This is a genomic window from Enterobacter cloacae complex sp. P42RS, assembly GCF_014930595.1.
GTDB classification, from domain to species: domain Bacteria; phylum Pseudomonadota; class Gammaproteobacteria; order Enterobacterales; family Enterobacteriaceae; genus Enterobacter; species Enterobacter bugandensis.
Genome location: NZ_JADBRK010000001.1, coordinates 286,018 through 401,360 on the forward strand (window position 1 = coordinate 286,018; position 115,343 = coordinate 401,360).

The following is a 115,343-nucleotide window of genomic DNA, read 5'->3' on the forward strand; positions in this document are numbered from 1 at the left end:
TTCTGGAAAGATAATACTCTTTTGCGCATGATGCCGAATAAGCGTCAGTAGTCTTTAACTCGTGCCGGGCGGCGCAGCGCCACCCGGCTTGTTTTTTAACCCAGAAGAGCACGCTCTTCATCAGTTAACGCCAGCGTCTGCGTTGACCCCGTCTCTGACGATTTCACCGCCGCTTCCAGAACAGCCATAACCGCTAACGCCTCGACAGGATGAACGGGATTGGCGATCTTCCCGAGCATCGCATCCCGCACGTTGATGTAGTACTGCCGCTGATCGCCCTTTGGCGTGGCAATCGTTTGGGGTTCACCATCAGCTCCGAAGAACACCATGCTGTCGTCGTCTTCGCCCCAGGCGTCGCTGCCGGGGATTACGCCAGCCAGCAGCTGCGCTTCCTGCTGATCGATTCTGGCTTTCACCACGCTGCCTTTGTCCCCGTGAACGGTAAAGCGCGCCGTACCGCCAGCCACCAGCATGCTGGCGTGCAGAACCACCTTATGATCCGGGTAATTGAGGACCACGTGAGCCCAGTCGTTAACCTCTGCGCCGTCGCGCAGCGTGGCGATATTTCCCTGAACAGACTCTGGCAGGCCAAACAGCTGAAGCGTCTGGTCGATCAGGTGAGGGCCCAGGTCAAACCACAGACCGCTGCCGGGGACGTTCTGCTCTCGCCAGCGCACGCGCACTTCCGGGCGGAAGCGGTCAATATGCGACTCCAGATGTTTAACCTTGCCAACCGTGCCTTGCTCAATAATCTGCTTAATGCCGAGGAAATCACTGTCCCAGCGGCGGTTGTGGAAAACGGAGAGCAGAAGCTGCTTTTCATCCGCCAGGGCAATCAGGTGCCGGGCTTCCTGCATATCCAGGGTGAAAGGCTTATCCACGACCACGTGTTTTCCCGAGTTCAGGGCCAGCGTCGCCAGCGGCGCGTGGGTGGCGTTAGGGGAGGCAATGACCACCAGGTCGACATCAGGTTGTTGAATGGCTTCTTCGGGCGTGGCTACCACCAGCACATCCGGAAGATCGCGCTTCACTTTCTCTTCATCACGGGAAGAGACCACCGCCAGCTTGAGCCCGTCCACGGACTGGATCAGCGGGGCATGGAAGGTTTTACCGACAAAACCATACCCGATCAGCGCAATGTTGATTGTTTGAACTTTACTCATGACCTTCTCCACGTTATTGCGCGCACACCGTGACCCGTAATGCGCCAGGGTCCCCAAGCTCAGGCCAGGGACGATCTAAAAAGAGTTGATGAATATCGGTTAGCCCGGAGACCAGATACGGCTCGCAGCGGTTAACTTTCAGGTGATCGGCAACAATCCAGTGCGCATGGCTTGCGGCGAGCATCGCGCGTTTCACCTCGGCATCCGCTTCTTTACCGGCACTCAAACCGAGTTCGGCATGAAGGGCGCACGCACCGAGAATGGCGATATCGGCCCGATAGCGTGACAGCAGGGACAACGTGGCGCTGCCGGCAAACAGGCGCTGCTTCGGGTCCCATTTTCCGCCGAGCAGAATAAGCTCAATGTCTTCCCGGTCGCTAAAATGCTGGGCGATATCCAGCGAGGTAGTGATCACGGTGTGAGGCCCCTGCAGATAAGTGGCGACGGCCATCACCGTACTGCCGGCATCCAGAAACAGGGTGGAACCAGGCGGAACCGCCTGCGCAACCTGTTTCCCCAGGCGCTGCTTTGTTTCCGGCAGCAGGGTATTGCGGCCCTGACGATTCATGGCCGAAAGATTCAGAGCAATAGCCCCGCCGTGATTCTTCTGGGCAAGCCCCTGATTTTCCAGATCGGTCAGATCCCGACGAACGGTGTCCGCCGAAACCTGCAGCTTTTCTGCCAGTTCGGTGATGCTGGCCTGACCTTGTTCACTGAGAATATCAAGGACATAGCGTTGACGTGCGGTTTTGTGCATGGGCAGCAATCCTGCAAAATGTCGCAATAAATTGCATAATACAGCATTTTGACGCAGAAGGAAGGAGTATCGTAAACCAGGTTGATGTTTAATTATTGGAATTATATTAAGCGGATATCATTAAGCCGTTCTGAATGTTAACCACAGTGTTAATGTTATGTTTTAATCAACGATTTGGGTTATGTAACCAATGTATTATGATTAACTGGTGGAATATGCTGATATTTAATTAAAACAAAGCATTTAATGTCTGATTTATGTTTTTTATTAGAATTATTTTTCAACAAATTGATGGCTCTTACTTAAGTTGACACTTCTTTGAAAATCTTTGTGTCTGACCCGCTCAGAAATTAACGCAAAAATGTGCGCAGAGGAGATTAAGAATTTTCCTTAAATTACAGTGTGTTTTGATGTTTCATCTGAAAGGCTACTTTCGGAGTTTTGTCCAGAAACCCCATGTTTTTTCTTATATGTAACACCGCATTAACATTGTGGGTGTAGTGGCCTATACCACATTTTGTTATGCTGCAAATCAACTTATGAAATAAGTAATTTCTTAAATTTAATAAGACAAAGGCGGATCTCATCTCCATCGGAAATGGGTATGGGGAGCTTTACCTGAAATTTAGCGAGGAAGTTAAATAAGATATTTGTCTAATTATCTGTACCTCTTTTTGGGTAATTGCTTGAGTATCACTCAGAGTCAGGGAGATAAAATGACGATATTACGCAAGCCTGTTTCACGCCAATTTATAGCTACGCTGGCGTTAATTTCATTAGCCCTAAATACGGCTTATGCCAATAGTGGCGCGGTAGGTATTGCCCCGATGGCAACGACGACCTTAAAGGAAAGTATTCTTTTCGCTATCGATCGCGATCCGTCAATTAGCCAGCAGGCCGCGCAGTTAGGTATTGGTCAGGCGCAAATAGACGAGGCGCGCAGCGGCTGGATGCCGCAAATAGCGTTGAACGGGAGTACGGGGCATAGCCAGACCACCGATTCCAGCGGTTCGCTGAAGAACTCTGCGGCCTGGGGAGTGAGCCTGACCCAGCTGATATACGATTTTGGCAAGACTAACAATAGCATCAGCCAGTCTTCCGCCCAGCGCGATAGCTACCGCTACCAGCTGATGAGCACGCTTTCTGACGTGGCGGAAAAAACGGCGCTCGGCTACGTGGAGGTCAAACGTTATTCCGACCTATTACAGGCGGCAAAAGAGAACGTTCAGGCACTGAAAAACGTGGAGCAGCTGGCCAAGCTGCGCGCCGATGCGGGCGTGAGTTCCACCTCCGATGAACTCCAGACCCGCACGCGTATTGCCGGCATGCAGGCGACGGTGGCGCAGTATAACGCCGAGTTGAACAGCGCCCGCGCAAGGCTCGCGGTATTAACCGGAATGCAGGCAGATCATTATTCGCCGGTACCCGCAAACCTCGCCGTTGAGCCGGATTCGCTTAACCGCATTGATTATTCGTTAATACCGGCGGTAATGGCCGCGCAGAATATGGAACGTTCGGCCCAGTATGGCGTTGAAACAGCGAAGTCCCAGCACTGGCCAACCCTGAGCCTGAAAGGGGGACGCACGCGTTACGAGTCGGACAACCGCTCATACTGGGACGACCAGATCCAGCTCAATATTGACGCACCGCTTTATCAGGGCGGCGCGGTATCTGCACGCGTGCGTCAGGCTGAGGGCGCCCGGGCGATGGCGTCCTCTCAGGTCGATCAGGCGCGTTTCGACGTGCTGCAAAAGGCCTCCGTCGCGCAAGCTGACTGGACCGGCGCACGGGGAAGAATGGAGGCCGGGAAGCGGCAGCTGGAAAATGCGCTGCGGGCCCGCGAGGTTTATAAAAATGAATACACCCTGAGCAAGCGGAGCATTAATGATTTGCTCAGCGTTGAGCAGGATGTCTGGCAGGCCACGTCGGCGAAAATAATCGCCGAGTATGATGGCTGGAGTTCGGCAATTAATTATGCTTCCGCGGTTGATAATTTAATGCCGCTTATTGGAATAGAGAAAAACGCTGCCGCAAAATTACCCGATTTGAGTTAACAAAAGCCACGCATAGCTGCACGAAATAAGTCTGAAAATAATGGGTGTTTTTTCCCAGGGATAGCTACATCCGTCTGGTGGATATATCCACAGGGATCCGTACACCTGCAAGGAGAGGAATATGAGTAACGTAAAGGTTGTTGATGTCATCATTCGCAAAACGGCGGAGAAAACGAAATTAACCGGCGAAGGAAATCTGTCGGTCTCTATTTCATCGCCGAGCGTGATTGAAATTCAGGGCTCTGCTCAGGACGTGGAGCGTTATGTCCGCCAGGGTAAAGACCTTCTCATTTATATGAAGGACGGCAGCGTTATTCGCTGCAATAACTATTTTGTTGAAGATCCTGAAACCCAACATCAGTCAGAGCTGGTGTTCAACGACGGGCAGGAACTGACTCATCTCTCTTTTGCCGATGCCGGGGAAGCGTCAGGCGTTGCCGCTACTGAATTAACCGCGCAGGCCACACCCATTAGCAGCATTGAACCCTTCCTGGAGCAGGGAAGCGCCCTGAGCGATGCCCCGTGGGGCTGGATTGCAGGGGCGGCGTTAGGCGGCGGTGCTATCGGCGCACTGCTGGCCCACGGCGGTGATGGCGAAACCAAAACGAAAGTCATTGATAACACCAAAGAAGTGGAAAGCGCCACGCCGACCTTCCTGCTGTCGGACAAGGTGGGCGACAAGCAGGGAGTGCTGAGCGCAAACGCCCTCACGGACGATAACGCGCCGACCTTCAGCGGTACCGGTCAGCCGGGCGCGACCATCCAGATTAAAGACGGCAGCGGTAGCACCATCGCCAGCGCGATGGTCGGTAAAGACGGCACCTGGACGGTAAAACTCCCGACCCAGGCCGACGGAGAGCACACCTGGTCGGTGGTGCAGATCGACGGCAGTAAAACCACGTCAGCGGGCAACATCACCGTGACCGTTTCTACGTCCGAGGCCACGCTTACGCTGGCGACAACGGCGGGTGACAACGTGATTAACGCCAGCGAACAGTCCGCAGGCTTTACGCTGTCCGGCAGCAGTCAGCATCTGGCGCAGGGAACCGACGTTTCCGTAACGCTGAACGGCAAAACCTACACCGCTCAGGTGGGAGCAGACGGCGCGTGGAGCGTTAACGTGCCTGCGGCAGACGCGCAGGCGCTCAGCGACGGTACCTGGACCGTCAGCGTCAGCGGCAAAGACGCGGCGGGTAACACCGTGAGCGGAAGCCAGACGATTGGCGTGGATACCGCTGCGCCAACGCTCTCCGTCGATACGCTCGCGCAGGACAACATCATTAATGCCGCTGAGCACAACCATCCGCTAACGCTGAGTGGTAAAACCAACGCGGAAGCCGGGCAGATTGTGACCGTGACGCTGAACGGCAAAAATTATAACGCCACGGTGGGCAGCGACGGCACCTGGTCCGTCACGCTGGCGGCCAGCGAGGTGCAGGCCCTTAATGAGGGTCACCACACCCTGACGGTGAACGTCAGCGACAAAGCAGGCAACGGCTCGTCCGTGACCGCGGATTTCACGGTAGATACCAATGCGCCGGTCGTCACCATCAACACCGTCGCGGGCGACGATATCCTCAACACCAGCGAGCAGGGACAGGCGCAGATTATTTCCGGGCGGGCGAGCGGCGCGGCGGCAGGCGATGTCGTCACCGTGACCGTTGGCGGCCAGACCTTCACCGGCGTCGTACAGGCAGACGGCAGCTGGAGCGTGGGCGTTCCTGCCTCCGTCGTCGGCGCGCTGGGTGAGGGCAACCACACCCTTGCCGTCTCCGTCACCGACGCAGCGGGGAACACCGGTAGCGCCACGCACGGCATTGTGCTGAGCGGCAACCCACCGGAATTTACGATTGACGCCATCAGCCAGGACAACGTGTTGAATGCTCAGGAGGCAATGCAACCGCTGAGCCTGACCGGCACCAGCAACCTGCCTGACGGCAGCGCCATCACCGTGACGCTGAACAACGTCAGCTATCAGGCCACTGTTGAAAACGGCATCTGGGCGGTCCAGGTGCCGGTGTCCGACGTCCTGAATCTGGCGAACACGCTTTACACCGTCAGCGTCAGCGGCACCGACAGCGTGGGTAACAGCGGCTCCGCAGAGGCGAATCTGCTGGTCGATACCGTGCTGCCGAAGGTGATCATTAACACCTTTGCGGGGGATAACCTGGTTAATAACGCCGAAGCGGGCGTGGACCAAACCCTCAGTGGCCGCGTTACCGGCGCGGCGGCGGGCGATACGGTGTCTGTTACCGTTGGCGGTAAGAGTTACAGCGCCACGGTGGGCAGCGATCTGACCTGGAACGTCACGATCCCTTCAGCGGATCTTCAGGCGTTCGGCGACGGGGATTTGACCTTTACCGCCTCCGTGACCAACGGGCACGGTAATACTGGCACCGGCGAGCGCGATATCAATATCAACGCGGAACTGCCGGGTCTGCGCGTAAACACCATTTCCGGCGATGATGTGATCAACGCCATCGAGCAGCAGCAGGATCTGACCGTCACCGGCGCCAGCACCCATCTGGCCGCAGGTACGCCGATTGTCGTCACCATCAACAATGTCGACTATCACGCCGTGGTGACCGCCAGCGGCGGCTGGAGCATTGGCGTTCCTGCTGCGGATCTGCAGGCCTGGACGGCCGGAGGTATGACGGTCAGCGTCAGCGCGGAAGATGCCTGGGGCAACACCGTTGCGGCTGAACACCCGATTGAACTCGATCTCAACGCCGTGGCGGTCACCATTGATACCGTCTCCGGCGATGACCTGCTGAACGCGGCAGAAAAAGGGAGCGACTTAACCCTTTCCGGCCAGACGCAGGGCGTGGAGGCGGGGCAAACCGTGGTGGTGAAATTTGCCGACCAGACTTTTACCGCGCAGGTGCAGCAGGATGGCTCCTGGAGCCTGACCGTCCCGGCGAACGCCATGGAAACGCTGATCGACGGGCGGGCGCAGGTAAGCGTCAGCGTGACTAACGTCAGCGGCAACAGCGCGGACGCCTCACGCGTGGTGACCGTCGATACGCAGCCGCCGGCCATTACGCTCGATAATCTGACCGACGACAACATCATCAATGCGGCAGAAGCGCAGCAGGATCTGGTCCTCAGCGGCAGCACAACCGCTGAAGCGGGCCAGACGGTCACCGTGATGCTGAACGGCAAAAACTATCAAACTACCGTGCAAGCTGACGGCAACTGGACGCTGAACGTGCCTGCCGCCGACGTTGGCGCGCTGGCAGACGGCACTGTCATCGTGACGGCCTCCGTAAGCGACGTGGCAGGTAACAGCAGCAGTGCGGACCGCGTTGGGCTGGTGGATGCCACCGTGCCGCAGGTGACCATTAATGACTTTGTCACCGACACCAACACCGTTAACCAGCTGGCCCATTCTCAGGCGCAGATCCTGAGCGGCTCCGTCACCGGCGCTGCGGCGGGCGATTTGGTCACCATCACTATTAATAACGTGGACTACACCACCGCGGTGGACGCGGCGGGCAACTGGAGCCTCGGCCTGCCTGCATCCGTCGTTCAGGGGCTGACGGACGGCACCTGGACCATTAACGTCTCCGTGACCGATCGCTCCGGCAACACCGGCAGCAGTTCTCTGGATGTGGTGGTGAATACCGTGACGCCTGTTATCGGTATTAACACGCTGGCCGTAGATGACGTGATCAATGCGGCAGAGAAGGGTGAAGATCTGCTGCTTTCCGGTACCAGCAACCAGCCGGAAGGGACCACAATCACCGTAAACCTGAACGGTATCAACTACACCGCCACCACTAACGCCAGCGGCAGCTGGAGCGTCACCGTGCCCGCCTCTGCGGTGAGCGCGCTGGGCGAAGCCAATTACACCGTGACGGCGAGCGTTACCGATAATGTGGGCAACAGCGCCTCAACCTCGCACGATGTGCTGGTGGACAGCGCGTTGCCGGTCGTCACTATCAACACTTTCGCGACCGACAATATCGTCAACGCGGCGGAAGTCACCGCAGGGCAAACCCTGACCGGGAAGGTCTCTAACGCGGCATCGGGCGATACCGTCACGATTATCCTCGGCGGGCAGACATACACCGCTACCGTGCAGGACGATCTCTCATGGAGCCTGCCGTTAACCGAGAGCCAGTTAACCGCGCTCGGCAACGGCGAACTGACCGTATCGGCCAGCGTCACCAACGCGCACGGCAACACCGGTTCGTCTTCGCTGGACTTTACCATCGACGCCCAACTGCCCGGCCTGCGTATTGATACCGTGGCGGGTGATGATGTCATTAACGTCATCGAGCACGCTCAGAACCTGATTGTTTCCGGTTCAAGCACCGATCTGGCATCGGGCAGCACCGTCACGGTGACCATTAACGGCAAGATTTATTCCGCAACCGTACTGGCGGACGGTACCTGGCAGGCGGCGGTTCCGGCAGCGGACGTGTCCCAGTGGGCGGACGGTTCGCTGGATATCAAGGCAAGCGCGCAGGATCCTTCCGGCAACCCGGTGACTATCGGCACCATCGTGGACGTCGATCTCGCGCCGGTCGCCGTCAGCATCAACAGCGTGACCGCGGACAACGTGCTCAACGCGGCAGAAAAAGGTCAGGATCTGGTGCTTTCCGGCTCCTCCGCCAACGTAGAAGCGGGCCAGACCGTCACCATCACCTTTGCGGGTAAAACCTACACCACGACGGTGAACGCCAACGGCGACTGGACGTACACCGTACCGGCAGCCGATTTGAGCGGCCTGAAGGACGGCGACGCCAGCGTGCAGGTCAGCGTGAGCAACGTGAACGGCAACGCGGCGTCGTCTGCGCAGGAGTTCAGCGTCGATACCGCCGCGCCAACGGTGACCATCAATACCATCAGCGGCGACAACATGCTGAATGCGGCTGAGGCAGCGCAGGATCTGACCCTGAGCGGGACGTCCACTGCCGAAGCAGGCCAGACGGTCAGCGTAACCTTCAACGGCAACCAGTACACCGCGCAGGTGCATGCTGACGGTAGCTGGACGCTGGAGGTGCCGGCAGCCGATCTGGCGGGCATCACCGACGGCAGCGCGGCGGTCACGGCGACCGTGTCCGACAAAGCCGGCAACCCGGCCAGCGCGGATGCCTCCGTGCTCGTGGATACCACCGTGCCGCAGATTAGTTTTAACATCGTCGCGGGCGACGACATCGTGAATATTGCCGAGCACGGCCAGGCGCTGATCGTCTCCGGCAAGGTCACGGGCGCGCAGGCGGGTGACGTCATTACCGTCACCCTGAACGGCAAAGACTACACCGCGATGCTGGACGGTGCCGGAAGCTGGAGCGTGGGCGTTCCGGCGGCAGACGTGGGCGCGCTGGCTAACGGCGAGCAGACGATTTCCGCGACCCTCACCGACAAAGCGGGTAACAGCACCACCGCCACGCATGAATTTGACGTCTCCCTGGCCGCGCCGGAGATTGCCATCAATACCCTGGCGCTTGACGACGTGATTAACGCGGTCGAGAAAGGCCAGGATCTGCAGATTTCGGGCACCAGCAACCAGCCGGAAGGTACAGCCATTACGGTGACCCTGAACGGCATCAGCTACGCCGCGACCACCAACGCCAGCGGCGGCTGGAGCGTGACCGTTCCGGCGGCGAACGTCTCTGCGCTGGGCGAAGCGAGCTATACCGTCACGGCAAGCGTGACCGATAGCGCAGGCAACGGCGCGAACGCCAGCCACAGCGTGCTGGTCGACAGCGCGCTGCCGCAGGTTACCATTAACGCAATCGCCATCGATGACGTGATTAACGCGGCGGAAGTCGCTTCCGGACAAACCCTGAGCGGGAAGGTGAGCGGCGCGGCGAGCGGTGACACTGTCACCCTTTCAATCGGCGGCAATACGTATACCGCGACGGTTCAGGACGATCTGAGCTGGTCGGTCAACGTGCCGTCCGCGGTCTTAACCGCTATCGGTAACGGCGATCTGACGGTGTCAGCCAGCGTCACTAACGGCCACGGCAACACCGGCTTCGGCGAGCGCGAGATCACCATCGACGCCAATCTGCCGGGCCTGCGCGTCGATACCGTGGCGGGCGACGACGTGATTAACAGCATTGAGCATGCGCAGAACCTGATTATTACCGGCTCCAGCGACGGCCTGGCAGCGGGCGCGGCGCTGAGCGTGATCGTCAACGGCAAAACCTACGCGGCCACGGTGCTGGCAGACGGTACCTGGACGGCGGCCATTCCGGCGGCAGACGTCAGCGCGCTCGGCGCAGGCACGGTCACCGTGAAGGTCGAGGGAAATAGCGCGGCAGGCAACCCGGTCTCCATCAGCCACGACGTGAAGGTCGATCTGGCGACGGTTGCTATCAGCATTGACGCGATTGCTACCGACGACGTGATTAATGCGGCAGAAAAAGGCGCAGATCTGGTGCTTTCAGGTTCCACCAGCAACGTGGAAGAGAACCAGACGGTTTACATCACGTTCGGCGGCAAGTCCTACACGGCGAAAGTGGATGCCAGCGGCAACTGGACGGCGACCGTGCCGTCGGCAGATCTGGCTGGCCTGAAGGATGGCGATGCCAGCGTGCAGGTGAGCGTCACCAACGTGAACGGCAACAGCGCCTCTGCGGGACGCGAGTACGGCGTGGACGCCACCGCGCCGACGGTCTCCATCGAAATCGTCAGCGACAACAACATCATCAATGCCGCCGAAGCGCAGCAGGATCTGGTCGTCAACGGCGTCTCTAACGCCGAAGCGGGCCAGACCGTGACCGTCACGCTGAACGGCGTGGATTACACCACCACCGTGCAGGCAAACGGCAGCTGGAGCGTGACTGTGCCTTCTGCGGATCTGGGCGCGATTACCGACGGGAACTATACCGTCAGCGCCACCGTGTCGGACAAAGCGGGCAACCCGGCCTCCGCGGCACGCGATGTGCTGGTCGATACCACCGTGCCACAGCTGACCATCAACACCGTTTCCGACGACGACGTGATCAACAGCGCCGAGCATGCGCAGGCACTGATCGTCACCGGCTCAGTGACCGGCGCGGCGGCGGGCGACGTGGTCACCGTTACCCTCAACGGCAAATCATACACCGCCACCCTGGATGCCTCAGGCAACTGGAGCGTGGGCGTGCCTGCGGCGGACGTCACCGCGCTGGCCGCCGGGGATTACACTATTACCGCGGCGCTGACCGATAAAGCGGGCAACAGCAACAGCGCCACGCACGGCGTGGAGGTGAACCTGACCGCGCCGGTGCTGACCATTGACACCATTTCCGGTGACGATGTGATCAACAACACCGAGAAAACCCAGGACCTGACGATCTCCGGTACGGCTTCCGGCCTGGCGACAGGCGCAGTGGTGACCGTGATGCTGAACGGCAAAGCGTACAGCGCGATGGTCGACAGCAACGGGAAATGGACGACTACCGTTCCTGCAGATCAGGTCGGCGCGTTGGGTGAAGCGTTGTACACCGTTACCGCATCGGCAACGGACAGCGTCGGCAACAGCACCAGCACCTCGCACACCGTCAACGTGGAGTCCGTTCTGCCGGGGGTGATTATCAACACCGTCGCCGGTGACGACGTGATTAACGCGGCGGAGCTGGCTGCCGGCCAGACCATTAGCGGTAAGGTGGTGAATGCCGAAGCGGGCAACACCGTGACCGTGACGATTGGCGGCAACAGCTACACCGCAACGGTGCAGAGCGATCTCACCTGGTCCGTGAACGTGCCGGAATCCGTTCTGACCGCGCTGGGCAACGGCGATTTGACCGTGTCAGCCAGCGTCACCAACGGCGTGGGCAATAGCGGAACGGGCGAGCGCGAAATCGTGATAGACGCTAACCTGCCGGGCCTGCGCGTGGACACCGTGGCGGGCGACGACGTGATCAACAGCATCGAACACGGACAGAACCTGATTATCACCGGCTCCAGCGACGGGCTGGCGGCGGGTGCGGCGCTGACCGTTACCGTCAACGGCAAAACCTATCCCGCGACGGTACTGGAGGACGGTACATGGAGCGCGGCTCTCCCTTCTGCGGACGTAAGTGCCCTGGCAGCGGGCACGGTCACCGTGACCGTTGAAGGCCAGAGCAGCGCGGGCAATCCGGTTTCCATCAGCCACGATGTGACGGTGGATCTGGCGAACGTCGCTATCAGCATCGACGCCATTGCCACCGACGACGTGATTAACGCGGCGGAGAAAGGGGCGGATCTGGTGCTCTCCGGCACCACCTCAAACGTGGAGGAAAATCAAACCGTCAACATCACTTTCGGCGGCAAGAACTACACCGCCACGGTGGACGCGGCGGGTAAGTGGACCGCCACGGTGCCGGCTGCGGATCTGGCGGGCCTGAAGGACGGTGACGCCAGCGTGCAGGTGAGCGTTACCAACGTCAACGGCAACAGCGCCTCGGCGGGCCGCGAGTACAGCGTGGATGCCACCGCGCCATCCGTCACCATTAATACGATTGCGACCGACGACATTCTGAACGCCACGGAAGCGCAGTCTGACCTGGCGATTTCCGGCAGCAGCACCGCCGAAGCGGGCCAGACCGTGACCGTGTCGCTGAACGGCAAGGACTACACCACAACCGTCGGCGCGGACGGCAGCTGGACGCTGAACGTTCCGTCGGCGGATCTGGCCGCGCTTAATGACGGCAGCGTCACCGTTACCGCGAGCGTGAGCGACAAGGCGGGCAACCCGGCATCCGTAAACCATAACCTGACGGTGGACGTGACCGTACCAGCGGTCACCATCAACACCGTGGCGGGCGACGACGTGATTAACGTCGCCGAACACGGTCAGGCGCAGATCGTCAGCGGCACCGCCACCGGCGCGGCAGCGGGCGATAAGGTCACCGTCACCATCGGCGGCCAGACTTACACCACCGTGCTGGACGCGGCGGGGAACTGGAGCGTGGGCGTCCCGGCCAGCGTGATTTCTGGCCTCAGCGACGGCACCGTGACCGTCACTGCGTCTGTTACCGACGCGGCGGGCAACACCGGCAGCGGCACCCATAACGTGACCGTCGATACCGGTCTGCCATCGGTCAACTTCAACGTCATCAGCGGCGATAACGTCCTGAATGCGGTGGAAAAAGGTCAGGATCTGAGCGTCAGCGGCACCAGCGCCAACCTGGCGGAAGGCACCGTGGTGACCGTGACCCTGAACGGTAAAAACTACACCGCGACGACGGCGGCGGACGGCACCTGGAGCCTGACGGTTCCGGCTGCGGATCTGGCCGGTCTCGGTCAGGCCAGTTACACCCTCAATGCTACCGCCACCAACGGGGTGGGCAACAGCGTGAGCAGCGCTGCGAACCTGCTGGTCGACACCGCGCTGCCGACCGTCACCATCAACACCGTGGCGGGCGATAACGTTATCAACGCGGCGGAAGTGGCGGCAGGCCAGACCCTGAGCGGTACCGTGGCGAATGCCGAAGCGGGCAACACCGTAACCGTGACCATTGGCGGCAACAGCTATACCGCAACGGTGCAGAACGATCTGAGCTGGTCCGTGAACGTGCCGTCTGATGTGCTGACCGCACTCGGCAACGGCAGCCTGAGCGTGACGGCAACCGTCACCAACGGCCACGGCAACACCGGCACCGGGGAGCGTGAGATTGCGATAGACGCTAACCTGCCGGGCCTGCGCGTGAACACCGTGGCGGGCGACGACGTGGTCAACAGCATTGAGCATGCGCAGAACCTGATCGTCACCGGCTCCAGCGACGGGCTGGCGGCGGGCACGGCGCTGACCGTTACCGTGAACGGCAAAGACTATGCGGCGACGGTGCTGGCGGACGGCACCTGGAGCGCGGCGGTTCCGTCTGCGGACGTGAGCGCGTGGCCGGAAGGCACCGTGAAAATCAGCGTCACTGGCGACAGTGCGGCGGGTAACCCGATTACCATCAGCCACGACGTGACCGTGGATCTGACTACCGTTGCCATCAGCATCAACGCCATTGCCACCGACGACGTGATCAACGCGGCGGAGAAAGGGGCGGATCTGGTGCTGTCCGGCGCGACCACCAACGTAGAAGCCGGGCAGACCGTCACCCTGAGCCTGAACGGTAAAATCTACACCACTACCGTAGAAGCAGACGGCAACTGGACCTATACCGTGCCGGCTGCGGATCTGGCGAGCCTCAAGGACGGCGACGCCAGCGTGCAGGTGAGCGTCACCAACGTGAACGGCAACAGCGCTTCGGCGGGCCGCGAGTACAGCGTGGATGCCACCGCGCCGTCCGTCACCATCAATACGATGGCGACTGACGACATCCTGAACGCCACGGAAGCGCAGTCTGACCTGACGGTTGCCGGCACCAGCACCGCCGAAGCGGGCCAGACCGTGACCGTGTCGCTGAACGGCAAGGACTACACCACAACCGTCAGCGCGAACGGCAGCTGGACGCTGGACGTTCCGGCAGCGGATCTGGCGGCGCTCAGCGACGGCAGCGTCGCCGTGACCGCGAGCGTAAGCGACAAGGCGGGCAACCCGGCATCCGTAAACCATAACCTGACGGTGGACGTGACCGTGCCTGCGGTGACCATCAACACCGTGGCGGGCGATGACGTGATTAACCTCGCTGAGCACGCGCAGGCGCAAATCATCAGCGGCACCGCCACCGGCGCAGCAGCGGGCGATAAGGTCACCGTCACGATTGGCGGCCAGACGTACACCACCGTGCTGGACGCGGCGGGGAACTGGAGCGTGGGCGTTCCGGCCAGCGTGATTTCCGGTCTCAGCGACGGCACCGTGACCGTCACTGCGTCTGTTACCGACGCGGCGGGCAACACCGGCAGCGGCAGCCATAACGTCACCGTGGACACCGGGCTGCCGTCCGTGGGCTTCAACGCCATCAGCGGCGATAACGTCCTGAACGCGTTGGAAAAAGGTCAGGAACTAAGCGTCAGCGGCACCAGCGCCAACCTCGCGGAAGGCACCCTGGTGACCGTGACCCTCAACGGAAAAAGCTACACTGCAACGACCGCCGCAGACGGCACCTGGAGCCTGACGGTTCCGGCGGCGGATCTGGCGGGTCTGGGCGAAGCGAATTACACCCTGAGCGCAGCCGCGACCAACGGCGTGGGCAATAGCGTCAGCAATACCGCGAACCTGCTGGTCGACACCGCGCTGCCGACCGTCACCATCAACACCGTGGCGGGTGATAACGTCATCAACGCGGCAGAAGTGGCGGCAGGCCAGACCATCACCGGTAAGGTGGCGAACGCGGAAGCCGGTAACACGGTGACGGTGAACATCGGCGGCAACAGCTACACCGCGACGGTGCAGAGCGATCTGAGCTGGTCCGTGAGCGTGCCGGAGTCCGTCCTGACGGCCTTGGGCAACGGCGATTTGACCGTGTCGGCGACCGTCACCAACGGCCACGGCAATACCGGCGCGGGCGAGCGCGAAATCGTTATAGGCGCCAGCCTGCCGGGTCTGCGTATTAATACCGTGGCGGGCGATGATGTGATCAACAGCATCGAGCACGGACAGAACCTGATCGTCACCGGTTCCAGCGACGGGCTGGCGGCGGGCACCACGCTCACCGTGACCGTTAACGGCAAAACCTATGCGGCCTCCGTGCTGGCGAACGGTACCTGGAGCGCGGCGATCCCGGCCGCAGACGTGGGTGCCCTGGCAGCAGGCGCGGTGACCGTCACCGTGGCAGGCCAGAGCAGCGCGGGCAACCCGGTCTCCATCAGTCACGACGTCACCGTCGATCTGGCGGCTGTGGCTATCAGCATCGATGCGATCGCCACCGACGACGTGATTAACGCGGCGGAGAAAGGCGCGGATCTGGTGCTCTCGGGCAGCACCTCGAACGTGGAGGAAAACCAGACCGTCACAATCGCCTTCGGCGGCAAAACCTACACCGCGAAAGTGGATGCCGACGGCAACTGGACGGCCACCGTGCCTTCCGCGGATCTCGCGGGCCTGAAGGACGGCGACGCCAGCGTGCAGGTGAGCGTCACCAACGTGCACGGCAACAGCGCGACGGCAGGCCGCGACTACAGCGTGGATGCGACCGCGCCGACCGTGACGATTGATACGGTGGCAGGTGATAACGTGATTAACGGCAGCGAAGCGGCTGCGGGCGTGCCCATCTCCGGCACCACCACGGCGGAAGCCGGGCAGACGGTCACCGTGACGCTGGGCGGCAAGAGCTATACCGCTCAGGTGCAGCAGGGCGGTATCTGGAGCGTCAACGTACCGGGCACCGACCTCTCCGCACTGGCCGATAACGGTTACACCGTGCAGGTCAGCGTGAGCGACGCCGCGGGTAACCCGGGCAGCGCGGGCAAAGCGATTACGCTTGATACCACGCCGCCGTCCGTCAGCTTTAAGGCTGTGGCGGGCGATGACGTCATCAACAGCGTGGAGCACGGGCAGGCGCAGATCGTGAGCGGCACGGCAACCGGCGCGAGCGTCGGCGATAAGCTGGTCATCACCATCGGTTCAAACCAGTACACCACCACCGTTGACGCCAGCGGCAACTGGAGCGTGGGCGTTCCGGCCAGCGTGATTTCTGCCCTGACCGACGGCACTGTGACCATTAGCGCGACCATTACCGACAGCGCGGGCAACAGCAGCACCCAGACTCACGATGTGGTAGTGAACACGGCTTCCGTGGCGCTGACGGTGAACACCCTCAGCGGTGACGACGTCATCAACGCAACAGAAGCGGGTAGTGCGCTGGTGATTAACGGCTCCAGCGCCCAGTTCGCCAGCGGGACGCAGGTCACCGTGACGCTGAACGGCAAGACCTATACGGCCACCATCCAGAACGACGGCAGCTGGACGACCACCGTTCCGGCCGCAGACGTGGGTGCCCTGGCCGATGGCGCGAGCTATCAGGTATCTGTGTCGGCGCAGGACAGCGCGGGCAATAGCGCCTCGGCGACGCACGGCATCAGCGTGGATACCACCGCGCCTGTCGTGAGCATTGCGACGCTGTCGGGTGACGACATGCTGAACGCGCTGGAAGCGCAGCAGCCGCTGACGGTACACGGATCGTCCAGCGCGGAGGCGGGCCAGACCGTCACCGTGACGCTGGGCGGCAAAACCTACACTGCGCTTGTCGGCAGCGACGGCACCTGGACGCTCGATGTGCCGGCGGCAGATCTCGCTATCCTGAGCCAGGGGGCGCTGACGGTCACCGCGTCGGTCAACGACAAAGCCGGTAACGGCGGCCAGACCACGCACACCTTAACGGTGGATACCGCTGCGCCGACCGTGACCATCAGCACCGTGGCGGATGACGATATCGTCAACAACGCGGAGCAGCTGGCGGGTCAGACCATCCGCGGCACCACCACGGCAGAACAGGGCCAGACGGTGACCGTTTCCTTCAGCGGGCACAGCTATCAGGCGACCGTCGGGGCGGACGGAACGTGGTCGGTCTTCGTGCCGGGGCGTGATTTCCTCGGCCTGAGCGACGGGGATTACACCATTACCGCGTCGGTAAGCGACAGGGCGGGCAACCCGGGTAGCGCAACGCACGACGTGACGCTGAACGGCGATGTCCCAACCATCACCATTAACACCTTTGCGCAGGACGATATCGTCAACGCGGCCGAACACGGCACGCCGCTGGTCGTCAGCGGCACCACCGACGCGCCTGCGGGCCAGACGGTGACCATCACCCTGAACGGCAAAACCTACGCGGCGACCGTGCAGAATGACGGCACCTGGAGCTACACGGTGGGCAGCGCAGACGTCACCGCGCTGGCAGACGGCGGTTCGTACGTGATTAAGGCGCAGGTCAGCAACGCCATCGGCAACAGCGCCAGCGATAACCACACTGTCACCGTCGATCTCACCGCGCCGTCGATGGGCATCAGCATTGATTCGCTGCAAAACGACACCGGCCTGAGCGCGACGGATTTCATCACCAACGATAAGCAGGTAGTGGTCAACGGCTCCCTGACCGCGCAGCTCGGCAATAACGAGAAGGCGCAGATCAGCCTCGACGGCGGCACCACCTGGATTGACCTGACGGTGACCGGCACCACGTGGCGCTACACCGATGGCCGCACCCTGACGGACGGTACGTATCAGTACCAGGTGCGGGTGATCGATAGCGCGGGCAACGTGGGGGCAACGGACAGCCAGGACGTGGTAATTGATCTGACGAAGCCTGCGGCAACGACCATTACCGTGGATTCCGTCACCCAGGATACCGGCCTGTCCGGCAGCGACTTTATCACCAGCGACAACCAGATCAGCCTGAAAGGGACGCTCGGCGCGGCGCTGGGCAGCGGCGACCACGCGCAGATCAGCCTCGACGGCGGCGTCACCTGGACCGACGTCAGCGTGAGCGGCCTGACCTGGACCTACGTGGACGGTCGTACGCTGGCCGACGGGGATTACAACTACCAGCTGCGCGTGATTGACGACGCGGGCAACATCAGCGCCACCGCCAGCCAGGTCGTGACGATTGATACGGTTGCGCCGGACGCCAGTAAAACGATCGCTATCGACAGCATCAGCGACGATACCGGCCTGAGCAGCAGCGACTTTATCACCAACGATACGTCCCTGACGCTGCACGGCTCGCTCGGCGCGACGCTGGCCGACGGCGAGTATGCCCAGATCAGCATCGACGGCGGCGTCACCTGGCAGAACGTGATTGTCACCGGCAACAGCTGGTACTACGTGGACGGACGTACGCTGGGTAACCAGACCTATGACTACTACGTGCGCGTGGTGGATGCGGCGGGCAACGTGGGCGCCAGCGCCCATCAGCAGGTGACCGTCGATACGGTCGCCCCGGATGCGGCGATTACGGTGACGGTGGATAACATCACCGTGGATACTGGCTTCGACAATAACGACTTCCTGACCAGTTCGACCTCGTACACCCTGCATGGCACGCTTGGTGCAGAGTTAGGGGCGGGTGAGTACGTGCAGGTGAGCATGGACGGCGGCAGCACCTGGGTGTATGCCACGGTAAGCGGTACCCAGTGGCGCTATAACGACACGCGCACCCTGGCCGACGGGGATTACAGCTATCAGGTGCGGGTAGTCGATCAGGCGGGCAACGTCGGTGCCACTACCACCCAGACCGTGACGGTGGATACCCAGGCGCCGCAGTACGGCATCACCATCGACAGCATCAGCGATGATACCGGGCAGTCCGGGAGTGATTTCATCACTATGGACACCACCCTGACCATCAACGGCTCGCTGGGCAGCGCGCTGGCGAGCGACGAACGGGTGCAGATCAGCCTCGACGGCGGAAACACCTGGGTTGACGCCACGGTCACCAACCAGCGCTGGAGCTACACCGATACCCGCGTTCTGCCTGACGGAGACTACACCTGGCAGGTGCGGATTATCGACCAGGCGGGCAACGTCGGCTCCACCGCCTCTCAGGTGGTGACGGTGGACACCACGCCGCCAGCTACGGTAGGCACGGTAGTGAGCTATACCGACGGTGAAGGCGAGCGTCAGGGCACCTTTGGCAGCACGGTGGCCACGGACGATAACGCGCCGCTGATCAACGGTACGCTCAACCGCGCCCCTGAAGACGGCGAGATCGTCCAGCTATACCGCGACGGCGTTCTGCTCGGTCAGGTGACCATGAACGGCAGCGCAAGCTGGTCCTTCCAGGATAACGGCCTGAGCGATGGCAACCACACGTACATCGTGCGCGTGACCGACAAAGCCGGTAACTACACGGAATCTGACGGCTTCGTGCTGAACGTTGATACCAGTATCCCGACCACCACGGCGGCGATTACCGCCCAGACCACGTCGGATACCACCCCAATCGTCAGCGGTACCGTCTCCGCCGACCTGGTGAACGGTGAATACCTGGTGGTGACGGTGAACGGGAAAACCTACACCTCCCAGACGGGGGGGGCCGTGGTAGTCGACCCGGATCACAATACCTGGTACCTGCAGATCCCGGACGGCGATGCCCTGAGCGTGGCGGGCTACAGCGTGACGGCGCAGGTGAAGAGCAGCGCGGGTAACGGCAATACCACCGGTACGGCGACCGGCAGCCTGGTGATTGATACCACCTCGGTGAATACCGACTGGGCAACCACGGCGGGGAACAGCAACAACTCCACCATGACCCTCGGCATGAACAGTAGCGGTCTGTGGAATATCATTGCGAACACTCAGGCTTACTCCAGCAGCGATAGCTCGACCTATGCCGGAAATACGTTGACCAACACCCGCGGCTACTACGTGGTGAGCCAGACCGCCGCCGACTTTGACCGTAACGGCACGCAGGATATCTTCGCGACGGAAAATACCTACGCCGGGTCAACGCAGGTGATGTGGACCTACGATGGCAGCACCTATAACGCCAGCCAGCTGGCGATGGGGACCACCATCTGGTACGGCGGCGTGATTGCGTACGATAAAACCGGCGATGGCTACCTGGATCTGGCCTACGGCGATGCCGGTATGGACTCACTGACCTACCTGGTGAACAACAACGGCGTTCTGTCGCCGGACGGCACCGGCGGGGAGGGCGGTTTCTACGGCCAGTTCGACTCCGGGCGTGAAATCTCCGGCGTCGACCTGAACAACGACGGTACGGTGGATATCGTTCAGCACACCAACCGCAGCGGCGCGTACTCGCTCACCGTGATCAACAACAACGGCAACGGCACGCTCTCCATCGGCCAGAACCTGACCAACGTGTTTGTGGTAAACGCCGCGAATACCACCACGGCGGCGTCCATGACGTGGGCGGATTTCAACGGCGATGGCTACATGGATCTGTACCTGGGCAGCAGCTACAACAACAACGGCGGGGTGATCTACTACAACGACGGTACCGGGAAGCTCTCGACCACCAAGAGCGCAGTGGAAGCCTCTAACGCCACGGCGGGGTATCTCTCGGTGGCGGTGGACTGGAACGGGGACGGGCAGATGGACATCATCAAGCTCAGCACCTACGGCGGTTCACAGACGGCGACGCTGTTCACCAACAACGGTTACGGCTCCACCTGGACCTCAAGCCAGCTGGCTTCAGGCATTGCTTACGCCACCGGCGTGGCGGCAGTGGACTACAACTGGGACGGTGCGCAGGATCTGCTGGTCTCCCAGCAGAACGGCAAGGTGGTACTGGTCCAGAACAGCAAAACCATTGCCGACGGCACCGCGATGCATCTGCACATTGTCGACAGCGAGGGCATCAACGCCTACTACGGCAATACGGTCAACCTGTACAACGCCGCGGGCGTGCTGGTGGCTTCGCAGATCATTAACGCCCAGTCCGGTATCGGGTCGAACGATACCTCTGCGCTGGTGAGCTTCTACGGGCTGGATCCGAATGAAACCTATTCGGCCGAGATCCTGAAGATCACCAACGGCGTGTCGGATAACGTCACCTGGAGCGGTCTGGAAGCGGGCAACGGCAAAGAGGGCTACGTCCTGACGGCCGAAGCGGCCACAGGCGGCCACAGCGGAACCATTACCGGAACCGGGTATAACGACACCTTTATCGCCGAAAATGGCACTTATACCTACAACGGCTCCGGCGGCTGGACTACCCATTCCGACCATGACACCTGGAGCAACACCGGTGGGATGGACGTGGTGGATTACCGCAATGCGACCTCCGGCGTGACCGTGGATCTGCGACTCTCAACCGCGCAGGACACCGGCTTCGGCACCACGCGTCTGCTGAACATTGAAGGGATTAACGGCTCGGATTACGACGACGTCATCACCGGCAACAGCGGTGATAACCGGTTCGAAGGCCGCGGCGGAAACGACACCTTCAACATCGGCAGCGGCGGTCACGATACGCTGCTCTACAAGCTGATTAACGCCTCGGATGCCACGGGCGGTAACGGTCATGACGTGGTGAACGGCTTCACCGTTGGCACCTGGGAAGGGACCGCGGACACGGATCGTATTGACCTGCGCGATCTGCTCTCTGGCAGCGGCTATACCGGCACGGGCTCGGCGAGCTATGTGAACGGCGTGGCCACGCTGGACAGCAGCGCGGGCAACATCACCGATTACGTCCGCGTGGTGCAGAACGGCAGCAATACCGAAATCCAGGTGGATCTGGACGGTACCGGCGGCCAGTTCTCGCCAACCACCCTGGTGACGCTGAACGGCGTGCAGACGGACCTGGCAACGCTGCTGGCGAATCATCAACTGTTAATTGCGTAAACCAACGCCGCGGGGAGCAATCCTCGCGGCCTTTTGGCGTTTCTTTACACGAATGGCGTTAACCCGGAGATTATGAAGACACATCCACAGTACGAACCCTGGCTGCAGGGCATGCTCATCATCGCGAAGCACTACCGGCTGGACTTTTCGGTGGAGCACGTTCGGGTCACGATTAACCATGAAAGTCAGTCTCCGCGCCAGCTGGTGCTGGAGGAGATGGCGCGCCAGCTAGGGCTGGGAATGCGCGTGGCGACGGATGCAACATCTCTCGATCCGTGGCGCCTGCCGCTGCTGGCGGAATTCACTGGCGGTCAAATCGCGGTCATTAACCGTATGGACAACGAAGGCAACGTCAGCCTGCAGTTCAGCGGCGACGGCGGGCTGGAGACGACGCTAACGCGGGACGCGCTCGGCTCACGGTTGAAAACGCTGCTGGTGCTGCGCCCGCTAGAGTCCACGCCGGATGCCCGCGTGGACGACTACATCAAACCGTATGAGAAAAACTGGTTCTGGCAGCTGGCGCTGAAGGACTGGCGCCGCTACAGCGACATCATGCTGGTGGCGCTGGTCGCTAACGTGCTGGCACTCTCCGGCATGGTCTTTTCCATGCAGGTGTATGACAGGGTGGTGCCGTCGCAGTCGGAGGCCACGCTGTGGGTGCTGTTTGGCGGCGTCATGCTCGCCATCGTGTTTGAATTCATCATGCGCATGCTACGCGTGCATATTTCGGACGTGGTGGGGAAACGCGCCGACCTGCGCATCTCAGAACGCGTCTTTGCCCACGCGCTGCGGATTAAAAACGGGGCGCGCTCCAAATCAACCGGATCGTTTATCGCCCAGATCCGCGAGCTGGAGTCGGTGCGCGAGCTCATCACCTCGACCACCATTGCGGCGATCTCCGATCTGCCGTTCTTCCTGCTGTTCGTCTTTATTCTGTGGATGATTGGCGGCCCACTGGTGCTGGTGGTCCTGCTCGCCGTGCCGCTGCTGCTTATTCCGGGCCTGCTGGTGCAGCGCCCGCTGGGGAAACTCTCCAGCGAAGGGATGCGTGAATCCGCCATTCGTAACGCTACGCTGGTGGAGGCGGTGCAGGGTATTGAAGACATCAAGCTGATGCGCGCCGAGCAGCGTTTCCAGAACCAGTGGAACAACACCAACGACGTGGCCGCCAGCGTCGGCATGAAGCAGCGCTGGCTGACGGGGCTGCTGTTGACCTGGACCCAGGAGGTGCAGTCCATCGTCTATGCGGTAGTCCTGCTGGTGGGCTGTTACCTGGTCATCAGCGGCGACATGACCACCGGTGCGCTGGTGGGAACCTCGATTCTGGCGTCGCGGACCATCGCGCCGCTGTCGCAGATCTCTGGCGTGCTCTCGCGCTGGCAGTCGGCGAAAGTGGCCCGCAAGGGGCTGGACGACCTGATGCAGCGCCCGATTGACGATCCGCAGCACGGGAAGAAGGTGCATAAAGCGCACCTGCGCGGGGATTACCGGCTGGAAGACGTCGGCTTCTACTATGACGAAGAAGAGAAACTCACCGTGCTGAACATCAGCAAACTGCAGATTCGCGCCGGTGAGCGCGTGGCGGTGCTCGGGCGTAACGGCTCCGGTAAAAGCACGCTGCTGCAGCTTCTGGCGGGCATGCAGGAGCCGCAGCAGGGGAGCATTCTGCTGGACGATATTGCTCTCAATCATCTGGACCCGGCCGACCTGCGTCGCGACATGCAGCTTCTTAGCCAGCAGGCGCGGCTGTTCTTTGGCTCCGTGCGGGACAATATCCTGATGGGCAATCCGCTGGCGACAGACGAGGAAATCCATCAGGCGCTGGTCAACAGCGGCGCGCTGGAGTTTGTGCGCAAACAGAAAATGGGGCTGAACTATATCATCAACGAAGGGGGAGCTGGGCTTTCAGGCGGACAGCGTCAGGCGCTGCTGCTGGCGCGCGCGCTGATCACTGCCCCGAATATCCTGCTGCTGGATGAGCCTACCGCCTGGCTGGACGAGATGAGCGAGAAGCAGTTTATTCAGCATCTTCACAAATGGCTGGGCAAGCGCCGGACGCTGGTGGTGGCAACGCATCGCCTGCCGATTCTGGATTTGGTCGACCGCATTATTGTGCTGGAAAACGGCAAGGTGGTGATGGACGGCCCGCGCGACGCGATCCTGCATCAGCACGGGCTGGCGCCGCAAAAGGCGGCACAGCGCACCGTGACCATGAAGCCGGCGGCTGTAGCAGAGGAGGGGGCGGCATGAACGATTTCTCCCGTTATAACAGCCGTCTGAAAGAGCCGCGCCTGCCGCGATCCTCGCTGGTGGCATGGTCGCTATTTGCCCTGCTGGCGGTGTTTATCGCCTGGGCGAGCCTGTTCCAGCTGGACGAAGTCACGACCGGCAGCGGCAAGGTGATCCCGTCTTCCCATGAGCAGGTGATTCAGTCCCTGGAAGGGGGGATTATCCACAGCCTGCTGGTTCGCGAAGGCGATATCGTTGAGCGCGGTCAGCAGCTGGCACAGCTTGACCGGACTAAAACCGAGTCCAGCGTGCTGGAGAGCGAGTCTCGTCTGAACGCGGCGCTGGCAACGGCTGCGCGACTGAAGGCCGAAGTTAACGACACGGAACTCGCGTTTCCCGAGGAGCTGGACGATGACGTTGAGCTGGTCAAACAGGAAACGGCGCTCTATCAGTCCCGTCGCGAGAGCCTTGAAAAAGGGCTGGCCGGCTTACGTCAGGGCGCCGAGCTGGTGCAGCGCGAGCTGTCGTTGACCCGTCCGCTGGTGACCCAGGGGGCGGCCAGCAAGGTTGAGGTGTTACGTCTTGAGCGTCAAAAAAATGAGCTTGAGAATAAAATCACCGAGATGAAAAATCAGTATTACGTCCGCGCTCGCGAAGAGCTGGCGAAAGCCAACGCGGAGATTGAAGCCCAGCGTTCAGTGATGAAAGGGCGTGAGGACTCCCTGACCCGGCTGACCTTCAACGCGCCGGTGCGTGGGATTGTGAAGGATATTGACGTGACGACCGTGGGCGGCGTTATTCCCCCGAACGGCAAGCTGATGAGTCTGGTCCCGCTGGACGACCAGATGGTGGTTGAGGCGAAAATCTCGCCGCGCGATGTCGCGTTTATCCACCCCGGCCAGAAAGCACTGGTGAAAATTACGGCCTATGACTACTCCATCTATGGCGGGCTGGAGGGCGAGGTGACTATGATTTCGCCGGACACCCTGCAGGACGAGGTGAAAAGAGATGTCTACTACTACCGCGTCTATATCCGCACCGACAGTAACCACCTGACCAATAAGCAGGGCAAAGACTTTCCGGTCTTTCCAGGGATGATTGCAACGGTAGATATTAAAACCGGCAGCAAAACCATCCTGGATTATCTGTTGAAACCGCTGAACAAGGCAAAAGAGGCGCTGCGCGAGAGATAAAGATTGGCGTTCGGGATACCGAACGCCATTTGTATTATACCGTTGACGTTACGTTGTTTGGGTGGCGTCGCTCCTTCGGTACCACGTTAATGTAATGAGTAACATAGGCGAAATATAATCCGGCATAGTTTTCGACCAGTTCGAAAAACGCCGGATACACCGACAGGCGACCGTCACCACGATCTTTAAGATAACCTGCCTCATGCGCCGATTTGATAATCCGGTTGACGTGGATCCGGGAGACAAAGAATTCTTTAGCGAGCGTACTGGCGGAATATTGAATAACCGCGCCGTGGGCGGATTTGTTTTTTATGGCCTGCAGGTAAAGATACAGCATAATCATGCGGCCTCCATCCTTATCAATAAATAACCCCACTTCCGGTAAAACTTTTCTGAACGTTAATCCCCGAAAAAGATATTCTGCCGCGCGGCGGAAGAAATTATTTCTCAATGTGTCATTATCCAGCAGGTTTACATCAATATTAAACGTCGGGTAAAGAATGCTGACGGGTAAAAATGCACCGGACATATAGCGTTTGAGTTCATTCAATCCTTTTTCGGTTGGGGCAATTCTCGTTTTTCGCCGGTCTTCCGTACAGCGCCAGGTCCTGATGCGTCCCGTGGTTCTGAGTAACGTAATGATCGCAATAACACTGTTGGGGCTGGCTATTTTATAGCGGGAACATAACTCTTTTATCTCTGAGACGGATTCGGCCTGATTGCCAAATATAAAACAACACATGGAAAGAATAATGTTAAACCGTGATTCCTGAAGCATTGTCTTGTAGAACAAGGGTTGTTTTTTGTAGATGGCGTCATTGATTGTGTAGTGCTCTAATATTGCCTCACTAAACCGCGGGTTGCTTTTTATAACATCCCTTCGATGTAGCAAGGCCCTGGATGAGATGTGATTATCCATAGCATTTTTCTCGTGTTTGATGAGCCGATAGATGAAGTATCCAGCCTTCTTTTTCGGAATTTTCATTATACCTGAGAAAAAGTGGCTTGCGGTCGGTATTTTAAAAGAAATATAGAGTTATATTTATGCGTGGAAAAAGGGTGATTAACGCAAAGATGTTACAGTGCATGGCGTTGATAACAGTATCTTAACCTGATGGTGTATTGTAAAATTATTATACACACCGCTGTTGGTTTCCATACTCATAATAATAATGGCGCTTTCGTGCCCAGGAGCAGGTTATGACCCACCAAATTTCTCTCAGGAATGATGCGCGCGACGAGCAAAGATTTGTCATTTCAACCTGCGGCTTTACGTTTCAGGGATATCACCTGCTGCTCAAAAAGTACGGAATAGAGACTGCGCATATTCACTTTGATGGAGATGAGTTATCTGATCCTGACAAGGAAAATATCCTTATTCATCAAAATGCTCACATCGTAGTGTTCCTGGGAAAAGGTACGGTAGCTCTCCTGGAGAGCCTGACGCGACTGGCATCCGTACTCAATGCACTTCCTGTTATTCGTCGTGTAACTCTGTATGGTGATATACCGGACAGCTGGCTGTATCGAACTCTGGGTAGTCTTCTAAATAACAGTTATCAATTATCATTGATTCGCATAGCCAGCGTGTCTGATGTAATAACCTGTTTCCACACCTACAATAATGGCTTTAAAGACCGCTCGCGCTTATTACGCGATTACTATCTGAACTGTTCTTCGTCAGAAAAGCTCAAATGGCTGACAAGAAGAGAGGTTGATGTTTTATTGAACTTCTATCGCGGCATGTCTATAAAAGACCTGTGCGACAAACTGAGGCTTTCTAATAAAACGGTTTACACTCATCGTAAAGAAGGTCTGCAGAAATTACATTGTATCAAGCGATGGTTGAATGAACCGCGCAATGTAAAAGTGGAAAGGCGGATTAAAAGCCAAAATCAAAGAGTGGACTTCACGGATAAAGAAGCGGAAGTTTTTAATGCGCTGGTGAAAAGGGAGATATTTCCCGCCTACCAGATCATTACCGATCGTGAAAAGAAAGGAGTGGGGTTTGAGATACTCATTCGCTGGAATAAGAACGGTAAAATAGTTAAGCCAGCCCGTTTTCTGAATGAAATCGCTAATTATGAAGTATGGCTAAAGATTACGGCTATGGTGATCCACGCCGCCGTGTCCGGGATTAATAAATATAACGGTAAATTCTATTTTTCCGTTAATATTCCGCCTCGCCTGGCGTCCGGGAACGCGCTGCCAGAGATGGCCAGGAAAGCCATCGGCATGCTGCTTAACCCCCAGTGGGCAGAAAAGCTGGTCTTTGAATTCGCGGAAGATATTGATGTAACGAAAGATAAAAGCATCCCAGAAACCATGCGGCACCTGCGTAATACGGGGTGCAGACTGTTTCTTGACGATTGCTTCTCAAGCCATCATGCCATGTTCCCCGTGAGGCAGGTGCATTTTGATGGGCTGAAACTGGATCGGGACATCGTCGATCATTTTGTGGCGAACGACAACGATTATAATCTGATTAAAGCGATACAGATTTACAGCGACATGACCGGAACAGCTTGTATTGCAGAGGGCGTTGACAGTGAGGAGAAGTTTGAAAAATTAGTCGAGCTGGGTGTGAAAAACTTTCAGGGATATTATCTCTCTCGCGCCGTGAAAGAGGAGGAATTAGACCGCATGGTGAGATTGTTCAGCTAAAAAATAAAGCCCCGAAGGGCCTTGTTTATTTGCGCCCCAGCAATAGGCCAAGCACAATACCGACCGCACCCGCGGCGATAAGACCGGTGAGCGGGTTATTTATGACCGCTTCAGTCACGTCAGAGACAGCATCGCTGGCCTGTGCGGCATATTTTTTCGCAGCGCCTTTTACCTGATGCTTCGGTGAATCAACGAATTCACCGAACTGCTGCTGGGCTGAACCTGAAAGTTCATCAAATTTATTTTTTGCTTTGTCTTCAGCAAACTGGGTGTTTTTATCAGTACCGAAATCAGACATTTTTGCCTCCTTTTGTTGATAGTTAAAGGATAGCCTCTCTTTGAAAAGATGAGAGGCGGAACGCTAAATTTCGGAGGGAATTGGCTGGTTTTCGGATATATCTACACCAGAAGAGGGCGTTATTTTTCGTTCTCATCCTGGCCGTAATACAGCTTGCCAATGCGGATAAGCGGGCGGCCCTGCGACTTGCGGTGCAGGTTGCTGTCCCGAAGGGAATACACGCAGCCGCAATATTCCTGCTGGTAAAACTGTTCACGCTTGCTGATCTCAATCATTCGTGATGAGCCGCCCTGTTTGCGCCAGTTGTAGTCCCAGTAGACCATTCCCGGATAGCGCGCTGCCGCACGCTGGCCGCAGTCATTGATCTGCTGCATATTCTTCCAGCGAGAGATCCCCAGTGAGCTGCTGATAACGCTGAAACCATTTTCCGCCGCGTAGAGCGCCGTACGCTCGAAGCGCATATCGAAGCACATGGTGCAGCGGACGCCGCGCTCGGGCTCCCACTCCATGCCTTTGGCACGCTCGAACCAGTTATCGGTATCGTAATCGGCATCAACAAACGGCACGCCGTATTTTTCTGCAAAACGAATGTTTTCTTCCTTACGGATGAGGTATTCCTTTTGCGGATGGATGTTGGGGTTATAGAAGAAAATGGTGTAGTCAATGCCCGAGGCCTGAATAGCTTCCATGACTTCACCGGAGCAGGGGGCGCAGCAGGAGTGCAGCAGAAGTTTATCGGCGCCGTTTGGCAGGGTGAGCTGCGGGCGGATGAAGGGGGTTGTACTCATGTTGTTCTACAATATGTTAATGAAATTTATGGAATTGTAGCACAAGTTATTAATGTCTTCAGACTGTACTGGTGGGAATCGAGGATCCGCCTGGTCGGGATCCTCGCGCTGAGCGGTGCCGCTATTCGGCAAATTTTAGCAGTGCTTCGCCATCAAGACGGTAGCGCACCCATTCGGACTGCGGCAGCGCGCCTATGCTCAGATAAAAATCGATGGCGGGCTGGTTCCAGTCCAGCACGCTCCATTCAAGGCGGCCACATTGCCGTTTTACCGCGAGTTGAGCGATATGTTTCAGCAGCGCTCTGCCCGCGCCTTTACCGCGGTAGTCCGGGGAAATGTACAGGTCTTCCATATAAATCCCGTTGCGTCCAAGCCAGGTCGAATAGCTGGTGAAGAACACGGCATAGCCGGCGATCCTGCCGTCAAACTCAGCGATCAACGCCTCGGTTTTACTGCCCGCACCAAAGAGGGTTTCCCGGATCTCGTCCGGCGTGGTTACGACCTCTTCGGGGGCTTTTTCATATACCGCCAGCTCATAGATCATGGCGTAAATAGCCGCTGCATCTTCGGGACGGGCCTGACGAAGGGTTATGCTCATTGTTTTTCCTGTTTTTTGCACAGTTCGCGATTGATGGCGTTAAGCATACGGAGTATTGTCCGAAGAATTAAGTGCAATGAAATCAACAAATGATGAATATTATGCATCCGGCGCTGAGACGTCTTGATTTAAACCTGCTGCCCGTTTTTGACGCCATTTACCGCCACCGTTCCGTTCGCCTCGCAGCCGACGAGCTGGCGATGAGCACCTCGGCGCTGAGCCATGCGCTGTCGCGTCTGCGCACGACCCTTAACGATCCGCTCTTTTTTCGGGAAGGGCATCGTATGTCCCCCAGCGTGTACGCCTCTCAGCTTGCGCCTTCTATTGCTTCCGCATTGTCGTTCCTTAATCAGGAGCTGACCCCGCAGCCGGAGTTTGACGCCGCCAGCAGTACCGAAAGCTTGCAAATTGGGATTACGGATTTTACCGCGCTATGTATTTTTCCTGCCCTGATGCACAAGCTACAGACTGCTGCCCCGGGCTTGCGTTTCGAATTGCGCTATCTGCCGCACAGCCCGGCGCTGACGGAGCTGCTGGCGGGTGAGGTAGATCTGGCGCTGGGTTTCAGCACCGAGGACGATATCCGCCATCCGGAACTGGAAGAGATCGGCTGGTTTGAGGATGAGTATGTGGTTATCAGCAACGCACGCCGGACCCGGCTGACGCTGGAGGATTATCTCGCTGCCCGACACCTGGTGGTGACGCCGTGGAATGAAAAGCAGGGCGTGCTGGACGTGCGGCTCGAGCAGCTGGGCTATACGCGGCACATTGCGATCAAAACGCCGTCGATGCTGAGCGCGCCGTTTATCGTTGCGGAAAGCGACCTGCTGATGGCCATTCCTCGTTACGCCGCCGAGAAGCTGGTTGCGGCGGCGGAACTGAGGATTTTTGCCTTGCCGTTCTCTATTCCCAAATTTGAGGTGAAAATTTACTCGCATAAGCGCAGCGGCCAGCGGGGGGCGACCCGATGGCTTCAGGAGGAGCTGCAAATGCTGGCGCAAGATGGCAGGGGGATGAGTGCCGGATAAGCTCAGCGCGATTTAGATTTCACGTTAAAAGTAAGTTTACATTTGTAAGATAACTCATATACCATACCCCCCTATAGTATTAGGAGGGCATATGCCGCACTCACCCGAAGATAAAAAACGTATTCTTACCCGCGTCCGCCGCATTCGGGGCCAGGTTGATGCCCTTGAACGCGCGCTGGAGTCGGGCGACCCCTGTCTGGCCATCCTGCAGCAAATTGCCGCCGTGCGCGGCGCTGCCAATGGCCTGATGGGCGAAATGGTTGAAATACATCTCAAAGACGAGCTGGTGACGGGAGACACAACGCCGGATCAGCGAGCCGTACGCATGGCAGAAGTCGGCCATTTGCTGCGCTCTTATCTAAAATAAATCCACACACCTGACAAAAAGGGAAGACATGATGAAATCTCGCGCAGCTGTTGCATTTGGCCCCGGCCAGCCGCTGAAAATCGTCGACATCGACGTCGCACCGCCGAAAAAAGGCGAAGTGCTGATCAAAATCACCCATACCGGCGTGTGCCATACCGATGCATTTACCCTCTCCGGTGACGATCCGGAAGGCGTCTTCCCGGCGGTGCTGGGTCATGAAGGCGGCGGGATTGTGGTGGAAGTGGGCGAGGGCGTGACCAGCCTGAAGCCAGGCGATCACGTTATCCCGCTGTACACGGCGGAATGCGGCGAGTGTAAGTTCTGTAAATCCGGCAAAACTAACCTCTGCCAGGCCGTGCGCGCTACTCAGGGGAAAGGGCTGATGCCGGACGGCACCACCCGTTTCTCCTACAACGGTGAGCCAATCTATCACTACATGGGTACCAGCACCTTCAGCGAATACACCGTTTGCGCGGAGATCTCGCTGGCGAAGGTCAATCCGCAGGCGCCGCTGGATAAAGTCTGCCTGCTGGGCTGCGGCGTAACCACCGGCATTGGCGCGGTGCATAACACGGCAAAAGTCAAAGAGGGCGACACCGTGGCGGTGTTTGGTCTCGGCGGCATTGGTCTGGCAGTGATTCAGGGCGCGGTGCAGGCGAAGGCCGGGCGTATCATCGCGGTCGATACCAACCCGGAAAAATTCAAGCTGGCGGGGGAAATGGGCGCGACCGATTTCGTGAACCCGAAGGATCACGAGAAACCGATTCAGGATGTCATCGTTGAGATGACCGACGGCGGCGTGGACTTCAGCTTCGAGTGTATCGGCAACGTCAACGTAATGCGTTCTGCGCTGGAATGCTGCCACAAGGGCTGGGGTGAGAGCATCATCATCGGCGTGGCCGGGGCAGGCCAGGAGATCAAAACCCGTCCATTCCAGCTGGTGACCGGACGCGTCTGGCGCGGCTCCGCGTTTGGCGGCGTGAAGGGGCGTACCCAGCTTCCCGGCATGGTGGAAGACGCGATGGTCGGTAAAATACAGCTCGACCCGTTCATCACCCACCGTTTGCCGCTGGAGCAGATCAACGAGGCGTTCGATCTGATGCACGAAGGAAAATCCATCCGCACCGTCATTCATTTCGGCGACAAGTAACTCTTCTGCCAGCGGTTTTTAGCCGCTGGCATTTCTTTAATAATCTTCTCTAAAGTGTGACCAGTGCGGCGTTTTTAGCCGTAATCTAAATCTCTGCCGTGCCGATGACTATCTAACAGGCGTGTTTTTGCGCATCTTACCTATAAGAGAGTCGACGGTCATGGACAACACTTCTTCGATGCAGGCGCAGCGCAAGCTGAGCTTCCTGCATCACATCAGGCTGGTTCCGCTGTTTTCCTCCATTCTCGGTGGCATTATTCTGCTGTTTGCCTTGAGTTCGGGTCTGGCGGGGTATTTCCTGCTACAGGCCGACAACGATCAGCAGGACGTTACGTCCGAAATTCAGGTGCGTATGGGGCTGTCGAACAGCTCAAACCATCTGCGCACCGCGCGTATCAATATGATCCACGCCGGCGCGGCAAGCCGTATCGCGGAGATGGAGGCCATGAAGCAGAACATCCGCGAGGCGGAAACGCGCATTAAGCAGTCCCAGGATAGCTTTACCGCCTATATGCACCGTTCCGTGCGCAGCGCTGCGGACGAAGCGCTGGATGCAGACCTGAAGGCACGCTACGACGCCTATATCGCGGGCCTCCAGCCGATGGTCAAATTTGCCAAAAACGGCATGTTCGAGGCGATCATCAACCACGAAAATGAGACCGCGCGCCCGCTGGACGACGCTTACAACGCCGTTCTGCTGAAGGCGATTAAGATCCGCACCGACCGCGCCAATGCGCTGACGGCGCAGGCGCACAGCCGCACGCAGCTGGGTCTGATGTTTATGGTGGGCGCGTTTGCGCTGGCGCTGGTGCTGACCGCGATGACCTTCGTTGTGCTGCGCCGCACGGTCATTAATCCGCTGCAGCGTGCAGCGAAACGTATCGAGAATATCGCCAAAGGCGACCTGACGATGCCGGACGACGTGGCCGGACGCAGCGAAATTGGCCGCCTGACGCGCGATCTGCAAACCATGCAGCACTCCCTTGAAACAACGGTCGGCACCGTCCGTCAGGGAGCGGAGGAGATCTACCGGGGTACCAGCGAGATCTCTGCCGGTAACACCGATCTCTCATCACGCACCGAGCAGCAGGCCGCGGCGATTGAGCAGACTGCCGCCAGCATGGAGCAGCTGACCGCGACGGTGAAGCAGAACGCCGATAACGCACATCATGCCAGCAAGCTGGCGGAAGATGCCTCCGGGAAAGCCAGCCGCGGCGGCCAGATGGTCTCCGGTGTGGTCAAAACTATGGGCAATATCTCAAGCAGTTCGAAGAAAATCTCTGAGATTACCGCGGTGATCAACAGCATCGCCTTCCAGACCAACATCCTGGCGCTTAACGCGGCGGTAGAAGCGGCGCGGGCGGGCGAGCAGGGACGCGGGTTCGCCGTGGTGGCCAGCGAAGTCCGTACCCTGGCAAGCCGCAGCGCCAACGCCGCAAAAGAGATCGAAAGCCTGATCAACGAATCGGTCTCGCTGATAGATCAGGGTTCCGGTGAGGTCGTTGCCGCAGGCAATACCATGAATGAGATCGTCGAGGCGGTGAAGCGCGTCACCGACATCATGCTGGAGATTGCCGCCGCGTCTGACGAGCAGAGCCGCGGTATCGTGCAGGTCAGTCAGGCTATTTCGGAGATGGATAAAGTGACCCAGCAGAACGCCTCGCTGGTGGAAGAGGCCTCCGCGGCGGCGGCGTCGCTGGAAGAACAGGGCGCGCGTCTGACCGAGGCGGTCGGGGCGTTTCGTCTGAGCGGCAAGGTTCAGGGGCGTACTCAACAGCAGAACTCTGCGGCAGTAAAACCTGCTGCATTACGTCCGGCGGTAGCGCATAACGGTGATAACTGGGAAACGTTCTGAGTCGCCGGCCGTGTCGGGTGGCGCTTCGCTTACCCGGCCGACAAAAAAGGGACCTTTCGGTCCCTTTTTTCATCTGTTACTGCTTATCGGGTAACGCGTACGCGATAACGTAATCACCGCGATCCGGCGACTGGCGAGCGCCACCGGCGTTAATGACGATGTACTGCTTACCGGTTTTCGGCGAGACGTAGGTCATCGGGCCGGACTGGCTGCCGACCGGCAGGCGGTCCTTCCAGATCTCTTTCCCGGTGGCGGTATCAAACGCGCGCAGGTAGAAATCCTGGGTGCCGGCGAAGAACAGCAGGCCGGACTGGGTTGACAGCGACGCGCCCAGCGTTGGCATCCCGATTGGGATTGGCATGTGCATGCGAATGCCCAGCGGGCCGGTATCTTCTACGGTACCAACCGGTACCTGCCACACCAGCTTGCCGGTTTTCAGGTCAACAGCCGACATGGTTCCGAACGGCGGCTTCTGGCACGGAATGCCCAGCGGCGACAGGAAGCGTTCGCGCATTGCGCCGAACGGCGTGCCGTCCATCGGGACAATCCCCATCTCAATGCCGCTGGCGTTTTTCGCCACGTTCGCGCGCGGCACCATGTAGTTTGCCAGCCCCAGACGCATATCGTTGACGAACATCAGGCTGTTGTTCGGGTCAATGGAGACGCTGCCCCAGTTCATCCCGCCGAGCGAGCCGGGGAACTGCAGGGAACGGTCGAGACCCGGCGGGGTGAAGACGCCCTGATGACGCATCTCTTTAAACTGAATGCGGCACAGAAGCAGGTCGACAGGCGTCGCCCCCCACATGTCGGACTCGGTCAACGTCTGGTTGCCAATCATCGGCATGCCCACGGAGTACGGCTGGGTCGGAGAGTAGCGTTCACCTTCAACGTTACCCGCCGGAACTGGACGTTCCTCCACCTTCGCCACCGGCTTGCCGGTTTCGCGGTTGAGCATAAAAATCATGCCCTGCTTGCTGGTCTGCACCAGTACAGGCGTGGTGCCGCCTTTGCCGTCCGGCAGGTCGTACAGCAGCGGCTGGGAAGGCAGGTCGAAGTCCCACAGGTCGTGGTGGGTGGTCTGGAAATGCCAGCGTACCTGTCCGGTGGCGGCGTCGACGGCGACGATGGAGGAGCTGTATTTATCGTCCAGTGGGGTGCGCTCGCCCGCCCAGAAGTCCGGGGTGGCGTTGCCGGTTGGCAGGTAGATCAGGTTCAGCTTAGCGTCGTAAGACATCGCAGACCAGACGTTCGGCGTGCCGCGCGTGTAGGTTTGACCTTCCGGCGGCAGGCCGGTCAGGTTCGGATTACCCGGATCCCACGCCCAGGCCAGTTTACCGGTGTGAACGTCGAAGGCGCGCACCACGCCCGGCGGTTCGCCGGTGGAGAAGTTATCCGCGACGCGACCGCCGACGACAACAACGTTTCCGGCCACCAGCGGCGTGGAGGTCTGCTGATAATAGCCCGGCTTGATCTCACCCATGCCGATGCTCAGGTCAACGGTGCCATGGTCGCCAAAGTCATCGCAAACCTTGCCGGTATCCGCGTTGATGGCAATCAGACGGGCGTCGGTGGTCGGCAGGAACAGGCGGCGAGGGCATGCCGCTGGCGATGTCCCGGTCTGTGACGCTGTCACGTTTGCATGATCTTCAAAGTAGCCTAGGCCACGACAACGCTGCCAGTTCGGGGCGGTGGCTTTCGAATCATAACGCCATTTTTCTTTACCTGAATCCACGTCCAGCGCCAGCACTTTACTGTACGGGGTACAGACATAGAGCGTGTCGCCAATCTGCAGCGGCGTGTTCTGATCTTCCGCACCGGAGCCGTTGCTCTGCGGAATATCCCCGGTGTGCGCCACCCAGGCGACTTTCAGATCGCTGATGTTTTGCTTGTTAATCTGGTCCAGCGCGGCGAAGCGGTCGCCGTGGGTGGTGTTGCCCCAGTGTTCCCAGTTTTTCTGCTGTTCGCCGGGAGCAACGGGTTTCACCGGAACGGGCTCGTTCGCCGCCACGAGGGTTTGCGGCTTAAACATCCAGCCGAGGCTGACCAGCATCGCCAGTGCGAGAACCGCCGCAACGCCATAAGCCGGGGCTTTATTCGCTGCGTCGCGGTTGGCCGCGCGCAGGAAAGGCCAGACGATGGCGCAGAGGAAGGCCAGTACGGCAAAGGTGAACAGGCGCGAGAAGAGCGGCCAGAAATCCCAGCCCGCATCGCTTACCGCCCAGAACAGCGAGGCAATAAACGCGATGCCGTAAAGCACGATCCCGCTGCTGCGATTGAGGAAAATCAGGAGCGCGGCAATGACCATCACCACGCCCATTATCACGAAGTAAAAACTTCCGCCTACGGCGGCGAGCTTGAAGCCCAACCCGCCGACCGCCAGACCGATGAGGAACATCAGTCCGGCAAGGAGCCACTGCAAAATACGAGGTATCCCGCGCGGCGCGCTGCCAAATGCCATTTCTGTCTCCTTTGAATCTCTCCGCATTGCCGGGTATGTACCATCTGGATAATAAATGCGGGGAGAGAAATGATTAAAACGAGTTAATTCTTGTTTATATAACGATTCGCGAACCAAATGGTGAATCCGCCGTTATGATAAAACTGTTAATTTGTTTTACGCAATTGTTAATGAATCATTCCGCATTATTTGATTAACGCAAAGCCCAGTTCCCTCTCCCTGTGGGAGAGGGAACTGGGTGAGGGGTGAAGGGAATCAGACAGGCATTGATTTACGGATAGCGCTCAGCAGCGTTTGTGCGCCCGTGGAAAGGGGAGTATCCACCCGGGTCAAAATACCGATGGGTTCACCCGCACCCGGGGAGGCGATCGGCAGGGCGGTCAGCGTGCCCTGACGCAAATCATCTTTTACCGCACCGGAGGGGACGAACCAGACGTAGTCATAATCCAGGGTAAGCTGGCGCGAAAGAGAAGCCGAAAGCGTTTCGATGCACCCTGAGGGGAGCGTACACCCCTGCATCTGCAGCAAGGTTTCGGCGGCCTGGCGCGGGACGGTCCCTTTCGGGCAAACCACCACCGGCCACTCCATCACCCGGCTTAACGTCACCGTGTCCTGCAGCAGGGGATGATCGGGTCGAACCACCAGCTTCAGGGATTCCAGGAACAGCAGTTCATAATTGAGACCGCCCATCAACTCGGGGTCGGACATTCGACCAATACCGAGATCAAGCTCACCCGATTTCAGCCCTGCGAGCAGCATGGTGTTATTCATGGTGGCAACCTGAATAGTGGTATTTCGCTGCTGCTTGTGGAACTGACCAATAACGGGCGGCAGGATCCCCAGCGCCGCGGTTGGCAGGGCGCCGACGCGCACCACCTCGCTGGTGTGCTCTTCTTTTCGGTGCAGGGACTGGCCTGCGGTGTTGAGCGCATCCAGCACCTTCACGGCGTGCGTCAGGAACTGTTCGCCCACCAGAGTCAGCTGAGCCCCCAGCCGACCGCGGTCAAATAGACGGGCGCCGGTCAGCTGCTCCAGCTCGTTAAGGGTTTTTGAGAGCGCGGGCTGGCTCAGGTTAAGAGTTTCAGCCGCGCGCCCCAGCGTTCCCTGTTGAGCGACGGCCACAAATGTATGCAAATGGCGCAAGCGTATGCGCTGACTGAACAGACCATTTTTTTCCATAGGCGATGTTAAAAACAGAGCGATGCGGGTGACAAGTTAAGTTATTTAATTTTGATAACTTGATAGCAAAATATTTTTAACATTTGATCTGTTTGAGTTACAACATGTTTTTCAGGCGAGGTGGGTGATGAACGTCCTTGTTCATTTATTGCTCACTGCGGAGGGATATGCTGCAAAGCGGTTTAGATCACGCCGTCGCCGCCGTCAGAGCACCATACCTGACCGGAGGTAAAGGAACACTCGTCCGAGGCCAGCGTGACGTACAGCGGGGCAATCTCGACGGGCTGTCCCGGACGACCCAGCGGGGTATCACCCCCGAACTCCTTCACTTTCTCCATCGGCTGGCCGCCGCTGGACTGGAGTACCGTCCAGTACGGGCCGGGGGCGACCGCGTTGACGCGAATGCCTTTCGGACCCAGCTGTTTGGCTAAGGATTTAGTAAACACCGCCAGACAGGCCTTCGTCTGGGCATAGTCCAGCAGTACGGGGCTGGGCTTCACCGCCTGAACGGAGGAAGTGTTAATGATCACGGACGACGCTTTCAGGTGGCGCAGGGCGGCCTTGGTGATCCAGAAGGGGGCGTAAACGTTGGTTTTAAACGTCGCGTCAAAATCTTCGGTGGTCAGTTCTTCAAGGGATTCCCGGAACTGCTGACGGCCTGCGTTGTTGACCAGAATATCCAGCCCGCCCAGCTTCGAAACGGCTTCTTCGACCAGATTCTGGCAAAAGGTTTCGTCCCGGACGTCTCCTGGCAGCGCGATGGCCTTGCGGCCTTCCGCTTTGATCAGGTCGATGACCTCGGCGGCATCTTTCTCTTCTTCAGGCAGATAGTTGATGGCGACGTCTGCCCCTTCACGGGCGTAGGCGATAGCCACTGCGCGTCCAATCCCGGAGTCACCACCGGTGATCAGCGCTTTTTTGCCGGCAAGGCGGCCATGCCCTTTATAGCTTGTTTCACCGTGGTCGGGTACAGGGTGCATTTCAGACGCCAGTCCCGGCGGCGTTTGCGGCTGTTCCGGGAACGGAGGTTTCGGGTAAGCGTTCGTACGTTGTGTAGTATCACTCATAGCTGACTCCTTAAGCCAAGGGGTGAGATTTGATGGATAGTTGCAGCGTTAACGCTTCGCTGAATTATTTCTGCAAACGATCAACACGAACGACGGCAGGCGATGATTTTTTATCAAGCGAACCGTTGATACTGATCATCTGATCGGGTTTTACCGTTCTGCCGTCGAAGACTGCCTGGGGAATAATAACGTCGATTTTTCCGGTTTTATCCTGGAATACAAACTTATCGCCGCTACCGTCAATAAGATTACCGCGCAATGAAATTGTCGCGCCATCGTGCAATTGTTTTGCCTGATCGATGGTCATAATACGCGCGTCGTCGGTTCCACGATATCCGCTGTCCAGCGCGTGGGGCGGTGGCGGTGCTTCACCTTTTTGTAACCCGCCGTTATTATCTGCCCATGCAACTGGAACCAGAAATATCAAAAAAGCGGAAATAAGTGATAATTTCATCTGATATCCTTCATTTTTGAGTGTCTTGACTTATTAAGTATTGTTGCTATTCCTTTATGTGGCAAATGTGATAAGTCTTAAAAACATTCTCTTTGGAAATCAAAACTATCTTGAAATAAGCGAAACGGTGACAACGACTATGAAGCATGAAAATGAAAAGTTACCCGGGATAGATGAGAGTTTTCGCTTGTTGAGGTTTGAATATTCATTTCGGCAGGTGGGTTTTGTGGTCCTTCTGGCTATTATCATCGCAGCGGTTGCTGGTCTGTTTTCCAGCGGGATGGTGAGCGATACGGCCAAAACCAATTCCGCTAACTCATTGAGCATAAACTATGAACGCTTCGGCCGGCGGGAGACGGAGTCAAGAATGCAGGTCACCTTCCCGGTGAAGACGGAGGGCAGCTATACCCTCAGCCTGACCACCGACAGCAGCGACGTATACGAGCCCGGCAGCGTCTGGCCGCAGCCAGACAAAATGTATAGCCACGGCAAAACCCTCTATTTGGTCTATGACGACCTGCAAAAATCAGACAACTTCTCTGTTTTATACTTCACGACACCTTCCAGAGCCGGTAAATGGAACACCGTCATCCGCGTCAACAACGAGCCGGAGATTAACCTCTGGCAATTTATTTACCCCTAGGAGGCTGATATGGATATGGTCTTTCGCGCGCTGGCGATTTATCTGTTTCTCGTGGTGGTATTTAAAGTGGCAGGGCGACGGGCGCTGCTGCAGATGACCAGCTTTGATCTCATCCTCCTCTTAATTATTAGTGAGGCGACGCAACAGGCGCTTTTGGGGCAGGATTTCTCCGTTACCGGCGCAATGATTACCATTACCACGCTGGTGGTCGTTGACATTATATTTGGCCTGATGAAGAAATATTTTTCCCCGGTGGAGAATATTCTTGATGGGACCCCTGTGATTCTGGTTGAGAATGGCGTTCCATTAGCGGATAAGCTAAAAAAAGTCGACGTATCTTGTGATGATATTCTGGTGTCAGCGCGTCAAAATAATGGCATTACAGAACTTAGCGAAATTAAATATGCCATACTTGAGCGCAATGGACATATTTCAATCATTCCTGTTGAAAAATAAGAGGCGGCAAAATGAGCAATCTTTTACACGACAGTCATTATACCGTGAGTGAACTCACCAAAAAGCTGGCGAGTAAATTAACCGATGCCGGGCTGCGCTTAACCACCGCGGAATCCTGCACGGGAGGAAAGCTCTCGGTGGCGCTGTGTGCAGAGGAAAACACGGCCGATTTTTATGACGTCGGGCTGGTTGTGTTCAGCGATGAGGCCAAATCGCGGATCCTCGGCGTGCGTCGGGAGACGCTGGCGCGCTATACCGCCGTCAGTGAACAGACGGTGACCGAGATGGCCGCCAGCATCCGCGACATTGCCCAGGCGGATATCAGCATCGCCATCAGCGGCTACGCGGGTCCGGAAGGGGGCGATGACGGCACGGCGGCGGGAACGGTCTGCTTTGCCTGGAATATCTGCGGTGAGACGAAAACCTGCACCGTCCTTTTCTCCGGTGACTGCCAGGATGTGGTGGAAAAAGCGGTGCAATTTTCGCTCGCTGAACTGGTGACAACATTGTCGGACGGCAATAACGGCTAAATTCACGCGGAGGTTCTATGGCGGTCATAGTGATTACCGGCGGGACGGCGGGCGTGGGAAAAGCCACGGCGCTGAAATTTGCAAAGGCAGGTTACGATGTGGGGCTTATCGCCCGCGATGAAGCCAGCCTGCACTCCACCCAGGAAGAGCTGCGCCGCTTCGGCGTTAATGCCCACGCGGTGCAGGCGGACGTCGCCGACAGTCAGGCGGTGGTGGATGCGGCTAACGAGATCGAGTATCGCCTCGGGGCGATTGATGTCTGGGTCAACAATGCGATGGGGGCCGTACTGGCGCCGTTTCGTACCCTGACGCCGGATGAGTTTCGTCGCATGACAGATGTTACCTATCTCGGATTTGTTAACGGCACCCGCGCCGCGCTGGAGCTGATGGTGCCCCGCGACAGGGGGGTAATTATTCAGGTGGGGTCCGCGCTGGCCTACCGTTCCATCCCTTTGCAGTCGGCCTACTGCGGGGCCAAAGCGGCGATCCGCGGGTTCACCGATGCGGTGCGCACGGAGCTGATGCACGAGAACAGCCGGGTTCAGCTTTCCATGGTGCAGATGCCGGGGCTCAATACGCCGCAGTTCGAATGGGCAAGAAATAAGTTCGCCTGGGCGATGCGACCGGTGCCGCCGGTCTTTGAGCCTGAAGTGGCCGCCAGCGCCATCTTTAAGGTTGCGCAGAAACCGGTGCGCGAGCTGTGGGTGGGCAGCAGCACTATCCAGTCCATCGTCGGGCAATTCTTCTTTCCGGCCTACCTTGACCGTCTGATGGTAAAAAAAGCCTGGGAAGGCCAGATGACCGACGATCTGAACGCAGCGGATCGTCGGGACTATCTCGACCAGCCGATTGACGACCTGCACAAAATCCATGGTCGTTTTACCGACGAAGCGAAGAACCGCGCTACGTCCGTCACCTCCGGTATGCCGGGCAAGGTGGCGCTGGGGGCCCTCGCGGTGGCGGGGATTATGTTGACGCGTCTGATAACCCGCCGGAAACGCTAATCAGCGCAGCGCGCTGCGGTGCGTCCAGAACCAGCGGTAGCCGTAGGCGCCAATACTGAGTTCGACGGTTTTGCCGCAAACCAGCGCGTCGTCGTAGCGTTTGTCCGCGAGGCAGGCGGTCCAGGTGGCGTTGCGGATCCCTCTGGCGGTGAACTGCACCTGCTGGTCGCTGAAGTTTACGAAGGTCAGAATGCTGCGCTCGTCGGTCTCGTAATAGATCCCCAGCACCGCGTCATGATTGAGGGTGATGAGGCGAAAGGGCGCCACGGCAATTTCGGGGAACTCCGATCGGGTATTGGCAATATCAATAATCCGGTGGAGGAGCGAGTTGCGGTGGAGCAGCGAATCGGCGACGTTGATTTTTTGATAGCGGTAGGGCCCGTGGTCGATTATCGGCGCAATAAATTTTTCAGGATCGGCTGCCGAAAACCCGCCGCCCTGTGAACCCGCCCACTGCATTGGGGTGCGGACGGCGTAGCGCTCTTCCAGTTCAAGGTCGTCACCCATGCCGATCTCATCCCCGTAGCGCATCACCGGGACGCCCGGCAGTGAAAAGAGCACCGCGTGGCAGAACGCCAGCCGCTTTGGATCGCCATTCAACATCGGGGCCAGACGTCGGCGGATCCCACGCTGATAGACGTTCATCTCCTCGTCAGGGGCGAAGGTGTCGAGCACGAACTGTTTATCTTTCTGGCTAATCCCTTCCAGATCCAGCTCGTCATGGTTGCGCAGCCAGTTGGCAAAACAGCATGAATCTGGCGGGACGATCATTTTCTTCACCGCGTTGCGCAGCGGGCGGGCGCTTTTTCTGGCCAGGCTGACGTAGAAATACTTGTTGAGCCAGAAGTTGAGCACCAGATGCAGGCGGTCGTTATTGCCGAAATAGTCTTTATAAACCTCAACGTCTACGTCCACTTCGCCGAGCAGGATCGCGTCCGGATTACGCTGTTCGATAAGACGGCGCATATGCTCGAGGATCCACAGGCCCTTTTTCTCGTCACCGCTGCCCGCCTGCTTCGTGAGGTGTGATGCGGCATCCAGCCGAAATCCCGACACCCCCAGCTTGAGCCAGAAGAGGATAATATTCTCAATCTCCTTAAGCACGGCGGGCGAGGTCAGGTTCAGGTCCGGCTCGTGGCGGTAGAACATGTGCCGGTAATACTGTCCCGCCTCGTCGTCCCAGCTCCAGACGCTCTTTTCCACGCCGGGGAACATGGGTGGCGTGTCGTCGTCGTCGTTATCCGACCAGATATAGTAATCACGATAGGGCGAGGCGGGGCTGCGGCGGGCCTGCTGGAACCAGGGATGGGCGTCCGAGGTGTGCTGGATCAGCAGCTCAATAATGACCTGCATGCCCAGCTCCCGGGCCTGTTCGATAAAGGCGATGATATCGGCCAGTTTTCCGAAGCGGGGGTCCACCTGCAGATGGTCGCTGACGTCGTAGCCCTCATCGAGAAAGGGCGTGAGGTAAAACGGGGTGATCCAGATAACCGTCGCCCCCATGCGGCGAATATAGCGCAGCTTGGCCGCGATCCCGGCGATGTCCCCGCAGCCATCGCCGTTCATATCGTAAAAAAGCGCGGTATCAATCTGGTAGATAATGGCCCGTGTATGCCAGTCCGTCATAGCGTTCCTCAGTGATAGCCTTCAGTATCCGAAACTTTGCCCCGGAAGACGTAGTAGCTCCAGGCGGTGTACACCAGAATCACCGGAATTATCAGCAGGGTCCCGACCAGCATAAACAGCTGGCTGGCGGGGGGCGCCGCGGCTTCCCACAGGGTGATGCGCGGCGGAATAATGTTTGGCCACAGGCTGATACCCAGGCCGCTAAATCCGAGGAAGATCAGCCCCAGCGTCAGCAGGAAGGGGCGCGAGTGGCTGGCCGGGTTGCGGGTCAGCCGCCAGATCAGCACGCTAAACAGGCCTACCAGCAGGGGAACCGGCAGGAACCAGAAGAAGTTGGGCAGGGTAAACCAACGGTCGGCCACGTACTGCCAGCCGAGCGGCGTCCAGACGCTGACAACCGCGATCACCACCATCAGGGCCAGCAGCACGTGGCGGGTTAGCTCGCGCATGCGGCGTTGCAGGGCGCCTTCACTTTTCATGATAAGCCAGGTGGTGCCCAGCAGCGTGTAGGCGACCACCAGGCCGATACCGCAGAAAAGGTTAAAGGGCGTCAGCCAGTCAAGCGGCGAGCCCACAAAGCGTCTGCCCTCAACCTCAAAGCCGTTGATCACCGCCCCCACGACGATCCCCTGGCTGAAGGTGGCGAGCAGAGATCCACCGGCGAAGGAGTAGTCCCAGAACTTGCGGTGCGAAGGCGTCGCTTTAAAACGAAACTCAAAGGCGACGCCGCGAAAGATGAGGCCGATCAGCATCGCGGTGAGGGGGATAGTAAGCGCATCAATGATCACCGCGTAAGCCAGCGGGAACGCGCCGAACAGCCCCGCGCCGCCAAGCACCAGCCAGGTCTCGTTGCCGTCCCATACGGGCGCTACGCTGTTGACCATCACATCGCGCTCTTTCGCATCGCCCACGAAGTTAAACAGCAGGCCGATGCCCAAATCAAAGCCATCCATAATGATGTACATCAGCGTGGCAAAGACGATGATGGCAAACCAGATAACAGAGATATCGACGCCCATCAGTTTCTCTCCTGTTCCGGAACAGACTCCGCGGCAGACAGTGGACGGGCGGGGGTGCCCGACGTGTTTGACGTCAGCGTATCGACGGGCTGCGGGCCTTTCTTAATCAGCCGGATGAGGTACACATAGCCCACGCCAAACACCGACGAGTAGACAACGAAGAACGCCAGCAGGCTGATGCTCATCTGCAGGGTGCTGTGCAGGGAGACCGCGTCAATCGTGCGCAGATAACCGTAAACCACCCACGGCTGGCGGCCCACTTCGGTGGTCACCCAGCCAGCGAGCAGCGCCACCAGACCCGCGGGCCCCATGCAAAGGGCAAACCACTGGAACGGACGCGAGTGGTAGAGCCGGTGGCGATAGCGTAGCCAGAGGCTGACCAGACCGAGGGTAATCATCAGCAGGCCCATTCCGACCATGATGCGAAACGACCAGAAGACGATGGTCGAGTTTGGGCGATCCTCTTTCGGGAAGTCCTTCAGCGCCGGGACCTGCTTATCGAGGCTGTGCGTCAGGATAAGGCTGCCGAGCGCGGGGATTTCAAGACCGTATTTGGTGCGCTCCTCGTCCATATCGGGCAGGCCAAACAGCAGTAGCGGCGTGGCCTCGCCGGGCGGATTTTCCCAGTGCCCCTCTATGGCGGCAATTTTGGCTGGCTGATGCTCAAGCGTGTTCAGGCCGTGCATATCGCCCACGACGGCCTGAATGGGGGCAACCAGCAGCGCCATCCACATCGCCATGGAGAACATGGTGCGTATGGCAGGGGTATCGTTACCGCGCAGAAGGTGCCATGCGCCCGACGCGCCGACAAACAGCGCGCTGCTCAGAAATGCGGCGATGGCCATATGAATCAGGCGGTAAGGGAAGGAGGGGTTAAAGATAATCGCCAGCCAGTCCTGCGGAATGACCTGCCCGTTCTCGATAGTAAAACCCTGCGGGGTGTGCATCCAGCTGTTTGAGGCGAGGATCCAGAAGGTCGACATCAGCGTGCCGAGCGCCACCATGCATGTTGAAAAGAAGTGCAGCCCAGGGCCGACCTTGTTCCAGCCGAACATCATTACGCCAAGAAAGCCGGCTTCCAGGAAGAAGGCGGTTAACACCTCGTAGGTCAGCAGGGGACCGGTAATACTGCCTGCGAACTGGGAGAACCCGCTCCAGTTGGTGCCGAACTGATACGCCATGACCAGCCCGGAAACGACACCCATCCCGAAGTTAACGGCAAATATCTTGAGCCAGAAGTGGTACAGCGAGCGCCAGACGTCGTTTTTGGTGCGCAGCCACATGCCTTCGAGCACGACCAGATAGCTGGCAAGACCGATGGTGATCGCCGGGAAAAGAATGTGAAACGAGACGGTAAAAGCGAACTGAATTCTGGCGAGATGAAATGCATCAAGTTCGAACATGGTCCGTACCTCTGAAGCGATGGGGCACGAGAATTGCCGGGCAGGTCAGGATGCCCGGCAAAACCGATTACGATTTACTCTTTCCGGCACCCAGCTCGGCACCGGTCAGCGGGTCGGAATGGGGATCGGACTTGGTGCGGGCAGACATCGCCTTAACCAGGGTTGCCTGTTCAGCTGTGAGCGTCACGCTGGCGCTACCGTCTCCGCCATCAACCGCAGGCTGTGGGGACTCAACGTAATCAAAGTGCTTATCGCTGTTCCAGCTTCCGCGAACCTCTCCACCTTCAGACATATTGTAGTACTTGTTGGTGAATTCCTCGATTGGCGGCAGTTTTCCCGGCGGGAAATTATTACGAATGGACTGCAGCGCCTTCTCAAAGGAGAGCTGATGCGCCGCCTCACGCGTCATCAGAAACGCCAGCGCATCCTTCACTCCGGGATCGTCAGTGACGTTAATCAGCCGTTCATAGATGATTTTCGCCCTGGCCTCTGCCGCCACGTTCGAGCGCAGATCCGCCGTCGGCTCGCCGATGGTATCGACGTAGGCTGCCGTCCAGGGCACGCCCGCCGAGTTAGTGAGCGGGGTACCGCCGCCGTAGAGGAGGGAGGTGATGTGGCTGTCGTTACCGTTTTCGGTCATGGACCGATACAGTTCAGCCTCATTTTCCACCCCTTCCGCCAGCGCGCCTTTGGCACCTTTGTTCAGCATACCAACCAGCGTACCGATGATTTCGAGGTGGCTTAGCTCCTCGGTGGCGATATCCATCAGCATATCCTTGCGGCCCGGATCGTCATCGCTCAGGCCCTGAGTGAAGTAACGGCAGGCGGCAGCCAGTTCGCCCTGCGGCCCACCAAACTGTTCCAGTAAAAGGTTAGCGAGACCGGGGTTGGGTTCGGCGACGCGAACCGTATATTGCAGCTGTTTGACGTGTCGAAACATAGGCACTCTCCTGTGGATTATTTTTTCGCTTCGACACCGTCTGCGTCTGAACGCAGCAGGAACTGTTCCGTCGTTTGCGGGATATGGCGAATCAGCCAGTCGGCCATTTCGCGCTCTTCTGCGAGGATCGTCTCAATGGCAGGCACAGAGGCGGTATCGCCCGCTTTTTTCGCCGCAGCGAGCAGGGAGGTGTAGCAGGCGATTTCAAACTGTTCGAAGACATAGCCGCTGATCGAGCCCTTAACGATCTCATCGGACGGGAACATACCGCCGATGGATTGACCCAGGGCCGCCATTTTGCTCATCGAGTCTTTTAAGACCGAACGAGAAATATCATTACGGTCGAGAATTTCCTCCAGCAATGTAATTTGCCGTTTTGTCTCATTAATATGTTGCTCAATTCTGGCGCGAACATCAGGATAATTATCAATACGGCTGGCCATGGATTCCAGCATTGATTCGGCTTGCTTTTCCATCGCATGGGCATCGCGTAGCCAGTCATGGTAGTGTTCTACGTGATTCATCATTGTATCCTCATTAAGGGTTCGCTTATTTGGTCTCACTTTCAGCTGCCTGATCGGCACGTGCGGCACTATAGCCAGATAAGTGGCCGACAATATTGGCGTAAATGCTGATGATAATGACCCATAGTACGCTATTCTTCCACCATATTACGGAAGGGATAGCGAGAATGAACCATATTATTGCTGCCGCTAAATGGCACCGTTTAATTGTCCTGGGACTGATGCTCATTTTATTTAACCTGTCTTATCGCGTCATTTCTGCGCTTTTTGGTTAATATTGCCAACGGCCAGGTCGGTGAGTTTAAGGTCGGTCTCTTTCTCTTCTTCCAGCGTTTCGGCAAGAAGTTTAACGGCTTTTTTGTAGCCCAGTTGTTCTGCGAGGGTCGCAAGAGTACCGTAGCTGGCTATTTCGTAATGCTCCACTTTTTGCGCAGCGGCAATTAATGCAGCATCACGCACTTCATTTTTTTCCGTACTTTCGATAACTTCGTTGGCTTCTTCAATTAAGCCCTCCATTGCCACGCACTTCATGCGCTTGAGCTTAATACCGTCTTCCTGTTCGACGATCTGGTCAATACGTTCAATCTGGCCCTGCGTCTCCTCCAGGTGCGCGGTGAAGGCGGCGCTCAGCTTCTCGCTGGAGGCGGCGCGAGCGAGTTTGCTTAACGCTCGGGTAAGTTGTTTTTCAGCGCTGTAGGTATCGGACAGAAGATGAATAAATACATCCTCAACACTTTTCATATTCATATTAATTACGCTCCGGTAAAATAAGGAAAGGGTACTGCGAGCTTTTCAGCCCGCAGCATGCTCTCAGGTTTTATTAAAAGAGTACTAAATAAGATCAGGAATTATCAGATTTACGGCCTCCGCCGTGACTGTTCTGTCCCCCTTTCTTACCCGCTTCAGATGCGCGTTGCGGATCGTTTTTGAAATTACCACCGCTGTGCTGGCCGCCTTTACGTCCAGCTTCTGATGCTTTTTCACGGTCTTCAGCGAAATTACCGGAACCACCACGATGCTCTGCCATATTAAACCTCATAGTCATATATTGGTTATGTCAGTACGATACGAAAATATTCCGTATCACTCGTCGTTCGAGTAATAACTCTAGTCGCTGTGAGGCATACGTCAAATTCGTTTCGCCATTAGCGGTTGCGTTATATTTAGTTATTGCTGCGTTTGCGCTTCGCTTGGTTTGGAAATATGGAAGTGTGGGAAGGACTTGTAAACAAATGTTCAGATTAGTCCTAAGTTTCATTTAAAAATCGGAAGGTTGAGGCCAATAATAATGGCGTAGCAAAAACGAATAATTTGCAAGCGGTGATTTGGGGAAAATTACCCCTTTGGGGCTAGAAAAAATAGCCGCTACGAATCATAAGGAAAATCCTGGAAAAAGATGACGAGGCGCCTGACAGGGGGCGGTAGCACACGGTTTAACCACTGGCGTCTTAAGATCACAAATCGGAAATTCTTCTCCCCGGAAGGAACGGCCTTCTCTACACTCCAGGTAATATTCACTGGAGGCATGACATCATGGCGAACACCATCACGGCTGATGATATTCGGGAACATTTTTCGCAGGCTATGTCGGCGATGTACCAGCAGGAAGTTCCGCAGTACGGCACCTTGCTTGAGCTGGTCGCGGACGTAAACCTGGCGGTTCTGGAAAATAATCCACTATTACATGAACAACTGGCGAACGCCGACGAGCTGGCGCGCCTGAACGTGGAGCGTCACGGGGCGATCCGCGTCGGTACGGCACAAGAGCTTTCCACCCTGCGTCGTATGTTTGCCATCATGGGCATGTTCCCGGTCAGCTATTACGATCTTTCTCAGGCGGGGGTACCGGTCCACTCAACGGCGTTTCGTCCGGTTGACGATGCGGCGCTGTGCCGCAATCCGTTTCGTATCTTTACCTCACTGCTGCGCCTTGAGCTGATTGAAAACGTGGCGTTACGCGAGCGGGCGGCAGAAATTCTCTCTCAGCGGAACATCTTTACGCCGCGCTGTCTGGAACTTATTGACCTCCATGAGTCGGAAGGGCACTTTACCGAAGCGCAGGCGCACGAGTTTGTGCAGGAAGCGTTAGAAACCTTCCGCTGGCACCGTCATGCAACGGTCGACCAGGAGACCTACCTGGCGTTGAGTAACGAGCACCGCCTGATAGCTGACGTGGTCTGCTTCCCGGGGTGCCATATCAACCACCTCACGCCGCGCACGCTGGACATTGACCGGGTGCAGGAGCTGATGCCGAAGTACGGGATTGAGCCCAAAATTCTGATCGAAGGGCCGCCGCGTCGTGAAGTGCCGATCCTGCTGCGTCAGACCAGCTTTAAAGCCCTCGAAGAGCCGGTGCTTTTCGCCGGGGAACATAAGGGCACCCACACCGCGCGCTTCGGTGAAATTGAACAGCGCGGCGTGGCTCTGACCCCGAAAGGCCGTGAACTGTACGATAGCCTGCTGGCCCAGGCCGGAACCGGAAAAGATAACCTCACGCACCAGCTGCATTTGCGGGAGATTTTCAGCGCCTTCCCGGACAGCGAAATGTTCCTGCGCCGTCAGGAGCTGGCGTATTTTCGCTATCGCCTGACCCCGGCGGGAGAGGCCCATCGTCACGCGTTTCGTCCGGGGGATGACCCGCAGCCGCTGATTGAGCGCGGGTGGGTGGTGGCCCAGCCGATAATTTACGAAGATTTCCTTCCGGTCAGCGCGGCGGGGATTTTCCAGTCCAATCTCGGGAATGAAACCCAGGCGCGCAGCCACGGGAATGCCAGCCGCAATGCGTTTGAAGCCGCGCTCGGCTGCCCGGTGTATGACGAATTTACGCTCTACGAGGAGGCGGAAACGCGCAGCAAACAGCGTTGCGGTTTGCTCTGAAATCGTTACTCTTCAGGGGTGTGATGGAAAAAATAAGGTCGTTATGCAAAATCCTTCCGCCCCTGTGGTTGAAACGCGCCAGGGCGCACTGTCTGGTTTAACCGATGAAAACGTTCACCTCTGGCGCGGTATTCCTTATGCCGCACCGCCCGTTGGCGACTGGCGCTGGCGCTCACCCCGGCCGCCGGAACGCTGGGATGGCGTGCGTGCAGCTACCGACTTTTCGCCCTCAAGCTGGCAAAGCAGTGAATATTGTCAGGAGCTGGGCGGGGGCGATCCCGGCCAGTTTTCTGAAGACTGCCTCTATCTGAACGTCTGGTCCCCTATCGACCGTACCGGGCCGCTGCCGGTCATGGTCTGGCTGCACGGGGGCGGGTTTACGATCGGCGCCGGAAGCCTGCCGCCGTATAACGGCAAAGCCCTGGCATCCCGCGGGGTGGTTGTCGTCACGATTAACTACCGTCTCGGCCATCTCGGCTTCTTCGCCCATCCCGCTCTGGAAGGTGAAGAGGAGCGGGTGGTGCATAATTTTGCCCTGCTGGACCAGATCGCCGCGCTCGAATGGGTGCGGGATAATATCGCCGCGTTTGGTGGCGACCCGAATAACGTGACCCTGTTTGGTGAATCCGCCGGCGCGCGCAGCGTGCTGTCTCTGCTGGCCTCGCCGCTGGCGGAAGGACTATTCCATAAGGCGATAGTGCAAAGCGGGTACACTTTGCCGGATACGCCGCGCGCGCAGGCCCTGCAAAAAGGGGAAGCGCTGGCCACCCACTTCGGGCTGGAAAATGCGACGGCAGAGCAGCTGCGCGCGATCCCGCCCGAGGCGTTCTGGCCGCTGACCGCGCCGCTGAACGTCGCCCCGGCCCCTATCGTTGGGGATTGCGTTCTGCCGGAGGCGATGCTGGACGTCTTTTTCGCCGCCCGCCAGCATCCCGTGCCGGTGATGATTGGCTCCAACAGCGATGAAGCCAGCGTGATGGCGGTGTTTGGTGTCGATCTCGCCGGGCAGATCCAGAAGCTTCGCCGGGAGCGCCGCTTCGGGCTGGGGCTCATCAAGCTGCTTTATCCGGGCGTGAAGGGCGACGAGGAGCTCGGCAGGCTGGTGTGCCGCGACATGGCCTTCACCACTATGGGCTACGTGGTGATGCAGGCCCAGCAGCGCGTCGGCGGGCTTTGCTGGCGCTACTGGTTTGACTATGTGGCCGAAGCGGAACACGCCACCTATATCAACGGTGCCTGGCACGGCAATGAGGTGCCGTACGCGTTCGATACCCTCGGGCAGGTGGAGCCTTCGCGCCAGTACGTTAACGAACGGGATCTGGCGTTTGCCGCCCAGGTGGCTGATTACTGGGTGAGCTTTGCGCGCGATGCCGGAACGCATGACAGCCTTCACGGGCCGACGCGCTGGCCCGCCTGCCGCAAAGGGCGGGACGTGCTGTTACGTATTGGTGTGAATAAACATGCAGGTTTCAGGCTTGAAAACCGCTTTATGCGCGCCCGCATGAGCCTCTTCAAGCGCGTAATGAAGCACCACGTCAGCCTCGATTAAGCAAACAGGCGCGAAACGCCGCCAGACCATTCTCCTGACAAGGCGTTTCGCGCAGCACCAGCCGGTAGCTCGCGCCGGTTTTAACGCTGGTCTCATAGGGCCGCATTAGCCTTCCGGCGCGGATATCTTCTGCCACCAGCGTTTCGTCGGCAATGGCTACGCCCAGCCCCTGAATGGCGGCGGTAATGGCGAGATCCATCGTATCGAAGTGTTGATTTTTGTGCATAGCAAAGCCCGGACCTTCCTGATTCGCCAGCCACAGTGACCAGTCTGTCTTATCCCTTGTCGGATGAAGAAACGTCAGCGAAGCCAGCGCGGCACCCGCTCGCACGGGACTAAACACCGGCGTCAGCGCCTCTTCGAACAGCAGATCGCCTGCGCTCATGTGCGTGCCGAAGACGATGGCGGCATCGTAAGATTCGGTTTTGAAATTGACGTTATGATCGGTCGTGGTGGTGAGCGCGATCTGCAGATCCGGCTGCTCGCGCTCCACTTCCAGCAGGCGCGGCACCAGCCAGCGCATCGCGCAGGTGGGGGCCTTGAGGCGGATCACCGTATGCTGGCTGCGGGCCTGGTCGGCCACGTTCAGCAGCTGTTCGAAGGAGGACTGCAGTTCGGGAAGCAGGGCGCTGCCCTGCGGGGAGAGGCGCAACCCGCGCGCGTGGCGCTCAAACAGCGGAAAGCCAAACCAGGCTTCAAGGGAGGCAATCTTACGGCTCACGGCCCCCTGCGTCAGGCAGAGTTCCGCGGCGGCGTGGGTAAGATTCAGGTGCCGCGCGGTGACTAAAAATGCGTCGATGGCATTGAGCGGGAGCGAACGGCGTGACATTGAAACACCTCAGCTATGCATTTTTCTCATGGCTATTATGACAACAATTCGATTGTCCCGGCAACGAAGTTGTTGTTTGAATAGTTATGCAATATCCATGAGAAGGGAAAGAGGATGACTTTACGAACGCCGGTGCAAACGCGCTCCAAGCTGCCAGACGTGGGGACCACCATTTTTACCGTTATCGGCCAGCTTTCGGCCCTGCATAACGCCATCAACCTTTCTCAGGGGGCACCGAATTTTTCCTGCGACCCGAAGCTGATCGCCGGCGTTACCCGCGCGATGGAGGCAGGGCATAACCAGTATGCATCGATGACCGGCTTGCAGCCGCTCAAAGAACGCATCGCCGATAAGATTGCCGCGCTCTACGGCACGCAGTATCACCCTGCCAGCGAGGTGCTGGTCACCGCCAGCGCCAGCGAAGGGCTCTATTCGGCGATAAGCGGGCTTGTGCACCCTGGCGATGAGGTGATCTACTTTGAGCCGTCGTTTGACAGCTACGCGCCGATTGTTCGTCTGCAGGGGGCAACGCCTGTCGCCATCAAGCTCACGGTGCTGGATTTTGCCGTCAACTGGGATGAGGTCCGTGCGGCAATCACCCCGCGCACGCGCATGATCATCATCAATACGCCGCACAACCCGAGCGGCCAGGTCTTCTCTGCTAATGACCTGCAGCAGCTGGCGGCGCTAACGCGCAATACCGACATCATTATTTTGTCTGACGAAGTGTACGAACACGTCGTGTTTGATGAGGAACCGCACCACGGGATGGCCACGCACCCGCAGCTGGCGGAGCGTAGCGTGATTATTTCTTCTTTCGGAAAAACCTATCACGTCACCGGCTGGCGCGTGGGTTATTGTGTGGCACCCGCAGAGCTGATGGACGAGATATGTAAAGTCCATCAATTTTTGATGTTCTCTGCCGATACGCCAATGCAATACGCGTTTGCAGAACACATGACCGATCCGCAAACCTGGCTGTCGCTGTCGGCGTTTTACCAGCGTAAGCGCGATCTGCTGCACGGCCTGCTGGCCGATTCGCCGTTTACCCTGCTGCCGAGCGCCGGGTCGTTCTTTATGCTGGCGGACTACAGCCAGTTCAGCGACGAGCGCGACAGCGAGCTGGTGAAGCGGCTGATTGTTGAGTACGGTGTTGCCACCATTCCGCTGTCGGCGTTTTATGCCGACGGCACGGATAATAAATTGATTCGCCTCTCTTTTGCGAAAGATGAGGCGACGTTACGGGCAGGTGCCCAGGCCCTGTGTCGTGTTAAACCACGCTGAGCCTATCCCATTAGGCTATTTTATTCGCCATTTTGGTACCGGGCAGTGCTCGAAATCCTCACGTACTACATGTACGTTCCGGTTTCTGTGCGCTGTCCGGTACCAAACTGTCTTCAACAATTACGCCTACTGGGATAGGCTCTGAGGAGTATGAGATGAAATTACGCGCGTTAGTTGTCGGCATGGGATTGCTGTGCACCTTTTCCTCCTTCGCGGCCACCGAGCTGCGCTACGGTCTGGAAGCGGAATACCCGCCGTTTGAAAGCCGTAATGCGGCAGGCGAACTGGAAGGGTTTGACGTTGAGCTGGGAAATGCCATCTGCAAAGCGGCAGCGCTGAAGTGCAGCTGGGTCGAAACCTCATTTGACGCGCTGATCCCGGGGCTGGTGGCGAAGAAGTTTGACGCCATCAATTCGGCGATGAACATTACCGAGCAGCGCCGCAAGAGCATCGATTTTACCCAGCCGATCTACCGCATTCCGTCTCAGCTGGTCGGCAAGGCCGGTACGGCGGTCGAAGCAACGCCTGAAGGGCTGAAGGGGAAAACCATCGGCGTGCTGCAGGGGTCGATTCAGGAAACCTATGCCAAAGAGCACTGGGAAAAGCAGGGTGTCACCGTGGTGTCGTATAAAGATCAGAATATGGCCTGGGGCGACCTGCTGAATGGCCGCATTGATGCCTCGCTGGTCATGTCCGCGGCCGGGCAGGCGGGTTTCCTCAGCAAGCCGCAGGGAAAAGGGTTTGGCTTCATCGGCAAACCGGTGTCTGACGACACTATCCTCGGCAGTGGGATCGGCTTTGGGTTGCGCAAAGGTGACGAGGCCACCAAAAAGCAGCTTGATGCCGCCATTGATAAAGTACGTGCCGACGGCACGATCGCCAAACTCGCTGATAAGTACTTCCCGGGTATCGATGTCAGCGTAAAATAACCGCCTCATTGGCCCCGTCAGCTGATGTCCTGACGGGGCATTTTTCTACACATTTTCCAGGCTTTCTTTACACCACTTTCGGGCCGTTCTGGTCGAAAGAAAATATTTCTCACTTTGTTCAGATAATCACCGGCCAACAATTGGATTCTTAACCATTTTTGTTTAGGCTGTGCGTTCTTTCTTGCCGTCATTTCGCCGAGCGCGAAACACATTCACACGACCATAAGGACGTTTTTCCAGGCATGAATCGCAGACGTTTTCTAAAAGGCTCGCTGGCTGTGGCAGCCCTGAGCGGCACCTCCGGCCTTGCTTCCCTGTTTTCCAAAGCGGCATATGCGGCTGACTCTGACATCGCTGACGGTCAGAGCCGTCGGTTTGACTTCTCCGTACTGCAATCCATGGCGCATGACCTGGCGAAAACCCCGTGGGGTGGCGCGCCGCGTCCGCTGCCGGAGACGCTGGCGACCATGACGCCGCAGGCGTATAACGCCATCCGCTACGATGAAAAACAGTCTCTGTGGAACAATATTGAAGGGCGTCAGCTGGACGTGCAGTTCTTCCATATGGGAATGGGGTTCCGCCGCCGTGTGCGGATGTTCTCGCTGGACCAGTCTACCTCTATGGCGCGCGAGATCCACTTCCGCCCTGAGCTGTTCAGCTACGGTGACACGGGTGTCGATACCAAACAGCTGGAAGGGCAAAGCGATCTCGGCTTCGCGGGCTTCCGCGCCTTTAAAGCGCCTGAGCTGGCGCGCCGCGATATCGTCTCTTTCCTCGGGGCGAGCTATTTCCGCGCGGTGGACGACACCTACCAGTACGGGCTTTCCGCGCGCGGTCTGGCGGTAGATACCTTTACCGACACCCCGGAAGAGTTCCCTGACTTCACCTCCTTCTGGTTTGAAACCGTCAAGCCTGGCGATACCACCTTTACCGTCTATACGCTGCTGGACAGCCCGAGCGTCACCGGTGCCTATAAATTCGTGATCCACTGCGAGAAGAGCCAGGTGATCATGGAGGTGGAAAACCATCTCTACGCGCGTAAGGACATTAAGCAGCTGGGCATCGCGCCGATGACCAGCATGTTCAGCTGCGGCAACAACGAACGCCGCATGTGCGACACCATTCACCCGCAAATCCACGACTCCGACCGCCTGGCAATGTGGCGCGGCAACGGGGAGTGGATCTGCCGTCCGCTCAATAACCCGCAGAAGCTGCAGTTTAATGCCTATCTGGACAAAAACCCGAAAGGGTTCGGCCTGCTGCAGCTCGATCGCGATTTCTCCCACTATCAGGACGTGATGGGCTGGTATAACAAGCGCCCGAGCCTGTGGGTTGAGCCGCGCAACGACTGGGGGAAAGGATCTATCGCGCTGATGGAGATCCCAACCACCGGTGAAACGCTGGATAACGTGGTCTGCTTCTGGCAGCCGGAAAAACCGGTGAAAGCGGGCGACGAGTTGGACTTTAAATATCGTCTCTACTGGAGCGCGCAGCCGCCGGTGCGTTCCCCGCTGGCCAACGTTTACGCGACCCGTACCGGCATGGGCGGCTTCCCGGAGGGCTGGGCGCCGGGCGAACACTATCCGAAAGTGTGGGCCCGTCGCTTTGCTATCGACTTCGTCGGCGGCGACCTGAAGGCCGCTGCGCCAAAAGGCATTGAGCCGGTGATTACGCTCTCCAGCGGTGAAGCGAAGCAGGTTGAGATCCTTTACGTTGAGCCGTTTGACGGGTATCGCATTCTGTTTGACTGGTACCCAACGTCGGATTCGACGGAGCCGGTGGATATGCGCCTGTTCCTGCGCTGCCAGGGCGATGCCATCAGCGAAACCTGGCTGTATCAGTATTTCCCGCCAGCGCCGGATAAACGTCATTACGTTGATGACCGGGTAATGCGTTAACGATCGATTCCCTCTCCCACAGGGAGAGGGTTAGGGTGAGGGGCAATGACCGCAACACAATCCGAAACTATTCCCGTATCTGACGCGCTCGAGCTTCGCGCCGTCGAAGAGCGTTACACCGCCGAACTGCATAACCTCGTCGTCAAAAACAGAGCCTATCTGCAAACCGCCTTTGACTGGGCGCAGCACGTGGGAACTGAAGATGACACCCGACGCAACGTGCAGAGTAACCAGATGCTGCACCAGCGCGGCTACGCCAAAATGTTTTTGATCTTCAGGGAGGATGCGCTGGTCGGCGTACTGTCGTTTAATGCGATTGAGCCTTCCAACAAAGCCGCGTACATCGGCTACTGGCTGGATGAAGCACATCAGGGGCAGGGGATACTCTCGCAGTCGCTGCAGGCGTTTATGCGCTACTACGCTGAGCGCGGTGAGATCCGCCGATTTGTGATCAAGTGTCGGGTGGCGAATCAGCACAGCAACAGCGTGGCCCTGCGCAACGGTTTTACGCTGGAAGGGTGCCTGCGGGAAGCGGAATACCTCAATGGCGCCTATGACGATGTGAACATCTACGGCAAAATTTATACCCTATAGCGCCCCCAGGAGCGGCGTGCGGGTGATGCGCTGGTCGCCGTTGATCACCTTTTCACCGCGCAGGTGAATGCTCTCCCCAGCAAAGGCCTCTATCACCGCATCGTCGGTGATTTCTACCCGATGCTCAATCAGCACGTCGCCGCTGATCCGCGCGCGTCCCTGAATCACCACTTTATCATCCAGCATGATCGGCCCGCCGCGCAGCCATGCCTGACCGCCGATCAGGACGTGGTGCTTGATGATGCAGTTTCCTTCCACCACGGCGTTCTCGGCAATCTGAGAGCTGTAGCGCACGGTAGGGATGGCGTCATCGTCGAAACCGGCTATCACGCGGGCGTTGCCGTACACTTTGGCACAGTCGCACACCCAGACGTTGTTGAGTTCGTTACCTTCAAGGATCGCGCAGTCGAACACTTCGGCGCGGTGCTCAACAAACGCGTTATTCACCATCGCCTCGCCGTATATTTGTGCCTGATGCACAATGCGCGATCGGCTTACCGTCGCCTTGCCGTAGATTTGCAGGATCTGGTCGTGGTCCGGCGTGAGGCCTTTAGCGGCAATGATGACGCTGTTGTGCAGGACGCGCGCGTCGCCGTAAAGATGGCACTCACCCCGCACGCAGGAGTGCTGAATTGTGACGTTGTCACTTATTCGCGCCCCGTGGCTGACCTCTGCGGCGTCAAGCCAGCAGTTATCGCCGATATGCGCGTCATGGCTGACGGTGCACGGCAGGGTCAGGCGCGCGTTCCCGGACACGGTTGCGCCAGCGAATACCACGCTGTTTTCATCGTAGATCCAGCAGTCTCCGTCCTGCGCAAGGGCGCGCTCATCGTCAATCCAGCCGCCTTTCGTGCCGGCCTTCACATCGTTAAAGTCCACCGTAGCGATAATCTGCCGCAGCGTCGTTGAGTGGGATGTTTCGCCATTTTTCCATTGCCAGAGCCGGGTTTCATCGCTGAGCCGATACTTATTCATCGTGGGGTCCCTGATATGCGTCTTCACTAAACGTAGCAAACTTTCGGCTTTCCGTTGTGCTGGCATCCGTTGCTGAAACCCCTTAAAATGGCATTTAAAATACATTTTAAAAATTCAAATTAATGGATAAATTAAACAAACCTGAACAGGCGCTTAACCTTCCCGCAGGCTATTTTGGCATGGTGCTGGGCATCATCGGCATGGGTTTCGCCTGGCGATACGCCAGCACCCTGTGGCCGGTGACGCGCTGGCCGGGTGAGATTCTGGTCGCTCTCGCAGTTGCCTGCTGGTTTTTACTGACGACGGCGTTTATTACCCGTGCGATCCGTTTCCCGCACAGCGTGCTGGCAGAGATGCGCCACCCGGTGATGAGCAGCTTCGTCAGCCTTTTTCCGGCCACCACCATGCTGGTCGCCATCGGTTTTGTGCCCTGGTTCCGCCCGGTATCGCTGGCGCTGTTCGGCGTGGGCGTGATGTTACAGCTTGCTTATTCCGCCTGGCAAAGCGCCGGGCTCTGGCGAGGCAGGCACCCGCAGGAGGCCACCACGCCCGGATTGTATCTGCCGACGGTGGCGAATAATTTCATCAGCGCGATGGCGTGCGGTGCTCTGGGGTTCAACGATGCAGGGCTCGTTTTTCTCGGCGCGGGCGTCTTTTCCTGGCTCAGCCTGGAGCCGGTGATCCTCCAGCGTCTTCGCAGCGCCGGGGAGCTTCCCACCGCGCAGCGCACCGCTTTAGGCATTCAGCTGGCGCCCGCGCTGGTGGCGTGCAGCGCCTGGTTTAGCGTCAACGGTGGGGAAGCCGACACCTTCGCCAAAATGCTGTTCGGCTACGGCCTGTTGCAGTTGCTCTTTATGCTGCGCCTGCTGCCGTGGTATGTGTCCCAGCCGTTTAACGCCTCCTTCTGGAGTTTCTCGTTTGGCGTGTCGGCTCTGGCTACCACCGGGCTGCATCTGGGTCACGGCAGTTCGTCTGGATTCTTCCACGCCATTGCCGTGCCGCTGTTTATCTTTACCAATCTCATCATTGGGATGCTGTTGGTCCGTACGTTTATTCTGCTGATTCAGGGCAAACTTCTGGTGCGCACTGATAAGGCACTGCTTATGCAATCTGAGGAAAAATAATGGCTGTCGATGAAAATTACTTCACAGAGAAATATGGCTTAACCCGTACGCATTCAGAGGTGCTGTACAGCGCGGGGATCGTAAAGCCCGGCAAGACATTGGATCTGGGCTGCGGAAATGGCCGCAACAGCCTTTACCTGGCGGCCAACGGCCACGAGGTGACCGCCTGGGATAAAAACCCGATGAGCGTTGATAACATTGAGCGCATCAAGGCGGCAGAAGGGATTGAGAATCTGCACACTGCCGTCAAAGATCTTAACAGCCTGAGCTTTGACGGCGAGTACGACTTTATTCTCTCCACCGTGGTGCTGATGTTCCTGGAGGCGAAAACCATTCCGGGCCTTATCGCCAACATGCAGCGCTGCACCAAACCCGGCGGCTACAACCTGATCGTTGCCGCGATGGACACGGCGGATTACCCGTGCACCGTCGGCTTCCCGTTTGCGTTCAAAAGCGGTGAGCTGAGCAGCTACTACGAAGGCTGGGAGCTGCTGAAATACAACGAAGAGGTTGGCGAACTGCACCGCACCGATGAAAACGGCAACCGCATCAAGCTGCGCTTTGCCACTATGCTGGCGCGCAAGCCCGCTTAACGGGCGGCCAGCAGGCAGATCTGCAGGGCAGTCTTGTAAGACGCCTCGAACGACGACAGCGGCAGGAACTCAAACTTCGAGTGGAAATTATGCGCGCCGGTGAAGAAGTTCGGGGTGAGTAGCCCTTTTGCCGACAGCGCCGCACCGTCCGTGCCGCCGCGCATAGGGATCGGTTTTGGGGTGATGCCGAGCGATTCCATAGCCTCAAACATCAGGTCGATGGCGCGCCGGTCTTCACCAATCGCATTGCTGATGTTGCTGTAGGTATCTTCAATGCGATAGTCGACCTTCGCCGTCGGGTGTTGGGCGGCAATCAGCGCGGCGACGTCAGCAATCTGCTGCTTGCGGGCGTCAAAGCTGGCTTTATCAAAATCGCGAATATTAGCCTTTAGCACGGCGTCGTTCTGTCCGGCCTGAATGCCGTTAAACCAGATATAGCCTTCGCGGCCCTCGGTGCACTCCGGGGTTTGCTGGCGGTCGAAATGGCTGATGAAGTCGGTTGCCATCAATAACGGGTTCACCAGTACCCCTTTGGCGGACATCGGGTGCGCCGTCACGCCGGTGAAGTGGATCTCTGCCGCTGCCGCGTTAAAATTCTCGTAAACAATTTCTCCCAGCTCGCAGCAGTCAATGGTCCAGGCAAAGTCCACGTCGAAGCGTTTCAGATCCAGCGCCTTGGCGCCGTTCAGGCCAATCTCTTCGTCGGGCACAAACGCGACCACAATGTCGCCATGCTGATGCTCAGCGGTGAGGTTTTCCAGTACGGTCATTACCACCGTCACCGCCGCTTTATTGTCTGCGCCCAATACGCTGGTACCGTCGCTGAAAATAATCTCCTCATTCGGATAAGCCAGAATTTCCGGGTGCTCGTTCACGCGCAGCCAGATGTCTTTTTCCTTATTCAGGCAGAGATCTTCACCATTAAACGTTAATATTTGCGGATGAATATTCGGTGATAAACCGACGTCAACGGTATCAATGTGGGTAATAAAGCCGATGCGCGGCGCGCCGGGCACGTTGCCTTTTTTCACTGCCGTCACGGTCGCGAATTCGTCAATCACGATGTCGTCTAACCCCAGCTGCGCCAGCTCCTGCGCCAGCTCTCGCGCCATGTCGTGCTGGCCCGGCGTCGAGGGCAGAGTTTTCACTTTCGGATCGCTCTGGCTGGTAATCGCAAGATAGCGGAAAAAACGGTGCGTTAATTGTCTGGAAAGCGGCGAGCCCATAGTGTTTTCTTCCTTATTTATTTTTCGGGTGTTTGCCACTTCACTTTAATGTTATTTATGAAATGGCAAAAGAATTAATTAGCCGTCGAATTAAAAAGACAGGAATAAATGATGACAAGCAAACGCACAACGTTAACGCTGGCACTCGCTGCGCTCACGGTCAGTTCCACCGTAGCCGCGAAAACGCTGGTGTATTGCTCCGAAGGGTCACCGGAAAACTTTAATCCCCAGTTATACACCTCGGGCACCAGCGTGGATGCCAGCGCAGTGCCGGTCTACAACCGGCTGGTCGATTTCAAACCCGGCACCACGGAGCTGGTGCCGAGCCTGGCAGAGCGCTGGGAGGTGAGCGACGACGGTAAGGTTTATACCTTCCATCTGCGTAAAGGGGTGAAGTTTCAGAGCAATAAATTCTTCACGCCGACCCGCGATTTTAACGCCGATGACGTGATCTTCTCGTTTATGCGCCAGAAGGACGTTAACCATCCCTATCACAACGTCTCAAACGGCAGCTATTCCAACTTCGAAAGCCTGGAGTTTGGCAGCCTGATTACCGCTATTGATAAAGTCGATGACCACACGGTGCGCTTTACCCTGGCGCACCCTGAAGCGCCGTTTGTTGCGGATCTGGCATGGTATTTTGCCTCGATCCTCTCCGCGGAGTATGCCGATGCAATGTTGAAAGCGGGCACGCCGGAGAAGGTGGATATGCAGCCCATTGGCACCGGGCCGTTTAAGCTGGCGCAGTATCAGAAGGATTCCCGCATTCTGTTTACGGCGTTTGCCGACTACTGGCAGGGGAAATCAAAGCTGGACAGGCTGGTCTTTACCATCACCCCGGATCCTTCCGTGCGTTTTGCCAAAATTGAGAAAAACGAATGCCAGGTGATGCCGTTCCCGAACCCGGCGGATCTGCCGCGCATGAAGGCCAATAAAGATATTACGCTGATGAGCAAGGCCGGGCTGAACACGGGTTTCCTGGCGTTTAATACCCAAAAGCCGCCGCTGGATAACGTGAAGGTTCGCCAGGCGCTGGCGATGGCGATCAATAAGCCGGCCATTATCGACGCGGTGTTTCACGGCACCGGCACCGCGGCGAAAAATCTGCTGCCGCCGGGCGTCTGGAGCGCTGACAGCGAGCTGAAGGATTACGATTACGATCCTGAAAAAGCGAAAGCGTTGCTGAAAGAGGCCGGTTTAGCCGGCGGCATGAGTATTGACCTGTGGGCGATGCCCGTCCAGCGGCCCTATAACCCGAACGCCAGGCGGATGGCGGAGATGATTCAGGCTGACTGGGCGAAGGTGGGGGTGCAGACCAAAATTGTCACCTACGAATGGGGCGAATATCTCAAGCGCGTGAAGGACGGTGAACATCAGGCTGCCCTGATGGGCTGGACGACCGCAACGGGCGACCCGGATAACTTCTTTGGCCCGCTGTTTACCTGCACCTCGGCCAACGGCGGTTCGAATTCGGCGAAGTGGTGCTATAAGCCGTTTGATAAAATTATCGCGGAAGCAAAATCAACTACCGATCGCGACAAGCGCGTAGCGCTGTATAAAGAGGCGCAGCAGATCATGCATGACCAGATGCCGGCGGTCATGATTGCGCATTCAACGATCTTCGAACCGGTGCGCAAAGAGGTGACAGGTTACGAAATCGATCCGTTTGGCAAACATTTGTTCTGGCAGGTGGATATTAATCAGTAATTTTCTATGCCCGGTACGCTGCCGGGCACTCTTTTCGCAATTTGTGCTCCCCACGTCATTTTTTGTCACAACAAACCCGCCGAACTTTTGCTATAACTTCAAATGCATACTTGCAGATTACATGGAAAACTATCATGCGTACTCAAACTTTTTTTAAAGTTGCAGTGCTTACTGGTTTATTGGCAGTGGCGGGCTGTTCTTCAAAAGTCGCGGCTCCAGAACAATATTCAGGCTTTTTAAAAGATTATTCCGGCTTGCAGCAGACGACGTCTGCAACGGGTAAACCAACGCTGCGTTGGGTTGACCCTTCTTATAACGAAGCCAACTATGACAGCATTATCTGGACGCCGATTACCTATTATCCAGCGCCAAAACCAACCACTCAGATTGGTAAAAGAACGCTTGATGAGCTGCTGGATTACACCAATAACAAAATGAAAACGGCTATTGGTACCCGTAAGCCGATTGTGACCACACCGGGTAAACACAGCCTGATTTTCCGCGGTGCTATTACCGGGGTGAGTTCGCAGAAAGAAGGCCTGCAGTTCTATGAAGTGGTGCCGGTCGCGCTGGTGGTAGCAGGTACGCAGATGGCAACCGGCCATCGCACCATGGATACCCATCTCTACTTTGAAGGTGAGCTGATCGACGCGGCCACCAATAAACCGGTGATGAAGGTGGTTCGTAAAGGTGAAGGTAAAGAGCTGAATAACGAAAGTACGCCGATGACCTTTGCGACGCTGAAGCAGGTTGTTGACGACATGGCGACGGACGCCACCATGTTTGACGTGCATAAAACAGCGAAATAACGTTAAGCGGCCTGCATTGCGCAGGCCGTTTTTTACGCCGTACGCAGGCGCCTGAACCAGGTCTCTGGTTTCGTGAACATCACCATATTCCCGCCCAGAATCAGCAGCAAACCGACGATACCGTTGATGTGCCAGACGTAGCCTTCATACACCGTTGAGATAGAGAGCGCCACCAGCGGGAAGAGCAGCGTACTGTAGGCCGCTTTCCCGGGGCCTATGCGTCCCACCAGCGTGAAGTAGGCGCCAAAGGCAATCACCGAGCCGAAGAGTGCCAGATAGAGCAGCGCGCCCATGTAGGTGACCGTCCATTCCGGGGTAAAACTGTCGCCTCTGAAGAGCGCAATACCCCCCATCACCAGCGTGCCGTAAAGCATAGCCCAGGCGTTGGTGGTCATGGTTTCCAGACCTCTGCGCTGATGGCGCATGCTGATCATATTGCCCAGCGAGAAGCCGTACGTGCCGAGGGCGGAAAGGCCAATGCCCGTCAGGAGCGATACGCTCCAGCCGCTGGCCAGCAGGTCGTCCCAGAAAAGGGTCACGATCCCCACAAGACCCAGCGCCGCCGCCGTCCAGAAACGCGCGGGCGGGCGCTGTCCAAAGAAAATAAAACAGTTAATGGCGTTGTAGAGCACCGCCATGGAGAAGATCACCGATTCCAGCCCGGTGTTAATGTGTGCCGCCGCGGTATAAAAACACCAGAAGTTAAAGCAGAAGACGCAGCATCCCTGAAGCATGCAGAACAGATGATCCCGCAGCGCCAGCTTACGCAACCGGCGCAGGGCAAGTAACACCACCATCATCGTGGCGCTGGCCACCGCGAAACGCCAGAAAATAGAGACGGGGGCGGGTACGGGACCCTGCTGCAGGAAAATGGCAATCCAGGTGGTTCCCCAGATGATCACCACCAGTCCGTATAATAACGCGTTCATATTTTTTCTCTTCTCAAACCACGGAAGCCCGCAGTATGGCGCTGTCCTCAGTCTGGGGCTTTCACCGGCTTGCGCTAGACTTGCAAAATCTTGCGCTTTTTTCTTTTCCGGGGGCTGGCAACGGGGGACAACAGTTCTTAGACTGACAGTTCACTCAATAACGCGCTAACGGTTATGTCTCACGCTTACGATACCTTTGAAACGCTTCGCCAGCAGAATGCGGTCCTGCGGGAAACGGTCGCGCTCAATTCCGGCATTCAGCTGGCGGCGTGGTACAACAAGCACGATACGATAACGGTTAAAAGCAATCATCATACCCTTAGTCTGTACGTCGCCGACGGTTACGAAAGCTATCAAAAGACGCCGGGCGGCTGGAAGAACGGCGGGGGGCCGGACCGTTTCTGTCTGATGCCGAAAGAGAGCGAATCGACGTGGGACATCCGCGATGACCTGTCGTTTGTCCATCTCTACTGCACCGATGAACACCTGCGCGATGTGGGCGAAAAAATCTGGGACAAGCGGCCCCTGTCGCTGACTCTGGACGAGCGCATTTTTGGCAGCGACCCGAAGATCACCGCGCTGTACCGCCAGTTTCTGCTTGGTTGCGACTGGCAGCAGCAGGCCAACCAGCTCACCCTGAGCACGGCCTCTACGCTGCTGTTGACCCACCTGCTGCAAAACTACGCCAACGTTCAGTGGAAGCTCCCGGTCGTTACCGGCGGGCTATCGCCGTTTGTTCTGCGCAACGTGCTGGCTTTTATTGAAGAAAACCTCGGACAGCCCCTGACGCTGGCCGATCTGGCGGCGCAGGCCGCACTCAGCGAATATCATTTTGCCCGCATGTTCCGCCAGTCGACGGGGCTGGCGCCGCATCAGTACGTTATGCAACGGCGCATGGAAAAAGCGAAAAACCTGGTGCAGCATACCTCGACGCCGCTGACGGATATCGCGCTGGCCTGCGGGTTTAACTCCGCCAGCCACTTCAGTAACCGTTTTCGCAGCGTCATGGGCATCACGCCGTCACAGCTGCGCGCGGCGAGCGCGTGAAAACAGGGCATAGCTTAAGCCGCCCAGCACCAGCCCCCAGAATGCCGAGCCGATGCCCAGGAGCGTGACGCCGCTTGCGGTCATCAGAAACGTGACGATAGCCGCGTCGCGCTCCGCTTCATGATTCAGCGCCTGATATAAACTCCCGCTGATGGTACCCAGCAGCGCCAGACCGGCCAGCGTCTGGATCCAACTGAGCGGCAGCGCAGCCATTATCCCGGTGATGGATCCGCCGAACACTCCCGCCAGCAGATAAAACCCGCCCGCGGCGATAGCCGCCAGCCAGCGTTTACCGGCATCGGGGTGGGCATCCGGGCTTTGACAGATAGCGGCGGTAATGGCGGCTATGCAGATGGAAAAGACGCCGAAGGGGGACAGCAGCAGCGCCAGCCCGCCCGTAAAAATAATGAGCGGTGAGACCGCCAGCGGATAGCCGGACGCTTTCATGGTCGCGAAACCGGGCGCATTTTGCGAGGCCATGGTTACCAGGAAGAAGGGCAAGCCGATGCTCACCAGGCTGGTGAAGGTGAACGTGGGCGCAATAAACTCAGGTGTGACGAAGGAAATGGTGATTTTATCGGTGACAACGTCACCTCCCGCCCACGCCACGATCCCGCCCACCAGCAGCGTAACGACGATCGCATAGCGCGGTGCCAGCGCTTTCGCCAGCAGCCACGCGGCAATCATGCTGCTGCACAGCAGAAAGTGCCTGTCCAGATGGGCAAACGCATGCAGCCCAAACTGCAGGAGTACGCCTGCCAGCATGGCCGCAGCCAGTGAGTGTGGGATCAGCTTCATCAGGCGGGCGAAAAGCCCGGTAATGCCGCAGAGTAAAATGAGCGCATTGGCGAAGATAAACACGCCGATTGTCTCGGCCAGCGTCACGCCGTGCAGGCTGGTGGCGAGTAGCGCCGCGCCGGGCGTAGACCAGGCGGTCAGCACCGGAGCTTTATACCACCAGGAGAGCGCCAGCGTGCTGACGCCCATCCCAACCCCCAGCGCGGTCATCCAGCCCGCAATCTGCTGTGCGCTGGCGCCTGCCGCGGCGGCGGCCTGCCAGATGATAGCTGCTGAACTGGCGTAACCGACCAGAACGGCGACAAATCCAGCCAGTACGACTGGAACGAGATGAGAGGTAGGGCGCATAGAAACTCCGCTGTGCGTTATAACGTCCGCGATAAGGTAACACTGTGCGCTATAGCGTACAAGTGGTATGCTCAGGGCCATCAGGAGGGAGCATGGACATTACACAACATCTTGCAGCAACGCTGAAAACGCTGCGCCAGGCGCGCGGCTGGAGTTTGTCGAAGCTGGCGGACGAAACGGGCGTGTCGAAAGCGATGCTCGGGCAAATCGAGCGCAATGAGTCCAGCCCGACGGTGTCGACGCTGTGGAAAATTGCCACCGGGCTGAACGTCCCGTTTTCCGCTTTCATTACGCCAGAGGCGGACAGGCCAGCTGTGTTTGATTCACAGCAGCAGGCGATGGTGGTCAAACCGCTCTTTCCCTGGGATGAGACGCTCCGGTTCGATCATTTCTCCATCACGCTGGCACCGGGTGCCCTGAGCGAGTCCACGCCGCATGAGGCAGGCGTGATTGAACATGTGGTGGTCATCAGCGGCGAGCTGGAGATGAACATCAACGGTGAGTGGCAGACGGTTCATGCCGATTCTGGCGTCCGTTTTGCCGGCGATAAACCGCACGCCTACCGCAACAGCAGCGACCGGCCGGTGCATTTTCACTCTCTGATCCATTATCCCCGCTGAGGCTACGCAAAACTGTTTCGCTGGCGCATACTTCTGACTACAATAGCCGCCATTTTGACCATAACGGATAACGACGAAGTATGCGCCTGCAATCCCATCATCTTGAACTTTTAAGCCCGGCCCGCGACGCCGCCATTGCCCGTGAAGCGATCCTTCATGGCGCTGACGCCGTCTACATCGGCGGCCCTGGCTTCGGTGCCCGCCATAACGCCAGCAACAGCCTGCGCGATATTGCCGATCTGGTGCCGTTCGCCCACCGTTTCGGGGCGAAAGTGTTCGTGACCCTGAACACCATTCTTCATGATGATGAGCTGGAGCCCGCGCAGCGTCTGATTACCGATCTCTACCAGACCGGCGTCGATGCCCTGATTGTTCAGGACATGGGCGTGCTTGAGCTGGATATTCCGCCTATCGAACTGCATGCCAGCACCCAGTGCGATATCCGCACGGTTGAGAAGGCGAAGTTTCTCTCCGACGTGGGCTTTTCGCAGATCGTTCTGGCCCGCGAGCTGAACCTCAATCAGATCCGCGATATTCACCAGGCAACCGACGCGACGATCGAATTCTTTATCCACGGCGCGCTGTGCGTGGCCTATTCCGGCCAGTGCAACATCTCCCACGCGCAGACGGGCCGCAGCGCCAACCGCGGCGACTGCTCGCAGGCCTGCCGTCTGCCGTATACCCTGAAAGACGACCAGGGTCGCGTGGTGGCGTTCGAAAAACACCTGCTTTCCATGAAGGATAACGATCAGACCGCCAACCTGGGCGCGCTGATCGACGCGGGCGTGCGTTCCTTTAAGATTGAAGGGCGCTACAAAGATATGAGCTACGTGAAGAACATCACCGCGCACTATCGCCAGATGCTGGACGCCATCATCGAAGATCGCGGTGACCTGGCGCGCGCCTCGGCCGGTCGTACCGAACATTTCTTTATTCCGTCAACGGACAAAACCTTCCACCGCGGCAGCACGGACTATTTCGTGAACGCCCGCAAAGGGGATATCGGCGCGTTTGACTCACCGAAGTTTATCGGTTTACCGGTCGGTGAAGTGCTGAAAGTGGCGAAAGATCACCTGGACGTTGAAGTGACCGAGCCGCTGGCGAACGGCGACGGCCTTAACGTAATGATTAAGCGTGAAGTGGTGGGCTTCCGCGCCAACACGGTCGAAAAAACCGGCGAGAACCGCTACCGCGTCTGGCCGAATGAAATGCCTGCCGATCTCTACAAGGCAAGGCCGAACGCGCCGCTCAACCGTAACCTGGATCATAACTGGCAGCAGGCGTTGCTGAAAACCTCCAGCGAGCGTCGCATCGCGGTGGACATTGAGCTGGGCGGCTGGGAAGAGCAGCTGATCCTGACCATGACCTGCGAAGACGGCATCAGCGTAACGCATACCCTTGATGGCCTGTTCGAGGTGGCAAACAACGCGGATAAAGCGCTTAACAGCCTGAAGGACGGCGTAGCGAAGCTGGGCCAGACGATTTACTACGCGCGCGCCATCGAGGTTAATCTGCCGGACGCGCTGTTCGTGCCGAACAGCCTGCTGAACCAGTTCCGCCGCGAAACGGCAGAGATGCTGGATGCCGCACGCCTGGCGCAGTATCCGCGCGGCAGCCGTAAGGCCGAATCCGTTCCTGCGCCTGTGTATCCGGACACCCATTTATCGTTCCTGGCCAACGTTTACAACCATAAAGCGCGTGAATTTTATCATCGCCACGGCGTGCAGCTTATCGACGCGGCCTATGAAGCGCACGAAGAGAAGGGCGATGTGCCGGTTATGATCACCAAGCACTGCCTGCGCTTTGCTTTTAACCTGTGCCCGAAACAGGCGAAAGGGAATATTAAAAGCTGGAAGGCCACCCCCATGCAGCTGGTCAACGGTGACGAAGTCCTGACCCTGAAGTTTGACTGCCGTCCTTGTGAAATGCATGTTATCGGCAAAATGAAAAACCACATTTTCAAAATGCCACCGCCGGGCAGCATCGTTGCGTCCGTGAGCCCGGACGATCTGATGAAAACCCTTCCGAAACGCAAGGGCAGTTAATTACCTTACGTGCGTGTCCGGTTTGCGCGATTTCTGCCACAGGTGGTGTTCGCGCAAACCCTCCGCTGACTCTTCCGCTACACTGCGTAACTCGTCACTGTCGGCCTCATGCCGTAGCTGATGTTCCACATTCTTTACCCAAACATATTCATGCCCTTTGTGCCCGGCCATCAGCTGGCCGGAAAACAGCGCACAAATAAGCATGACGAGAGATAACCCTTTTTTCACCATGGTTTCACCGCTGAATAACATTGCGGGAATAAGCATGCCGATTATTTCTTCTCGTTATTATTCAATAATTCAAAGTACGGCAAAGAAAGTGTCAAATACTGTAGGATCGGAATTCTTCTTAAGAAATATCCTAAATACGAATTACGCGTTGTAAACTACCTGTTCTGGTACGGAAACAGACATTTACTTTAAGGATAATCCTATATAATAGAGGTTCTCTGGCTAAGGAATGAGTCTAAATAAATGAAAAAAATAATCGCACTTGCGCTCCTCGTGGCTGCCGTTGGGGCTACCGCAGGATTTCGCTATATCGGTAATGACGAACCAGAATATATTCAGTCCGCTGAAATTCGCGTTGGTTCCTATTTAACCAGCGACTATGGACGCGTAGCCTGCACTAGTAAAAGAGTAAATGAACAGCGCTGGGAATTAGACTGCACCCATCCGGCACGGGGAAAAACATTCCAGTTTGCGGTATATCCCTCTGAAAAGGCTCCCTATGGCGTATCGCGATCGTTTTATCTCGAGGCCCTTAACGATGATGCCAGGCAGAGCGCTGAGCAGGGCCTGATGCGCTATTTACAAATCAACACCAGCGCGAGTTAATCAGGCTGTTTAGCTTTCGTTGAGACAGCCAGTGTTAGTTTGTATGAGATCCGCTGCCCGACCATGGAGCGTCGGGGACGTAGAGACCAAAATACAAATCTATCCATGCAAGCATTTACCGCCAGATAATGGCGGTTTTTTTTGCGCTTTTGCCGCTAGCGGGCAGTATCAGAACGTGAAAATTGTTTGCGATACTGAGCCGGGGAAAGCGCGAACTGCTGACGAAAATGATGACGCAGCGTCGACGCCTGACCAAACCCGGTCTGTTCCGCGATGCTGTCGATGCTTAAACGGCTGCTCTCCAGATAATCTTTTGCTCTCAGCAGGCGTTCATTAAGCAGCCAGCGTGCGGGCGTCGTGCCCGTTGCCGCCTCGAAGCGACGAAGAAAGGTGCGCTGGCTCATGCCGACCCGACGTGCCAGGGAGTCGACGCTGTGCGGCTCGACAAGGTGCGTGTGCAGAAAATCAAACAGCTGGCCCAGGCGCTGGCTCTCACGCAGCTGCGCCACCGGGCGGCTCAGCTGCTGCGGCTGTGAACCATCCCGGTGAGGGGGGATCACCAGCCGACGCGCCACGCTGTTGGCGGTTTCCATGCCATAGTCCCGCCGGACGACGTGCAGACAGAGATCGATTCCCGCCGCGCTGCCCGCGGAGGTCAGGATATCGCCCTCATCCTGGTAGAGCACATCCTCAACCACCTCGATGTCAGGGTAGCGAACCTTAAGCGCGTCAATGTAGCGCCAGTGCGTCGTGGCTTTACGTCCGTTCAGCAGCCCCGTAGCGGCCAGCACGAACACGCCCGAGCAGATGGACAGCAGCTGACATCCGCGCGCGCTGGCCTGGCGCAGCGCCTCGCAGAGCGCCGGAGGAACCGGTGAGTCCAGCCCCCGCCAGCCGGGAACCACGATCAGGTCCGCCGACGCAAGCAGGCTCAAGTCCCCATCGGTAACGATGCGGATCCCGCCGGTCGCCCGCAATTCTCCGCTATCCACGCTCGCCACCGCAAAACGATACCAGTCGTCGCCCAGCTCAGGACGCGGCAGGCCAAAAATCTCAACCGCCACGCCAAACTCAAAGGTACATAGCCCGTCATACGCCAGCACCACCACCTGCGGACGGGTAACCTGTCTTAAGTTTGTCATCTTTTTGCTGTTTTCTGGCATAAGCGAGCGCATTCACGGGCTGAATTTGTGGATAGAGTAGTGTTAACACAAACGCCAAAGATGAGGAAGGATCATGAGCTATGTTACTGAATTTCCGGCTGCCGAGCCGCAGGAAGCCGTTACCCATTTTCTGCGTCGCCTGAGCGTCGAAACCGACTGCGCCGACGTGCATCACGCCATCGCCAATAATGAGCAGGACTTCGTGCTGCTGCATGTGGTGGGGAGCCCGGAGCAGTTTGCCCGCCGCCATGTGCCGGGCGCTCTGCATATGCCGTGGAGCCAGATGACCGCTGAGCGCATGGCCCAATGGCCGGAAGGTACGCTGTTTGTCGTCTACTGCGCGGGACCGCACTGTAACGGCGCGGACAGGGCGGCGCTGAAGCTGGCGCGTCTCGGGCTGCCGGTCAAAATCATGCTCGGCGGCATCACCGGCTGGGAAGATGAACGCTACGCCTTTGCCAGCCAGGCCCACGCTGACGCGCTGTGAAGATGAATTTTTTTCAACACCCGTGAAATTTTCTCGTTTGCCGGAAACGGTAAGGTATGACATCTTTTTTGGACATTTAGACATCCAGAAGTCTAAAGATTCAAATGATGAATTATCACTGCGGGCAATTAATACCGGCAGACTGAGGAGATTTCCATGCAACGACAGCACGCCCCATACCGCGCCGACGTAGTCGGCAGCTTTTTACGCCCGGATGCCATCAAGCAGGCTCGCCTGAAGTTCGCCAGCGGCGAGATTGATGCCGGACAGCTTCGCGCGGTGGAGGACGAGGCTATTCGCCACGTCGTCGAGCAGCAGTGCGCGTGCGGCCTGCATGTGGTGACCGACGGTGAATTTCGCCGTGCCTGGTGGCACTTCGATTTCTTCGACGGTCTTCAGGGCGTTGAGCGTTACGATTCACAGCAGGGGATTCAGTTCAACGGAGTACAAACCAAAGCCCACGGCGTGCGCGTGACCGGCAAGCTGGGCTTTGGCGACCACCCGATGCTGGAAGACTTCCGCTATCTGAAAAGCATCAGCGGCAATGCCCAGCCGAAGATGACCATTCCCAGCCCAAGCGTGCTCCATTTCCGCGGCGGGCGCAAAGACATCGACGCGACGGTGTATCCGGATCTGAACGACTATTTCGACGATCTGGCAACCACCTGGCGCGACGCGATACGCGCATTCTACGACGCGGGCTGCCGTTATCTGCAGCTGGACGACACCGTCTGGGCCTACCTCTGCTCGGACGACCAGCGCCGTCAGATCAGCGAGCGCGGCGACGATGCCGATGAGCTGGCGCAAATCTATGCCCGCGTACTGAACAAGGCCCTGGAAGGCAAGCCGGAGGATCTGACCATCGGGCTGCACGTCTGCCGCGGTAACTTCCGTTCAACCTGGATTTCCGAAGGCGGCTACGAGCCGGTGGCGGAAGTGCTGTTCGGGACGGTCAACGTTGACGCATTCTTCCTGGAATACGATAACGACCGCAGCGGGGATTTCGCGCCGCTGCGCTTCGTTCGCCCGGGCAAGCAGCAGGTGGTGCTGGGCCTGATCACCACGAAAAACGGTGAGCTGGAGAACCCGGAAGGCGTGAAGGCCCGTCTGGAAGAGGCGGCGAAATACGTGGCGAAAGAGCAAATCTGCCTCAGCCCGCAGTGCGGTTTTGCCTCCACCGAAGAGGGCAACAGCCTGAGCGAGTCCCAGCAGTGGGATAAGGTCCGTCTGGTGACGCAGATCGCCAGCGAAGTCTGGTAAAACCGCTTCCTCAGCGCTGCATTATAAAAGTGCAGCGCTGTGCCATTCTGAGTCGTTCTCTTTACATCCTGCCGTCTGTCTCCTGCAATAGCGCATCCTCCATTCTGGCATCCTTTTTGCTCCTGCTTCGCTGACACCTTTATTTCCGCGTCCATGCCGTAACGGACGTTTTCGCACAGCGTTCTTTTTCAGGAGTGAAAATATGCAGCGTCGTACCTTATTAAAAGCCTTTGCGTTATCCGCGTCCGTCGTGGCGATGGGAATGAGTTTTGGCGTGCAGGCGGCCGACACCATCAAAGTGGGGATCATGCACTCTCTGTCCGGCACGATGGCCATCTCCGAAACCCCGCTGAAGGACGTCGCCCTGATGACCATCGACGAGATCAACGCCAAAGGCGGCGTGCTGGGTAAGAAACTGGAGCCTGTGGTGGTGGATCCAGCCTCAAACTGGCCGCTGTTTGCCGAGAAGGCACGCCAGCTGCTGAGCCAGGATAAAGTGGCGGTGGTGTTCGGCTGCTGGACGTCGGTTTCGCGCAAATCCGTACTGCCGGTTTTCGAGGAGCTGAACGGCCTGCTGTTCTATCCGGTGCAATATGAGGGCGAGGAAATGTCGCCAAACGTCTTCTATACCGGCGCGGCGCCGAACCAGCAGGCTATCCCGGCGGTGGAATACCTGATGAGCGAAGACGGCGGCGGGGCGAAGCGCTTCTTCCTGCTGGGGACCGACTACGTTTACCCGCGCACCACCAACAAAATCCTGCGCGCGTTCCTGCATTCGAAAGGGGTTGAGGATAAGGACATCGAAGAGGTTTACACCCCGTTTGGTCACAGCGACTACCAGACCATCGTCGCCAGCATCAAGAAATTCTCCGCCGGCGGCAAAACCGCCGTGGTGTCGACCATCAACGGCGACTCCAATGTGCCGTTCTACAAAGAGCTGGCTAACCAGGGGCTGAAGGCCACCGACGTGCCGGTGGTGGCGTTCTCTGTCGGCGAAGAAGAGCTACGCGGAATCGACACCAAACCGCTGGTGGGTAACCTGGCGGCGTGGAACTACTTTGAGTCCGTGGATAATCCAACCAACCAGGCGTTCGTCGCGGATTACAAAGCCTATGCGAAGGCGCACAAGCTGCCGAATGCCGATACCGTCGTGACAAACGACCCGATGGAAGCGACTTACGTGGGGATCCACATGTGGGCACAGGCGGTGGAAAAAGCGGGCACCACCGACGTGGATAAAGTGCGCGCGGCGATGGCCGGTCAGTCATTTAAGGCGCCGTCTGGCTTTACGCTCACCATGGATGCCACCAACCATCATCTGCATAAGCCGGTCATGATCGGTGAAATTGAAGGCAACGGCCAGTTCAACGTGGTCTGGCAGACGGAACAGCCAGTACGCGCCCAGCCGTGGAGTCCGTTCATCGCCGGAAATGACAAAAAGCCCGACCAGCCGATGAAAACCGCCAGCAACTAGGCCATTGCCTCAGGGAGAAACGTCATGAACGCCATGCGCATGTTCATCGCTCTTGTATGGCTTTCCGGACTGCTGCCAGGGATGGCGCAGGCATCGGATGCCGATCGTTTTGTTGCCGCCAGCCGCGGCCAGCAGGCGGAGCTCCTCACGCAGTGGGCCGCCGCGCCGGATGCCGCCAGGCTTCCGCTGCTTCAGTCCCTGCAAAAGGAAAACCTGTATACCGACAGCCAAAAGCACGCCTTTGCGAAGCGTAATGGCGAAATGGTTTCGCTCGGTGACGCCCGCGCGGCAGTAGGGCAAACCAAAGCCGTACGCCTGACAAACCGGCTGCGCGTGCTGGCTGCAACGGCCATTGCCACGCATCAGCTTGTTAGTGACAGTGTCACCGAAAGGCGGGCGGCAGCCCGTCAGCTCCAGCGTGATGCTCAGCCCGACATGCTCGCTTTTCTGGAAAAGCGCGCCGGGGATGAAGCGGACGCTGTGGCGCGTCAGGCGCTGCTGCTGGCGGTGGCAAACCTCCAGCTGGCGAGCCCGCAGCCGGAGGTGCGCCGCAGGGCCGTCGAACTGCTGGGCCAGTCAGACGATCCGGACGTACAGTCCAGACTCACTCCGTTTACCCAGGCGCAGACCGAGCCGGATGCCGGCGTGCGCGCGGCCGCAGAAGAGAGCCTTAGCCAGATTACGCATCGCCTGATGTGGGGCGATCTGCTGGGCCAGGCATTTATGGGGCTTTCTCTGGGGTCGGTGCTGCTGCTGGCCGCGCTGGGGCTCGCGATCACCTACGGCCTGCTGGGCGTCATTAACATGGCCCACGGCGAGATGCTGATGCTGGGGGCGTACGCCACGTGGATGGTGCAGCAGGCAATGGCCGGGCTTGCGCCTCAGTGGCTGGCGCTCTATCCCGTTATCGCCTTGCCGGTCGCATTCTGCCTGACGGCGGGCATTGGTATGGTGCTGGAGCGCACCGTGATCCGTCACCTGTACGGTCGCCCGCTGGAAACGCTGCTGGCGACCTGGGGGATCAGCCTGATGCTCATCCAGCTGGTGCGGATGACCTTTGGCGCCCAGAACCTGGAGGTGGCAAACCCGTCATGGCTTTCCGGCGGGGTGCAGGTTTTTGCCAACCTGACCCTGCCGTGGAACCGCATTGTGGTGCTGGGCTTCGTGCTGCTGGTGCTGTTCTTCACCTGGCTGATTCTGAATAAAACCCGTCTTGGTCTGAACGTGCGCGCGGTGACGCAAAACCGCAGCATGGCCGCCTGCTGCGGGGTACCGACCGGGCGCGTCGATATGCTGGCGTTTGGGCTGGGCTCAGGGATCGCCGGGTTAGGCGGCGTGGCGTTATCCCAGCTTGGTAACGTCGGGCCGGAGCTTGGTCAGGGGTACATCATCGACTCGTTCCTCGTAGTCGTTCTCGGTGGCGTAGGCCAGCTGGCAGGCAGCGTGGCCGCCGCGTTCGGGCTGGGCATTTTCAATAAAATCCTTGAGCCGCAGATGGGTGCGGTGCTGGGCAAGATCGTGATTCTGGTGGCGATCGTCCTGTTTATCCAGAAGCGTCCTCAGGGGCTGTTTGCGCTGAAAGGGAGGGTGATTGACTGATGAGCCAGCCGCTGACCTTAACGCTGGCGCGTAAAGCGCCGCGCACGACACAGATTGCAGGCAGCCTGCTGGTGGCGTGTCTGCTGATTTTACCGTTTTTCGCCTTGCTGCCCGCCACGCATCCGCTGGCGCTGTCGACCTGGGTGCTGACGCTCATCGGCAAGATCCTCTGCTATGCCATCGTTGCGGTGGCGCTGGATCTGGTGTGGGGCTACGCCGGCATGCTCTCTCTTGGACACGGCATCTTCTTCGCCCTGGGCGGCTATGCGATGGGCATGTACCTGATGCGCCAGGCGTCAGGCGACGGCCTGCCCGCGTTTATGTCGTTTCTCTCCTGGAGCGAGCTGCCGTGGTTCTGGTGGGGCACCCAGCACTTTGCCTGGGCGCTGGTGCTGATCGTGATGGTGCCGGGTTTGCTGGCGCTGGTGTTTGGCTGGTTTGCCTTCCGCTCGAAGATCAAAGGGGTTTACTTCTCGATTATGACCCAGGCGCTGACCTACGCGGGCATGCTGCTGTTCTTTCGCAACGAAACCGGCTTTGGCGGCAATAACGGCTTTACCGGCTTCACCACGCTGCTCGGGTTTTCGGTGACGGAAACGACCACCCGCATCGCGCTGTTCCTGGCGACGGTGCTGTTGCTGCTTCTGGCGTTGGGCACCGGATTTGCGCTGGCGAAGAGCAAGTTTGGCCGCATCCTGACCGCCGTGCGCGACGCGGAAAACCGCCTGACGTTCTGCGGGTACGATCCGCGCGGGTTCAAGCTGCTGGTATGGACGCTCTCTGCCGTGCTGTGCGGCCTGGCGGGGGCGCTGTACGTTCCGCAGGTGGGCATTATTAACCCCGGTGAAATGTCGCCGACCAACTCGATAGAAGCCGCCATCTGGGTGGCGCTGGGCGGGCGCGGCACCCTGGTGGGGCCGGTGATTGGCGCGGCGCTGGTGAACGGGGCGAAAAGCTTCTTTACCGTTGCCATGCCGGAGTACTGGCAGCTCTTTCTGGGGCTGATTTTTATCGCCGTCACGCTGTTCCTGCCGCGCGGCGTCTACGGTCTGTTGCGTAAGGGAGAGAAATAATGCAGCCAACGGAAGAGTTATTTACCCGCCAGTTGCCCGGCGATCGCTACCGGGACCAGACTGACCCGGTGCTTCAACTTGAGGCCATTAACGTCAGTTTCGAGGGCTTCCAGGCGCTGACCGATCTCTCCCTGAATATCGGCGTGGGCGAGTTGCGCTGCGTGATTGGCCCCAACGGGGCGGGTAAAACCACGCTGATGGACGTGATCACCGGCAAAACCCGACCCAAAAGCGGGAGAGCGATTTACGACCAGTCCATCGACCTGACCGGGCTGGAGCCTGCGGGCATTGCTCGCCAGGGGATTGGCCGAAAATTCCAGAAACCCACGGTCTTTGAAGCGCTGACGGTGTGGGAGAACCTTGAGATCGCCATGAAAACCGATAAATCCGTCTGGGCGAGCCTGCGGGCAAAACTCAACGGCGAGCAGCGGGACCGCATTGACGAGATGCTGGTTCTTCTGCGCCTTGGCAGCGAGCGGGACCGTCGCGCCGGGCTGCTTTCGCACGGGCAGAAACAGTTCCTGGAGATCGGCATGCTGCTGGTGCAGGACCCGCACCTGCTGCTGCTGGATGAACCCGCCGCCGGGATGACCGATGCGGAAACGGAATACACCGCCGAGCTGTTCAAAACCCTGGCGGGCAAGCATTCCCTGATGGTGGTGGAGCACGACATGGGCTTCGTTGAAACGATTGCCGACCACGTCACGGTGCTGCATCAGGGGCGCGTGCTGGCGGAAGGCTCGCTTCGCGAGGTGCAGGCCAACGAGCAGGTGATTGAGGTCTATCTGGGCCGCTAAGGAGCGATGATGTTACAGGTTAACGAACTGAATCAGTACTACGGCGGCAGCCATATCCTGCGCGGCGTGAGCTTCGAAGCCGCTCCCGGTGAAGTCACCTGTCTGCTGGGCCGCAACGGCGTCGGGAAAACCACGCTGCTGAAGTGCCTGATGGGGCTGATCCCGGCGAAAACCGGGGAGGTCATCTGGCAGGGTAAAACGATCACCCACAGCAGGCCGCACCAGCGGGTGCAGTCCGGCGTGGCGTATGTCCCGCAGGGCCGCGAGATTTTCCCGCGCCTGACCGTGGAAGAGAACCTTTTGCTTGGGCTTTCGCGTTTTTCCGCCCGCGAGGCAAAGCAGGTTCCTGACGAGATCTGGCAGCTGTTCCCGGTTCTCAAAGAGATGAAGCACCGCCGAGGGGGCGATCTCTCCGGCGGGCAGCAGCAACAGCTGGCGATTGGTCGCGCGCTGGCGAGCCGTCCGCAGCTGCTGATTCTGGACGAACCGACGGAAGGCATACAGCCTTCCGTCATCAAAGAGATTGGCCAGGTGATCCGCACCCTGGCAAACAGAGGCGACATGGCAATCCTGCTCGTCGAGCAGTTTTACGACTTTGCCGCCGAGCTGGCCGACAGCTATCTCCTGATGTCCCGCGGCACTATCATTCAGCGCGGGAGGGGCGAAAATATGGAGCAGGAGGGTGTTCGCGGGCTGGTTGCGATCTAAAATGTTATAATATAACATCCTCATTCTTATAAAACGGAATGAGGGTGTTACTTTGGCTGCACATATTGGAAAATTTGCCATGACTCTGGGGGCGCTGCTGGTCAGCGGCCAGCTGTTTGCTCACTCGCACGGCCATCAGATGACCGAAGCGGAACAGAAGGCGGCGAACGGCGTGTTTGAGGATAAAGACGTGAAGGACAGAACGCTGTCCGACTGGGACGGCACCTGGCAGTCGGTGTATCCGTTCCTGCTGGACGGTTCGCTGGATCCGGTCTTCAAACAGAAAGCGCAGAAGGATAAAAGCAAAACCTTTGACGAGGTGAAAGCGTACTACCGCAAGGGATATGCCACGGACGTGGATGCCATCGGCATTGAAAATAACGTAATGGAATTCCACAGAGGCAAGGCGGTCAGCAGCTGTCAGTATGACTACAGTGGCTACAAAATTCTGACCTACGCATCGGGCAAAAAAGGCGTTCGCTATCTGTTTGAGTGTAAGGATGCCGACAGCAAGGCGCCGAAGTTCGTGCAGTTCAGCGACCACATCATCGGGCCGAAAGCCTCATCGCACTTCCATATTTTTATGGGCAATACCTCCCACGAGGCGCTGCTGAAAGAGATGGACAACTGGCCGACCTATTATCCAAACGAGATGTACAAAGAGCAGGTGGTGGAGGAGATGCTGCACCACTGATGCGTTATTGCCGGGGGGCGGCTTCGCCTTACCCGGCCACTATTTTTTACGCCGCTTTGGGGGATTCGTTCCACGCCTTCACGCTCATTCCCCGCAAAATCATCAGCCAGGCAACGACGATGGCAACCATCATGATTGCAAACAGCGACCAGTGCGGCAGGTTGGTCAGGATAATGCCGGTGATCATCGGGTTTGCCGCCGCGCCGAGCCAGCCCAGCGCCTGCGCGGAAAAATAGCTCGCCTTCATCCCCGGCGGGGCGATGTTGTCGATCAGTATGTATTCACCCGGTGCGTAGATAATCTCACCCAGCGTAAAGATGGCGGCGGCGATGCCCCAGTAAATCAGGTTCTCCCCGGAGAGCATAAAGCCTCCCAGCCCCAGGATAAAAAACAGCGTTGCGACGGTCATTAAAGGCCGAATATTGCTGGCGGAGATCTTCCGTCCCAGCGCGTACTGCAGCGTCACCACCACGGCGGCGTTAACGGGCAGCACCACAGCGACCACCTTCTGGGCAAAATCGCTGTCGGCATTGGCGGCCAGTACGTATTGCGAAATGCAGCTGGCGAACGATCCGCCCACGTAAGACGCGAGCAGGCCGGAGAGGGTGAACCAGAAAAGGGCGCGATCTTTCAGCAGCACCGACGGCTGCCAGGGCATCTTCTCCTCGGCGGTATCCAGCGCGACGCTCTTTTGCACGAAGAAATGAATAAACCCGAGCGGCAGCGCGGCGCAGAAGGCCGCCAGCCAGAACGGCAGCTGCAGGCTGTACATCACCAGCAGGGTGCCAATCGGCGGCCCGACCGTCCAGCCAATGTTCAGAAAGCTGTAGTTGAGCGAGAAAACACGCGCTTTTTGGCTTGAGGTGAGCACGTCGGAGAACCAGGCTTTCAGCACCGTCGAAAAGACGGAATAGGCGCAGTTGATCAGGGAAAAGAACAGGACTACCAGGGTGACGTTATCCACCAGCGGAATCGCGACAAAACCGGCGATAAAAGCCACGATCGCGATCAGCATATAGCGTTTTTTATCAAACTTATCGGCCAGAATGCCAAATCCCAGGCTGAACACCACGCCAACGGTCAGCGCAATCGTCAGGGCATAACCAATATTCTCGACGCTCATATTAAACACGCGCGTGAGATAAATGGTCATGAACGGCAGCGTTGCCCCCCGACCGATGGTTAATAACAATGACGATGCCAGCAGCGCTGCGGTTGAGCGCCTGAGAGATGGTTTCATATTCCTTCCCGACGGTTGCTTATGCTTTTTTTAGACGAGTGTTAACAGGATTACCATGACATAAGGGGCTTGTATAGCACCCGATTTATCCCTAAGTGCTTCAGCTGCCTGCCAGAAATAATGATCTTCTCGCGGCACACTTTTTTCTGTTACCTTGAAGTGTTAACAAATTATTAATAATTCAGGGGCAGGGTATGACGCGTAAAGACGGACTGCTGGCGTTGCTGGTGGTCGTGGTATGGGGGCTCAATTTTGTGGTCATCAAGCTGGGATTGCACAACATGCCCCCGCTGATGCTGGCCGGTTTGCGTTTTATGCTGGTGGCGTTCCCGGCGCTCTTTTTCGTCGCCCGTCCGAAAATCCCGTTAAAACTGCTGCTGGGCTACGGTTTGACCATCAGTTTTGGCCAGTTCGCGTTTCTCTTCTGCGCCATCAAGTTCGGCATGCCGGCCGGTCTGGCCTCGCTGGTGTTACAGGCGCAGGCGTTCTTTACCATTATTCTCGGCGCATTTGTGTTTGGCGAACGCCTGCAGGGCAAGCAGCTGGCGGGGATAACGCTGGCGGTATTTGGCGTTCTGGTGCTGATTGAAGCCAGCCTGAACGGTCAGGATGTGGCGCTGCTAGGGTTTATGCTCACGCTGGCGGCGGGGCTGAGCTGGGCGTGCGGCAATATTTTCAACAAGCTGATTATGCAGCACGAGGCGAGGCCTCAGGTGATGTCCCTGGTGGTCTGGAGCGCATTGATTCCGATAATCCCGTTTCTGGTGGCGTCGTTTATTCTGGATGGCCCGGAGGTGATGCTGAACAGCCTGGTCGAGATCGATCTGACCACGATCCTTTCTCTTATCTATCTGGCGTTTGTCGCCACCATCGTGGGCTACGGGATCTGGGGTTCGCTGCTGGGACGCTATGAGACCTGGCGCGTCGCGCCGCTGTCTTTGCTGGTCCCGGTAGTGGGGCTTGCCAGTGCGGCGATACTGCTGGATGAAACGCTGAGCGCGCTGCAGCTGCTCGGTGCCGTGCTGATTATGGCCGGGCTGTACATCAACGTGTTTGGCCTGCGGGTTCGCCGGGCGGCGCGGGTAAGGGGATAGGGCATAAAAAAGCCCCGCTGCTGCGGGGCAAAAACGAATCAGAGGCCGTGCTGATTATAATAAGGCACGCCTAATTCGTCGGATTTGTCGCTACCAGCACCCATGTGGTTGAAATCATAAGGCGACTGGTCATGTGCTGACGGCAAAATCATCGTGTCATGATTATTTTGCTGCGTTGCACCTGGGGTTTGCTCCGCGAAGGTCTGGCTGGAAAACAGCACCAGCAAGGCGAGGGCGGCGGAGGCGGTAACTTTCATTTTTTCCTCGGTTACGTCTTTTACAGGCGATGATTAACTACAGTGTTTTAACGGATACAGGTAACGGGATTCACCCGGCACGCTGGTGATTCGGTACTTATGAGGCGGCACGTCAAAATAGTTCTTGAACGTACGCGTGAGGGTTTGCTGTGATTCAAATCCGTAACGCTCCGCCAGATAAAGGATCGGTTCATTGCTTTCTTTCAGTTTCTGGGCAATTTCCGTCAGCTTGCGGCTGCGAATATATTGACCTAATGAATGACCGGTCTCTTTTTTGAACATCCGTTGCAGGTGCCATTTGGAGTAACCTGAACGCTCAGACACTTTTTCAAGGGAGAGCGGCGATTCCAGGTTATCTTCGATCCAGTCCAAAATGCTATGAATAGTGATAGCGTCAGTATTGCGTCTGGACATCGTCATACCTCTTTTTCTGTTTACGGCAGTATTTTCTTCAGCAAAAGCTCAAGGGTAGCCACTTCATCTGCCGTTAAGTTTTTTGTTAGTTCCTGATGCAGTGTTTGTCCTACTAATTGATGACATTGCTCGCACATAGCCGCACCATCGCTGGTGAGCCTGACCAGTACGCCGCGTTTGTCATTCGGGTTAGGGCTTCGTTCTACCCATCCTTTGCAGACGAGACGATCGAGCATGCGGGTTAACGCACCCAGATCGACAGAGAGCACCTTTTTCAGCTCAACCGGCGTGATACACACTTCGCAGCGAATGGAACACAGCACTTTGAACTGTGTTGCGGTGATATCCAGCGGTGACAGGTAGTCATTGAGCAGGCGATCTTTTTTCTGGTTAACCATATGAATAAGACGACCCAGCGGAACAACGTCGTTAAAGATATCACTGGTGCTTTTCACAATGGTTGCCCTGGCAAGTAGTTTAATCACGGCAGATATTATTGCTCAGGCAAGTATAAGTCAACTGAATGAATCAGCCGATGCCACAAATTGCTAAAACGTTTCATGAACGATTTTTGCAACCTTTCAAATCAGGAAGATAACTAACGGGTATCGTTCCCAAAGGAAAACTATCGTTACGTTGCGCCGATGGCTGAACGTCACACTTTCACCCTATAATTGCGATGTTAAATGTGGATAAGGACAACAACGCACTATGTTGGATTTGATAAAAGCAATTGGTCTCGGGCTGGTGGTACTGCTGCCGTTAGCTAACCCGTTAACGACGGTGGCGCTGTTCCTGGGGCTGGCAGGGAATATGAACAGCGCCGAGCGCAACCATCAGTCGATGATGGCTTCGGTGTATGTGTTTGCCATTATGATGGTGGCCTACTACGCCGGGCAGTTGGTGATGAACACCTTCGGGATTTCAATTCCCGGGCTGCGTATAGCGGGCGGGCTGATTGTGGCCTTTATTGGCTTCCGCATGCTGTTCCCGGCGCAGAAAGCGCACGAGTCTCCGGAGGCAACCAGCAAATCAGAAGAGCTGGAGTCCGAACCGAGCGCGAATATTGCTTTTGTACCGCTGGCCATGCCGAGTACGGCCGGGCCGGGAACCATCGCGATGATCATCAGTTCTGCATCGACGGTGCGCGACAGCTCTACCTTCCCGGACTGGGTACTGACCGTTGCGCCACCGCTAATTTTTGCGCTTATTGGGGTTATCGTGTGGGCGTCTCTGCGCAGTTCCGGTGCGATCATGCGCTGGGTGGGCAAGGGCGGTATCGAGGCGATTTCCCGTCTGATGGGCTTCTTACTGGTCTGTATGGGCGTGCAGTTTATTATTAACGGCGTGCTGGAGATTATTAAGACCTACCACTGATGTCATTGCCGGGTGGCGGCTACGCCTTGCCCGGCACAAACGCACCTTACCCGTGCTGCCCCTGTTCCTCCAGCGCCACCGGCCACTTGCGGAAGATGAGTACCGACCAGACGAGCGCGACGAGCGCCGGAATCGCCCCCAGATAGCCAATCGCCGACATCGATACGTGCAGGCTAATCTGATTGCCCACCAGCGCCCCCGCGCCAATCCCCAGATTGAATATCCCCGAAAACAGCGACATCGCCACGTCCGTGGCATCCGGCGCCAGGGCCAGGACTTTCACCTGCATGCCGAGACCAATAATCATGATCGCCACGCCCCAGAACAGGCTCAGGATCGCCAGCTGGCTTTCGCTGCCTGACGCAGGCAGCAGCAGCACCAGGCACGCCAGCAGCAGGCCGATGGCGCTGCTCACCAGCAAGGAGGCATGCTGATTACCCAGTTTACCAAACAGCACGCTGCCAATAATGCCCGCGCCGCCGAGAATGAGCAGTAAGAGGGTGGCAAAGTTTGCGCTAAAGCCCGCGACCACCTGCACAAACGGTTCAATATAGCTGTACGCCGTGTAGTGCGCGGTGACCACGATAACGGTAAGCAGGTAGATACTCAGCAGCGCCGGGCGACGCATCAGCAGCGGCAGGCTTTTCAGCGAGCCGGAGTGTTCGCTTGGCAGCGCGGGCAGCAGCTTAATCAGACACACCAGCGTCACCAGCGCGCCCATGCCGATGGCAAAGAAGGTAGTACGCCAGCCGAAGTACTGTCCCACGATGCGGCCAATGGGCAGCCCCAGCACCATCGCCAGCGCGGTACCGGTGGCAATCAGGCTCAAGGCCTGGGCGCGTTTACCCGCCGGCGCGAGCCGAATAGCCAGCGATGCGGTGATGGACCAGAACACCGCGTGGGCAAAGGCAATGCCGATGCGGCTAATGACCAGCACCGTAAAATTCCACGCCATAAACGACAGGACATGGCTGGCAATGAACAGGGCAAACAGGCCGATCAACAGCCTGCGCCGCTCCATCTGGCTGGTCAGCAACATAAACGGCAAAGACATCAGCGCCACCACCCAGGCGTAGATAGTTAACATAATCCCCACCTGCGCCGTTTCCATCTGGAAGCTTTCTGCTATGTCAGACAACAGCCCAACCGGAACAAATTCTGTGGTGTTAAAAATAAATGCGGCAATGGCCAGCGTGACCACGCGTAGCCATGCGATCCTGCGGGAAACTGTGTTCGTTGTCATAGGGATGTCGGAGATTCGTTGCTGGAAAGATGAGAAGGCGATCTTAAAACGCCATACGGCGAAAACTCAACCATTATGTGACGCAGATCTCAATATTTACCTTATGAAAGCGGTAGCCGGGGGCGTTGTTTTCATTGAATATAAAAGTACAACACAGCACAGACAGGCGGTAAGACAATGCAGGAGATTGATTTTTATCTGGTAGATGCATTCAGCAATACCTCGTTCGGCGGCAATCCGGCAGCGGTTTGCCCGCTGAACGAATGGCTGCCGGATGAAACGTTACTGAAAATGGCGCAGCAGCATAATCAGTCGGAAACCGCATTTTTCGTCTGCACTAAGGGCGGCATTGAGCTACGCTGGTTTACCACGCTCACTGAAGTCAATCTCTGCGGTCACGCCACCCTGGCTGCCGCGTACGTTCTGTTTAATGAACTCGATTACCCCGACTCGCGGATCCACTTTGATACCGCCTCTGGCCGACTGACGGTCAGCCGGGAGGGAGAGTGGATGACGCTGGACTTCCCGGCGTGTCCGACCCGAGAAGAGACGCCGCCGCCGGAGATGCTCGCGGCGCTCGGTATCCGCCATTATGTTGAAGCCCGTAAAGGCCGCGCCTGGGTGATTGTGCTGGAAAATCCCCGGCAGGTTGAAGCGCTTGCGCCGCGCTTTTCGGCGATGACGCCGGGCGAGCATAAAGTGAGCGTGACGGCACCGGGTGAAGGGGAATATGACTTTGTCAGCCGCTTCTTCTCACCGGGCGTTGCCGTTCCGGAAGATCCTGTGACTGGATCCGCGCACACGATGCTGATCCCCTACTGGAGCAAAAAGCTGGGGAAAACGGCAATGTTTGCCCGTCAGGTTTCGGCGCGCGGCGGGGATGTGCGCTGCGAGCTGAAAGGGGAGCGCGTATTGATGAGCGGTCAAGCGTCGTGCTACCTGAAAGGCACTGTGTATCTGCGCTAAAACTGATAACAAAAGAGGAAGAGACAATGCGGGAAATTGATTTTTATCTGGTGGATGCCTTCAGCGACAAAACCTTTGGTGGCAACGCGGCAGCGGTATGTCCTCTGGAAGAGTGGCTGCCGGACGAGACGCTTCTCAAAATGGCACAGCAGCATAATCAGTCGGAAACCGCGTTTTTTGTGCGAACCGACGACGGATTTGAACTGCGCTGGTTCACCACGCTGCATGAAATTAACCTCTGCGGCCATGCGACCCTCGCGGCATCACACGTCATTTTTGAGTATCTGGACTATCCGCATACGGAAATCCACTTTTCCACGCGCTTCGTGGGGGAGCTGACGGTCAAACGTAGCGGCGACTGGCTGACGCTGAATTTCCCCGCATGGTCCACGGAGGTCGTCGATAACCCACCGCCTGCACTGTTTAGCGCGCTGGGCATCCCGGCGGCAAAAGAGGTGCGCGTCGGGCGAGACTACGTCGTGGTGCTGGAGAGCCAGCAGCAGGTGGAGGCATTAACGCCGGATATTGGCGCGATGGTTCCGCTGGGCAAAATGGTCTGCGTAACCGCGCCGGGCGAAGGGGAATATGACTTCGTCAGCCGCTTTTTCTGCCCGGGCGAAGGGGTGCCGGAAGATCCGGTTACCGGGTCCACGCACAGCATGCTGATCCCCTACTGGAGTGAAAGGCTGGGTAAGACGTCGCTCAATGCCCGCCAGGTGTCGTACCGCGGCGGGGATCTGCGCTGCGAGCTGAAGGGCGACCGCGTACTCATTGCCGGTCAGGCCACCCTGTACCTGAAAGGGCGGATTTTTTTACGCTAGCGGCTACGCGATAAGTTAATACTATGAAGCAGCCTGGCAGGCCTGCGCTATGTTGACATTGAGTTTCACAAATAAAGCAAGGAGCCTGCCATGTATTCCATTACCTCTGAATCTGCACGTCACCCGGACATTCTTATGCTGATTGCGGCACTCGACCGTTATCAGAGCGAACTGTATCCCGCCGAAAGCAACCATCTGCTCGATCTTTCAGAACTGCCCGCGACATCCCTTATCCTGATGATCGTCCGCGACACGCAGCTTCAGGCCGTTGGCTGTGGAGCTATCGTGCTCAACGGCGACGGAACGGGGGAGATGAAGCGGGTCTATATCGATCCGGCCCATCGCGGGCAACATCTGGCTGAGAAGCTGCTGGCCGCGCTGGAAGATGAGGCCCAGAGCCGTCACTGCCATACCGTACGGCTGGAAACGGGCATCAAACAGCATGCCGCGATTCGTCTTTATGAACGAAGCGGCTACGATCGGCGTTCGGCGTTTGCCCCGTATGTGGACGATCCGCTTAGCCTTTTTATGGTGAAGGCGCTGGTTGAAGACGTTCGTTTAGCAGCGCTATAAAGGCTTCCAGCTGGCGGGTCATCGCCCCGCGTCGCCACACCAGCCAGGTAGTGAGCCAGCGCCAGTTTTCCGCCAGCGGCCAGGCTTCAACCTGATGGTGGCCTGGCATACTTTCCAGCATTGAGCGCGGCATCAGCGCGATGCCCGCGCCCGCGATGACGCAGGCGAGCATGCCGTGATAGGACTCCATCTCATGAATGCGTCCCGGCGCGGCTCTGTCTGCATGAAACCAGCTCTCCAGGTGTCGGCGATACGAGCAGTTTGCGCGAAAAGCATAAACATCGCTGCCGCTCACCTGCGCAGCGCGCGTTACCTCCGTCTGCCCGGCAGGGGTGACCAGCATCATCTCTTCCCGGTAGACCGGCATCCCCTCCAGCTCCGGGTGCGACAGCGGCCCGTCGACAAAGGCGGCGCTCAGGGTTCCCTCCAGTACGCCATCAATCATCGTCCCGGACGGCCCGGTAGAAAGGGCAAACTGGATGCGCGGATAGCGCTGGTTAAACTGCGCCAGCGTCTCAGGGATGCGCACGGCGGCGGTGCTCTCCAGCGCGCCAAGGGCAAACAGCCCCTGCGGCTCATCGCCCGCGACGACCATGCGCGCTTCATCCACCAGCGCCAGGATCTGTCTGCTGTAGCGCAGGAAGTTATGCCCGGCGGGAGATAAGCGCAAGCGCTGGTTCTCACGAATAAACAGCTCCACGCCAAGATCGGCCTCCAGCTGGCGGATGCGGGTCGTCAGATTAGAAGGAACGCGATGCACCTTCTGCGCCGCCTGGGTGATGCTGCCCGTCAGCGCGACGGCGTTAAACATTTCAAGCTGGGTTAAGTCCATAGCATTCTCGTTTCGTGAATAAGGTGGTCAGTATTATTCATTTTTAAGAAATAGCAGAGTGAGCCACACTTAATCAACCGAAATGCGTGGAGAACATCATGAAATATTCATCTGCTACACATGCTCTGTCCGTTAACCCTGCAACGGGTGAAACGCTCGCCTCATATCCGTGGGCGACGCAGGAAGAGGTTGAACGTGCCATCGCGCTGGCTGATGCGGGCTTTCGTCACTGGCGGTGCGAAAGCGTAGCCCACCGGGCGCAGAAGCTGCGCGATCTCGGCACCGCGCTGCGCGGTCGCGCGGAAGAGATGGCCCGGATGATGTCCCGCGAGATGGGAAAACCCATTCAGCAGGCGCGGGCGGAAGTGGCGAAATCAGCGGGCCTTTGCGACTGGTATGCCGAACATGGCCCGGCGATGCTGAATGCTGAACCCACGCAGGTCGAGAATGACAACGCTGTCATCGAGTATCGTCCGCTGGGGCCAATTCTGGCGGTGATGCCGTGGAACTTCCCGCTCTGGCAGGTGCTGCGCGGCGCGGTGCCGATCCTGCTGGCAGGTAACAGCTATCTGCTCAAACACGCGCCCAACGTGCTTGGCTCGGCGGAACTTATCGCGCAGATTTTTGCGGACGCCGGCTTCCCTGAAGGGGTATTCGGCTGGGTGAACGCCACCAATGACGGCGTAAGCCAGGCGATTAACGATCGTCGCATTGCGGCGGTAACCGTCACCGGCAGCGTGCGCGCCGGGGCAGCCATTGGCGCGCAGGCGGGGGCGGCGCTGAAAAAATGCGTTCTTGAGCTGGGGGGTTCTGACCCGTTCATCGTTCTCAACGATGCCGACCTGGATCTTGCCGTGAAGGCGGCGGTAGCAGGGCGCTACCAGAATACCGGGCAGGTGTGCGCGGCGGCCAAACGGTTCATTGTGGAAGAGGGTATTGCAGACACCTTTACACGACGCTTCGTTGACGCCGTCGCCGCGTTAAAGATGGGCTCGCCGGATGAAGAAGAGAACTACCTTGGCCCGATGGCGCGCTATGATCTGCGCGATGAACTGCATCAGCAGGTGCAGGCGAGCCTGGCAGAAGGGGCAACGCTGCTGCTGGGGGGAGAGAAAATCAGCGGTGAGGGGAATTATTACGCGCCAACCGTGCTGGCGAACGTTACCCCGTCGATGACGGCCTTCCGCCAGGAGCTGTTTGGTCCGGTCGCGGCCATTACCGTTGCGAAAGACGCGGCGCACGCCCTGACGCTTGCCAATGACAGCGACTTTGGCCTGTCTGCCACGGTCTTCACCGCCGACGCAGCGCTTGCGGATAAATTCTCTCGCGAGCTGGAGTGCGGTGGGGTGTTTATCAACGGATACAGCGCCAGCGACGCGCGCGTGGCCTTTGGTGGCGTGAAGAAAAGTGGCTTTGGCCGCGAGCTTTCCCATTTTGGTTTGCACGAGTTCTGTAATGTGCAGACGGTGTGGAAGGATCGCGTGTAATTTATTTGGCCCTCATCACGAGGGCCGTTGTCATTTATCTGCAATGGTTCTGTCATTTTCGTTTCGTAGACTCGCACGCGTCTAACGTCTTGTTACTGAAGAAAATTATGAACCTAACGCAAATTTTTCGCCGTATTGCGCAGCGTCTTATCCCTCGCCAGTTTGGCCTGCTGACGGGTATCTTTTGTATTATTGGCCTTTTCTCCGCGCTGCAGCTCTCCTCATCCTTTCTGCTGAACGCCTCCCTGAAGGAAGCTCAGCGCAATGAACGACAAAACCTGCTGGTGTATCAGCAGCAGAGCAAGCTGGATCTGGCGCGCGTCTCTCTGCTGGCGGCGAGCGATCTGCTCAACCGCTCCGGCGTCTGGTTTATGCAGGATAAAGAAACCGGCTCGGAAGGAAGCTGGCACAGCCTGATGGACGACGCACAAAAGTCGCTGGCGGTTTCTCAGCAGGCATGGAAGGCCTGGCTGGCGCTCAGCCCGCCAAAAGATGAGGCGCTGATTAACAGTTACCAGCTTTTCTACGATGCCATTAAGGAGCAATCGGAAGCGCTTGTCAGAACCAACTCCATTGATGCCTTTTTTGCCGTGCCGGCACAGGCGTTTCAGACCGACTTTAACGACAACTACGCGCGCTATCAGCAGGCCAGCGAGAAGCAGGCCATGCAAGGGCGTCAGGCCTTAATGGCGCAGCTCTCCGGTCTGCAAACGTTGTTCCTGCTGGCGCCGGTTCTGCTGCTCGCCATCGCCGCAGCCGTCTGGTTCGGCATGTCCAGGTGGGTGATTACGCCGTTGCGTCGGCTTATTGCACATATTAACCGGCTGGCCGCTGGTGATCTCTCCGGCACGCCGCCAAACGTGATGCGCTTTAACCGGGAGACGGGGCAGCTTAGCGACAGCGTTGCCACCATGCAGCGCGGCCTGCAGCAGCTGGTGACGCAGGTCAGCCACGCCACAGCCACGATGGTGGAGAACATTGGCTCCCTCGCGGAGGGAAACCAGAAGCTGTACCAGCAGTCGGCGCGACAGGCAAAGGAGCTGGAGGAGGTCACAGCGCATATCGCGGCGCTGGAAACCCACGTGGAAGGGAATACCGGCTATGCCCGGCTCGCCAGCTCGCGCGCGGATGAAGCGCGTCAGGCTGCCGTAGGAGGCGACCAGATGATGTCGACCGTGAATGCCTCCATGCAGGCGATCGTCGAGCGATCGTCAGAGATGCGCGGGATCGTGGCGATGATCGACAGCGTGGCGTTTCAGACTAACATTCTGGCGCTCAACGCCGCCATTGAGGCCGCCCATGCCGGAAACCAGGGGCGCGGGTTTGCCGTCGTCGCCCGGGAAGTCGGGCTCCTGGCGCGAAAGAGCAGCCACTCGACGCAGACTATTCAGGAGTTGATCAACCGCTCCGTGCAGGGCATTGAAGACGGCTCCCGCGCCGTGAATCTGATGGAAGAGAATCTGCAGCAGGTCACCGGTCTGGTGGGCAATTTAAGCAGTTTGCTGAATGAAATCTCGACCGCTACCCTCAGTCAGGGAGAAAGTATTCACCAGATGACGCGCCAGCTACAGGCACTGAATCAGGTCTCGCGCCAGACGGATCTGCTGGTTTCTGACGCCTCTGAGGCCTCTGAACGCCTGCAAAAGCAGTCCGATCTTTTATTGCAGGCCGTTTCGCGTTTTCGTCTTAGCGCCTGACGCAATACATTAGCCTCTGTTATACTCGCAGCCCGTTTTAGCCTGAGGGCAAGGAGCAAAGAGTGGCTGCGGTCATCCATAATGAGATGCTGGACGAGATTCTGGCGCAGGTTCGTCCGTTATTAGGAAAGGGGAAGGTGGCCGACTACATTCCGGCCCTTGCCTCGGTGAGCGGGAATAAGCTGGGCATCGCTATCTGTACCATAGACGGACAGCGATACCAGGCAGGCGATGCCACTGAACGCTTTTCTATTCAGTCTATTTCTAAAGTGCTGAGTCTGGTCGCGGCGATGCGCCAGTATGAGGAAGAAGAGATCTGGCAGCGCGTGGGAAAAGATCCGTCCGGCCAGCCCTTTAACTCACTGCTTCAGCTCGAAATCGAGCAGGGTAAACCGCGTAACCCCTTTATCAACGCCGGGGCGCTGGTGGTCTGCGATATGCTGCAAAGCCGCCTCAGCGCACCGCGTCAGCGAATGCTTGAGATTGTTCGTCAGCTTTCTGGCGTGGACGATATTGCCTATGATTCGGTGGTGGCGCGCTCGGAGTTTGAACACTCCGCCCGCAACGCGGCTATCGCCTGGCTGATGAAATCCTTCGGTAACTTCCACAACGACGTGGCGACCGTGCTGCAAAACTACTTCCATTACTGCGCCCTGAAGATGAACTGCGTTGAGCTGGCCCAGACGTTTCTGTTCCTTGCGCACCAGGGGCACGCGCCGCATCTCGATCAGGAGGTGGTTTCCCCGCTTCAGGCGCGTCAGGTTAACGCCCTGATGGCTACCAGCGGCATGTATCAGAACGCCGGGGAGTTTGCCTGGCGGGTTGGCCTTCCGGCCAAATCGGGCGTTGGCGGCGGGGTGGTGGCGATTGTGCCGCATGAAATGGCGATTGCCGTCTGGAGCCCGGAGCTGGATGAAACGGGAAATTCACTTGCCGGCGTGGCGGTTCTGGAGAAGCTGACCCAGCGCCTGGGACGTTCTGTATACTGATGTCTGACCTGGATCGCCTCTTTTCCCGCCTGGCGCGATCGACGTTTCGCTCGCGCTTCCGCTTGGACAATAAGGAACGACAGTACTGCTGGGACAAAGGCGCCGAAACCATTGACGAGCATGCCGCCGATTTTGTCGCTAAACGCCTTGCACCCGCGCAACCCGCAAACGACGGCAAGCAGACGCCCATGCGTGGCCACCCGGTGTTTATCGCCCAGCATGCCACCGCGACCTGCTGCCGGGGCTGTCTGGCAAAATGGCATAACATTCCCCAGGGCGTGCAGCTGAGCGCGCAGCAGCAACATTATATCGTCAGCGTGATCCACCGCTGGCTGGTGATACAGATGAACGTCCAAAAATGATATTTAATGCGTTCTGCGCTTGCCGCCTGCAGCCTTGTACCCGGCTGGCGGACGAGCAAATTGTCATAACGCATTGACGTGAAATGGATAGCGGCTTAACAGGACGTCGAACGCTGACAATGTCTCGGTTTAAGCTACGCTTTGAGTAACGCTTTACGTCAGGAGACATTATGAAAGCACCTGCAACACCTGAAAATGAAATTGACAGACTTAACGCGCTGCGCGAATCGGGTCTGCTTGAGATTGACAGTTCCCCGGCGTTTGACCGCTTAACGCGTCTGGCAAAACGCTTTTTCCAGGTACCGCTGGCCATGGTCAACCTTATTGATGAGCATACGCTGATCGTTAAGTCGGCGGATGGGCAGGCACCCGACTCCGTTCCGCGCAACATCTCTTTTTGTGGCCATACCATCCTCACCGAAGCACCGCTGATCGTCGGGGATATGCTTCAGGACGATCGTTTTGCAGATAACCCGCTGGTGGCCGGCGAACCTCGCGTGCGGTTTTACGCAGGCTTTCCGCTGCGTTTACGCAACGGCGCAAGCGTTGGCTCGCTTTGCCTGATTGACTACGCACCGCGGGAGTTCTCAGCGACCGATCTCGCCGTGCTGGGGGATTTGGGCGCGCTGGCTGAAGATGAGTTTGCGGCAATCAGCGCGGCGACCACGGATGAATTGACCGGATTATTCAACCGACGGGGCTTTAACCAGCTCGTGCGGTTCACGCTCTCCATCGCCCGACGCCGGGCGGAGCCGTTAACGCTCGGCTGGCTGGATCTGGATCGTTTCAAGGAGATTAACGATCGCTACGGGCACGAAGAGGGGGATAAGGCGTTAAAGACCATGGCGCAGCTGATGCGCGCCTCTTTCCGCGAAGCGGATATGCTGGTTCGTTTTGGTGGCGATGAGTTTGCCGTGCTGTTTGCTGATACGGATGAGAAGGGCGCGTGGATTGCCATGCAGTATCTTGCCGAGCAGGTCGAAAACTACAATGCACGCAAGCTACATCCGTGGTCGCTTCTGTTCTCCTGGGGGCTGAGCGAATTCGATCATAACGGCAACGACCTGCAGCAGTGGCTTAAAGATGCCGATGAAAAAATGTATGCCATGAAGCAGCAGCGGCAGCGGGCCAGATGACATAACAAAAGCGTATGACCGTTCCGTTTGCGTTAATGAAATGTTAAATGCAAAGTGAGGGTATTCAACGTAAGGACAAAAAAATGAATACCTCACTGCACATCAAAAACCTCACCCGCGACGACATTCTCACCCATCTTGATGCGCTGGCCGGGATCCTCGAAAACTGCGTAAACGGCGGCGCATCCGTCAGCTTTATGCTGCCCTTTAACCTGGAGAAGGCCCGTTCATTCTGGCTCGGCATAGCTGACAGCGTAGGGCGCAACGAGCGCGTGGTGCTGGCCAGTATTGATCCGCAGGAGGGTGTCATCGGCACGGTGCAACTGATTACCGACCAGCCGGAAAACCAGCCGCACCGTGCGGACGTGGCAAAGCTGCTGGTTCATGAAAAAGCGCGTCGAAAAGGGGCCGCAATGGCGCTGATGGAAGCGCTGGAAGCTGAGGCCCGGGCCAGAAACATTTCGGTTCTGGTGCTCGATACCTCCACCGGCAGCGGCGCCGAAACCTTCTACCAGCGTGCCGGCTGGCAAAAGGTCGGTGAGATCCCGCGCTACGCCCTGATGCCGGACGGCGCTATGACGGCCACGTCGGTGTTCTATAAATTCTTATAATTTTTTCACAACCACGCCGGGGATTGATCGAAACAGGGTTTCTGGTCGTAAAGTTTTGATAAGTTATCGTACCAATCTTATCAGGCTGTATGACCAACCCTAAAAGGAACCCTCTTGTGAACACGCTCAACCGTCGTGATTTTCCCGGTGCGCAGTATCCCGAACGCATTATTCAGTTTGGCGAAGGCAATTTCCTGCGTGCGTTTGTCGACTGGCAAATTGACCTTTTGAATGAACATACCGATCTCAACGCCGGTGTGGTTATCGTTCGTCCTATTCAAAGCGACTTCCCGCCGTCGCTGAACACGCAGGATGGGTTGTACACCACCATCATTCGTGGCCTGAATGAGCAGGGCGAAGAGGTGAGCGAAGCCCGACTTATCCGCTCTGTTAACCGTGAAATCAGCGTCTACGACGATTACGACGCCTTTCTGAAACTGGCACACAGTCCGGATATGCGCTTTGTTTTCTCGAACACCACCGAAGCCGGAATCAGCTATCACGCGGGGGATAAATTCGACGATGCGCCAGCCGTCAGCTACCCGGCGAAGCTAACGCGCCTGCTGTTTGAGCGCTTTAGCCACTTTAACGGCGCGCCTGACAAGGGCTGGGTTATCATTCCGTGTGAACTGATTGACTACAACGGTGACGCATTGCGTGAACTTGTGTTGCGCTATGCCCAGGAGTGGGCGCTGCCTGCCGCCTTTATCCAGTGGCTGAACGAGGCAAATCACTTCTGCTCGACGCTGGTTGACCGTATCGTAACCGGTTACCCGCGGGATGAAGTGGACACGCTAGAGGCCGAGCTGGGTTATCACGATGGGTTCCTGGACACGGCTGAACACTTTTATCTGTTTGTAATTCAGGGCCCAGGCTCGCTGGCTGGTGAACTGCGCCTGGATAAGTACCCGTTAAACGTGCTGATTGTCGACGACATCAAGCCCTATAAAGAGCGTAAAGTCGCCATTCTTAACGGTGCGCACACGGCGCTGGTACCGGTGGCCTATCAGGCCGGGCTGGATACGGTTGGCGAGACGATGAATGATGAAGACGTGTGCGCTTTCGTCGAAAAAGCAATTTATGAGGAGATTATTCCGGTTCTCGATTTGCCCCGCGACGAACTGGAGTCGTTCGCCAGCGCGGTAACGGGGCGTTTTCGAAATCCCTACATCAGACACCAGCTGCTTTCCATCGCGCTCAACGGCATGACAAAGTATCGCACGCGTATTCTTCCGCAGCTGCTGGCAGGGCAGAAGTCCTCAGGTCAACTGCCAGCGCGTCTGACGTTTGCGTTAGCGGCACTGATCGCATTTTATCGCGCGGAGCGTAACGGAGAGAACTATCCGGTGCAGGATGATGCGTTCTGGCTGGAACGTTATCTACAGCTATGGGCGCAGCATCGTGATAATCAAATCGCTACCCGCGAATTGGTGCACGCCGTGCTGAGCGTAGAAGCGCACTGGGAGCAGGACCTGACGAAGGTGGACGGTCTGGTTGACCAGGTGACGCGGGATCTTGATGCCATTCTGCTGAAGGGCATGCGTGCAGCGGTGAAGCCGCTTTGCTAATTACGTGACCCGGCTTCGGCCGGGTTTAAACAGGCATTATTTTAGTTACAACATACTATTTATCCTGTTTTTAAAATCAAATGCAGCACCGTGCGGTTTTCATTCTTCAGGTGAGAGAATGCAATGTTCCGTTAACATGCTTGCAACCGTGATGGGGATCACGTTTAATAGCCACGCTCTTTTCTTGCCTGAATCTCACTATGATTGTTCGTCCTAAACAGCACTGGCTACAACTGATTTTTGTCTGGCACGGTTCGGTACTCCCCAAAATCTATACCCGACTGCTGCTCAACTTCCTGCTTTCTATCGCCGTTATCCTGATGCTGCCGTGGTATACCTCGCTGGGCATCAAATTTACCGTGGCGCCATTTAGCATTCTCGGCGTGGCGATCGCAATCTTTCTTGGTTTCAGAAACAACGCCTGCTATTCACGCTACGTTGAGGCTCGCCAGCTGTGGGGGCAACTGATGATAGCGGCACGCTCGCTGTTTCGCGAGGTAAAAAACACCTTGCCGGACGATAAGCACCTGGGGGAATTTGTCCGCCTGCAGATCGCCTTTGCCAACTGCCTGCGCATGACCCTGCGCCGGCAAATGAACGCTGACCAGCTCTCTCGCTATCTTGCCCCTGACGTTTTAGCTCAGGTAATGGGCGCCAACTCGCCGGCGAACCGTATTTTGCTGGTCATGGGGGAGTGGCTGGCCGTGCGGCGGCGTAACGGGCAGCTTTCGGACATCCTATTCCACAGCCTGAACAACCGCCTCAACGATATGTCCATCGTCCTTTCCGGCTGTGAACGGATTGCGACAACGCCAGTGCCGTTTGCCTATACGCTGATTTTGCACCGCACTGTGTATCTGTTCTGCATCATGCTGCCGTTCGCGCTGGTTGTGGATCTGCACTACATGACGCCGTTTGTCTCGGCGCTGATCTCATACACCTTCATCTCGCTGGACACCCTGGCGGAAGAGCTGGAAGACCCGTTTGGCACAGAAGATAACGACCTTCCGCTGGACGCCATCTGCAACATGATGGAACGCGATCTGCTGCAGATGAACGATGAAGAGAACATTCCGGAAAGGCTGATGCCGGATAAGCACTATCAGCTGACCTGATGGGCGTTCCACTCGTCGCGGGTGATCTCCCACAGTTCGGAGTCCAATATCCCGCTGACGTAGGCTTTCTTTTCCGTTCTGATGAGCCGCATGCCGCTGCTGTCTGAAATACGACGGGAGCGGCTGTTCGCGGCGGCCTTCGGCGCCCGCAAAACGGGTTTGTTGAGCGTATTAAACCAGTAATCCGTCGCGGCAATGCTGGCCTCACGCATATATCCCTGTCCCTGAAACTCCGGCGCCAGCCAGAATCCGCGGTTATTATCGTCAACATCGTACAGACAGATAATCCCCATCAACGCATCCGGCACCTCACGACGGCGAATGCTCCAGATCCAGGCTATCCCTTTTGCCATATCCGGCAGCGCGACGTTATTCACATAGTTTTCCGCGCCATTATCCGGGTAGGGCCAGGGCACGGAAGAGACCAAATAGCGGACGATCTCCCAGCGCGGATACAGCTTTTGAATCTGAACCGCATCTTCGGCGACCAGCGGTTTCAGCAGGAGACGTTCTGTCGTGAGGGCCGGTATTGTCATCTGCGGATCTCCTTATTTAAGCGTTATGTTTTTGTTTGCGTTCTGGTATTTTCATCTCTATCACATTCTGGTGAGGCGTGCTGTGGTTATTCACTACCAAAAATGGGCAACCTCTCTTTAATGGCAAAATATTGTTGTGACGTTGCGCGAAAACTATCATCACTCGCGTATGGCGGGGGCTGATTTACGCTGTTTTGAAATGGTAATCGACTTGTAATGTGAGGAACGCATGGCTGTCACGGTAAGACCTCTACGCGAAGACGACTATTCCCAGTGGCGACCGCTGTGGGATGGCTATACCCATTTTTATGATTGCTACCTTGAAGAGTCTGTTACCACATCGACATGGGAAAGGGCGCTCTCAGCGCATTCACCGATGTTCTGCCGCGTGGTAGAGAAAGACGCAAAGGTCATCGGTTTCGCAATGTGTGTTCTGCACGAAGGAACCTGGTCGACCGCGCCCATCTGCTACCTGGAAGATCTGTTTGTTGATGCAGCCGAGCGCGGCGCGGGAGCGGGTAAGGCGCTTATTGATGCCTTGATAGTGGAAGGCAAGCGCGAAGGGTGGTCAAAGCTTTACTGGGTTACCCGGGAGAACAATCCGGCACGTAAACTCTACGATCGATACGGTGACGCTGACGATTACGTCCGCTATCGTCTCTCCCTTTAAGGCAAAAACGCCTGTGTTTGTATCACACTGTATCCGTGTTCCAGATACATACACAGGCTTGCAATAAACGCGTTTCCGCACATATCCGCTATACATTGAACTGTTGTTATATCCCCGTGAATTGTACTCAACCGGAGATACCAACATGTTCAGCAAACTCGCTTATTCAACGCTTGCTCTCACCGTTTCCCTTGGCACCGTCATGTCATGTCAGGCCGAAGTCACCGGCACTAACTTAGCGGCGGCTTTCGATCGTCCACAGCAAATTAACGCCGGCGATCTTAACGTCGGGTATGTCGACATTGGTCCTAAAGACGGCCAACCGGTCATTCTGTTACACGGCTGGCCCTACGATATTCACAGCTACGCTGAAGTCGCGCCTGCGCTGGCGGCAAAAGGCTACCGCGTGATTGTGCCTTCTCTGCGCGGCTACGGCACTACGCGCTTCCTGTCGGCAAAAACGCCGCGCAACGGCCAGCCTTCCGCGATGGCGAAAGATATCGTGAATCTGATGGACGCCCTGAATATCAAGCAGGCGGTGTTTGCAGGCTATGACTGGGGTGCCCGTACGGCCGATATCGTTGCGGCGCTGTGGCCAGAGCGCGTTAAGTCGCTCGTTTCGGTAAGCGGTTATCTCATCAGCAGCCAGCAGATTGGTAAACAGCCGTTGCCGCCAAAAGCGGAGCAGCAGTGGTGGTATCAGTTCTATTTCGCCACCGAGCGCGGCGCTGAAGGCTATGCCAAAAACACGCATGACTTCGCTCGTTTGATCTGGTCTCAGGCCTCACCTGACTGGAAATTTAGCGACGCTGTCTTTAACGCCAGCGCCAAATCCCTTGATAACCCGGATCACGTTGCGGTAACGCTCAGCAACTATCGCTGGCGCTTAGGGCTGGAAAAAGGCGAGCGCAAATACGACGCCTACGAGCAAAAACTGGCCACGCTGCCGAATATCACCGTTCCGACGATCACCATCGAAGGCGGAAACAACGGGGCGCCGCATCCGGCACCGCAGGCCTACGCGGGTAAATTCACCGGTAAGTATGAACACCGTACATTCGGCGCAACCGTGGGGCACAATCCGCCTCAGGAAGATCCGCAGGATTTCGTCAAGGCAGTTGTTGACGCTGACAAACTCTGAAATGTGCTATTTTCAGTACGTTACCCTTCGGTCTGGAGATTTCGGTGGAGCATATTGATCATATCCTTGTCGTCGATGACGACAGGGATATTCGTGAACTGATTATCGACTATCTCGTTAAGTCCGGTTATCGCGCCTCTGGCGCGGCAAACGGCAAAGAGATGCGCGTCGTGCTGGACAAGCAGCATATCGACCTGGTGGTGCTGGACGTTATGATGCCCGGCGACGACGGGCTTACGCTGTGTCGGCAATTACGCGTCGGGAAATATAAAGATCTGCCCATCCTGATGCTGACGGCGCGCAACGAGGAGACGGACAGGATCCTGGGTCTGGAGATGGGAGCCGACGATTACGTCGTAAAGCCTTTCGTCGCGCGAGAATTACTGGCGCGTATCAAAGCGATTTTACGCCGTTTTCGCACGATGCCGCCCAATTTACAGGTGACGGAAGCAGGGCGGCTGGTGACGTTCGGCGAATGGCAGCTCGATACCGTTGCCCGCCACCTGATCGACCCGGAAGGGGTGATTGTGGCGCTCAGCGGGGCGGAGTATCGCCTGCTACGCGTTTTCCTTGACCACCCGCAGCGGGTGTTGACCCGCGATCAGCTGCTCAACCTGACGCAGGGGCGTGACGCCGAGCTGTTTGAACGCTCAATCGACCTGCTGGTTAGCCGGGTTCGCCAGCGTCTGAATGAAGATGCTCGCACGCCCGCGTATATCAAAACCGTGCGCAGCGAGGGATATGTGTTTACCATGCCGGTCACCATCAAAGAGGCTAACGAATGACGCTCTGGCCTCGCTCGCTGCTGGCCCGCTTGCTGATCGTCGTGCTGCCCGGCCTGTTGCTCGCCAATGCCCTGAGCCTGACGCTGGTCATGATAGAGCGAATGCACAGCGCCCGAACGGTGATGCTCGGTAATCTGGAATACGATGTCGCGACCAGCGTGGCTATTTTAGACCGCTTACCCGCCAGCGAGCGCGCGGCCTGGCTGCCGCGCCTTGAACGGGGTAACTATCGCTATATTCTGGGGCCGGGAGAGCCCGGGAACGCGCCGACGGACAAGCGTTCCCGGGACGCCATCCGAACCTTAAAAGCGACGCTTGCGGAACAGTACCCGCTCAGCTTCACCGCCGTTCCCGGCGCCATTTCACATATCCAGGCGCATCTCACGCTACATGATGGCGCGCCGCTGACCATTGACCTGATCCCACGGATGCCGCCGGTCGCCAGCTGGCTGCCCGTTGTTCTTATTTTGCAGCTGCTCGTACTGGCTGCCTGCTCCTGGATTGCCGTACGCCAGGTGATACGGCCTTTTTCACAGTTTACCCGCGCGGTAGACTCCCTGGACCCGGCTGCCAATTCGCCAATGACGGAAAAGGGGCCAGTCGAGGTGCAGCGGGCAGCACATGCCTTCAACGCGATGCAGGCGCGCATTCAGTCCTATCTCAGGGAGCGGGCGCAGATCCTGGCATCCATATCGCACGATCTCCAGACGCCCATTACCCGCATGAAGCTTCGTGTTGAAATGGCGGATCAGCCTGACCTGCGCGACAAGCTCTTAAACGACCTTGATAACATGTCGCGTCTGGTGCGGGAGGGTATTGCGTATGCCCGGTCATCAGAATCACTGGAAGAGACCTCGCTGAAGCTGGAGCTGAACGCCTGGATAAACAGCATCGCCTGCGATTATCAGGACATCGGTAAAAACGTGCAGTTTCAGGCAGACGAAAACCGTTTGCCCATCGTCACGCGTCCACAGGCGCTGCGCCGGGTGATGACCAACCTGCTGGATAACGCCCTGAAATTTGGCGACTACGCCACCATTAGCATTGATGACTCGGCTGCCGGAGAGGTGGTGATTCACATCATGGACGGCGGGCCGGGGATACCGGATGCCGAGCTGGAGGCGGTATTACAGCCGTTTTATCGGGTAGAAACATCACGCAACCGCGACACCGGCGGGACAGGGCTCGGCCTGGCGATCGCAGCGCAGCTCACCGCTCAGCTGGACGGAAAGCTAAAGCTGGCGAACCGCGCAGAGGGCGGGCTGGACGTTTCGATTACTCTCCCGCGCCTTTAATTGTACGGTTCTGTATCTCCCCGCGTGGCCGATACAGAGCCAGACAAAAACCCACGCTTTTACACATATCCTGAACACATCCGCACGATGAAATAGCCTCACTGCAGCGTCGCAGGACTTGTATTGTGAGGTATCTATGTTTCTGATAATTGCTTTCCTGGGCGGGATGATAAGCCTGCTCAGTCCATGTACGCTCCCGGTAATTCCTCTCCTGTTCGCCGGTTTTCAGGGGCAGCGGCGACATATTCTGGCGCTGCTCGCGGGGATGATCGTCATGTTCACCCTGGTGGCGATGGTCGTCACCGTCGCCAGCGAGTGGATAGCAGAGGCAACTATCGTCGGGCGCTGGATCGCGCTTATCGTCCTGGCCACGGCCGCGCTGGCCTTAATTTTTCCGGCCTTTGCCCAGCGTATCGCCGGGCCGGCAGTCAGCGCGGGAAATGTCCTCAACACCCGAAGCGGGCAAACGCGTGGTATGGCATCGGCTTTTCTGGCCGGGCTTGCCGTCGGGCTGCTCTGGTCTCCCTGCGCGGGACCGATTCTGGGCGCCATTTTCAGCATCAATATTGCCGGACACTCGGCCATTGCCACAGGAGCCTTGCTGGCCGCCTATGGTAGCGGCTGCGCGCTGATGCTGGGCCTGCTCGTTTTCGGAGGCCGCACGCTGATGGCGCCGCTGAGAGCAAGATCGGCGCTGATGGAAAAAATACGTCAGGGGGCAGGCGTGGTGATGTTAGCGGCCGTTGTCTTTAACGCAACGGGGATGACGTCTTTTCTGCAAGGCGCAAAAGGCGTCGCGGATCGTCTTGAAACCGCGCTGCTGAATCTGGCAAAGCCCGCCGCGCAACCAGCGAAGCTTCAACCGGTCGTCATGACCGAGCCCAGCAGCCAGCTGCCTTCATTAAGCGGTGGAACAGGGTGGGTAAATGGTGACCCTGTCACGTCTGAATCACTGCGCGGGAAGGTGGTTCTGATCGATTTCTGGACCTGGGACTGCATTAACTGCCAGCATACGCTTCCGCACGTACGCGATTGGGCAACAAAATACCAGTCTCAGGGCCTGGTCGTCATAGGGGTACACACGCCTGAATACCCCTGGGAGAAACCGATCGCCTCGGTGAAAAACGCGGTAAATAAATGGCAACTGCCGTACCGGGTTGTGACGGACAACAACTATCAGATCTGGAACGCTTTCGGCAACCAGTACTGGCCCGCGCACTACTATTTCGATGCTAAAGGTCAGCTACGTTATACCTCGTTTGGCGAAGGGAATTATGAGCAGCAGGAAAAGGTTATCCAGCAGCTGCTCAAAGAGGCCCGTTCATAGCGCCGTTCAGGGCTGACGCTGGGCAACCATAAACAGTCGAGGAAAAGCCAGCAGTATCTGCCCGTTTTCCTGGAGCGGATACTGCTCTTCCAGCAGTTCATGGTAGCGTTTCAGGAAACGTTGCTGCTCGCTCTCGTTCAGTTCCTGGAGCCACGGGCGCAAACCGGTCGCGCTGACCCAGTCAATAATGGCCTGGTGCGAACTCATTTTATGGAAATAGGTTGTCCGCCAGATATCCACATCGCAGCCGGCCTCCGATAAAATATCGTAATAGGCATGCACGCCAGGCAGCGGCTCGCGGCCACGGTCCGGGTAGCCTTGCTCCAGCGCCACTTCACGCATCGCCACATGCGTGGGTTCAAGCCAGTTGTCCGGCATCTGGATCGCCAGCACGCCATTGAGCGCGAGCAGTGACGCCAGATGCGGCAGGAGATCGTAATGGTCAGGTATCCACTGTAGGGATGCGTTCGCATAGATGAGGTTCAACGGCTGGCCTGGCCTGAACTGGCGGATATCGGCCTCAACGAACTGACAGTCGGGCAGTGCGCTGCGCGCCTCTTCCAGCATAGCCGGTGAGTTATCGACGCCGACAATCTGCGCTTTTGGCCAGCGATGCTGCAACAGCGCGGTGCTGTTTCCCGGCCCGCAGCCCAAATCGGCGATGGTGGCAACGTCACTCAGGGGAATTCTGGCAAGCAGCTCGGCGGCAGGGCGCGTTCGTTCAGCGCCGTATTGCAGATAAAGCGAAGGGTTCCAGTCGGCCATCTTTAGATCTCCGTTTTGCGTGTTTCAGCAAGGATAGCACAGGCCGACACCTGCACCGGGACAGGCGTCGGGCGAGCGGCAGGTTACAGAATGCCTTTCAGTGCAATATGGTAGAGCAGCATGATGGTTTTTCCGTCGACGATTTTGCCCGTATCAATTCCCCGCAAGGCCTCTTCAAAGGGCATTTCCAGCACGTCGATATCTTCTCCCTCCGCTTTGATACCGCCGCCTGCGCTGGTTTTGTCCTTCGGCTGATACTCGGCAAGATAGAAATAGAGTTTCTCCGTGACGGAGCCTGGGCTCATGTAGGCTTCAAAGATTTTCTGCACGCTCGACACGTTAAACCCGGTCTCTTCTTCCGCCTCTGCTTTAATGCGGCTTTCCGGATCCATGTTATCAAGCAGGCCGGCCGCTGCCTCAATCAGATTGTCTTCATGGCCATTTATGAAGACCGGGAAGCGGAACTGGCGGGTCAGAATCACCGTTTTTTGGTCACGGTTGTAGAGCAGGATCGTGGCGCCGTTCCCCCGGTCATAAACTTCACGCGTTTGCCGCTGCCATTCGCCATCGCGTCTTTGCAGGTCAAAGGTATATTTTTTAAGTAAGTACCAGTTATCGGACAGCGTTTCACTGTCAATGATGCGCACATCTGCACGTTTTGATTGCACGTTTCGTCCTCCTTACGTAGAGTAACTATCAATATCAGCATTATCGTGCATTTTCAAGATTAAACATGCAACATCAGGAATACATCATGCTCACCAGTCAGCGAAAACAGTTGATCCTTGAAAAACTCGGCGCCGAAGGACAGGTCCAGTCAAAAGCACTTAGCGTTCTCTTCGACGTCTCTGAAGACACCATCCGACGCGATTTGCGCGAGCTGGCGGCAGAAGGGCGTTTACAGCGGGTTCACGGCGGCGCGCTGCCGTCGTCTTCCGCTACTGTGCCTTTCGCGGAACGACAGTCCGTTAAAATGGATGCCAAAAGAAAGGTGGCGCAGAAGGGAGCACAGCTGATTTCTTCGGGCCAGGTGGTGATCGTTGACGGTGGAACGACCACTTCAGAATTGATCGCTCTTTTACCGCATGACCTGCGTATTACCGTGGTGACGCACAGTCCGAGCATTGCCCTGGGGCTTGTTAATCATCCTTTTATTGAGGTGATTCTGATCGGCGGCCGTTTGTATAAACACTCGATTGTCGCCGTCGGCGCGGCGGCCATCGAAGGAATCGAAAACATTCATGCGGATCTGTTCTTTATGGGCGTGACCGGTATCCATCCGGAAGCAGGGCTGACGACCGGAGATTTCGAAGAGGCGTGCATCAAACGTGCATTTTCCGGCAGAGCCGCCGAGACGGTTGTCCTGGCGTCGCCGGAAAAAATAAATACGGCGTCATCATTTGTTATTGGCGATGTGGCGCTGGCGAATACGATTGTCGTCGAAGGCGATACCGACCGCGGCTGGGTCAATGCGGTATCGGAAAAAGGGGTATCGGTCGTATTGGCCTGAGCGTGAGCCAGCCAGAAAACTGGCTGGCGCGGGTACTCGCAAGCGAGTGAAATTAAGTTATCTTTCTTCGGGGGCATGGCATACCGCTTCGATATTATGACCATCAGGGGCAATGACAAATGCGGCATAGTAATTTTTACCGTAGGAGCGCAATCCCGGTGCGCCATTGTCGCGTCCGCCTGCGCGCAGCGCGGCATGGTAAAAGTCATCAACCTGCTGGCGTGTCGTGGCCACAAAGGCCAGATGAAGCGGAGCGGGTTTATCATTCGACTGAAAAAGGCAAAGAGAAACATCGCCGGAACTCATTTCGACGCCATAGTCAGGAGAACCTTCATCAACGAGTTCGACACCGAGCGGTTGAAGCGACATGAGGAAGAAGGTTTTACTTTTCTCATAATCGCTGACGCCGAATTTTACATGATCAAACATTATGGACTCCTCAAAAGTGATGGTGAAATGAGAAGTATAGAAAGAGAGTGGAGTCCAATACGATCAAGGGGTTGTGAATGTGACCGATATCAATACTCGCTACAAAGCAGACCGTTTACTCCCTACGAATGTCCAACGCAGATAATCATAGAGCCAGTTAAAAAGCATCGTGTATGGCAGGAAAAACAGTACAAGGCCAATCTCAACAAAAAATGCCTCCGCGATCGTCAAATTCAGCATGAACATGGCCACAGGGATTAAGGAGATGATAAGGCCCGTTTCAAACCCAACTGCATGGATGGCGCGAACGAGAAACGTTCGTTGGAACTGATGTTTTTTCTGCAGGGCGTCAAAGAGCTTATTGAAGACAAAATTCCAGACCGTTGCGGTAAGTGCAGATATCACCGACAACGAACCCGACTGGAGTACCGAAACGTTCATCAGCCACGCAAGAGACAGCGCGATGATAACGTTGGCCGTCACTTCAAAAATGACAGCGTGGAAAATCCTTTCTTTGAAGCTTTTATTGAGTTCGATTTCCATAAGTCTACAGCAGCGGTGGTCAAAGCCAGGAGTATATCAAACGTCTTTTAACATTGGATAAACGTAGAAGTTGGGATTTCACAAGCTATCAATGAACCGGGGTAATCACGACCGTAGAAAGGCAGATTTTGACTGGCATTACGTTGGTGCGCATAATGTATATTATGTTAAATTGACTTCATTGGTCTATTCTCCATAGTGCTCTCATGCAGCAACAGAAATCAGGACGTTGGTGTCCTCCCTTCTCGACAAATTATGCACACACACCGCACTAAGGATGAACCGCGTAAAAAACCTCGCTCATTATCCAAGACGCGACGCCTTCAATCTCGCCTCGTCCAGATGGCTGCGCAATGCGGCAAGACATGGCGCAAAATTGGCAGAAAAGCGGCCGCAACTGCTGGCCAGCGTATAAAAGCGCTCGGCCAGCGCCAGTGCTTCATGCCAGGTTTCTCCCGCGATCGCGTCAATAAGCGTAGCCGGACGCAGCGTATTCACCAGTGCGCCTCCTGATTTCGGGGCAAATCCCATGGGCAGCATGTCATAGGCAGGAGCAAGATCGTAAGGCCGTCCATGGGAACTGATAAACGACAGATTACCGTGGTGCATGTCGGTATTGCCGATCAGCATACCAAACGCCCAAAGCCTTGACGTGCTGGCGACCGCATCCTGGTGAACACAGCCCTGCTTTGCTAGCTCATTCACCAGTACCGGCCAGGATTCTCTTGCTCTGCCGACAAACTCCGCCTCGAGCGCACGTAAAGAAAAGAGTCCCTTACGACCAAGTGGTCCCGTACGGTCGAACCGCGGGATCTCAAGGAAGCGCTGTCCGCCAAAATCAAACACCTCGGTTTCGACGCCAAGCACGCTTAACGCAAGATGTTCTGCCAACAAAAGGTCTCGCCAGCGTTCGCTTACAGGGTTATCGTCCGGTGCCGTGAATTTCACAATGACGTGGCCACGTTCTGTATAAGTACAGAACTTCGGCTGCTCACCCCCAGCAGAGGAGCCCGGTACTTCGCCCGCGCTCACGGCCTGCGCCAGCGACGGGTATGCGGTTGCGCGGTCCACCGCAACAGGCGACGGCATCTCTACAAAATGATTCCTCGCCTGTTCTCCGATTAACAGGTTCCCCACCGCATCGTGTCCATGAGCAAGCAAAGCCCTGATAACGTCAGTATCACTCCAGTTTTCTGGATTTGGCGGCAGGCCCAGCTCGGATGAAAATCGCGAGGCGTACGCGCGGCCAAGATATCCCTGAGGCCGCATGTCAAACAACCACCACGGCAACCCATCGCTATGGAGGCACACATTGTCCGTTTGCGCCATTACAAAACCGTCTGGATAAACCGGAATGAGTTTACCCAGCGATTTAACCTGACCCTCTTCCGTGATGCGGTAGACAGGAGCCGAACTGAATCCTCGATGTGTATCCCGCAGCACATAGTGAATAGATGGACCGGAGCCAATGCGAACAACCTCATCGCCAAGCGCTTTAATCGATCGTGAAACGGTAGGCTGACTAATACCCATAATATCAGTCAATTGCCTTACCGATACCGGGCCTTGTCTCAGCAATTGTCGTAGTGTTTCGGATCGATTTATCATGAAATTGAATAGCTTTTTGAATAGATTATTGAATAGCTAGTTTATCAGGTATTGACTCCCCTGTCATCTTCACCAACGGTTGTCTTAGATTTATGCCTGCGCAACCAAATTAACTTATATGCCGCAGGAATAATAAACAGCGATAGCAGCGGCGCCGTAATCATTCCGCCAATCATGGGTGCCGCTATCCGGCTCATAACTTCCGACCCTGCCCCCGTCCCCCAGAGTATCGGCAACAGGCCAGCAATAATCACCGCCACGGTCATCGCCTTTGGCCGCACGCGCAGCACGGCGCCATGATAAAGCGCGTCATCAAGCCCCTTTTCGGTGAACGTGCCCCGATGGAACAATGTCGGATTCGCCTCAATGGCATGACGCAAATACATCAGCATGACGACCCCGAACTCAGCCGCCACACCGGCCAGGGCGATAAAGCCGGTGCCGGTCGCGACCGACATATGGAAGCCCTGCCAGTAGAGGAACCATATCCCGCCGACCAGCGCGAACGGCAGGCTCATCAGGATCAGCAACGCTTCGTCCACGCGACGGAACGCCAGATAGAGCAGAATGAAAATGATCATCACCGTCATCGGCACCATCAGCTTCAGTTTCTTGTTAGCGTGCTCAAGCAGTTCAAACTGTCCGGAAAATGACACGCTGGTACCCGGTCTCAGCTTTACGTTCTGACTGATAGCCATTTTAATGTCGTTCACCACCGACACCATATCCCTGCCCCGCGCATCGATGTAAATCCAGCTGGCAGGCCGCGCATTCTCCGTTTTCAACATGGTCGGGCCATAAACGACCTTAATATCAGCCACATCCCCCAGCGTGATCTGCTGCTTCATCGGTGTCAGAATCGGCATCTGCCTCAACGCGTTCGGACTGTTCCGGTAGTCCTGAGGATAACGAATATTAATTGGGTAGCGGGCCACGCCTTCCACCGTTTCCCCCACCGTCGCGCCGCCGATGGCCGAGGAGACGAACAACTGCACGTCGCCCACCGTCATCCCGTAGCGGGAGGCTTTTTCCCGGTTGATATCGACATCAATGTAGCGCCCGCCCTCCAGACGTTCAGCCAGGGCAGACACCACGCCCGGCACCGTTTTGGCGACTGCCTCTATGCGCTGCGCCGTGGCGTCAATATCCGACAGAACGGTACCTGACACTTTGATACCGATGGGGCTTTTGATCCCGGTCGAAAGCATATCGATGCGGTTGCGGATGGGCGGAACCCAGAGATTCGCCAGGCCAGGCAAACGAACGGTCTTATCGAGCTCGTCAACGATCTTGTCAATCGTCATGCCGGGTCGCCACTGATCCTCAGGTTTAAGCTGAATGGTGGTTTCGACCATTTCGAGCGGCGCGGAATCCGTGGCCGTTTCGGCTTTACCGGTTTTACCGAACACCGACGCTACCTCAGGCACGGTTTTGATGAGTTTGTCCGTGGTCTGCAGGAGCGCCGCCGCTTCTGCCGGAGACACGCCTGGCAATGTCGAGGGCATATACAGCAGATCGCCTTCGTTGATCTTCGGTAAAAACTCGCCACCCACCTGGCTCAGGGGCAAGATCACCGTGAAGATGGATAATGCCGCAACCAGCAGGGTTGTTTTAGGCCAGTGGAGCACCCTAATCAGAAGCGGATGATAGGCGTTAATCAACAGTCTGTTCAGCGGGTTACGGGTCTCGGCGGGAATTTTACCCCGGATCCAGAATCCCATCAGAATGGGGATCACGATGATGGCCAACGCGGCCGCCCCCGCCATGGCGTACGTTTTCGTGAAGGCCAGTGGACCAAACAGCCGCCCTTCCTGACCCTCAAGGGTAAAGATGGGAATGAACGACAAGGTGATGATCAGCAGACTGATAAACAGGGCTGGCCCCACTTCAACTGAGGCACTGGTGATCACCTTCCAGCGGGTGGCGTTGTCAATCTGTTCTCCCGGATGCTGGTGATCCCACTCTTCCAGCCGTTTATGCGCGTTTTCAATCATCACGATGGCAGCATCCACCATCGCCCCGACGGCAATCGCAATTCCACCCAGCGACATGATATTGGCGTTCAGCCCCTGGAAATGCATGACGATAAAGGCAATACACAGGCCAAGCGGCAGAGAGATAATCGCCACCAGCGCTGAGCGAATGTGCCAGAGGAACAGCGCGCAGACGATGGCCACCACAATAAACTCTTCGAGAAGCTTGCCGCTCAGGTTATCAATGGCCCGGTCGATGAGCTGGCTGCGATCGTAGGTGGTCACAATCTCAACGCCTTCCGGCAGGCTGGCCTTCAGCGTCTCCAGCTTATCTTTCACCGCCGTGATGACCTCGCGCGCGTTTTTACCCGAACGCAGGATCACCACGCCGCCCGCCACTTCACCCTGCCCGTTCAGCTCGGCAATGCCGCGGCGCATTTCCGGCCCTGTTTGTACGCGGGCAACGTCACGCAGATAGATTGGTACGCCGTTCTCGCCGGTTTTCAGGACGATGTGATTGAAATCATCGATGGTCTGCAGATAGCCGCTGGCACGAACCATATACTCCGCTTCCGCGATTTCTACGGACGATCCCCCTGCTTCCTGATTAGATGACTCAAGGGCCTGCTTAACCTCCGGCAGGCTGACGCCATACTGTGCCAGCTTTAACGGATCAACCTGAATCTGATACTGCTTCACCACGCCGCCGACGGAGGCCACTTCGGCAACGTTCGGGATCGTTTTCAGCTCAAACTTCAGGAACCAGTCCTGCAATGAGCGCAGCTCGGCGAGATCGTGTTTTCCGCTGCGATCCACCAGCGCATATTCAAATATCCAGCCCACGCCGGTGGCATCCGGGCCGATCTCGGAACTCACGCCAGCAGGGAGTTTGCCCTGAACCTGGTTCAGGTACTCCAGCACGCGCGAACGGGCCCAGTACAAATCGGTGCCGTCTTCGAAAATAACGTACACATACGAATCACCAAACTGCGAAAAGCCGCGCACGGTCTTAGCGCCGGGAACTGACAGCATGGTGGTGGTGAGTGGATAGGTGACCTGGTTTTCAACAATCTGTGGGGCCTGGCCGGGATAGCTGGTTTTGATAATCACCTGAACGTCAGACAGATCGGGCAAGGCATCGACCGGCGTATTGATGATGGTCCATGTCCCCCAGACGCTGAGAAACAGCGCCCCCATCATAACCAGGAAACGATTAGCCACTGACCGCCGGATAATCCATTCAATCATCATCGTCTCCTTAATGGCCAGAATGGGCGTCGTCAGGGGTTTCAGCGTGGCGCATGCGCTCCAGCGCACCGGTAATATTGGCCTCCGAGTCAATCAGGAACAGACCGCTGACGACGACTGACTCCCCCTCTTCCAGCCCGCTACCAATGCCGGACTGCTGCTGAGATTCATGCAGAACGTGGATCCTTTTCGGTACAAAATTCCCGTTAGCGTCAACGGTAATAACGCGCTGCTCTTTGCCGGTATCGATAACGGCCTGAGACGGAATCAGCAGCATTTCCTGACTTTGGGTATTCAGCTTCAGGTAGGCATTCATGCCCGGTTTCAGCAGCTCATCCTTGTTGGAGACCTGCAGGCGCACCTGCAGCGTACGGGTGGTTTGATCCACGCTCGGCAGAAGACTCCACTTTTCAACCGGGAAGGATTTATCCGGCCAGGCCGGTACCGAAACAGCAAACTGCGAGGTATCTTTCAGCAGATACGCAATCGATTCTGGGACCGCCACGCCGATCCAGACCGGATCCATCCCCTGAATTTGCGCCACGACCTTATCTTTCGAGATATTCATCCCGGTGCGCAGGTCAAAGGCCGTGATCACCCCGTCGATGGGCGCCCTGATGGTAAACCGGGTCTGGATAGTGCGGGTCGCACGCAGCCGCTGAATATCCTCATCCGGCATACCCGCCAGCCTAAGCCGTTCCAGAACCCCTTTAATCTGCGTGGGCGTTCCACCGGTGCCGGAGAGCAGCAGGAACTCGCTCTGCGCTTCGACCCAGTCCGGAATGGTAATATCAATCAGCGGGGTGCCTTTCTTCACCTTATCGCCGATCGTCAGCGGGTAGACTTTCTCAACGAAGCCTTCCGCGCGCGCCTGCACAATGACAAACTGATAGTCGTTATAGCTGACGTTGGCCGGGATCGTCTGGGCATAATTCAGCATTCCGCGCGTCACTTTTTGCGTTTTTAATCCTAAATTCTGGACCTGCGTCGGATCGATACGGATACCGCCACCGCTTTTATCGTCATTTTCGTCCGCATATTTCGGGACCAGATCCATATCCATAAACGGTGATTTACCGGGCTTGTCGAATTTCACGTCAGGCTTCATCGGGTCATACCAGAAAAGCACCTTTCTTTCTGGTGCGCTATTTTCCGTTTTTTCAGATGAATAAAGTGTCTGCCATGCCGTCACGGATATCAGCCCTCCCGCAATAAGGCTGCTGACTATCATGGCAGCGTATTTTATTTTTAATGAGGCCATGCCGTTTCTCGCTATTTAATGCTCTTCAGTAAAGAGATATTGCCCTGCTGAACAAATGAAAAATCAACGTGACTGCCGACTTTTAAGGCGTTGATGCTCTCATCGGCCTGAATAAAGGTGAAGCGCATGGTCATTGCGGGCCAGCCAATCGCCGGGATGGCCTCATGAGAAATCGTAACTTTTTTATTCGTGAGATCAATATCCTTCACGATACCGGTCCCGGTAATAACCTGCTCTGCGGCCCCTTCACGGGCGGCGCTCATCGCCTCGTGCTGATGAACCTCAGCCTGAAGTCCGGCAGAAAACGTCACGGCGATCGCACCGAATACCACGGCTTTAAGTGAATTACGCATTTTTAGTTTCCTCTTTAAGTACAGTTATTCGACCCAACCGCCGCCCAGGGCGGTGAAGAGCGTTATTTCATTAACCTGTCGGGCATAAATAAGGTCGAGAAGGGTCTGGCGGGTGGAGAAAAGAGAACGTTCCGCGTCCAGCACGTTGATATAACTGATCGCACCACTGACATATAATCCTCTGGCACGCTGGAGCGTAATCTGGAGCGAATCAAGATAACGACGCAGAGCGTCAATTTGCTGGTTAATGCTGTCCCGCAGCGCGAGCGCATCGGCGACCTGTTTGAAGGCGGCCTGTATTTTTTGTTCGTAATTCACGACCGACTGCTGCTGACGAATTTCAGCCAGCTTCAGGTTGGCCTTATTCCTGCCCGCATTAAAAATGGGAATATCGATTTTAGGGATAAAATTCCACATCCCACTGCCCGCGGTGAACAGGCTTGATAATTCCGTGCTGCCTGTGGAAAGCCCGCTGGTCAGGGAAATTGACGGGAAAAAGGCGGCACGCGCGGCGCCAATATTCGCATCGGCCGCTTTAAGCTGGTATTCCGCCTCCATAATATCCGGGCGCTGTAACAGTATCGCTGAGGAAAGATGGGGAGGCAGTTTTACCGGCGCAATATCGCTGGCGTTCATGCCGCTGTCGCCCGGCAGCGCACGGTACATCCCGAGAAGCAACTGCAGGGCATGATTGGCCTGCGCCAGCTCCCCCTCACGTTTGGCAATCTCTGCCTGCGTGCTTTCGATCTGTCCCCGGGCCTGCTCCAGCGCGAGTACGTTAGTGCTGCCCGTTACCAGCTGTTGCTCAACGAACGCATAAGACTGCCGGTAATTTTCCAGCGTTTCCCGCGCGATACGCAGCTGTTTATACGCCAGCTGCTGGTTGAAATAGCTCTGCGACACGTTAGAGACGAGCAGGATATACACGGCGCGACGGCCCTCTTCCTGGGCATAATAGTTCTGCCGATCAGCCTCACTCATGTTCTTCAGCTTGCCGAAAAAGTCGAGTTCGTAACTGAGCGCAAGACCCGCGTCGTACTGTTGAGAAGTCGGTTTGTCACTTTTCAGTCCCCCGCTGTACGTGATACCCGCGGATCCATTCAGCTGCGGATAACGGTCCGCCTCCGTCACGTTGAACTGCGCCCGCGCCTCTTCAACCTTCAGGATGGCCATTTTTATATCGCGATTATTGTTCAGGGCTTCCCTAATCAACCCGGCTACCTGCGGGTCGACAAAAAAGGTGCGCCAGCCGGTGTCCTGATACCCCGCCACCGCGGGCGTCAGGCCGTTACGCGAAATCGAAAACTGCTGGGGGACCGGTAACGCCGGGCGCTGATAGTCGGGAGCCAGCGAGACGCAGCCTGTCAGGATAAATACCGTAGTGATGCTAAGTCGTTTTATCAGGAACATAACGGTTCAAATGAAGTCCAGAGTATTTTTAGGGCTACTCTACTGAACGCTTCCTGTTTGACGGGTGACGGGATAATGACAATGTTGTCATTTTTAACGTAAGTCATTGTGAACGGTGGCGGGCGCCATAGAATGTCATCAGCAGCCAGTCAGGGGAGCAAGATGAAAATACTGATCGTTGAAGATGAAATGAAAACCGGTGAGTACCTCAGCAAGGGACTCACTGAAGCGGGGTTTGTCGTGGACCACGCTGATAATGGCCTGAACGGTTACCATCTCGCCATGACCGCTGAATACGATCTGCTGATTCTCGACATCATGCTGCCCGATGTAAACGGCTGGGATATTGTCCGCATGCTCCGCTCTGCCGGCAAAGGGATGCCCATACTGCTTCTGACGGCTCTCGGTACGATTGAACACCGGGTTAAAGGGCTTGAGCTGGGCGCAGATGATTATCTGATTAAGCCGTTCGCCTTTGCCGAGCTGCTCGCCCGGGTAAGGACGCTGTTAAGACGCGGAAATACGGTGATCGCAGAAAGCCAGCTTCAGGTAGCAGACCTGACGGTTGACCTCGTGTCGAGAAAAGTCAGCCGGGCCGGTAGTCGGATTGTGCTCACCAGCAAGGAGTTCAGCCTGCTGGAGTTTTTCATGCGCCATCAGGGGGAAGTGCTGCCCCGCTCCCTGATTGCTTCCCAGGTATGGGACATGAACTTTGACAGCGACACGAACGCGATTGACGTGGCGGTAAAGCGGCTGCGCGCAAAGATCGATAATGACTTTGAACCGAAGCTGATCCAGACGGTGCGCGGCGTGGGCTATATGCTGGAGGTACCGGATGCGCGTTAAGCCCCTCCGACGCC

The 115,343-nt window shown here is 57.2% G+C and carries 98 protein-coding genes (2 of these 98 only partly in view); 57 read left to right on the top strand and 41 right to left on the bottom strand.

The window, feature by feature from the left end; genetic code table 11:
* Window positions 1–51: the end of a cytochrome b561 gene (cybB, locus tag IM314_RS01365; protein ID WP_047365229.1), read on the top strand. 480 nt of this gene lie to the left of the window's left edge; only the last 51 of its 531 coding nucleotides appear in the window; its start codon lies beyond the left edge, outside the window; it ends in the stop codon at window positions 49–51.
* Window positions 52–95: 44 nt separating this feature from the next.
* Here the strand turns inward: cybB and IM314_RS01370 are convergent, their stop codons facing one another.
* On the bottom strand, window positions 96–1,163 hold the full coding sequence (locus IM314_RS01370; protein WP_193358266.1) for an oxidoreductase: 1,068 nt from the start codon (window positions 1,161–1,163) through the stop codon (window positions 96–98).
* 13 nt (window positions 1,164–1,176) lie between these two features.
* Window positions 1,177–1,920: a DeoR/GlpR family DNA-binding transcription regulator gene (locus tag IM314_RS01375; protein WP_047368512.1), complete on the bottom strand. Its 744-nt coding sequence runs from the start codon at window positions 1,918–1,920 to the stop codon at window positions 1,177–1,179.
* 716 nt (window positions 1,921–2,636) lie between these two features.
* Here IM314_RS01375 and IM314_RS01380 point away from each other — a divergent pair.
* The 4 genes from IM314_RS01380 (at window position 2,637) to IM314_RS01395 (ending at window position 25,523) form a co-directional block, all read left to right on the top strand.
* Window positions 2,637–3,974, top strand: a complete 1,338-nt coding sequence (locus IM314_RS01380; RefSeq protein ID WP_193358265.1) for a TolC family outer membrane protein — start codon at window positions 2,637–2,639, stop codon at window positions 3,972–3,974.
* Window positions 3,975–4,095: 121 nt separating this feature from the next.
* The gene (locus IM314_RS01385) at window positions 4,096–22,101 is read left to right on the top strand and encodes an Ig-like domain-containing protein (protein WP_193358264.1); all 18,006 of its coding nucleotides are present in this window, start codon (window positions 4,096–4,098) and stop codon (window positions 22,099–22,101) included.
* 72 nt (window positions 22,102–22,173) lie between these two features.
* Window positions 22,174–24,351, top strand: coding sequence for a type I secretion system permease/ATPase (locus tag IM314_RS01390; protein WP_193358263.1), 2,178 nt, complete (start codon window positions 22,174–22,176; stop codon window positions 24,349–24,351).
* Entirely contained in the window at window positions 24,348–25,523 is a 1,176-nt protein-coding gene (locus IM314_RS01395; protein ID WP_028013086.1) for an HlyD family type I secretion periplasmic adaptor subunit, read from the top strand. The genes IM314_RS01390 and IM314_RS01395 overlap by 4 nt, the downstream gene beginning before the upstream one ends.
* Before the next feature lie 34 nt (window positions 25,524–25,557).
* On the opposite strand, the gene IM314_RS01400 is transcribed toward IM314_RS01395, so the two are convergent.
* Window positions 25,558–26,442: a hypothetical protein gene (locus tag IM314_RS01400; RefSeq protein WP_028013087.1), complete on the bottom strand. Its 885-nt coding sequence runs from the start codon at window positions 26,440–26,442 to the stop codon at window positions 25,558–25,560.
* A gap of 281 nt (window positions 26,443–26,723) precedes the next feature.
* On the opposite strand from IM314_RS01400, the gene IM314_RS01405 reads away from it, so the two are divergent.
* The gene (locus IM314_RS01405; RefSeq protein WP_193358262.1) at window positions 26,724–28,187 is read left to right on the top strand and encodes an EAL domain-containing protein; all 1,464 of its coding nucleotides are present in this window, start codon (window positions 26,724–26,726) and stop codon (window positions 28,185–28,187) included.
* 25 nt (window positions 28,188–28,212) lie between these two features.
* On the opposite strand, the gene IM314_RS01410 is transcribed toward IM314_RS01405, so the two are convergent.
* The 3 genes from IM314_RS01410 to IM314_RS01420 all read right to left on the bottom strand — a co-directional run bounded on the left by IM314_RS01410 (window position 28,213) and on the right by IM314_RS01420 (window position 29,871).
* A complete protein-coding gene (locus IM314_RS01410) occupies window positions 28,213–28,485 on the bottom strand; it encodes a YqjD family protein (protein ID WP_193358261.1) in 273 nt (90 codons plus the stop codon).
* Between the two features lie 119 nt (window positions 28,486–28,604).
* Entirely contained in the window at window positions 28,605–29,273 is a 669-nt protein-coding gene (locus tag IM314_RS01415; protein WP_193358260.1) for an epoxyqueuosine reductase QueH, read from the bottom strand.
* Between the two features lie 121 nt (window positions 29,274–29,394).
* Window positions 29,395–29,871 (bottom strand): GNAT family N-acetyltransferase, encoded by a 477-nt coding sequence (locus IM314_RS01420; protein WP_045260478.1) that lies wholly within the window; start codon window positions 29,869–29,871, stop codon window positions 29,395–29,397.
* A gap of 89 nt (window positions 29,872–29,960) precedes the next feature.
* Here IM314_RS01420 and IM314_RS01425 point away from each other — a divergent pair, with 89 nt between their 5' ends.
* From IM314_RS01425 to IM314_RS01440, 4 genes are all read left to right on the top strand, one after another.
* Window positions 29,961–30,899 (top strand): LysR family transcriptional regulator, encoded by a 939-nt coding sequence (locus IM314_RS01425; protein WP_193358259.1) that lies wholly within the window; start codon window positions 29,961–29,963, stop codon window positions 30,897–30,899.
* A gap of 91 nt (window positions 30,900–30,990) precedes the next feature.
* On the top strand, window positions 30,991–31,266 hold the full coding sequence (locus IM314_RS01430; RefSeq protein ID WP_028013093.1) for a metal/formaldehyde-sensitive transcriptional repressor: 276 nt from the start codon (window positions 30,991–30,993) through the stop codon (window positions 31,264–31,266).
* 31 nt (window positions 31,267–31,297) lie between these two features.
* On the top strand, window positions 31,298–32,416 hold the full coding sequence (locus IM314_RS01435; protein WP_041910069.1) for an S-(hydroxymethyl)glutathione dehydrogenase/class III alcohol dehydrogenase: 1,119 nt from the start codon (window positions 31,298–31,300) through the stop codon (window positions 32,414–32,416).
* Between the two features lie 160 nt (window positions 32,417–32,576).
* Window positions 32,577–34,271 (top strand): methyl-accepting chemotaxis protein, encoded by a 1,695-nt coding sequence (locus IM314_RS01440; protein ID WP_048958161.1) that lies wholly within the window; start codon window positions 32,577–32,579, stop codon window positions 34,269–34,271.
* 76 nt (window positions 34,272–34,347) lie between these two features.
* On the opposite strand, the gene IM314_RS01445 is transcribed toward IM314_RS01440, so the two are convergent.
* From IM314_RS01445 to IM314_RS01460, 4 genes are all read right to left on the bottom strand, one after another.
* Window positions 34,348–36,729 carry a glucose/quinate/shikimate family membrane-bound PQQ-dependent dehydrogenase gene (locus IM314_RS01445; protein WP_193358258.1) on the bottom strand — a complete coding sequence of 794 codons (2,382 nt, stop codon included), beginning with the start codon at window positions 36,727–36,729 and terminating at the stop codon, window positions 34,348–34,350.
* 255 nt (window positions 36,730–36,984) lie between these two features.
* Window positions 36,985–37,908 (bottom strand): LysR substrate-binding domain-containing protein, encoded by a 924-nt coding sequence (locus tag IM314_RS01450; RefSeq protein ID WP_041910066.1) that lies wholly within the window; start codon window positions 37,906–37,908, stop codon window positions 36,985–36,987.
* Between the two features lie 182 nt (window positions 37,909–38,090).
* Complete coding sequence (locus IM314_RS01455; RefSeq protein WP_193358257.1) at window positions 38,091–38,975, bottom strand: SDR family oxidoreductase; 885 nt, start codon at window positions 38,973–38,975, stop codon at window positions 38,091–38,093.
* A 64-nt stretch (window positions 38,976–39,039) separates the two neighbouring features.
* Window positions 39,040–39,429: a YdeI family stress tolerance OB fold protein gene (locus IM314_RS01460; RefSeq protein WP_045630393.1), complete on the bottom strand. Its 390-nt coding sequence runs from the start codon at window positions 39,427–39,429 to the stop codon at window positions 39,040–39,042.
* Window positions 39,430–39,568: 139 nt separating this feature from the next.
* On the opposite strand from IM314_RS01460, the gene IM314_RS01465 reads away from it, so the two are divergent.
* The 4 genes from IM314_RS01465 to IM314_RS01480 are packed head-to-tail and all read left to right on the top strand — an operon-like array spanning window position 39,569 to window position 42,062.
* Window positions 39,569–40,072: a hypothetical protein gene (locus IM314_RS01465; protein ID WP_193358256.1), complete on the top strand. Its 504-nt coding sequence runs from the start codon at window positions 39,569–39,571 to the stop codon at window positions 40,070–40,072.
* Between the two features lie 9 nt (window positions 40,073–40,081).
* Complete coding sequence (locus IM314_RS01470) at window positions 40,082–40,528, top strand: DUF421 domain-containing protein (protein ID WP_028013100.1); 447 nt, start codon at window positions 40,082–40,084, stop codon at window positions 40,526–40,528.
* An 11-nt stretch (window positions 40,529–40,539) separates the two neighbouring features.
* On the top strand, window positions 40,540–41,058 hold the full coding sequence (locus IM314_RS01475; protein WP_047365209.1) for a 2-oxo-tetronate isomerase: 519 nt from the start codon (window positions 40,540–40,542) through the stop codon (window positions 41,056–41,058).
* A gap of 17 nt (window positions 41,059–41,075) precedes the next feature.
* Window positions 41,076–42,062, top strand: coding sequence for an SDR family oxidoreductase (locus IM314_RS01480; protein ID WP_193358255.1), 987 nt, complete (start codon window positions 41,076–41,078; stop codon window positions 42,060–42,062).
* Here IM314_RS01480 and IM314_RS01485 read toward each other — a convergent pair whose 3' ends face one another.
* The 8 genes from IM314_RS01485 to IM314_RS01520 all read right to left on the bottom strand — a co-directional run bounded on the left by IM314_RS01485 (window position 42,063) and on the right by IM314_RS01520 (window position 48,601).
* Window positions 42,063–43,688 (bottom strand): alpha-amylase family protein, encoded by a 1,626-nt coding sequence (locus IM314_RS01485; RefSeq protein ID WP_060571856.1) that lies wholly within the window; start codon window positions 43,686–43,688, stop codon window positions 42,063–42,065.
* Window positions 43,689–43,696: 8 nt separating this feature from the next.
* Window positions 43,697–44,707 carry a cytochrome d ubiquinol oxidase subunit II gene (gene cydB / locus IM314_RS01490; RefSeq protein ID WP_028013104.1) on the bottom strand — a complete coding sequence of 337 codons (1,011 nt, stop codon included), beginning with the start codon at window positions 44,705–44,707 and terminating at the stop codon, window positions 43,697–43,699.
* The gene (locus IM314_RS01495) at window positions 44,707–46,110 is read right to left on the bottom strand and encodes a cytochrome ubiquinol oxidase subunit I (RefSeq protein ID WP_028013105.1); all 1,404 of its coding nucleotides are present in this window, start codon (window positions 46,108–46,110) and stop codon (window positions 44,707–44,709) included. Before IM314_RS01495 ends, cydB begins: the two co-directional genes overlap by 1 nt.
* A gap of 67 nt (window positions 46,111–46,177) precedes the next feature.
* On the bottom strand, window positions 46,178–47,050 hold the full coding sequence (locus IM314_RS01500; RefSeq protein WP_193358254.1) for a manganese catalase family protein: 873 nt from the start codon (window positions 47,048–47,050) through the stop codon (window positions 46,178–46,180).
* Between the two features lie 17 nt (window positions 47,051–47,067).
* Window positions 47,068–47,574, bottom strand: coding sequence for a ferritin-like domain-containing protein (locus tag IM314_RS01505; RefSeq protein WP_028013107.1), 507 nt, complete (start codon window positions 47,572–47,574; stop codon window positions 47,068–47,070).
* Between the two features lie 25 nt (window positions 47,575–47,599).
* On the bottom strand, window positions 47,600–47,803 hold the full coding sequence (locus tag IM314_RS01510; RefSeq protein ID WP_008502273.1) for a hypothetical protein: 204 nt from the start codon (window positions 47,801–47,803) through the stop codon (window positions 47,600–47,602).
* Between the two features lie 23 nt (window positions 47,804–47,826).
* Complete coding sequence (locus IM314_RS01515; protein WP_008502272.1) at window positions 47,827–48,321, bottom strand: ferritin-like domain-containing protein; 495 nt, start codon at window positions 48,319–48,321, stop codon at window positions 47,827–47,829.
* A 94-nt stretch (window positions 48,322–48,415) separates the two neighbouring features.
* Entirely contained in the window at window positions 48,416–48,601 is a 186-nt protein-coding gene (locus IM314_RS01520; RefSeq protein WP_004150795.1) for a general stress protein, read from the bottom strand.
* A 506-nt stretch (window positions 48,602–49,107) separates the two neighbouring features.
* Here IM314_RS01520 and IM314_RS01525 point away from each other — a divergent pair.
* Entirely contained in the window at window positions 49,108–50,451 is a 1,344-nt protein-coding gene (locus IM314_RS01525) for a VOC family protein (protein WP_028013108.1), read from the top strand.
* A 43-nt stretch (window positions 50,452–50,494) separates the two neighbouring features.
* Window positions 50,495–52,000 (top strand): carboxylesterase/lipase family protein, encoded by a 1,506-nt coding sequence (locus IM314_RS01530; protein ID WP_193358253.1) that lies wholly within the window; start codon window positions 50,495–50,497, stop codon window positions 51,998–52,000.
* Here the strand turns inward: IM314_RS01530 and IM314_RS01535 are convergent.
* Complete coding sequence (locus tag IM314_RS01535) at window positions 51,987–52,829, bottom strand: LysR family transcriptional regulator (RefSeq protein ID WP_193358252.1); 843 nt, start codon at window positions 52,827–52,829, stop codon at window positions 51,987–51,989. The two genes, IM314_RS01530 and IM314_RS01535, sit on opposite strands and share 14 nt — an antisense overlap.
* Window positions 52,830–52,943: 114 nt before the next feature.
* On the opposite strand from IM314_RS01535, the gene IM314_RS01540 reads away from it, so the two are divergent.
* The 4 genes from IM314_RS01540 to rimL all read left to right on the top strand — a co-directional run bounded on the left by IM314_RS01540 (window position 52,944) and on the right by rimL (window position 57,534).
* Window positions 52,944–54,113, top strand: coding sequence for a pyridoxal phosphate-dependent aminotransferase (locus IM314_RS01540; protein ID WP_193358251.1), 1,170 nt, complete (start codon window positions 52,944–52,946; stop codon window positions 54,111–54,113).
* A 155-nt stretch (window positions 54,114–54,268) separates the two neighbouring features.
* A complete protein-coding gene (locus IM314_RS01545) occupies window positions 54,269–55,042 on the top strand; it encodes a transporter substrate-binding domain-containing protein (RefSeq protein ID WP_025756391.1) in 774 nt (257 codons plus the stop codon).
* Window positions 55,043–55,284: 242 nt separating this feature from the next.
* Window positions 55,285–56,940, top strand: a complete 1,656-nt coding sequence (locus IM314_RS01550) for a glucan biosynthesis protein D (RefSeq protein ID WP_045260490.1) — start codon at window positions 55,285–55,287, stop codon at window positions 56,938–56,940.
* A gap of 45 nt (window positions 56,941–56,985) precedes the next feature.
* Window positions 56,986–57,534 carry a 50S ribosomal protein L7/L12-serine acetyltransferase gene (gene rimL, locus IM314_RS01555; RefSeq protein ID WP_041910040.1) on the top strand — a complete coding sequence of 183 codons (549 nt, stop codon included), beginning with the start codon at window positions 56,986–56,988 and terminating at the stop codon, window positions 57,532–57,534.
* Here the strand turns inward: rimL and ydcK are convergent.
* The gene (ydcK, locus tag IM314_RS01560) at window positions 57,529–58,509 is read right to left on the bottom strand and encodes a YdcK family protein (RefSeq protein WP_041910038.1); all 981 of its coding nucleotides are present in this window, start codon (window positions 58,507–58,509) and stop codon (window positions 57,529–57,531) included. The genes rimL and ydcK overlap by 6 nt on opposite strands.
* Window positions 58,510–58,631: 122 nt before the next feature.
* On the opposite strand from ydcK, the gene tehA reads away from it, so the two are divergent.
* Complete coding sequence (tehA, locus tag IM314_RS01565) at window positions 58,632–59,633, top strand: dicarboxylate transporter/tellurite-resistance protein TehA (RefSeq protein ID WP_060571852.1); 1,002 nt, start codon at window positions 58,632–58,634, stop codon at window positions 59,631–59,633.
* Window positions 59,633–60,226 (top strand): tellurite resistance methyltransferase TehB, encoded by a 594-nt coding sequence (tehB, locus tag IM314_RS01570; RefSeq protein WP_028013116.1) that lies wholly within the window; start codon window positions 59,633–59,635, stop codon window positions 60,224–60,226. Before tehA ends, tehB begins: the two co-directional genes overlap by 1 nt.
* Here the strand turns inward: tehB and pepT are convergent.
* Window positions 60,223–61,452 carry a peptidase T gene (gene pepT, locus IM314_RS01575; protein WP_047365200.1) on the bottom strand — a complete coding sequence of 410 codons (1,230 nt, stop codon included), beginning with the start codon at window positions 61,450–61,452 and terminating at the stop codon, window positions 60,223–60,225. The genes tehB and pepT overlap by 4 nt on opposite strands.
* 111 nt (window positions 61,453–61,563) lie before the next feature.
* On the opposite strand from pepT, the gene IM314_RS01580 reads away from it, so the two are divergent.
* Window positions 61,564–63,159 carry an ABC transporter substrate-binding protein gene (locus tag IM314_RS01580; protein WP_047368531.1) on the top strand — a complete coding sequence of 532 codons (1,596 nt, stop codon included), beginning with the start codon at window positions 61,564–61,566 and terminating at the stop codon, window positions 63,157–63,159.
* A 134-nt stretch (window positions 63,160–63,293) separates the two neighbouring features.
* Entirely contained in the window at window positions 63,294–63,968 is a 675-nt protein-coding gene (locus IM314_RS01585; RefSeq protein WP_041910029.1) for a DUF3313 domain-containing protein, read from the top strand.
* 32 nt (window positions 63,969–64,000) lie between these two features.
* Here the strand turns inward: IM314_RS01585 and IM314_RS01590 are convergent, their stop codons facing one another.
* Entirely contained in the window at window positions 64,001–64,897 is an 897-nt protein-coding gene (locus IM314_RS01590; RefSeq protein WP_047365193.1) for a DMT family transporter, read from the bottom strand.
* Between the two features lie 174 nt (window positions 64,898–65,071).
* Between IM314_RS01590 and IM314_RS01595 the strand changes: the two genes are divergently transcribed.
* Entirely contained in the window at window positions 65,072–65,944 is an 873-nt protein-coding gene (locus tag IM314_RS01595) for a helix-turn-helix transcriptional regulator (protein ID WP_047365191.1), read from the top strand.
* Here IM314_RS01595 and IM314_RS01600 read toward each other — a convergent pair.
* Window positions 65,918–67,090, bottom strand: coding sequence for a benzoate/H(+) symporter BenE family transporter (locus IM314_RS01600; protein WP_193358250.1), 1,173 nt, complete (start codon window positions 67,088–67,090; stop codon window positions 65,918–65,920). The two genes, IM314_RS01595 and IM314_RS01600, sit on opposite strands and share 27 nt — an antisense overlap.
* A 92-nt stretch (window positions 67,091–67,182) precedes the next feature.
* On the opposite strand from IM314_RS01600, the gene IM314_RS01605 reads away from it, so the two are divergent.
* Together IM314_RS01605 and IM314_RS01610 are read left to right on the top strand one after the other, a co-directional pair.
* Entirely contained in the window at window positions 67,183–67,710 is a 528-nt protein-coding gene (locus IM314_RS01605; RefSeq protein ID WP_048958187.1) for a helix-turn-helix domain-containing protein, read from the top strand.
* A gap of 80 nt (window positions 67,711–67,790) precedes the next feature.
* Entirely contained in the window at window positions 67,791–69,755 is a 1,965-nt protein-coding gene (locus IM314_RS01610; protein ID WP_048958188.1) for a U32 family peptidase, read from the top strand.
* Here the strand turns inward: IM314_RS01610 and IM314_RS01615 are convergent, their stop codons facing one another.
* On the bottom strand, window positions 69,756–69,986 hold the full coding sequence (locus IM314_RS01615) for a DUF2554 family protein (RefSeq protein WP_028013125.1): 231 nt from the start codon (window positions 69,984–69,986) through the stop codon (window positions 69,756–69,758).
* A gap of 243 nt (window positions 69,987–70,229) precedes the next feature.
* Here IM314_RS01615 and IM314_RS01620 point away from each other — a divergent pair, with 243 nt between their 5' ends.
* Window positions 70,230–70,592: a hypothetical protein gene (locus IM314_RS01620; RefSeq protein WP_041910018.1), complete on the top strand. Its 363-nt coding sequence runs from the start codon at window positions 70,230–70,232 to the stop codon at window positions 70,590–70,592.
* Between the two features lie 155 nt (window positions 70,593–70,747).
* Here IM314_RS01620 and ftrA read toward each other — a convergent pair whose 3' ends face one another.
* The gene (gene ftrA, locus IM314_RS01625; protein ID WP_048958190.1) at window positions 70,748–71,755 is read right to left on the bottom strand and encodes a transcriptional regulator FtrA; all 1,008 of its coding nucleotides are present in this window, start codon (window positions 71,753–71,755) and stop codon (window positions 70,748–70,750) included.
* Between the two features lie 73 nt (window positions 71,756–71,828).
* Here ftrA and IM314_RS01630 point away from each other — a divergent pair, with 73 nt between their 5' ends.
* The 8 genes from IM314_RS01630 (at window position 71,829) to zinT (ending at window position 79,847) form a co-directional block, all read left to right on the top strand.
* Entirely contained in the window at window positions 71,829–72,242 is a 414-nt protein-coding gene (locus tag IM314_RS01630) for a rhodanese-like domain-containing protein (RefSeq protein WP_041910013.1), read from the top strand.
* Between the two features lie 156 nt (window positions 72,243–72,398).
* Window positions 72,399–73,502 carry a cobalamin-independent methionine synthase II family protein gene (locus IM314_RS01635; protein ID WP_193358249.1) on the top strand — a complete coding sequence of 368 codons (1,104 nt, stop codon included), beginning with the start codon at window positions 72,399–72,401 and terminating at the stop codon, window positions 73,500–73,502.
* A 202-nt stretch (window positions 73,503–73,704) separates the two neighbouring features.
* Window positions 73,705–74,976, top strand: coding sequence for an urea ABC transporter substrate-binding protein (gene urtA, locus IM314_RS01640; protein WP_028013130.1), 1,272 nt, complete (start codon window positions 73,705–73,707; stop codon window positions 74,974–74,976).
* 24 nt (window positions 74,977–75,000) lie between these two features.
* Complete coding sequence (gene urtB, locus IM314_RS01645; protein ID WP_193358248.1) at window positions 75,001–76,575, top strand: urea ABC transporter permease subunit UrtB; 1,575 nt, start codon at window positions 75,001–75,003, stop codon at window positions 76,573–76,575.
* Entirely contained in the window at window positions 76,575–77,648 is a 1,074-nt protein-coding gene (gene urtC / locus IM314_RS01650) for an urea ABC transporter permease subunit UrtC (protein WP_193358247.1), read from the top strand. The genes urtB and urtC overlap by 1 nt, the downstream gene beginning before the upstream one ends.
* Window positions 77,648–78,445, top strand: a complete 798-nt coding sequence (urtD, locus tag IM314_RS01655; protein WP_193358246.1) for an urea ABC transporter ATP-binding protein UrtD — start codon at window positions 77,648–77,650, stop codon at window positions 78,443–78,445. The genes urtC and urtD overlap by 1 nt, the downstream gene beginning before the upstream one ends.
* A gap of 9 nt (window positions 78,446–78,454) precedes the next feature.
* Window positions 78,455–79,153, top strand: coding sequence for an urea ABC transporter ATP-binding subunit UrtE (gene urtE / locus IM314_RS01660; protein ID WP_028013134.1), 699 nt, complete (start codon window positions 78,455–78,457; stop codon window positions 79,151–79,153).
* Window positions 79,154–79,205: 52 nt separating this feature from the next.
* Window positions 79,206–79,847 carry a metal-binding protein ZinT gene (gene zinT / locus IM314_RS01665; protein ID WP_028013135.1) on the top strand — a complete coding sequence of 214 codons (642 nt, stop codon included), beginning with the start codon at window positions 79,206–79,208 and terminating at the stop codon, window positions 79,845–79,847.
* Window positions 79,848–79,893: 46 nt separating this feature from the next.
* Here zinT and ydeE read toward each other — a convergent pair whose 3' ends face one another.
* Window positions 79,894–81,087: an efflux MFS transporter YdeE gene (gene ydeE / locus IM314_RS01670; protein ID WP_188245625.1), complete on the bottom strand. Its 1,194-nt coding sequence runs from the start codon at window positions 81,085–81,087 to the stop codon at window positions 79,894–79,896.
* 194 nt (window positions 81,088–81,281) lie between these two features.
* Here ydeE and eamA point away from each other — a divergent pair, with 194 nt between their 5' ends.
* Complete coding sequence (eamA, locus tag IM314_RS01675) at window positions 81,282–82,181, top strand: O-acetylserine/cysteine exporter (protein WP_028013137.1); 900 nt, start codon at window positions 81,282–81,284, stop codon at window positions 82,179–82,181.
* A 38-nt stretch (window positions 82,182–82,219) separates the two neighbouring features.
* On the opposite strand, the gene marB is transcribed toward eamA, so the two are convergent.
* The 3 genes from marB to marR are packed head-to-tail and all read right to left on the bottom strand — an operon-like array spanning window position 82,220 to window position 83,307.
* Complete coding sequence (gene marB / locus IM314_RS01680; RefSeq protein WP_028013138.1) at window positions 82,220–82,438, bottom strand: multiple antibiotic resistance protein MarB; 219 nt, start codon at window positions 82,436–82,438, stop codon at window positions 82,220–82,222.
* Window positions 82,439–82,471: 33 nt separating this feature from the next.
* Window positions 82,472–82,852, bottom strand: a complete 381-nt coding sequence (gene marA / locus IM314_RS01685; RefSeq protein ID WP_008502237.1) for an MDR efflux pump AcrAB transcriptional activator MarA — start codon at window positions 82,850–82,852, stop codon at window positions 82,472–82,474.
* 20 nt (window positions 82,853–82,872) lie between these two features.
* On the bottom strand, window positions 82,873–83,307 hold the full coding sequence (marR, locus tag IM314_RS01690) for a multiple antibiotic resistance transcriptional regulator MarR (protein ID WP_028013139.1): 435 nt from the start codon (window positions 83,305–83,307) through the stop codon (window positions 82,873–82,875).
* A gap of 256 nt (window positions 83,308–83,563) precedes the next feature.
* Here marR and IM314_RS01695 point away from each other — a divergent pair, with 256 nt between their 5' ends.
* Entirely contained in the window at window positions 83,564–84,229 is a 666-nt protein-coding gene (locus IM314_RS01695) for a MarC family NAAT transporter (RefSeq protein ID WP_041909999.1), read from the top strand.
* A 46-nt stretch (window positions 84,230–84,275) separates the two neighbouring features.
* Here the strand turns inward: IM314_RS01695 and IM314_RS01700 are convergent, their stop codons facing one another.
* Entirely contained in the window at window positions 84,276–85,472 is a 1,197-nt protein-coding gene (locus IM314_RS01700; RefSeq protein ID WP_047365168.1) for a sugar transporter, read from the bottom strand.
* Window positions 85,473–85,649: 177 nt separating this feature from the next.
* Here IM314_RS01700 and IM314_RS01705 point away from each other — a divergent pair, with 177 nt between their 5' ends.
* The 3 genes from IM314_RS01705 to IM314_RS01715 all read left to right on the top strand — a co-directional run bounded on the left by IM314_RS01705 (window position 85,650) and on the right by IM314_RS01715 (window position 87,832).
* Window positions 85,650–86,438, top strand: a complete 789-nt coding sequence (locus IM314_RS01705) for a PhzF family phenazine biosynthesis protein (RefSeq protein WP_041909994.1) — start codon at window positions 85,650–85,652, stop codon at window positions 86,436–86,438.
* A gap of 26 nt (window positions 86,439–86,464) precedes the next feature.
* Entirely contained in the window at window positions 86,465–87,259 is a 795-nt protein-coding gene (locus IM314_RS01710) for a PhzF family phenazine biosynthesis protein (protein ID WP_047365166.1), read from the top strand.
* A gap of 90 nt (window positions 87,260–87,349) precedes the next feature.
* The gene (locus tag IM314_RS01715; protein ID WP_193358245.1) at window positions 87,350–87,832 is read left to right on the top strand and encodes a GNAT family N-acetyltransferase; all 483 of its coding nucleotides are present in this window, start codon (window positions 87,350–87,352) and stop codon (window positions 87,830–87,832) included.
* On the opposite strand, the gene IM314_RS01720 is transcribed toward IM314_RS01715, so the two are convergent.
* On the bottom strand, window positions 87,786–88,664 hold the full coding sequence (locus tag IM314_RS01720; protein ID WP_028013145.1) for a LysR family transcriptional regulator: 879 nt from the start codon (window positions 88,662–88,664) through the stop codon (window positions 87,786–87,788). The two genes, IM314_RS01715 and IM314_RS01720, sit on opposite strands and share 47 nt — an antisense overlap.
* A gap of 98 nt (window positions 88,665–88,762) precedes the next feature.
* Here IM314_RS01720 and sad point away from each other — a divergent pair, with 98 nt between their 5' ends.
* The 8 genes from sad (at window position 88,763) to IM314_RS01760 (ending at window position 97,629) form a co-directional block, all read left to right on the top strand.
* Entirely contained in the window at window positions 88,763–90,151 is a 1,389-nt protein-coding gene (gene sad, locus IM314_RS01725; RefSeq protein WP_193358244.1) for a succinate-semialdehyde dehydrogenase, read from the top strand.
* Between the two features lie 107 nt (window positions 90,152–90,258).
* On the top strand, window positions 90,259–91,848 hold the full coding sequence (locus tag IM314_RS01730; protein ID WP_045630419.1) for a methyl-accepting chemotaxis protein: 1,590 nt from the start codon (window positions 90,259–90,261) through the stop codon (window positions 91,846–91,848).
* 62 nt (window positions 91,849–91,910) lie between these two features.
* A complete protein-coding gene (gene glsB / locus IM314_RS01735) occupies window positions 91,911–92,837 on the top strand; it encodes a glutaminase B (protein WP_028013148.1) in 927 nt (308 codons plus the stop codon).
* Complete coding sequence (locus IM314_RS01740; RefSeq protein ID WP_193358243.1) at window positions 92,837–93,199, top strand: DUF4186 domain-containing protein; 363 nt, start codon at window positions 92,837–92,839, stop codon at window positions 93,197–93,199. The genes glsB and IM314_RS01740 overlap by 1 nt, the downstream gene beginning before the upstream one ends.
* 170 nt (window positions 93,200–93,369) lie before the next feature.
* The gene (locus IM314_RS01745; RefSeq protein WP_028013150.1) at window positions 93,370–94,335 is read left to right on the top strand and encodes a sensor domain-containing diguanylate cyclase; all 966 of its coding nucleotides are present in this window, start codon (window positions 93,370–93,372) and stop codon (window positions 94,333–94,335) included.
* An 83-nt stretch (window positions 94,336–94,418) separates the two neighbouring features.
* Window positions 94,419–94,946 carry a GNAT family N-acetyltransferase gene (locus IM314_RS01750; protein ID WP_045630591.1) on the top strand — a complete coding sequence of 176 codons (528 nt, stop codon included), beginning with the start codon at window positions 94,419–94,421 and terminating at the stop codon, window positions 94,944–94,946.
* A gap of 116 nt (window positions 94,947–95,062) precedes the next feature.
* A complete protein-coding gene (locus tag IM314_RS01755; RefSeq protein WP_193358242.1) occupies window positions 95,063–96,514 on the top strand; it encodes a tagaturonate reductase in 1,452 nt (483 codons plus the stop codon).
* A 200-nt stretch (window positions 96,515–96,714) separates the two neighbouring features.
* Window positions 96,715–97,629 (top strand): bestrophin family protein, encoded by a 915-nt coding sequence (locus IM314_RS01760; protein ID WP_193358241.1) that lies wholly within the window; start codon window positions 96,715–96,717, stop codon window positions 97,627–97,629.
* Here IM314_RS01760 and IM314_RS01765 read toward each other — a convergent pair.
* Window positions 97,617–98,165 carry a GNAT family N-acetyltransferase gene (locus IM314_RS01765; protein ID WP_048958212.1) on the bottom strand — a complete coding sequence of 183 codons (549 nt, stop codon included), beginning with the start codon at window positions 98,163–98,165 and terminating at the stop codon, window positions 97,617–97,619. The genes IM314_RS01760 and IM314_RS01765 overlap by 13 nt on opposite strands.
* A 229-nt stretch (window positions 98,166–98,394) precedes the next feature.
* On the opposite strand from IM314_RS01765, the gene IM314_RS01770 reads away from it, so the two are divergent.
* The 5 genes from IM314_RS01770 (at window position 98,395) to IM314_RS01790 (ending at window position 103,383) form a co-directional block, all read left to right on the top strand.
* Window positions 98,395–98,835 carry a GNAT family N-acetyltransferase gene (locus tag IM314_RS01770; protein ID WP_153655873.1) on the top strand — a complete coding sequence of 147 codons (441 nt, stop codon included), beginning with the start codon at window positions 98,395–98,397 and terminating at the stop codon, window positions 98,833–98,835.
* 145 nt (window positions 98,836–98,980) lie between these two features.
* Window positions 98,981–99,976 (top strand): alpha/beta fold hydrolase, encoded by a 996-nt coding sequence (locus IM314_RS01775; RefSeq protein WP_048958215.1) that lies wholly within the window; start codon window positions 98,981–98,983, stop codon window positions 99,974–99,976.
* A 44-nt stretch (window positions 99,977–100,020) separates the two neighbouring features.
* Window positions 100,021–100,761 carry a response regulator gene (locus IM314_RS01780; protein ID WP_028013158.1) on the top strand — a complete coding sequence of 247 codons (741 nt, stop codon included), beginning with the start codon at window positions 100,021–100,023 and terminating at the stop codon, window positions 100,759–100,761.
* The gene (locus IM314_RS01785) at window positions 100,758–102,056 is read left to right on the top strand and encodes an ATP-binding protein (protein WP_193358240.1); all 1,299 of its coding nucleotides are present in this window, start codon (window positions 100,758–100,760) and stop codon (window positions 102,054–102,056) included. The genes IM314_RS01780 and IM314_RS01785 overlap by 4 nt, the downstream gene beginning before the upstream one ends.
* 136 nt (window positions 102,057–102,192) lie before the next feature.
* On the top strand, window positions 102,193–103,383 hold the full coding sequence (locus IM314_RS01790; protein ID WP_045630424.1) for a cytochrome c biogenesis protein/redoxin: 1,191 nt from the start codon (window positions 102,193–102,195) through the stop codon (window positions 103,381–103,383).
* A 6-nt stretch (window positions 103,384–103,389) separates the two neighbouring features.
* Here the strand turns inward: IM314_RS01790 and tam are convergent, their stop codons facing one another.
* Window positions 103,390–104,148, bottom strand: a complete 759-nt coding sequence (tam, locus tag IM314_RS01795; RefSeq protein WP_045260523.1) for a trans-aconitate 2-methyltransferase — start codon at window positions 104,146–104,148, stop codon at window positions 103,390–103,392.
* An 83-nt stretch (window positions 104,149–104,231) separates the two neighbouring features.
* Complete coding sequence (locus IM314_RS01800; RefSeq protein WP_028013162.1) at window positions 104,232–104,816, bottom strand: NUDIX domain-containing protein; 585 nt, start codon at window positions 104,814–104,816, stop codon at window positions 104,232–104,234.
* Window positions 104,817–104,902: 86 nt separating this feature from the next.
* On the opposite strand from IM314_RS01800, the gene IM314_RS01805 reads away from it, so the two are divergent.
* A complete protein-coding gene (locus IM314_RS01805) occupies window positions 104,903–105,658 on the top strand; it encodes a DeoR/GlpR family DNA-binding transcription regulator (RefSeq protein ID WP_193358239.1) in 756 nt (251 codons plus the stop codon).
* Between the two features lie 57 nt (window positions 105,659–105,715).
* On the opposite strand, the gene IM314_RS01810 is transcribed toward IM314_RS01805, so the two are convergent.
* The 7 genes from IM314_RS01810 to IM314_RS01840 all read right to left on the bottom strand — a co-directional run bounded on the left by IM314_RS01810 (window position 105,716) and on the right by IM314_RS01840 (window position 114,483).
* Complete coding sequence (locus tag IM314_RS01810; RefSeq protein ID WP_028013164.1) at window positions 105,716–106,087, bottom strand: VOC family protein; 372 nt, start codon at window positions 106,085–106,087, stop codon at window positions 105,716–105,718.
* A gap of 99 nt (window positions 106,088–106,186) precedes the next feature.
* Window positions 106,187–106,630: a PACE efflux transporter gene (locus IM314_RS01815; protein ID WP_041909963.1), complete on the bottom strand. Its 444-nt coding sequence runs from the start codon at window positions 106,628–106,630 to the stop codon at window positions 106,187–106,189.
* A 303-nt stretch (window positions 106,631–106,933) separates the two neighbouring features.
* Entirely contained in the window at window positions 106,934–108,238 is a 1,305-nt protein-coding gene (gene yjjJ, locus IM314_RS01820) for a type II toxin-antitoxin system HipA family toxin YjjJ (protein WP_193358238.1), read from the bottom strand.
* A 44-nt stretch (window positions 108,239–108,282) separates the two neighbouring features.
* Window positions 108,283–111,459, bottom strand: a complete 3,177-nt coding sequence (gene silA / locus IM314_RS01825) for a Cu(+)/Ag(+) efflux RND transporter permease subunit SilA (protein WP_193358358.1) — start codon at window positions 111,457–111,459, stop codon at window positions 108,283–108,285.
* Between the two features lie 10 nt (window positions 111,460–111,469).
* Entirely contained in the window at window positions 111,470–112,720 is a 1,251-nt protein-coding gene (locus tag IM314_RS01830; RefSeq protein WP_193358237.1) for an efflux RND transporter periplasmic adaptor subunit, read from the bottom strand.
* A gap of 11 nt (window positions 112,721–112,731) precedes the next feature.
* Entirely contained in the window at window positions 112,732–113,073 is a 342-nt protein-coding gene (gene cusF, locus IM314_RS01835; protein ID WP_153655866.1) for a cation efflux system protein CusF, read from the bottom strand.
* 24 nt (window positions 113,074–113,097) lie between these two features.
* Window positions 113,098–114,483, bottom strand: coding sequence for an efflux transporter outer membrane subunit (locus IM314_RS01840; RefSeq protein ID WP_193358236.1), 1,386 nt, complete (start codon window positions 114,481–114,483; stop codon window positions 113,098–113,100).
* Between the two features lie 162 nt (window positions 114,484–114,645).
* Between IM314_RS01840 and IM314_RS01845 the strand changes: the two genes are divergently transcribed.
* Window positions 114,646–115,329, top strand: a complete 684-nt coding sequence (locus tag IM314_RS01845; RefSeq protein WP_045910575.1) for a copper/silver response regulator transcription factor — start codon at window positions 114,646–114,648, stop codon at window positions 115,327–115,329.
* A protein-coding gene (locus tag IM314_RS01850) for a Cu(+)/Ag(+) sensor histidine kinase (RefSeq protein WP_193358235.1) crosses the window boundary here: on the top strand, window positions 115,319–115,343 show its 5' end (the start). It continues 1,430 nt past the right edge of the window; the window shows 25 of its 1,455 coding nt (coding positions 1–25); the start codon lies at window positions 115,319–115,321; its stop codon lies beyond the right edge, outside the window. Before IM314_RS01845 ends, IM314_RS01850 begins: the two co-directional genes overlap by 11 nt.

What these genes read in the sequence shown, in the direction of transcription:
- IM314_RS01370 (WP_193358266.1), bottom strand. Translation starts at nt 1,163, where the DNA reads ATGAGTAAAGTTCAAACAATCAACATTGCGCTGATCGGGTATGGTTTT.
- IM314_RS01375 (WP_047368512.1), bottom strand. Translation starts at nt 1,920, where the DNA reads ATGCACAAAACCGCACGTCAACGCTATGTCCTTGATATTCTCAGTGAA.
- IM314_RS01380 (WP_193358265.1), top strand. Translation starts at nt 2,637, where the DNA reads ATGACGATATTACGCAAGCCTGTTTCACGCCAATTTATAGCTACGCTG.
- IM314_RS01385 (WP_193358264.1), top strand. Translation starts at nt 4,096, where the DNA reads ATGAGTAACGTAAAGGTTGTTGATGTCATCATTCGCAAAACGGCGGAG.
- IM314_RS01390 (WP_193358263.1), top strand. Translation starts at nt 22,174, where the DNA reads ATGAAGACACATCCACAGTACGAACCCTGGCTGCAGGGCATGCTCATC.
- IM314_RS01395 (WP_028013086.1), top strand. Translation starts at nt 24,348, where the DNA reads ATGAACGATTTCTCCCGTTATAACAGCCGTCTGAAAGAGCCGCGCCTG.
- IM314_RS01400 (WP_028013087.1), bottom strand. Translation starts at nt 26,442, where the DNA reads ATGGATAATCACATCTCATCCAGGGCCTTGCTACATCGAAGGGATGTT.
- IM314_RS01405 (WP_193358262.1), top strand. Translation starts at nt 26,724, where the DNA reads ATGACCCACCAAATTTCTCTCAGGAATGATGCGCGCGACGAGCAAAGA.
- IM314_RS01410 (WP_193358261.1), bottom strand. Translation starts at nt 28,485, where the DNA reads ATGTCTGATTTCGGTACTGATAAAAACACCCAGTTTGCTGAAGACAAA.
- IM314_RS01415 (WP_193358260.1), bottom strand. Translation starts at nt 29,273, where the DNA reads ATGAGTACAACCCCCTTCATCCGCCCGCAGCTCACCCTGCCAAACGGC.
- IM314_RS01420 (WP_045260478.1), bottom strand. Translation starts at nt 29,871, where the DNA reads ATGAGCATAACCCTTCGTCAGGCCCGTCCCGAAGATGCAGCGGCTATT.
- IM314_RS01425 (WP_193358259.1), top strand. Translation starts at nt 29,961, where the DNA reads ATGATGAATATTATGCATCCGGCGCTGAGACGTCTTGATTTAAACCTG.
- IM314_RS01430 (WP_028013093.1), top strand. Translation starts at nt 30,991, where the DNA reads ATGCCGCACTCACCCGAAGATAAAAAACGTATTCTTACCCGCGTCCGC.
- IM314_RS01435 (WP_041910069.1), top strand. Translation starts at nt 31,298, where the DNA reads ATGAAATCTCGCGCAGCTGTTGCATTTGGCCCCGGCCAGCCGCTGAAA.
- IM314_RS01440 (WP_048958161.1), top strand. Translation starts at nt 32,577, where the DNA reads ATGGACAACACTTCTTCGATGCAGGCGCAGCGCAAGCTGAGCTTCCTG.
- IM314_RS01445 (WP_193358258.1), bottom strand. Translation starts at nt 36,729, where the DNA reads ATGGCATTTGGCAGCGCGCCGCGCGGGATACCTCGTATTTTGCAGTGG.
- IM314_RS01450 (WP_041910066.1), bottom strand. Translation starts at nt 37,908, where the DNA reads ATGGAAAAAAATGGTCTGTTCAGTCAGCGCATACGCTTGCGCCATTTG.
- IM314_RS01455 (WP_193358257.1), bottom strand. Translation starts at nt 38,975, where the DNA reads ATGAGTGATACTACACAACGTACGAACGCTTACCCGAAACCTCCGTTC.
- IM314_RS01460 (WP_045630393.1), bottom strand. Translation starts at nt 39,429, where the DNA reads ATGAAATTATCACTTATTTCCGCTTTTTTGATATTTCTGGTTCCAGTT.
- IM314_RS01465 (WP_193358256.1), top strand. Translation starts at nt 39,569, where the DNA reads ATGAAGCATGAAAATGAAAAGTTACCCGGGATAGATGAGAGTTTTCGC.
- IM314_RS01470 (WP_028013100.1), top strand. Translation starts at nt 40,082, where the DNA reads ATGGATATGGTCTTTCGCGCGCTGGCGATTTATCTGTTTCTCGTGGTG.
- IM314_RS01475 (WP_047365209.1), top strand. Translation starts at nt 40,540, where the DNA reads ATGAGCAATCTTTTACACGACAGTCATTATACCGTGAGTGAACTCACC.
- IM314_RS01480 (WP_193358255.1), top strand. Translation starts at nt 41,076, where the DNA reads ATGGCGGTCATAGTGATTACCGGCGGGACGGCGGGCGTGGGAAAAGCC.
- IM314_RS01485 (WP_060571856.1), bottom strand. Translation starts at nt 43,688, where the DNA reads ATGACGGACTGGCATACACGGGCCATTATCTACCAGATTGATACCGCG.
- cydB (WP_028013104.1), bottom strand. Translation starts at nt 44,707, where the DNA reads ATGGGCGTCGATATCTCTGTTATCTGGTTTGCCATCATCGTCTTTGCC.
- IM314_RS01495 (WP_028013105.1), bottom strand. Translation starts at nt 46,110, where the DNA reads ATGTTCGAACTTGATGCATTTCATCTCGCCAGAATTCAGTTCGCTTTT.
- IM314_RS01500 (WP_193358254.1), bottom strand. Translation starts at nt 47,050, where the DNA reads ATGTTTCGACACGTCAAACAGCTGCAATATACGGTTCGCGTCGCCGAA.
- IM314_RS01505 (WP_028013107.1), bottom strand. Translation starts at nt 47,574, where the DNA reads ATGAATCACGTAGAACACTACCATGACTGGCTACGCGATGCCCATGCG.
- IM314_RS01510 (WP_008502273.1), bottom strand. Translation starts at nt 47,803, where the DNA reads ATGAGCATCAGTCCCAGGACAATTAAACGGTGCCATTTAGCGGCAGCA.
- IM314_RS01515 (WP_008502272.1), bottom strand. Translation starts at nt 48,321, where the DNA reads ATGAATATGAAAAGTGTTGAGGATGTATTTATTCATCTTCTGTCCGAT.
- IM314_RS01520 (WP_004150795.1), bottom strand. Translation starts at nt 48,601, where the DNA reads ATGGCAGAGCATCGTGGTGGTTCCGGTAATTTCGCTGAAGACCGTGAA.
- IM314_RS01525 (WP_028013108.1), top strand. Translation starts at nt 49,108, where the DNA reads ATGGCGAACACCATCACGGCTGATGATATTCGGGAACATTTTTCGCAG.
- IM314_RS01530 (WP_193358253.1), top strand. Translation starts at nt 50,495, where the DNA reads ATGCAAAATCCTTCCGCCCCTGTGGTTGAAACGCGCCAGGGCGCACTG.
- IM314_RS01535 (WP_193358252.1), bottom strand. Translation starts at nt 52,829, where the DNA reads ATGTCACGCCGTTCGCTCCCGCTCAATGCCATCGACGCATTTTTAGTC.
- IM314_RS01540 (WP_193358251.1), top strand. Translation starts at nt 52,944, where the DNA reads ATGACTTTACGAACGCCGGTGCAAACGCGCTCCAAGCTGCCAGACGTG.
- IM314_RS01545 (WP_025756391.1), top strand. Translation starts at nt 54,269, where the DNA reads ATGAAATTACGCGCGTTAGTTGTCGGCATGGGATTGCTGTGCACCTTT.
- IM314_RS01550 (WP_045260490.1), top strand. Translation starts at nt 55,285, where the DNA reads ATGAATCGCAGACGTTTTCTAAAAGGCTCGCTGGCTGTGGCAGCCCTG.
- rimL (WP_041910040.1), top strand. Translation starts at nt 56,986, where the DNA reads ATGACCGCAACACAATCCGAAACTATTCCCGTATCTGACGCGCTCGAG.
- ydcK (WP_041910038.1), bottom strand. Translation starts at nt 58,509, where the DNA reads ATGAATAAGTATCGGCTCAGCGATGAAACCCGGCTCTGGCAATGGAAA.
- tehA (WP_060571852.1), top strand. Translation starts at nt 58,632, where the DNA reads ATGGATAAATTAAACAAACCTGAACAGGCGCTTAACCTTCCCGCAGGC.
- tehB (WP_028013116.1), top strand. Translation starts at nt 59,633, where the DNA reads ATGGCTGTCGATGAAAATTACTTCACAGAGAAATATGGCTTAACCCGT.
- pepT (WP_047365200.1), bottom strand. Translation starts at nt 61,452, where the DNA reads ATGGGCTCGCCGCTTTCCAGACAATTAACGCACCGTTTTTTCCGCTAT.
- IM314_RS01580 (WP_047368531.1), top strand. Translation starts at nt 61,564, where the DNA reads ATGACAAGCAAACGCACAACGTTAACGCTGGCACTCGCTGCGCTCACG.
- IM314_RS01585 (WP_041910029.1), top strand. Translation starts at nt 63,294, where the DNA reads ATGCGTACTCAAACTTTTTTTAAAGTTGCAGTGCTTACTGGTTTATTG.
- IM314_RS01590 (WP_047365193.1), bottom strand. Translation starts at nt 64,897, where the DNA reads ATGAACGCGTTATTATACGGACTGGTGGTGATCATCTGGGGAACCACC.
- IM314_RS01595 (WP_047365191.1), top strand. Translation starts at nt 65,072, where the DNA reads ATGTCTCACGCTTACGATACCTTTGAAACGCTTCGCCAGCAGAATGCG.
- IM314_RS01600 (WP_193358250.1), bottom strand. Translation starts at nt 67,090, where the DNA reads ATGCGCCCTACCTCTCATCTCGTTCCAGTCGTACTGGCTGGATTTGTC.
- IM314_RS01605 (WP_048958187.1), top strand. Translation starts at nt 67,183, where the DNA reads ATGGACATTACACAACATCTTGCAGCAACGCTGAAAACGCTGCGCCAG.
- IM314_RS01610 (WP_048958188.1), top strand. Translation starts at nt 67,791, where the DNA reads ATGCGCCTGCAATCCCATCATCTTGAACTTTTAAGCCCGGCCCGCGAC.
- IM314_RS01615 (WP_028013125.1), bottom strand. Translation starts at nt 69,986, where the DNA reads ATGGTGAAAAAAGGGTTATCTCTCGTCATGCTTATTTGTGCGCTGTTT.
- IM314_RS01620 (WP_041910018.1), top strand. Translation starts at nt 70,230, where the DNA reads ATGAAAAAAATAATCGCACTTGCGCTCCTCGTGGCTGCCGTTGGGGCT.
- ftrA (WP_048958190.1), bottom strand. Translation starts at nt 71,755, where the DNA reads ATGCCAGAAAACAGCAAAAAGATGACAAACTTAAGACAGGTTACCCGT.
- IM314_RS01630 (WP_041910013.1), top strand. Translation starts at nt 71,829, where the DNA reads ATGAGCTATGTTACTGAATTTCCGGCTGCCGAGCCGCAGGAAGCCGTT.
- IM314_RS01635 (WP_193358249.1), top strand. Translation starts at nt 72,399, where the DNA reads ATGCAACGACAGCACGCCCCATACCGCGCCGACGTAGTCGGCAGCTTT.
- urtA (WP_028013130.1), top strand. Translation starts at nt 73,705, where the DNA reads ATGCAGCGTCGTACCTTATTAAAAGCCTTTGCGTTATCCGCGTCCGTC.
- urtB (WP_193358248.1), top strand. Translation starts at nt 75,001, where the DNA reads ATGAACGCCATGCGCATGTTCATCGCTCTTGTATGGCTTTCCGGACTG.
- urtC (WP_193358247.1), top strand. Translation starts at nt 76,575, where the DNA reads ATGAGCCAGCCGCTGACCTTAACGCTGGCGCGTAAAGCGCCGCGCACG.
- urtD (WP_193358246.1), top strand. Translation starts at nt 77,648, where the DNA reads ATGCAGCCAACGGAAGAGTTATTTACCCGCCAGTTGCCCGGCGATCGC.
- urtE (WP_028013134.1), top strand. Translation starts at nt 78,455, where the DNA reads ATGTTACAGGTTAACGAACTGAATCAGTACTACGGCGGCAGCCATATC.
- ydeE (WP_188245625.1), bottom strand. Translation starts at nt 81,087, where the DNA reads ATGAAACCATCTCTCAGGCGCTCAACCGCAGCGCTGCTGGCATCGTCA.
- eamA (WP_028013137.1), top strand. Translation starts at nt 81,282, where the DNA reads ATGACGCGTAAAGACGGACTGCTGGCGTTGCTGGTGGTCGTGGTATGG.
- marB (WP_028013138.1), bottom strand. Translation starts at nt 82,438, where the DNA reads ATGAAAGTTACCGCCTCCGCCGCCCTCGCCTTGCTGGTGCTGTTTTCC.
- marA (WP_008502237.1), bottom strand. Translation starts at nt 82,852, where the DNA reads ATGTCCAGACGCAATACTGACGCTATCACTATTCATAGCATTTTGGAC.
- IM314_RS01695 (WP_041909999.1), top strand. Translation starts at nt 83,564, where the DNA reads ATGTTGGATTTGATAAAAGCAATTGGTCTCGGGCTGGTGGTACTGCTG.
- IM314_RS01700 (WP_047365168.1), bottom strand. Translation starts at nt 85,472, where the DNA reads ATGACAACGAACACAGTTTCCCGCAGGATCGCATGGCTACGCGTGGTC.
- IM314_RS01705 (WP_041909994.1), top strand. Translation starts at nt 85,650, where the DNA reads ATGCAGGAGATTGATTTTTATCTGGTAGATGCATTCAGCAATACCTCG.
- IM314_RS01710 (WP_047365166.1), top strand. Translation starts at nt 86,465, where the DNA reads ATGCGGGAAATTGATTTTTATCTGGTGGATGCCTTCAGCGACAAAACC.
- IM314_RS01715 (WP_193358245.1), top strand. Translation starts at nt 87,350, where the DNA reads ATGTATTCCATTACCTCTGAATCTGCACGTCACCCGGACATTCTTATG.
- IM314_RS01720 (WP_028013145.1), bottom strand. Translation starts at nt 88,664, where the DNA reads ATGGACTTAACCCAGCTTGAAATGTTTAACGCCGTCGCGCTGACGGGC.
- sad (WP_193358244.1), top strand. Translation starts at nt 88,763, where the DNA reads ATGAAATATTCATCTGCTACACATGCTCTGTCCGTTAACCCTGCAACG.
- IM314_RS01730 (WP_045630419.1), top strand. Translation starts at nt 90,259, where the DNA reads ATGAACCTAACGCAAATTTTTCGCCGTATTGCGCAGCGTCTTATCCCT.
- IM314_RS01740 (WP_193358243.1), top strand. Translation starts at nt 92,837, where the DNA reads ATGTCTGACCTGGATCGCCTCTTTTCCCGCCTGGCGCGATCGACGTTT.
- IM314_RS01745 (WP_028013150.1), top strand. Translation starts at nt 93,370, where the DNA reads ATGAAAGCACCTGCAACACCTGAAAATGAAATTGACAGACTTAACGCG.
- IM314_RS01750 (WP_045630591.1), top strand. Translation starts at nt 94,419, where the DNA reads ATGAATACCTCACTGCACATCAAAAACCTCACCCGCGACGACATTCTC.
- IM314_RS01760 (WP_193358241.1), top strand. Translation starts at nt 96,715, where the DNA reads ATGATTGTTCGTCCTAAACAGCACTGGCTACAACTGATTTTTGTCTGG.
- IM314_RS01765 (WP_048958212.1), bottom strand. Translation starts at nt 98,165, where the DNA reads ATGACAATACCGGCCCTCACGACAGAACGTCTCCTGCTGAAACCGCTG.
- IM314_RS01770 (WP_153655873.1), top strand. Translation starts at nt 98,395, where the DNA reads ATGGCTGTCACGGTAAGACCTCTACGCGAAGACGACTATTCCCAGTGG.
- IM314_RS01775 (WP_048958215.1), top strand. Translation starts at nt 98,981, where the DNA reads ATGTTCAGCAAACTCGCTTATTCAACGCTTGCTCTCACCGTTTCCCTT.
- IM314_RS01785 (WP_193358240.1), top strand. Translation starts at nt 100,758, where the DNA reads ATGACGCTCTGGCCTCGCTCGCTGCTGGCCCGCTTGCTGATCGTCGTG.
- IM314_RS01790 (WP_045630424.1), top strand. Translation starts at nt 102,193, where the DNA reads ATGTTTCTGATAATTGCTTTCCTGGGCGGGATGATAAGCCTGCTCAGT.
- tam (WP_045260523.1), bottom strand. Translation starts at nt 104,148, where the DNA reads ATGGCCGACTGGAACCCTTCGCTTTATCTGCAATACGGCGCTGAACGA.
- IM314_RS01805 (WP_193358239.1), top strand. Translation starts at nt 104,903, where the DNA reads ATGCTCACCAGTCAGCGAAAACAGTTGATCCTTGAAAAACTCGGCGCC.
- IM314_RS01810 (WP_028013164.1), bottom strand. Translation starts at nt 106,087, where the DNA reads ATGTTTGATCATGTAAAATTCGGCGTCAGCGATTATGAGAAAAGTAAA.
- IM314_RS01815 (WP_041909963.1), bottom strand. Translation starts at nt 106,630, where the DNA reads ATGGAAATCGAACTCAATAAAAGCTTCAAAGAAAGGATTTTCCACGCT.
- yjjJ (WP_193358238.1), bottom strand. Translation starts at nt 108,238, where the DNA reads ATGATAAATCGATCCGAAACACTACGACAATTGCTGAGACAAGGCCCG.
- silA (WP_193358358.1), bottom strand. Translation starts at nt 111,459, where the DNA reads ATGATTGAATGGATTATCCGGCGGTCAGTGGCTAATCGTTTCCTGGTT.
- IM314_RS01830 (WP_193358237.1), bottom strand. Translation starts at nt 112,720, where the DNA reads ATGGCCTCATTAAAAATAAAATACGCTGCCATGATAGTCAGCAGCCTT.
- cusF (WP_153655866.1), bottom strand. Translation starts at nt 113,073, where the DNA reads ATGCGTAATTCACTTAAAGCCGTGGTATTCGGTGCGATCGCCGTGACG.
- IM314_RS01840 (WP_193358236.1), bottom strand. Translation starts at nt 114,483, where the DNA reads ATGTTCCTGATAAAACGACTTAGCATCACTACGGTATTTATCCTGACA.
- IM314_RS01845 (WP_045910575.1), top strand. Translation starts at nt 114,646, where the DNA reads ATGAAAATACTGATCGTTGAAGATGAAATGAAAACCGGTGAGTACCTC.